The sequence below is a fragment of the Patescibacteria group bacterium genome, assembly GCA_041675205.1.
Classification (GTDB): domain Bacteria; phylum Patescibacteriota; class Patescibacteriia; order GWA2-46-9; family GWA2-46-9; genus JBAYUF01.
Genome location: JBAYUF010000004.1, coordinates 1 through 112,732, shown reverse-complemented (window position 1 = coordinate 112,732; position 112,732 = coordinate 1). Strand labels below are relative to the sequence as shown.

General features: G+C 48.5%; 126 protein-coding genes, 3 tRNA genes and 1 other RNA gene (1 of these 130 cut by a window edge). 97 read left to right on the top strand and 33 right to left on the bottom strand.

Annotated elements, in window-relative coordinates; translation table 11 throughout:
* Window positions 1–340, bottom strand: partial view of a recombinase family protein gene (locus tag WC052_03740; GenBank protein MFA7286743.1) — the 5' portion only. The gene continues 1,010 nt to the left of window position 1, outside the view; the window shows 340 of its 1,350 coding nt (coding positions 1–340); its start codon is at window positions 338–340; its stop codon lies off the left edge, out of view.
* A 340-nt stretch (window positions 341–680) separates the two neighbouring features.
* Here WC052_03740 and WC052_03735 point away from each other — a divergent pair, with 340 nt between their 5' ends.
* Complete coding sequence (locus WC052_03735) at window positions 681–941, top strand: hypothetical protein (GenBank protein MFA7286742.1); 261 nt, start codon at window positions 681–683, stop codon at window positions 939–941.
* Between the two features lie 52 nt (window positions 942–993).
* Here WC052_03735 and WC052_03730 read toward each other — a convergent pair whose 3' ends face one another.
* The 3 genes from WC052_03730 to WC052_03720 form a co-directional block, all read right to left on the bottom strand.
* Entirely contained in the window at window positions 994–1,401 is a 408-nt protein-coding gene (locus WC052_03730; protein MFA7286741.1) for a hypothetical protein, read from the bottom strand.
* Window positions 1,398–2,717: a DNA methyltransferase gene (locus WC052_03725; protein ID MFA7286740.1), complete on the bottom strand. Its 1,320-nt coding sequence runs from the start codon at window positions 2,715–2,717 to the stop codon at window positions 1,398–1,400. Before WC052_03725 ends, WC052_03730 begins: the two co-directional genes overlap by 4 nt.
* Window positions 2,718–2,861: 144 nt before the next feature.
* A complete protein-coding gene (locus tag WC052_03720) occupies window positions 2,862–3,614 on the bottom strand; it encodes a hypothetical protein (GenBank protein ID MFA7286739.1) in 753 nt (250 codons plus the stop codon).
* 89 nt (window positions 3,615–3,703) lie between these two features.
* Between WC052_03720 and WC052_03715 the strand changes: the two genes are divergently transcribed.
* From WC052_03715 to WC052_03695, 5 genes are all read left to right on the top strand, one after another.
* A complete protein-coding gene (locus tag WC052_03715) occupies window positions 3,704–4,396 on the top strand; it encodes a hypothetical protein (protein ID MFA7286738.1) in 693 nt (230 codons plus the stop codon).
* Window positions 4,397–4,561: 165 nt separating this feature from the next.
* A complete protein-coding gene (locus tag WC052_03710) occupies window positions 4,562–5,494 on the top strand; it encodes a reverse transcriptase family protein (GenBank protein ID MFA7286737.1) in 933 nt (310 codons plus the stop codon).
* Between the two features lie 17 nt (window positions 5,495–5,511).
* A complete protein-coding gene (locus WC052_03705) occupies window positions 5,512–6,021 on the top strand; it encodes a hypothetical protein (GenBank protein ID MFA7286736.1) in 510 nt (169 codons plus the stop codon).
* 5 nt (window positions 6,022–6,026) lie between these two features.
* A complete protein-coding gene (locus tag WC052_03700; GenBank protein MFA7286735.1) occupies window positions 6,027–6,695 on the top strand; it encodes a hypothetical protein in 669 nt (222 codons plus the stop codon).
* A 21-nt stretch (window positions 6,696–6,716) separates the two neighbouring features.
* Complete coding sequence (locus tag WC052_03695) at window positions 6,717–7,277, top strand: hypothetical protein (protein MFA7286734.1); 561 nt, start codon at window positions 6,717–6,719, stop codon at window positions 7,275–7,277.
* A gap of 18 nt (window positions 7,278–7,295) precedes the next feature.
* On the opposite strand, the gene WC052_03690 is transcribed toward WC052_03695, so the two are convergent.
* Window positions 7,296–7,484 (bottom strand): hypothetical protein, encoded by a 189-nt coding sequence (locus WC052_03690; protein MFA7286733.1) that lies wholly within the window; start codon window positions 7,482–7,484, stop codon window positions 7,296–7,298.
* Window positions 7,485–7,489: 5 nt separating this feature from the next.
* Window positions 7,490–8,059, bottom strand: a complete 570-nt coding sequence (locus WC052_03685) for a hypothetical protein (GenBank protein ID MFA7286732.1) — start codon at window positions 8,057–8,059, stop codon at window positions 7,490–7,492.
* Between the two features lie 540 nt (window positions 8,060–8,599).
* Between WC052_03685 and WC052_03680 the strand changes: the two genes are divergently transcribed.
* The 4 genes from WC052_03680 to WC052_03665 all read left to right on the top strand — a co-directional run bounded on the left by WC052_03680 (window position 8,600) and on the right by WC052_03665 (window position 12,148).
* Window positions 8,600–9,187, top strand: a complete 588-nt coding sequence (locus WC052_03680; GenBank protein ID MFA7286731.1) for a hypothetical protein — start codon at window positions 8,600–8,602, stop codon at window positions 9,185–9,187.
* 1 nt (window position 9,188) lies between these two features.
* Window positions 9,189–9,761: a hypothetical protein gene (locus WC052_03675; protein MFA7286730.1), complete on the top strand. Its 573-nt coding sequence runs from the start codon at window positions 9,189–9,191 to the stop codon at window positions 9,759–9,761.
* A gap of 963 nt (window positions 9,762–10,724) precedes the next feature.
* Window positions 10,725–11,219 carry an XRE family transcriptional regulator gene (locus WC052_03670; protein ID MFA7286729.1) on the top strand — a complete coding sequence of 165 codons (495 nt, stop codon included), beginning with the start codon at window positions 10,725–10,727 and terminating at the stop codon, window positions 11,217–11,219.
* 458 nt (window positions 11,220–11,677) lie between these two features.
* Window positions 11,678–12,148, top strand: coding sequence for a hypothetical protein (locus WC052_03665; protein MFA7286728.1), 471 nt, complete (start codon window positions 11,678–11,680; stop codon window positions 12,146–12,148).
* Window positions 12,149–12,198: 50 nt separating this feature from the next.
* Here WC052_03665 and WC052_03660 read toward each other — a convergent pair whose 3' ends face one another.
* Window positions 12,199–13,029, bottom strand: coding sequence for a hypothetical protein (locus tag WC052_03660; protein MFA7286727.1), 831 nt, complete (start codon window positions 13,027–13,029; stop codon window positions 12,199–12,201).
* Window positions 13,030–13,491: 462 nt separating this feature from the next.
* On the opposite strand from WC052_03660, the gene WC052_03655 reads away from it, so the two are divergent.
* The 3 genes from WC052_03655 to WC052_03645 all read left to right on the top strand — a co-directional run bounded on the left by WC052_03655 (window position 13,492) and on the right by WC052_03645 (window position 17,770).
* A complete protein-coding gene (locus tag WC052_03655) occupies window positions 13,492–14,421 on the top strand; it encodes a DMT family transporter (GenBank protein MFA7286726.1) in 930 nt (309 codons plus the stop codon).
* A gap of 194 nt (window positions 14,422–14,615) precedes the next feature.
* Window positions 14,616–15,542, top strand: a complete 927-nt coding sequence (locus WC052_03650) for a hypothetical protein (GenBank protein ID MFA7286725.1) — start codon at window positions 14,616–14,618, stop codon at window positions 15,540–15,542.
* 458 nt (window positions 15,543–16,000) lie between these two features.
* On the top strand, window positions 16,001–17,770 hold the full coding sequence (locus WC052_03645) for an ABC transporter ATP-binding protein (GenBank protein ID MFA7286724.1): 1,770 nt from the start codon (window positions 16,001–16,003) through the stop codon (window positions 17,768–17,770).
* Window positions 17,771–17,985: 215 nt separating this feature from the next.
* Here the strand turns inward: WC052_03645 and WC052_03640 are convergent, their stop codons facing one another.
* Together WC052_03640 and WC052_03635 are read right to left on the bottom strand one after the other, a co-directional pair.
* Window positions 17,986–18,243: a hypothetical protein gene (locus WC052_03640; protein MFA7286723.1), complete on the bottom strand. Its 258-nt coding sequence runs from the start codon at window positions 18,241–18,243 to the stop codon at window positions 17,986–17,988.
* Between the two features lie 89 nt (window positions 18,244–18,332).
* Window positions 18,333–18,584 carry a hypothetical protein gene (locus WC052_03635; GenBank protein MFA7286722.1) on the bottom strand — a complete coding sequence of 84 codons (252 nt, stop codon included), beginning with the start codon at window positions 18,582–18,584 and terminating at the stop codon, window positions 18,333–18,335.
* Between the two features lie 194 nt (window positions 18,585–18,778).
* Here WC052_03635 and WC052_03630 point away from each other — a divergent pair, with 194 nt between their 5' ends.
* The 5 genes from WC052_03630 to WC052_03610 all read left to right on the top strand — a co-directional run bounded on the left by WC052_03630 (window position 18,779) and on the right by WC052_03610 (window position 22,340).
* Window positions 18,779–19,387, top strand: coding sequence for a 2'-5' RNA ligase family protein (locus tag WC052_03630; GenBank protein ID MFA7286721.1), 609 nt, complete (start codon window positions 18,779–18,781; stop codon window positions 19,385–19,387).
* A 34-nt stretch (window positions 19,388–19,421) separates the two neighbouring features.
* Window positions 19,422–20,822, top strand: coding sequence for an Nramp family divalent metal transporter (locus WC052_03625; protein ID MFA7286720.1), 1,401 nt, complete (start codon window positions 19,422–19,424; stop codon window positions 20,820–20,822).
* Between the two features lie 153 nt (window positions 20,823–20,975).
* Window positions 20,976–21,197 (top strand): helix-turn-helix transcriptional regulator, encoded by a 222-nt coding sequence (locus WC052_03620; protein MFA7286719.1) that lies wholly within the window; start codon window positions 20,976–20,978, stop codon window positions 21,195–21,197.
* Between the two features lie 98 nt (window positions 21,198–21,295).
* Window positions 21,296–21,556, top strand: coding sequence for a DUF1653 domain-containing protein (locus WC052_03615; GenBank protein ID MFA7286718.1), 261 nt, complete (start codon window positions 21,296–21,298; stop codon window positions 21,554–21,556).
* Window positions 21,516–22,340, top strand: coding sequence for a DUF817 domain-containing protein (locus WC052_03610; GenBank protein ID MFA7286717.1), 825 nt, complete (start codon window positions 21,516–21,518; stop codon window positions 22,338–22,340). The genes WC052_03615 and WC052_03610 overlap by 41 nt, the downstream gene beginning before the upstream one ends.
* Here WC052_03610 and WC052_03605 read toward each other — a convergent pair.
* Complete coding sequence (locus tag WC052_03605; GenBank protein MFA7286716.1) at window positions 22,325–23,017, bottom strand: hypothetical protein; 693 nt, start codon at window positions 23,015–23,017, stop codon at window positions 22,325–22,327. The genes WC052_03610 and WC052_03605 overlap by 16 nt on opposite strands.
* A 266-nt stretch (window positions 23,018–23,283) precedes the next feature.
* On the opposite strand from WC052_03605, the gene WC052_03600 reads away from it, so the two are divergent.
* Entirely contained in the window at window positions 23,284–25,047 is a 1,764-nt protein-coding gene (locus WC052_03600) for a peptidoglycan-binding protein (protein MFA7286715.1), read from the top strand.
* Window positions 25,048–25,069: 22 nt separating this feature from the next.
* Here the strand turns inward: WC052_03600 and WC052_03595 are convergent, their stop codons facing one another.
* Complete coding sequence (locus WC052_03595) at window positions 25,070–27,250, bottom strand: hypothetical protein (protein ID MFA7286714.1); 2,181 nt, start codon at window positions 27,248–27,250, stop codon at window positions 25,070–25,072.
* A 185-nt stretch (window positions 27,251–27,435) separates the two neighbouring features.
* On the opposite strand from WC052_03595, the gene WC052_03590 reads away from it, so the two are divergent.
* The 5 genes from WC052_03590 to WC052_03570 all read left to right on the top strand — a co-directional run bounded on the left by WC052_03590 (window position 27,436) and on the right by WC052_03570 (window position 30,838).
* Window positions 27,436–27,636, top strand: coding sequence for a cold shock domain-containing protein (locus WC052_03590; protein MFA7286713.1), 201 nt, complete (start codon window positions 27,436–27,438; stop codon window positions 27,634–27,636).
* 151 nt (window positions 27,637–27,787) lie between these two features.
* Window positions 27,788–28,774: a collagen-like protein gene (locus tag WC052_03585; GenBank protein MFA7286712.1), complete on the top strand. Its 987-nt coding sequence runs from the start codon at window positions 27,788–27,790 to the stop codon at window positions 28,772–28,774.
* A gap of 150 nt (window positions 28,775–28,924) precedes the next feature.
* Complete coding sequence (locus tag WC052_03580) at window positions 28,925–30,232, top strand: hemolysin family protein (GenBank protein ID MFA7286711.1); 1,308 nt, start codon at window positions 28,925–28,927, stop codon at window positions 30,230–30,232.
* 73 nt (window positions 30,233–30,305) lie between these two features.
* A complete protein-coding gene (locus WC052_03575) occupies window positions 30,306–30,617 on the top strand; it encodes a DUF1003 domain-containing protein (GenBank protein MFA7286710.1) in 312 nt (103 codons plus the stop codon).
* Window positions 30,618–30,634: 17 nt separating this feature from the next.
* Window positions 30,635–30,838, top strand: a complete 204-nt coding sequence (locus tag WC052_03570) for a hypothetical protein (protein MFA7286709.1) — start codon at window positions 30,635–30,637, stop codon at window positions 30,836–30,838.
* A gap of 82 nt (window positions 30,839–30,920) precedes the next feature.
* Here WC052_03570 and WC052_03565 read toward each other — a convergent pair whose 3' ends face one another.
* A complete protein-coding gene (locus WC052_03565) occupies window positions 30,921–32,072 on the bottom strand; it encodes a hypothetical protein (GenBank protein ID MFA7286708.1) in 1,152 nt (383 codons plus the stop codon).
* A 130-nt stretch (window positions 32,073–32,202) separates the two neighbouring features.
* Between WC052_03565 and WC052_03560 the strand changes: the two genes are divergently transcribed.
* Window positions 32,203–33,669, top strand: coding sequence for an ATP-binding cassette domain-containing protein (locus tag WC052_03560; GenBank protein MFA7286707.1), 1,467 nt, complete (start codon window positions 32,203–32,205; stop codon window positions 33,667–33,669).
* A gap of 59 nt (window positions 33,670–33,728) precedes the next feature.
* Window positions 33,729–34,856, top strand: a complete 1,128-nt coding sequence (locus WC052_03555; GenBank protein ID MFA7286706.1) for a hypothetical protein — start codon at window positions 33,729–33,731, stop codon at window positions 34,854–34,856.
* Window positions 34,857–34,888: 32 nt separating this feature from the next.
* Here WC052_03555 and WC052_03550 read toward each other — a convergent pair whose 3' ends face one another.
* Window positions 34,889–35,185 carry a hypothetical protein gene (locus WC052_03550; GenBank protein MFA7286705.1) on the bottom strand — a complete coding sequence of 99 codons (297 nt, stop codon included), beginning with the start codon at window positions 35,183–35,185 and terminating at the stop codon, window positions 34,889–34,891.
* Window positions 35,186–35,339: 154 nt separating this feature from the next.
* Here WC052_03550 and WC052_03545 point away from each other — a divergent pair, with 154 nt between their 5' ends.
* The 5 genes from WC052_03545 to uppP all read left to right on the top strand — a co-directional run bounded on the left by WC052_03545 (window position 35,340) and on the right by uppP (window position 39,027).
* Entirely contained in the window at window positions 35,340–35,762 is a 423-nt protein-coding gene (locus WC052_03545) for a CxxC-x17-CxxC domain-containing protein (protein MFA7286704.1), read from the top strand.
* Between the two features lie 55 nt (window positions 35,763–35,817).
* Window positions 35,818–36,363: a histidine phosphatase family protein gene (locus WC052_03540; GenBank protein MFA7286703.1), complete on the top strand. Its 546-nt coding sequence runs from the start codon at window positions 35,818–35,820 to the stop codon at window positions 36,361–36,363.
* A 349-nt stretch (window positions 36,364–36,712) separates the two neighbouring features.
* Window positions 36,713–37,288 (top strand): VTT domain-containing protein, encoded by a 576-nt coding sequence (locus tag WC052_03535; GenBank protein MFA7286702.1) that lies wholly within the window; start codon window positions 36,713–36,715, stop codon window positions 37,286–37,288.
* The gene (locus WC052_03530) at window positions 37,258–38,241 is read left to right on the top strand and encodes a glycosyltransferase family 2 protein (protein MFA7286701.1); all 984 of its coding nucleotides are present in this window, start codon (window positions 37,258–37,260) and stop codon (window positions 38,239–38,241) included. Before WC052_03535 ends, WC052_03530 begins: the two co-directional genes overlap by 31 nt.
* A gap of 18 nt (window positions 38,242–38,259) precedes the next feature.
* Window positions 38,260–39,027: an undecaprenyl-diphosphatase UppP gene (gene uppP / locus WC052_03525; GenBank protein ID MFA7286700.1), complete on the top strand. Its 768-nt coding sequence runs from the start codon at window positions 38,260–38,262 to the stop codon at window positions 39,025–39,027.
* A gap of 5 nt (window positions 39,028–39,032) precedes the next feature.
* On the opposite strand, the gene WC052_03520 is transcribed toward uppP, so the two are convergent.
* Window positions 39,033–40,877 carry a heavy metal translocating P-type ATPase gene (locus tag WC052_03520; protein MFA7286699.1) on the bottom strand — a complete coding sequence of 615 codons (1,845 nt, stop codon included), beginning with the start codon at window positions 40,875–40,877 and terminating at the stop codon, window positions 39,033–39,035.
* Window positions 40,878–40,972: 95 nt separating this feature from the next.
* On the opposite strand from WC052_03520, the gene WC052_03515 reads away from it, so the two are divergent.
* The 7 genes from WC052_03515 (at window position 40,973) to WC052_03485 (ending at window position 45,274) form a co-directional block, all read left to right on the top strand.
* Complete coding sequence (locus WC052_03515; protein ID MFA7286698.1) at window positions 40,973–41,329, top strand: Smr/MutS family protein; 357 nt, start codon at window positions 40,973–40,975, stop codon at window positions 41,327–41,329.
* 7 nt (window positions 41,330–41,336) lie between these two features.
* A complete protein-coding gene (locus tag WC052_03510) occupies window positions 41,337–41,765 on the top strand; it encodes a Fur family transcriptional regulator (protein ID MFA7286697.1) in 429 nt (142 codons plus the stop codon).
* Complete coding sequence (locus WC052_03505; GenBank protein MFA7286696.1) at window positions 41,758–42,873, top strand: YibE/F family protein; 1,116 nt, start codon at window positions 41,758–41,760, stop codon at window positions 42,871–42,873. Before WC052_03510 ends, WC052_03505 begins: the two co-directional genes overlap by 8 nt.
* A 31-nt stretch (window positions 42,874–42,904) precedes the next feature.
* Window positions 42,905–43,336 (top strand): DUF1003 domain-containing protein, encoded by a 432-nt coding sequence (locus WC052_03500; protein ID MFA7286695.1) that lies wholly within the window; start codon window positions 42,905–42,907, stop codon window positions 43,334–43,336.
* A 46-nt stretch (window positions 43,337–43,382) separates the two neighbouring features.
* Window positions 43,383–43,943: an RNA polymerase sigma factor gene (locus WC052_03495; GenBank protein MFA7286694.1), complete on the top strand. Its 561-nt coding sequence runs from the start codon at window positions 43,383–43,385 to the stop codon at window positions 43,941–43,943.
* A complete protein-coding gene (locus tag WC052_03490; protein ID MFA7286693.1) occupies window positions 43,933–44,703 on the top strand; it encodes a hypothetical protein in 771 nt (256 codons plus the stop codon). The genes WC052_03495 and WC052_03490 overlap by 11 nt, the downstream gene beginning before the upstream one ends.
* Window positions 44,704–44,797: 94 nt before the next feature.
* Complete coding sequence (locus WC052_03485; GenBank protein ID MFA7286692.1) at window positions 44,798–45,274, top strand: hypothetical protein; 477 nt, start codon at window positions 44,798–44,800, stop codon at window positions 45,272–45,274.
* Window positions 45,275–45,353: 79 nt separating this feature from the next.
* Here the strand turns inward: WC052_03485 and WC052_03480 are convergent, their stop codons facing one another.
* Window positions 45,354–46,385 (bottom strand): hypothetical protein, encoded by a 1,032-nt coding sequence (locus WC052_03480; protein MFA7286691.1) that lies wholly within the window; start codon window positions 46,383–46,385, stop codon window positions 45,354–45,356.
* 90 nt (window positions 46,386–46,475) lie between these two features.
* Between WC052_03480 and WC052_03475 the strand changes: the two genes are divergently transcribed.
* Window positions 46,476–47,228 carry a PD-(D/E)XK nuclease family protein gene (locus tag WC052_03475; GenBank protein ID MFA7286690.1) on the top strand — a complete coding sequence of 251 codons (753 nt, stop codon included), beginning with the start codon at window positions 46,476–46,478 and terminating at the stop codon, window positions 47,226–47,228.
* 11 nt (window positions 47,229–47,239) lie between these two features.
* Window positions 47,240–47,776 carry a hypothetical protein gene (locus tag WC052_03470; protein ID MFA7286689.1) on the top strand — a complete coding sequence of 179 codons (537 nt, stop codon included), beginning with the start codon at window positions 47,240–47,242 and terminating at the stop codon, window positions 47,774–47,776.
* Between the two features lie 2 nt (window positions 47,777–47,778).
* Here the strand turns inward: WC052_03470 and WC052_03465 are convergent, their stop codons facing one another.
* Both WC052_03465 and WC052_03460 read right to left on the bottom strand, forming a co-directional pair.
* Window positions 47,779–49,083, bottom strand: coding sequence for a DNA polymerase IV (locus tag WC052_03465; protein MFA7286688.1), 1,305 nt, complete (start codon window positions 49,081–49,083; stop codon window positions 47,779–47,781).
* The gene (locus WC052_03460) at window positions 49,080–49,652 is read right to left on the bottom strand and encodes a S24 family peptidase (GenBank protein MFA7286687.1); all 573 of its coding nucleotides are present in this window, start codon (window positions 49,650–49,652) and stop codon (window positions 49,080–49,082) included. The genes WC052_03465 and WC052_03460 overlap by 4 nt, the downstream gene beginning before the upstream one ends.
* Window positions 49,653–49,992: 340 nt before the next feature.
* Here WC052_03460 and WC052_03455 point away from each other — a divergent pair, with 340 nt between their 5' ends.
* The 7 genes from WC052_03455 to WC052_03425 all read left to right on the top strand — a co-directional run bounded on the left by WC052_03455 (window position 49,993) and on the right by WC052_03425 (window position 57,719).
* The gene (locus WC052_03455) at window positions 49,993–50,154 is read left to right on the top strand and encodes a hypothetical protein (GenBank protein MFA7286686.1); all 162 of its coding nucleotides are present in this window, start codon (window positions 49,993–49,995) and stop codon (window positions 50,152–50,154) included.
* A 143-nt stretch (window positions 50,155–50,297) separates the two neighbouring features.
* Window positions 50,298–52,091, top strand: a complete 1,794-nt coding sequence (gene typA / locus WC052_03450; GenBank protein ID MFA7286685.1) for a translational GTPase TypA — start codon at window positions 50,298–50,300, stop codon at window positions 52,089–52,091.
* A gap of 47 nt (window positions 52,092–52,138) precedes the next feature.
* Window positions 52,139–53,380 (top strand): DEAD/DEAH box helicase, encoded by a 1,242-nt coding sequence (locus WC052_03445; protein MFA7286684.1) that lies wholly within the window; start codon window positions 52,139–52,141, stop codon window positions 53,378–53,380.
* 57 nt (window positions 53,381–53,437) lie between these two features.
* A complete protein-coding gene (locus WC052_03440; protein ID MFA7286683.1) occupies window positions 53,438–53,728 on the top strand; it encodes a hypothetical protein in 291 nt (96 codons plus the stop codon).
* A 138-nt stretch (window positions 53,729–53,866) separates the two neighbouring features.
* Window positions 53,867–54,634, top strand: a complete 768-nt coding sequence (locus WC052_03435; protein ID MFA7286682.1) for an SIMPL domain-containing protein — start codon at window positions 53,867–53,869, stop codon at window positions 54,632–54,634.
* Window positions 54,635–54,760: 126 nt separating this feature from the next.
* Window positions 54,761–55,963 (top strand): peptidoglycan DD-metalloendopeptidase family protein, encoded by a 1,203-nt coding sequence (locus tag WC052_03430; protein ID MFA7286681.1) that lies wholly within the window; start codon window positions 54,761–54,763, stop codon window positions 55,961–55,963.
* Between the two features lie 976 nt (window positions 55,964–56,939).
* Window positions 56,940–57,719 (top strand): SIMPL domain-containing protein, encoded by a 780-nt coding sequence (locus WC052_03425; protein ID MFA7286680.1) that lies wholly within the window; start codon window positions 56,940–56,942, stop codon window positions 57,717–57,719.
* Window positions 57,720–57,858: 139 nt separating this feature from the next.
* Here WC052_03425 and WC052_03420 read toward each other — a convergent pair whose 3' ends face one another.
* A complete protein-coding gene (locus tag WC052_03420) occupies window positions 57,859–57,993 on the bottom strand; it encodes a hypothetical protein (GenBank protein MFA7286679.1) in 135 nt (44 codons plus the stop codon).
* 266 nt (window positions 57,994–58,259) lie between these two features.
* Between WC052_03420 and WC052_03415 the strand changes: the two genes are divergently transcribed.
* Window positions 58,260–58,676 (top strand): hypothetical protein, encoded by a 417-nt coding sequence (locus tag WC052_03415; protein ID MFA7286678.1) that lies wholly within the window; start codon window positions 58,260–58,262, stop codon window positions 58,674–58,676.
* A 67-nt stretch (window positions 58,677–58,743) separates the two neighbouring features.
* Here WC052_03415 and WC052_03410 read toward each other — a convergent pair whose 3' ends face one another.
* Window positions 58,744–59,526, bottom strand: a complete 783-nt coding sequence (locus WC052_03410; protein ID MFA7286677.1) for a ZIP family metal transporter — start codon at window positions 59,524–59,526, stop codon at window positions 58,744–58,746.
* A gap of 133 nt (window positions 59,527–59,659) precedes the next feature.
* Between WC052_03410 and WC052_03405 the strand changes: the two genes are divergently transcribed.
* From WC052_03405 to WC052_03390, 4 genes are all read left to right on the top strand, one after another.
* Window positions 59,660–61,033, top strand: coding sequence for a deoxyribodipyrimidine photo-lyase (locus WC052_03405; GenBank protein MFA7286676.1), 1,374 nt, complete (start codon window positions 59,660–59,662; stop codon window positions 61,031–61,033).
* Window positions 61,034–61,068: 35 nt separating this feature from the next.
* Entirely contained in the window at window positions 61,069–61,530 is a 462-nt protein-coding gene (locus WC052_03400) for a hypothetical protein (protein ID MFA7286675.1), read from the top strand.
* A gap of 140 nt (window positions 61,531–61,670) precedes the next feature.
* The gene (locus WC052_03395) at window positions 61,671–61,928 is read left to right on the top strand and encodes an RNA-binding protein (protein MFA7286674.1); all 258 of its coding nucleotides are present in this window, start codon (window positions 61,671–61,673) and stop codon (window positions 61,926–61,928) included.
* Window positions 61,929–62,024: 96 nt separating this feature from the next.
* Window positions 62,025–62,486 (top strand): hypothetical protein, encoded by a 462-nt coding sequence (locus WC052_03390; GenBank protein ID MFA7286673.1) that lies wholly within the window; start codon window positions 62,025–62,027, stop codon window positions 62,484–62,486.
* An 8-nt stretch (window positions 62,487–62,494) separates the two neighbouring features.
* Here WC052_03390 and WC052_03385 read toward each other — a convergent pair whose 3' ends face one another.
* The 3 genes from WC052_03385 to WC052_03375 are packed head-to-tail and all read right to left on the bottom strand — an operon-like array spanning window position 62,495 to window position 66,190.
* Window positions 62,495–63,772 carry a pitrilysin family protein gene (locus WC052_03385; GenBank protein ID MFA7286672.1) on the bottom strand — a complete coding sequence of 426 codons (1,278 nt, stop codon included), beginning with the start codon at window positions 63,770–63,772 and terminating at the stop codon, window positions 62,495–62,497.
* Between the two features lie 4 nt (window positions 63,773–63,776).
* Window positions 63,777–65,150, bottom strand: coding sequence for a glycine--tRNA ligase (locus WC052_03380; protein ID MFA7286671.1), 1,374 nt, complete (start codon window positions 65,148–65,150; stop codon window positions 63,777–63,779).
* A 5-nt stretch (window positions 65,151–65,155) separates the two neighbouring features.
* Complete coding sequence (locus tag WC052_03375; protein MFA7286670.1) at window positions 65,156–66,190, bottom strand: AI-2E family transporter; 1,035 nt, start codon at window positions 66,188–66,190, stop codon at window positions 65,156–65,158.
* 52 nt (window positions 66,191–66,242) lie between these two features.
* Between WC052_03375 and smpB the strand changes: the two genes are divergently transcribed.
* The gene (smpB, locus tag WC052_03370; GenBank protein ID MFA7286669.1) at window positions 66,243–66,749 is read left to right on the top strand and encodes an SsrA-binding protein SmpB; all 507 of its coding nucleotides are present in this window, start codon (window positions 66,243–66,245) and stop codon (window positions 66,747–66,749) included.
* Between the two features lie 2 nt (window positions 66,750–66,751).
* Window positions 66,752–67,135: a transfer-messenger RNA gene (gene ssrA / locus WC052_03365) on the top strand.
* Here the strand turns inward: ssrA and WC052_03360 are convergent.
* A complete protein-coding gene (locus WC052_03360) occupies window positions 67,102–67,224 on the bottom strand; it encodes a hypothetical protein (protein MFA7286668.1) in 123 nt (40 codons plus the stop codon). The genes ssrA and WC052_03360 overlap by 34 nt on opposite strands.
* 31 nt (window positions 67,225–67,255) lie before the next feature.
* Here WC052_03360 and infC point away from each other — a divergent pair, with 31 nt between their 5' ends.
* The 5 genes from infC to WC052_03335 all read left to right on the top strand — a co-directional run bounded on the left by infC (window position 67,256) and on the right by WC052_03335 (window position 69,195).
* Window positions 67,256–67,837 carry a translation initiation factor IF-3 gene (infC, locus tag WC052_03355; GenBank protein ID MFA7286667.1) on the top strand — a complete coding sequence of 194 codons (582 nt, stop codon included), beginning with the start codon at window positions 67,256–67,258 and terminating at the stop codon, window positions 67,835–67,837.
* A 20-nt stretch (window positions 67,838–67,857) separates the two neighbouring features.
* Window positions 67,858–68,079: a hypothetical protein gene (locus tag WC052_03350; protein ID MFA7286666.1), complete on the top strand. Its 222-nt coding sequence runs from the start codon at window positions 67,858–67,860 to the stop codon at window positions 68,077–68,079.
* Window positions 68,080–68,091: 12 nt separating this feature from the next.
* Window positions 68,092–68,466: a 50S ribosomal protein L20 gene (rplT, locus tag WC052_03345; GenBank protein ID MFA7286665.1), complete on the top strand. Its 375-nt coding sequence runs from the start codon at window positions 68,092–68,094 to the stop codon at window positions 68,464–68,466.
* A 259-nt stretch (window positions 68,467–68,725) separates the two neighbouring features.
* Window positions 68,726–68,800: transfer RNA gene (locus WC052_03340), tRNA-Asp, on the top strand.
* 122 nt (window positions 68,801–68,922) lie between these two features.
* Entirely contained in the window at window positions 68,923–69,195 is a 273-nt protein-coding gene (locus tag WC052_03335) for a GIY-YIG nuclease family protein (protein MFA7286664.1), read from the top strand.
* Between the two features lie 8 nt (window positions 69,196–69,203).
* Here WC052_03335 and WC052_03330 read toward each other — a convergent pair whose 3' ends face one another.
* Window positions 69,204–69,956, bottom strand: coding sequence for a hypothetical protein (locus WC052_03330; protein MFA7286663.1), 753 nt, complete (start codon window positions 69,954–69,956; stop codon window positions 69,204–69,206).
* A gap of 77 nt (window positions 69,957–70,033) precedes the next feature.
* Between WC052_03330 and WC052_03325 the strand changes: the two genes are divergently transcribed.
* Both WC052_03325 and WC052_03320 read left to right on the top strand, forming a co-directional pair.
* Window positions 70,034–71,212: a hypothetical protein gene (locus WC052_03325; protein MFA7286662.1), complete on the top strand. Its 1,179-nt coding sequence runs from the start codon at window positions 70,034–70,036 to the stop codon at window positions 71,210–71,212.
* Window positions 71,213–71,221: 9 nt separating this feature from the next.
* On the top strand, window positions 71,222–71,515 hold the full coding sequence (locus WC052_03320) for a hypothetical protein (protein ID MFA7286661.1): 294 nt from the start codon (window positions 71,222–71,224) through the stop codon (window positions 71,513–71,515).
* A gap of 173 nt (window positions 71,516–71,688) precedes the next feature.
* Here WC052_03320 and WC052_03315 read toward each other — a convergent pair whose 3' ends face one another.
* Together WC052_03315 and WC052_03310 are read right to left on the bottom strand one after the other, a co-directional pair.
* Entirely contained in the window at window positions 71,689–72,783 is a 1,095-nt protein-coding gene (locus tag WC052_03315; GenBank protein ID MFA7286660.1) for a hypothetical protein, read from the bottom strand.
* Window positions 72,780–74,858, bottom strand: coding sequence for a hypothetical protein (locus tag WC052_03310; protein MFA7286659.1), 2,079 nt, complete (start codon window positions 74,856–74,858; stop codon window positions 72,780–72,782). The genes WC052_03315 and WC052_03310 overlap by 4 nt, the downstream gene beginning before the upstream one ends.
* Before the next feature lie 38 nt (window positions 74,859–74,896).
* Here WC052_03310 and WC052_03305 point away from each other — a divergent pair, with 38 nt between their 5' ends.
* A complete protein-coding gene (locus WC052_03305) occupies window positions 74,897–75,244 on the top strand; it encodes a hypothetical protein (protein MFA7286658.1) in 348 nt (115 codons plus the stop codon).
* 131 nt (window positions 75,245–75,375) lie between these two features.
* Here the strand turns inward: WC052_03305 and WC052_03300 are convergent, their stop codons facing one another.
* Genes WC052_03300 through WC052_03280 form a run of 5 tightly spaced genes read right to left on the bottom strand, consistent with a single transcriptional unit; the run spans window position 75,376 to window position 82,759 of the window.
* On the bottom strand, window positions 75,376–75,921 hold the full coding sequence (locus tag WC052_03300; GenBank protein MFA7286657.1) for a pilin: 546 nt from the start codon (window positions 75,919–75,921) through the stop codon (window positions 75,376–75,378).
* 7 nt (window positions 75,922–75,928) lie between these two features.
* On the bottom strand, window positions 75,929–76,789 hold the full coding sequence (gene lgt / locus WC052_03295; GenBank protein ID MFA7286656.1) for a prolipoprotein diacylglyceryl transferase: 861 nt from the start codon (window positions 76,787–76,789) through the stop codon (window positions 75,929–75,931).
* 50 nt (window positions 76,790–76,839) lie between these two features.
* Window positions 76,840–78,561 carry an arginine--tRNA ligase gene (gene argS, locus WC052_03290; GenBank protein ID MFA7286655.1) on the bottom strand — a complete coding sequence of 574 codons (1,722 nt, stop codon included), beginning with the start codon at window positions 78,559–78,561 and terminating at the stop codon, window positions 76,840–76,842.
* The gene (gene tyrS, locus WC052_03285; protein ID MFA7286654.1) at window positions 78,562–79,770 is read right to left on the bottom strand and encodes a tyrosine--tRNA ligase; all 1,209 of its coding nucleotides are present in this window, start codon (window positions 79,768–79,770) and stop codon (window positions 78,562–78,564) included.
* Between the two features lies 1 nt (window position 79,771).
* Entirely contained in the window at window positions 79,772–82,759 is a 2,988-nt protein-coding gene (locus tag WC052_03280) for a valine--tRNA ligase (GenBank protein ID MFA7286653.1), read from the bottom strand.
* Between the two features lie 505 nt (window positions 82,760–83,264).
* Here WC052_03280 and WC052_03275 point away from each other — a divergent pair.
* The 5 genes from WC052_03275 (at window position 83,265) to WC052_03255 (ending at window position 86,885) form a co-directional block, all read left to right on the top strand.
* Window positions 83,265–84,398 carry a DHH family phosphoesterase gene (locus WC052_03275; GenBank protein ID MFA7286652.1) on the top strand — a complete coding sequence of 378 codons (1,134 nt, stop codon included), beginning with the start codon at window positions 83,265–83,267 and terminating at the stop codon, window positions 84,396–84,398.
* Window positions 84,399–84,526: 128 nt separating this feature from the next.
* Window positions 84,527–85,276, top strand: a complete 750-nt coding sequence (locus WC052_03270) for a helix-turn-helix domain-containing protein (GenBank protein MFA7286651.1) — start codon at window positions 84,527–84,529, stop codon at window positions 85,274–85,276.
* Complete coding sequence (locus WC052_03265; GenBank protein MFA7286650.1) at window positions 85,261–85,722, top strand: NUDIX domain-containing protein; 462 nt, start codon at window positions 85,261–85,263, stop codon at window positions 85,720–85,722. Before WC052_03270 ends, WC052_03265 begins: the two co-directional genes overlap by 16 nt.
* A gap of 35 nt (window positions 85,723–85,757) precedes the next feature.
* Window positions 85,758–86,699, top strand: coding sequence for a carbohydrate kinase family protein (locus tag WC052_03260; GenBank protein ID MFA7286649.1), 942 nt, complete (start codon window positions 85,758–85,760; stop codon window positions 86,697–86,699).
* A gap of 110 nt (window positions 86,700–86,809) precedes the next feature.
* Window positions 86,810–86,885, top strand: a tRNA-Ile gene (locus WC052_03255).
* Window positions 86,886–87,672: 787 nt separating this feature from the next.
* On the opposite strand, the gene WC052_03250 is transcribed toward WC052_03255, so the two are convergent.
* Window positions 87,673–88,026, bottom strand: coding sequence for a hypothetical protein (locus WC052_03250; protein MFA7286648.1), 354 nt, complete (start codon window positions 88,024–88,026; stop codon window positions 87,673–87,675).
* Between the two features lie 123 nt (window positions 88,027–88,149).
* Here WC052_03250 and WC052_03245 point away from each other — a divergent pair, with 123 nt between their 5' ends.
* The 20 genes from WC052_03245 (at window position 88,150) to WC052_03150 (ending at window position 103,993) form a co-directional block, all read left to right on the top strand.
* The gene (locus tag WC052_03245) at window positions 88,150–88,800 is read left to right on the top strand and encodes an MBL fold metallo-hydrolase (protein MFA7286647.1); all 651 of its coding nucleotides are present in this window, start codon (window positions 88,150–88,152) and stop codon (window positions 88,798–88,800) included.
* An 88-nt stretch (window positions 88,801–88,888) separates the two neighbouring features.
* A complete protein-coding gene (gene pyrF, locus WC052_03240) occupies window positions 88,889–89,878 on the top strand; it encodes an orotidine-5'-phosphate decarboxylase (protein MFA7286646.1) in 990 nt (329 codons plus the stop codon).
* A gap of 62 nt (window positions 89,879–89,940) precedes the next feature.
* A complete protein-coding gene (locus WC052_03235) occupies window positions 89,941–90,648 on the top strand; it encodes a hypothetical protein (GenBank protein MFA7286645.1) in 708 nt (235 codons plus the stop codon).
* 150 nt (window positions 90,649–90,798) lie between these two features.
* Window positions 90,799–90,875 (top strand) — tRNA-Val (locus WC052_03230).
* A 452-nt stretch (window positions 90,876–91,327) separates the two neighbouring features.
* On the top strand, window positions 91,328–92,269 hold the full coding sequence (locus WC052_03225) for a DUF5671 domain-containing protein (GenBank protein MFA7286644.1): 942 nt from the start codon (window positions 91,328–91,330) through the stop codon (window positions 92,267–92,269).
* 318 nt (window positions 92,270–92,587) lie between these two features.
* Window positions 92,588–93,658, top strand: a complete 1,071-nt coding sequence (locus tag WC052_03220; GenBank protein MFA7286643.1) for a 3-deoxy-7-phosphoheptulonate synthase — start codon at window positions 92,588–92,590, stop codon at window positions 93,656–93,658.
* 97 nt (window positions 93,659–93,755) lie between these two features.
* Window positions 93,756–94,358, top strand: a complete 603-nt coding sequence (locus tag WC052_03215; GenBank protein ID MFA7286642.1) for a phosphatase PAP2 family protein — start codon at window positions 93,756–93,758, stop codon at window positions 94,356–94,358.
* 3 nt (window positions 94,359–94,361) lie between these two features.
* The gene (locus WC052_03210) at window positions 94,362–95,219 is read left to right on the top strand and encodes a ComEC/Rec2 family competence protein (protein ID MFA7286641.1); all 858 of its coding nucleotides are present in this window, start codon (window positions 94,362–94,364) and stop codon (window positions 95,217–95,219) included.
* Between the two features lie 44 nt (window positions 95,220–95,263).
* Entirely contained in the window at window positions 95,264–95,647 is a 384-nt protein-coding gene (locus WC052_03205; GenBank protein ID MFA7286640.1) for a response regulator, read from the top strand.
* A gap of 4 nt (window positions 95,648–95,651) precedes the next feature.
* Window positions 95,652–96,245, top strand: a complete 594-nt coding sequence (locus WC052_03200; GenBank protein MFA7286639.1) for a nucleoside-diphosphate kinase — start codon at window positions 95,652–95,654, stop codon at window positions 96,243–96,245.
* Window positions 96,246–96,247: 2 nt separating this feature from the next.
* A complete protein-coding gene (locus tag WC052_03195) occupies window positions 96,248–96,442 on the top strand; it encodes an AtpZ/AtpI family protein (protein MFA7286638.1) in 195 nt (64 codons plus the stop codon).
* A gap of 1 nt (window position 96,443) precedes the next feature.
* A complete protein-coding gene (gene atpB, locus WC052_03190; GenBank protein ID MFA7286637.1) occupies window positions 96,444–97,241 on the top strand; it encodes a F0F1 ATP synthase subunit A in 798 nt (265 codons plus the stop codon).
* Between the two features lie 180 nt (window positions 97,242–97,421).
* Complete coding sequence (atpE, locus tag WC052_03185) at window positions 97,422–97,643, top strand: ATP synthase F0 subunit C (protein ID MFA7286636.1); 222 nt, start codon at window positions 97,422–97,424, stop codon at window positions 97,641–97,643.
* A gap of 49 nt (window positions 97,644–97,692) precedes the next feature.
* Window positions 97,693–98,235, top strand: coding sequence for a F0F1 ATP synthase subunit B (gene atpF, locus WC052_03180; protein MFA7286635.1), 543 nt, complete (start codon window positions 97,693–97,695; stop codon window positions 98,233–98,235).
* Window positions 98,232–98,600 carry a F0F1 ATP synthase subunit delta gene (locus WC052_03175; GenBank protein MFA7286634.1) on the top strand — a complete coding sequence of 123 codons (369 nt, stop codon included), beginning with the start codon at window positions 98,232–98,234 and terminating at the stop codon, window positions 98,598–98,600. The genes atpF and WC052_03175 overlap by 4 nt, the downstream gene beginning before the upstream one ends.
* Before the next feature lie 3 nt (window positions 98,601–98,603).
* Entirely contained in the window at window positions 98,604–100,115 is a 1,512-nt protein-coding gene (gene atpA / locus WC052_03170) for a F0F1 ATP synthase subunit alpha (protein MFA7286633.1), read from the top strand.
* Window positions 100,116–100,117: 2 nt separating this feature from the next.
* Window positions 100,118–101,014, top strand: coding sequence for an ATP synthase F1 subunit gamma (gene atpG / locus WC052_03165; protein MFA7286632.1), 897 nt, complete (start codon window positions 100,118–100,120; stop codon window positions 101,012–101,014).
* A gap of 9 nt (window positions 101,015–101,023) precedes the next feature.
* On the top strand, window positions 101,024–102,406 hold the full coding sequence (atpD, locus tag WC052_03160; GenBank protein MFA7286631.1) for a F0F1 ATP synthase subunit beta: 1,383 nt from the start codon (window positions 101,024–101,026) through the stop codon (window positions 102,404–102,406).
* A gap of 95 nt (window positions 102,407–102,501) precedes the next feature.
* Complete coding sequence (locus tag WC052_03155) at window positions 102,502–102,960, top strand: F0F1 ATP synthase subunit epsilon (GenBank protein ID MFA7286630.1); 459 nt, start codon at window positions 102,502–102,504, stop codon at window positions 102,958–102,960.
* A gap of 259 nt (window positions 102,961–103,219) precedes the next feature.
* Window positions 103,220–103,993, top strand: coding sequence for a hypothetical protein (locus tag WC052_03150; protein MFA7286629.1), 774 nt, complete (start codon window positions 103,220–103,222; stop codon window positions 103,991–103,993).
* Between the two features lie 519 nt (window positions 103,994–104,512).
* Here WC052_03150 and WC052_03145 read toward each other — a convergent pair.
* Window positions 104,513–104,689 carry a L28 family ribosomal protein gene (locus WC052_03145; GenBank protein MFA7286628.1) on the bottom strand — a complete coding sequence of 59 codons (177 nt, stop codon included), beginning with the start codon at window positions 104,687–104,689 and terminating at the stop codon, window positions 104,513–104,515.
* A gap of 150 nt (window positions 104,690–104,839) precedes the next feature.
* Between WC052_03145 and WC052_03140 the strand changes: the two genes are divergently transcribed.
* The 10 genes from WC052_03140 to rplB form a co-directional block, all read left to right on the top strand.
* Complete coding sequence (locus WC052_03140; protein MFA7286627.1) at window positions 104,840–105,478, top strand: site-2 protease family protein; 639 nt, start codon at window positions 104,840–104,842, stop codon at window positions 105,476–105,478.
* 129 nt (window positions 105,479–105,607) lie between these two features.
* A complete protein-coding gene (rpsL, locus tag WC052_03135; GenBank protein MFA7286626.1) occupies window positions 105,608–106,030 on the top strand; it encodes a 30S ribosomal protein S12 in 423 nt (140 codons plus the stop codon).
* An 8-nt stretch (window positions 106,031–106,038) separates the two neighbouring features.
* Entirely contained in the window at window positions 106,039–106,506 is a 468-nt protein-coding gene (rpsG, locus tag WC052_03130; GenBank protein ID MFA7286625.1) for a 30S ribosomal protein S7, read from the top strand.
* Between the two features lie 81 nt (window positions 106,507–106,587).
* Window positions 106,588–108,669 (top strand): elongation factor G, encoded by a 2,082-nt coding sequence (gene fusA / locus WC052_03125; GenBank protein ID MFA7286624.1) that lies wholly within the window; start codon window positions 106,588–106,590, stop codon window positions 108,667–108,669.
* A 176-nt stretch (window positions 108,670–108,845) separates the two neighbouring features.
* The gene (gene tuf / locus WC052_03120; protein ID MFA7286623.1) at window positions 108,846–110,033 is read left to right on the top strand and encodes an elongation factor Tu; all 1,188 of its coding nucleotides are present in this window, start codon (window positions 108,846–108,848) and stop codon (window positions 110,031–110,033) included.
* Window positions 110,034–110,077: 44 nt separating this feature from the next.
* The gene (gene rpsJ / locus WC052_03115; protein ID MFA7286622.1) at window positions 110,078–110,431 is read left to right on the top strand and encodes a 30S ribosomal protein S10; all 354 of its coding nucleotides are present in this window, start codon (window positions 110,078–110,080) and stop codon (window positions 110,429–110,431) included.
* 121 nt (window positions 110,432–110,552) lie between these two features.
* Window positions 110,553–111,170 carry a 50S ribosomal protein L3 gene (gene rplC, locus WC052_03110; GenBank protein ID MFA7286621.1) on the top strand — a complete coding sequence of 206 codons (618 nt, stop codon included), beginning with the start codon at window positions 110,553–110,555 and terminating at the stop codon, window positions 111,168–111,170.
* 4 nt (window positions 111,171–111,174) lie between these two features.
* On the top strand, window positions 111,175–111,843 hold the full coding sequence (gene rplD, locus WC052_03105) for a 50S ribosomal protein L4 (GenBank protein MFA7286620.1): 669 nt from the start codon (window positions 111,175–111,177) through the stop codon (window positions 111,841–111,843).
* Complete coding sequence (rplW, locus tag WC052_03100; GenBank protein MFA7286619.1) at window positions 111,840–112,256, top strand: 50S ribosomal protein L23; 417 nt, start codon at window positions 111,840–111,842, stop codon at window positions 112,254–112,256. Before rplD ends, rplW begins: the two co-directional genes overlap by 4 nt.
* A gap of 4 nt (window positions 112,257–112,260) precedes the next feature.
* Window positions 112,261–112,732: 50S ribosomal protein L2 (rplB, locus tag WC052_03095; protein MFA7286618.1), on the top strand; the 472-nt coding region annotated here is incomplete at its 3' end.

Below are 112,732 nucleotides of genomic sequence, written 5' to 3'. Positions count from 1 at the left end.
GGTCCACGAGCATTCCTAAGTCACCGCCATTTCGACTTAATCTGTCCGGCGCCCAGGTTACGATGCCGTTAAACTTTCCTTGGCGGATATCATCCAAGAGTTCTTTAAACACCGGGCGTGTGCCTGAAGATTTTGCCGAATGACTTTCCTGCTTAATCTCAACAATATTCAAATTCTCTCGAATCGCCAGTTCACCCATTTCTTTCATTTGCGAATCAATCGACATAACTTGACGTTCCTCTTCTTCGGTCGATTTTCTTGCGTAGAGACAATAACGGATTGGTTCTTTGGCTTCTTCAATTGAAGCCTGCCGAGCGGCTACTTTTGTTTGATATGACATAGTAGCCACACAGTACCGTCACGGTGGGGGAAGTCTAGGCCTGAAAACGTCCAAATCTGTAGGTAACCTGTAGGTAAGCCCCCTCAAAAGCGACTTGATTATTGTCTGGGTGCTAGCTACCATTGAAGGCACAATTGAATAGTAATGACCTAAACCATCAGGAGTAATCTTGTCGGCATGGTCGCAAGTCGCATCGAGAATAAAGACCCCATCATCAGGGTCGCTCGATGCGCTATATAGGGAAACCTATATATGGGCCGCAAGGTCCGCCTGGTGGTGGGTTTTCTGTATCTAAGAAGCCCTCACCATGTATGAGCGCTTATTTTTTTAGTTTTATTCTATGAGTACAAAAATGTACAACATCGGTTTGTTCGGGGCGGGTGGCAAGCTAAGAATCGAAAATGATTTTTTAAGTTTTCAACATCCATATGGTCGAACATTCTCCGTTCCGATTAAGGATATCGAAACAGTAACAATAGACACAAAGGGTTGGGGTAAAGGTATATTGAAAGTTATCGGCAAAGGAGTCGTTCTTGCGACGGCGGAAATGCCAATAACACAAGCGAACAAATGTCAAAAATGGATACTAGAGAATCTATAACATTCGTCTAGAACAGTGGAGACTGCAAGGCGTTACCTGCAGAAGTAAGTAGTTAAAGAGTAGGGACACTGTCAGTTGCTAGTTCTTGTTTTTCGTAATCTTCATTGTCTTCAACCCACTTCATTTCAGCTAATTCGTCCTCCATAGATTTTGCCGGTTGTGAGAGTGTTACAGAGACAGATTTTTTTCGGTAACGCTCAGTGAGAGAAACAAGTGTGAATTTGATAGCTGGAAAATAGCCTTCTTGAATTTTTTTGGACAGGCCATGCTCAGCTAGATCAACAATATTCGCCCGGCCGATGTGAATCGCTTCGTCCGCCTTTTCCTTGAACTTTTTGTCTTTGTTGTACCATCGGTAATAGGTGGTTCGACCAACACCAACCTTATAACAGGCAGAAAAGACATTGCCAATTTTTGCCAACTCCTTAAGCAACTCTGTCTTTGTACCTTTCTTGATCATGCAATTTTTTTCGGCACCTCACCGGTAGCCTTGGCCCAGCGCTTCAAAATTACTTCAGTATACTCAGGTGCCTTCTCCATAAGATAGCAGCGTCGTTGTAGCTTTGTGGCCGCAATGAGTATGCTGCCGCTCCCACCAAATGGTTCTAAAATAAGTTGCTGCCGCTTCGTCAGTACCTTGATGTAGGGCACTAAGATTTCAACCGGTTTTGTTCCAAATATGACTCCCTGTCCAGAGCTCTTCTCGTCAGAGGCGCGGAAGTCAATGAAATCGGTGGGCATGTAAGTTTGTCCCTTTTGGTACCCCTCCCACTGTGGCTTTCCCGTGATAGCGAATAGCGCCGTTTCGTACTCTTCTTGTAGCGGACCTTCTTCGGGTGTTGTGTTGTAGGGGACATTACCAGAACCGCCGACAACAGCTATATCGTGCTTGGAGAAGAACTTATATTTTGCTGAGAATCCTTGGTGACGGTTGGCAAGGTGCCACACAATCATATTTTTAATCTTCCAGTGTTTCTCCATCTCGTCCCAAATAGTACGAAGGTTTTTCCAGTTCTCGTAGACTATGATGGCAAAATCCGGTGCCGCTACACTGGCGACGTTCGTCATCCATTGCTGAGTAAAGTCTGGCGGCAAGACATCGGTTCCGAGGTATCGCCTGTCTCGCTTGTAGCCAAACCCCTCTGTTGCCTTACTCTTCTTTTTGCCGTGTAGGTAGTCGAGGATATAAGGGGGATCTGTAAGGCACATGTCTATCTGTGCTCCAGCCACAAGCTTTTGCATGTGTTCAAGATTTGTACTGTCGCCGCACATAACGCGTGACCCATGCAGTTCATATATGTCTCCTGGTTGGACCGTTATTTCTTTGATGTCTAGCTTGCGTAATTCTTTCTCAAGGCTAAATTCTTCAGGCGTTTCCTCGATAGGGAAGATGTCATCTAACTCTTCTGACGAGAAACCAATGTCAGTGAGTAGTTCTTCGCCAAACTCTTTCAGAAGTTCGTAGCTGAACTCTCCGACGTTCGCGTTCAAACGTCCATTTAGTTCTTTTTCTTTCCGAAGCTCTGGGATTGTGACGTAGACAACAGGAACAGTTTTGTATCCAAGTTCACTTGCCACTTCTAGTCGGAAGTGACCGCCAATGACGATATTGAGCCGTTCCGGTGCCGCGTTACAAATAATGGGATCAACTATCCCAAATCGACGGATGGATTCTTTCAGATGATTTGCCTGCTCTTGATTATGTGTGCGTGCGTTGTACTCGACAGGACGGAGCTTCTCGATTGGTACCTCGACGACCGACAATTCGCTTTTCATAAAAGTAAAGATAAAAAATAAGCCTATGCTACCAGCATAAGCTTTCTTTAATCTTCTTGTGATTTCTTTAGTGCCCTTCTTTTCTAGATAAAAAGGAGGAATTACGGCTGTAAAGTCGTTATCCCCAAGTTCGATGCAAGTATTTTATGAATCGTAGGAATTGTTAAAGACGTATCCACTACCGTCTTTGATACGAATGACAGGCGATCCTTTGGGGGTAACTTTTGGGAACGGGTTCTTTTGATTCTGGCGCTTCCTGTACAAATTTTCACATGCATTAGACATTCGTTTCTTTTTTTCCGGTAAGCTATCAAGTTTCTCTCCGGTATGTTGGGATATGTAGTAGTCAATCGCTTCGTAACTGGCAAAGCCATTTTCATCCGCCAACTTCAAAAGTGCTTTTACAAACACAACATAGAGAGCATTTTCATTTGGGAAATCAATTTGCTTGTCCATACAGAACATATGTTCGCCGCGCAGTTCAATGAAATGTTTGGAAACTGTATTGTTGTGTTCTGTGTCGTACTTATTATCGATTGCTTGAGCAAGATTTTTTAATCGTTGGACTACTTGCTCCCAAGAGTATGTCTCGGTTGTGCGCTCAATACACCAGACATCAAGTAAAACATCGGGCTCCCATTGCAATGTGTGGTTAATCAATTTTAGCGCATTCTTCGCTAAATAAAGATCCATTGGTAATTGTGGGTTCTTGGTAAACGGTTCATCAAAAGGTAGCTTGATGATTCGATCGTTTTTTTGTTTTTTAGTTTGCGCGACCACACACTCGTCACAAATAATATTTATAGCATTAATAATAGCTACTCTTGTGTTAGCGCTTACCGTGTTTAAAAAGTCTAAAGACAATCTTTGGTCGGCGTTCTTCTTTGTCACATCCATGATAAAATAATATCTTAGTTTCTTGTCATTGAAAACTGGCTAACCAGTTTTCAAGGTAGTGAATAACTCTTCTCGATTAGCCTGCTTATATGATTTCAACAAAAAGACCCATTATTTTTTATGTAGATGAGTCATACGCTAAAAATTTTTTGGGAATAAGTATCGTCATCATTGACGGAATCAGAAACCAAAAAATTATTGCCAACGAAGTCGTGGCTTTGATGCGGGATCCAATTTTTAGTCATTATACCGGTTCTGCTAAATTTCATTATGTCTCTCATGCTATAGCTGCAAGACAGATGCTGTTGCATAAGTTTTATCAACTACCTCTTTCAGCATACATAGCCTACAAAAAAAACGGAGTAAAAGGTATGTCTAAGAAGCAACAGGACTCTTTTGTGTATGAGACGCTTTTACCAAGCTTACTAGATAAAATAGCCCGTAAGCACCAGAAACTTAGCAGGGTAGTATTTAAGCTTAATTTTGAACAACTTAGCAGCAAAAAGGGTCAGGATAAAGTCTTCTTTAAGCAGTGCATTCAAACTCTGAAATATAATTTTGAGGTAGCAGTTATAGGAAAGAATGATCTCTTTTCCATTCTTCCCGATTATTTTTTGGGCATATTTTGTTCAGCTTTAACAAGACGGAAAAGCACCACTTGGCCTAAGCAAGAATTACAAATTGTTGAAGACAAAATCGGACTTATTGTTAATGCCAGCAATAAAAAGCCAATATATTATGATCGAGGAAAAAAAATTAAGGCCTTTATTCAGAGCTTATAATGGTCTACTCTGTCTAATGAAGTCCTGTGCTATTAGGATAAGGCGCGAGTTCGTGCCTGCTGACGAGTAGGAACTTTTACCTAGCACAGGACTTCAATTATGCATCTAGACCTCTCCCAACTAACGGGCATAAACAATCTAGATCAACTTTCTAGGTTTTTCGGTTTGACTACGAAACAGTTTCAAGATTTTAGAACTCATCAAAGTAAGTTCATCTATCAAGGTAGTCTTTCCAAAAGAAGCGGCGGCGTTCGTACGGTCTATTTCGTTCAAGACGATGGTTTCAGGAATTTTTTAAAGATACTGACCCTCATGCTCAGTGAATTTTATATACCTCCAGATTGCGTGCATGGCTTTGTAGTTAGTCGATCCATTGTGACAAATGCTCAGCAGCATACGAGAAAAAAGTTACTCTTGAATCTAGACATCAAATCTTTTTTTGAATCAATTAAAATAGACAAGGTTGAAGCTATATTTGTTGAAATAGGATTCAAAAAAGAACACGCAAGCATTTTATCTAAACTAGTTACCGTAGACGGAGTTTTAGCTACGGGATTTTCTACAAGCCCCGTCCTGGCTAATATCGTATCTCGGCAAATGGATAATGAGCTTGAAAAACTATGCAATGCTCACAACGCAATCTACACTCGTTACGCGGATGATCTAAGTATCTCAAGCGATGCCACTCTTCCTTCAATGGCAGATGTTACAAGTATTCTTGCCTCGAATGACTTTTTGGTTAATGAGCATAAATGTAAATTGTCTAGACGCGGAGGATGCCAATATGTGACAGGATTAACGGTGTGCGACAGTGTTCCGCGTTTATCAAAGCGTCTAAAAAGAAATATCAGACTAGAGCTTTATTACATCCGTAAATACGGATTAAACGAACATGTGGATCGGACTTCAAAAATTAGCCGTTTTGTTGACCTAATCCCTAGTAGAGAGGGTATCACCGGTTATGTTGCTTATATAAATTCGGTTGAACCAAAGTTTGCAAATTTTATCAAACAAAGCCTAATAAGGCCGAGTCCTGGCTTGATGGCACGGGTTGATGACTCAGATTCAGCACTACACTTTATAACTGAGGAAAAATAACAAAGTGTATACTAATTATGGATAAAGATGACTTTTTTACAAAAGATCAATTGAGGTCCGACATGGAGACAATTAAAGGATTACTGAGCACCGGTGTATTCTCTGCACCGATATTACAGCCTTTTCAAGAGTCATCATTTGTTTCCATTGCTTTAAAGCTGCATGATCTTCTACAGAAGTTGAGTGCGCTTGGCCATAGAATAAGATTTAGTGATGACATCTCACAGGATGATGTTGATATAACTGATTTGGTGAGCAAAATACGCAACGCAATATGTCATTTGAATTCCCCTGAAAATCTTTTGGATAAAAAAACTCAGTTGAAATTTGTATTCACCATGATTGTTGGTAAAGGTAATGCGATATCTATTGGTGATAAAATTATGGCGTCGTCAGAGTATGCAGACGACATTGCATTTTATTATGGGGCACATAGGCTTTATTTAAAACGTCATTTAGTGCGAGCCATCAATGAAGCTCAAGAGACTTATGTAAAACTTTACCCGAATGAGCATCAAGTTTTTTAAATTACATGATTGAAGATCAATTTTTAAAAAAAAGAATATCTGAAACGGAAAATGATATTTTTCCACTTGATAGACTTCTCTCTGTGGAGAGTGTCTATTTAATTTTTCAACGTGAGTACGCAAAGGAAAAAAACAAAGAGATATTTTTCAAAGACCGCAAATTTCAGCGCCTAAGGGAAGGGTATTTTGCAATGTTTGTTGCGATTTCATTGCAGGATACTTCAGGTAAGCCGCACTATTTAGTTTTTCCAAGTAATCCTGCCAACGACGTGTACATTGCTTATCAAATAAACGTCGAAAAGGGTGAAAAACCAAAATTTGGTGCGTATGAATTTGATATAAAAGAATATACAAACTGGTCGAAGAACTTTGAAGAGTTTACAGAGAATAGCGTAATTCCTAAGATTCATGTTTACAATATTGCCATCCCTACTTATAGAGAAATGGACGGTCACGATATAGACACGTTAATTAATTATTTACAAAGTGAAAACCTTGCCAATAGGACTTGGATTCTCGGGCTTCCGACCGAAGCAGATTATAGTCATAGCATTTCTGCCGTAACCATAATTAGTAAAGAAGGTATTGTGTACGAGAAAACAATAGACTTAGAGGACTGGGTTAGTAACAATAGAACGCCACTCGTTTTTCAAGACGTTATTCGGTTTAAATAATCCGTTAATTATCTATTAGAAATGAAAAACAACGCTTACATGGAAACAATGGAGCATCGTTTAGAGCGTTTTCAGAATGGTCCTCCGATTGAAATTATTGATACTCTTTTGAATTCTCTGCACAGTTTTTTTAATAACGAAATTCGCCTAACCACTGAGAATGGTAATTTCCAAACCTCCCTATTGTTCATGGGTATCCATGCGGTTGCTTTAACTATTTCTGAAGGGCTGTTTGATAAAAAGGGACCAGACGGATATAAACTTTTTTTGGAAAAGTTTATTGATGGTAATAAACAAGATACTAAGTTCTCTTCTATCTCTGAACTCATTCATGATTGGAGAAATAACCTCGCTCATCAATGGATAGGGTCGATCGGGCATTCAATTGCCTATGATTATAAAATGAATTTTGGGTGGGAGAAGAAAGATGGGATTACTTATATCAATCCAAGAATTTATTGTGAACAGTACTTAGGAGCCTTCGGTTCTGGTGGACGAATTTATGATTACCGAAAGATGCTGACTGCCGCTGAACTGGAGGAAGCGAAACAACGCCTGATCGAGAAGTACATCAAGAACTAGGTACCTTCAGTTTCGCTTTCAATTTTTTGTTTCTTCATTGAGTTGTCGGCTCCTTTGCTTATTTCGCATGTCGATATCCATGAGGAGTTTAAAGAAGTTGAGAAGATTATAGGCTGACTCATACGCTTCAGCATCACTCAGTTCCTTCCCTATCTCCTTTTTATAAATCTTTCTAAATTCTTCAATCGCTTCTTTCGATGGCTCCATAGCTTTTATTTCTTTTGGCTAAAAAATTCTTCGCGCTCTTTGGGTGTCAGGATTATGCGCCCATCCTCCTCGTATTTTGGTTTCAGATCGAGCTTGTCTCCTTTCGCCCAACGCTTTGCAAGATATCTAAGATTTTCAATGAATAGTTCGTTGAGTGCGTTTTGGGTTGGGGTAAAAAATGAATACGAACCTATAACTCTCTTCTGGTATCCCCAGGTGTCTGTTGGGAAATTTTTTTTCGACTTCTGAAATTGTATTGTTACGGTGGCCCCGTTTCTATAGATCGGCATTATGGACAAAATATCCTCCTTTCGGTCGGGGACAAAAAATTCACGCTTTGGGCGTGCAAAATTAGTATCCTTGTATGTCCACGTTTTATCGCGACTCGCCTCTATCGCATCAAGAGCACCTCGGTACTTTTCTCGGTAAACAACAATGTCTACGTCGTTATTTTTGCGAACGAATCTTCCCTCAAGTCCTGCGATTGCAATCCCCCCGAATACCCAGTATTCAATATCGGCCGCTTCAATAGCAGGCAGCACGGTTTCAAAAATTGGTCTCAGGTGTTCGTTCATACTTTCATTTTAGCATGAGGCTTGCGAAACCATATTGCACTAGAAAACGGGCAAATACGCAAAATGGAACACGGCACACACCCTGTCTTCGTGTTCCATTTGTTCCGTTCGCTCCGACCCATCTGCCTCAGTTGCTTCGTAAATAAGCGATCGAAAACGCCCTTGAAAGTTGCTGCTTAAGACACCAAGGGCGCAGTGTTCAACCAAAATCACCTGACCCCCTCGCGGGGTGGGGTGATTTTATTTTGGAGTGGGATTTGAACCCCAAAGGGGGTCGGGGAAAAGTATTTTCCCCGTGGCGGAAGCTGGGAACCGATGGGTTCCCAAGAGGAGCTTGCGACGAGGGTTCTATAGGCGAAGCATCCCACCCCCAACCAACAACATTAACGTTGGTACTGACCCCGTCGGTACCCATCAGTGGTCATTAGCTTCGTGAAACGAAGTACATACTCTCAAATGGACCCGTCTGCCTCCATTTGGATTCCCTTGTCGGTAGACGACAAAACGCCCCGTAAGGGCGTTTTGTGTTAAAATCAGCCTATGAATTTCAAAGTCGTTATTAGTATTATTTCTACGGCATTAGTTTTTGTGGGGTACGGCCCCTATATTTTTGACATCCTGAAAAAGAAAACCACTCCCCATACATTTACGTTTCTTGTCTGGTCTATCGCCAGCTCTATTACCTGGGCGCTTCAGGTGTATGGGGGAGCAGGTGTGGGAGCGTGGATTACTTTTATGGTGGCGGCGACCTGTATATTTATTTTTCTCCTTTGTCTTAAATACGGAGAGAAAAACATTACCGTCTTAGATGTAGTTTTTTTGGTCTTGGCTTTGTTTTCCCTGTTCCTTTGGCTGGTCGTACATCAACCTCTTTTATCCGTTATCCTTATCGTTCTTACCGATGTACTGGGTTTTGGTCCGACCGTACGAAAATCATGGAATAAACCTCACTCAGAAACCTTGTTCACTTGGGAAGTAGCAGCAGGAAGACACGCCTTGGGGATTTTGGCACTTGAGCAGTTCAACATTTATACTTTGCTGTACCCAGTAGCATGGACGGCCGCAAATGTTCTGTTCTTTATATTTATTATCGTCAGGCGCAGGCAGCTAAAAGAAGATATTTTATAGTATGTACTTCAGAAATGGATTAAAAGAAACAGCCATAGATTCACTTTCGAAAGCAGCGAGTTTTTTAGAAAAGACTAAGGATGACCCCTTTTCATGGAAGTGGTATATCATCGCAGTCCATCATAGCCTTTATTGCTTCATGATACTGGCACTCTCTAACAGTGATCAGTCTGGTATTTGGGATGAAAAATATAAAAGTAAGAAAAAACAAATCACGTTTCCTAACGAAGACAAAAAACTAATAGACTTTAAGACAGCATATGCATGGATTCAGGATAAACAAAGAATGGGTGGTTATATTAATGCGAAACCATTTGTTCCTCTTCCTTATCATTCTGATTCAATCATTGAGCATTTAAATTACAGACTGAGGAATCGTTTGATTCACTATGCACCAGTTAGCTGGTCTCTATCTTGGGAATATCTTATCCAAGTGACACTACCATGCTTAGAAGTAGTTGAATTTTTAGCGCTTCAGTGTGGGCGTTTCCCTATGGAAGAAAATGAACGAGAAGAAGTAACCCGGAACTTGGTTGTTTTGAGAGAAACAGCAAAACATTATTTACCAAAGTGAAGCACTGGTGCGATTATATCCGCTCGTTTAAGTCAAAATTAACCTTGCGTATCAGTTCGTTATGAATATTGCTAATTAACAAAGTAAAAGTTTTCCAATCGTCACTATGTGCCCAACCAAGAGTGTCTGTCCCGTCTTGGGACGGACATTTTTGTTTATCCGATACTCTCTTAACGACGATATCAAAGGGCTTTTTCCAATTAACGATCACTGCTTCCTCCCTCAATTCTAAGTTTGCCACCATGGATCTGACAAAATTGCGCTTTTGTTTTATCTCTATTTTGAAGTTCAAATCCCTTGTTACATAAATTGAACAGCATTGACTTTCTCCTTTTTGTGGTCCAAGATGAGCACGCTTTCTGAGTATTAGGTAGGTAGTTCGAGGCCACTAGTGCGCGGACGATCTTTCAAACCTAGTCTCGAAATCTGATCTAAGGAAGGTGAGAAAAGTGAGTCAATATCGGGTTTTCGTACCCTGGAAATTCTTCGGTGATCTGTATCCGTTCAGCGCGGAATTGATCAATGGCAATGCGATGATCATCCGAGCGTGCGGAGCTAAGCCAGATGACGGCAGCATCCTTCGTTCTCGGGACTACCTGCTTTTCGGTAACGGGATGGCAACTCTTCTGTCTCAAACAGTCGAGGAGCGGAACGTCACCGATGGGTACACTGTCCGGCTTTTCGATAGGTGCGTTCGTCCCGGAGTCACCTGTTGGGAAGCTCAGTCCGTGTCCCGTCAGTCCGCACTTCCTGAATCGTGGCGACTCAAAGTCTCCACCACAGAACCCGATCCGGATGATGAAGGGCACATCCGGATGCTCGTCCAGAGCGATGGGAATCCTGGCCAGTACCTCTATCTGGCACGCCCTGCGTAGGATCCATTAGGGATCGTTTTCCTCATGCGGCCAATCCTGGCCTTCACAGTGCGACGATTCTCTCCCTGCCCGTGTAAGGAGAATCGTTATGGGAAGCATGGTCTATGTGTCCGGTGCGTTGAGCGACGTATCGGATAGCATTCGACAAGAGTACCTCGGCTTTTATGAGTCCATTGGGCAACTGATGGAATCACTGGGGCTCGTGGCGTATGTGCCTCACAAGAACACCGATCCTGTGAGACATAGAGACGTCACGCCGCAGCAAGTGGACATGATTGACCGGACGGCAGTTACTATGGCGACCCTCGTTGTTGCTGTGGTGGACAATCCGTCTCTCGGCGTCGGCATCGAAGTCGAGATGGCCTTTCATGCCCACAAGCCCGTGGTGCTTATATGCCACCAAGATCGTATCCGAGAGCGCCGCATCAGTCGGCTCGTTCGCGGCAATCCTGCCGTAGTTCACGAGATCATCTATTCCACAATAGATGACGCGCTCATGCAGCTGGAAACCTTTGTTCGCTCCCACTTGCAACAGCAAGCCGAGAGCGTGCTTCCGTCATCGCTCATGACGGTCAGGTTGTAACCAGAAGGGGACTGGCATTGCAGCAGCAGTGTCGGTCCCCGTTTTTTTCATCCCCCTTTTTTATACGATCGATCTGTCTCATTTGATCAAGCGCTGGTTATCTGTTTCAAATTTCTCTCGCAACGAATGATTCACGTTAAAGTTTTGTGCAGCTGCACAACAAGAGGAGAGAAGGTTTTCCAATCGTCACTATGTGCCCAACCAACAACATTAACGTCGGTACCGACCCGGTTGGTACCTATCAGTGGTCGGTAGGTTCGTGAAACGAAGTACATTAACTCAAATTAAGACCCGTCTGCCTCCGTTTTGTATATACGTCACAATAAATAAAACCCGTCCACATTTTAGCTGTACTATCTAAATAAACATAATAAATAACAAGTTGACCGGCAGAATCTAATAGTATATTGTCCTTTGACCCACAATCCTTTCGAGGAGTGAGGTCTGGAGGACTGTTGATGAGAAGGTTGATGACGGCGGTGTTGGTGGTGGCGATTGCAGTTTACCTCCACAAGAGCTTCTATCCTGACACTCTGGAATCATCTGGGGTGGAACAGAAGTGGGGTCCGATCTCGTACTACGAGAGCCAGACCAAGTCCAAGGTCGAGAAGCTGATAGGGTGTCTCAAGAGGCCGCCCATCAGTATCAGTACAGAGGAGTACCGGCAGGAACTCGATGTCTGTATGGAGGGGACGCGTCTCCACAATATTGGGCTGGTATGTGTCGATGGACAACAGTCCATCGATGAAGATCCCACCAACGGTCAGAAGCTGATGGCTTGGAAAATGTCCACCAGGGATGACGGGAGCGGAGAGCTCGTCTACCTCGGCTGGCTGCAGTTCGTCAGGCCGGACGGATCCGTCGCTCAGACGTACGAGTTTGTCATCTTTACCGATGGTGAGTGGCGGCACGTTTTTTATCCGGCCTAGAGCCGAACCAAACGACCCCGTGTCGATGAAGCGCCTTGTAGGACTTTACATCACACAGGGTCGCTTTCATTTTGACTTACTATAGATTTAACAAGCGCTTTAATTATCTTACTGCGCACATGCTCTGGCATTTCCAATAAATATAGATAAGGACCAAAATCTTCGAGTTCAGTTAACAGAAGTTCTCCACTGTTCTTAACTCTAACCGCATCAACGCGCTGGAGACCAAATGGCATTTTGTTCCATCGCACAAATTTTAGGGCAAAGTTTAAATCGCGTTTTGAAGGTCTGTAAAGTTTATAGTTTTTTCCCTCAAGTCGATTGGGTGTAGAAAAAGCATAAACGAACTTGTTATCTATAAAATAGAAACAGATTTCGTATTCAAAAGATATATAGGGTTGAATAATATAATTCTTCAGCCTCTGTCTTAGTAACTGTGGCCTTGATAATTTTTTGGCACCTATACCATCACACTTATTTTTTGGTTTGATATAGTAGGCAGAAACATCGCCGAGCTTTGTTAGTTCAGATAATCTGTCGATCGAAGGTATAACTGGGTAGCCCTGAGTAAATAAATCCAATAGATAGTCCTTTTCCAAATAGCGCGATTGCGCTAAGTATCCTTTTTCGGCGGATGTCGCTGGTATGTGACCTCTCTTGATGAGTCTACGAATTATATTTGTTTTTTGCGCCTTGTATTCAAAAGTCGGCCAGATGTTACGAACAATAACAGCATCAACTTTTTTTTCCAGCTTTTCTGAGTCAAGCGGATGCGCCAGTGAAACATTAAAATATTTCCGTAACTTCTGACTTAAATATATATCTTCTTCTAGGCTCTCATTGTAGAGGTTTGTTAGAAGCAAGAGGCTTGGTTTACTCATGTGTATATTCTATCACGGAGCTTGCAACCAACCAGCTAAAAGCTAGGGTATTTTTCAAGGAGCGCCGCTCTATTTATACGCATTCAAGCGGTCCAAAGAATGGAGATTACAAACAATAGCAAGCACTTTTGTATTTCGGTTCAAGGTCCCAAAGTCCGGTTCATACGGTCTCTCTCATGGCCGACTCTTCCATTCACACAGTATATATGAGGTGAGTACCAGACCGGCGCAAAAAAGAGGTTTCTGAACAGCCGTGGTCAACCAAGTAAATTCCATCCATATGGACCTGTCTGCCTCCATTTGGATTCTCTAGCCGATAGATAACAGAAACGCCCCGCGAGGGGTTTTTGTGTTAAAGTCATCTTATGAAACAAGTAACTTATCCTGTCGACAATTCGAGGAAAGCCGAATTCATAGCAAAGTTTTTTGATCGCTAACCCTTATCAAATCCGTTTTTGAAGCATGGAGAGCTTACTGTCAAATAATGTAAATCGTGGTAGGGGGGTACTATTTATTTTATTTTCAGCTGTTGGCTTTGGCAGTTACGGTGTATGGTCGCGGCTAGTTGGCGATTCATTTGGAGTATTTTATCAAAGTTGGACGCGCGCCCTATTTATAACAGTAATATTGTTTCCCATTTTATACTTCACGAAACAGATTGTTCCAGTTAGGCGAGAAGATTGGAAGTGGATGAGCATATTTTTAATTGCCGCTTCTCTGACACAGGCTCCCGTATTTTATGCGTTTAATCACATGGATATCGGTAGCGCAACCCTCCTGTTCTTTACAAGCACGCTTATCACTATGTATGTGTTTGGAATTATTTTTTTGGGAGAGACAGTCGGTGCCATTAAAGTCGTTTCCTTTGTGTTGGCCATTATTGGACTCTACGTTACTTTTTCATTTTCAATAATTACCTTCTCATTACTTGCCGCTGCCATGGCCATAGTAAATGGCGTAGCAAGTGGTACAGAGTTGTCTTCTTCAAAAAAACTTACAGGATCATACGCACCACTGTACGTGACGTTTTTGAGTTGGTTCGCGATATTCATTTGTAATGGCACTGTGTCTTTTTTATTGCGAGAGACTCAACATATTCCTTCGTTTAATATCGCCTGGGCGTATCTCCTGACTTTTGCCGTTGCGAGCGTCTTGTCATCTTGGTTGGTCTTTGCAGGATTACAGTATGTCGAGTCAAGTATTGGGGCCCTCGTAGGACTTTTAGAAATCATTTTCAGCATTACATTTGGCATACTTATTTTTCATGAAGGGCTAGCATCTGGAGTACTCATTGGCGGGAGTTTCATTATCACAGCAGCAGCCCTTCCGCATTTGTATGAATTTCGAAAAATGCAACGATGGGTCGTTTTTAGCGTTGATAAGAAAATGTGAATATTTTGATCTTTGAGAAAACAGGTTTTTCGCAAACATACAAGGGAATAATCTGTTGACATTTTTTAATGTTTCCGTTACGTTGCAATGTCTTTTCCTGCGCATTTCTCGGTTGTTCTATAGAGGGAAAGACCCCAACAAGCTCGGGTGAGAGCTACAAACGTCGGGCAAATGAGCCTGACAGGAGTACTGGTATGAACGTTGAAAAAATTCCACACTGGGCACTCTCCGTCACGACGGGGGAGTGGATTGCGTTTGCGAAGAAGGTGGGTGGCGCTGCTGCCTGCGATGTATTCCACGCTGTCTTGCGAGGTGAGCTCACGACCGAGCTCAAGCAAGCCATCTTTTTCGACAAAAATGGTCAGCGCCTTATTCCTCCGGGACTCAAAGCCGCTGTCACCCGGCCGACTGCAATTCACCAGCTTCATCAGCCGGAACTCGACTATGCCGATATTTTGCCGCGATTGGTGGCGGCATTTCTGGGTGTGGAGTCAATGGCGAACAGCCTGTTCGCGCTCGGAACAATCGCCTTCAAGGCCCAGAGCGACGCGCTCTTGGCGAAGATTGCGGCAACACCGAGCATCGCCAACATTCTGAATGGTGTCCATCTGCCAATCGTGATTCCACAGTTCGAGGTAACAGACTACGGCCACGCTTTGCAGCAAGTCTTTTTTCCTGCCGTTGGGCAGAGCTACGAAAGTCAGTTCCCCCGTCGGCACTTCCATCAGCACCTCAGTGCAAAGTTGGCGGGGAACGTATCAATCGTCAATGGAAGCCGTCATGAGCGACTCGTCGAGCGCATGAAGGACGGACCGGTCGTTGGTATTTACTTTCCGAACCCCTTGCAGGGATGGTCGGTCGATGCTCAGCGTGAGCAGATGGGGAATCTCTACTCGGGCCTCCTTCTTGCTGGTGGCATCGACTCGGCAATCGCTCAGGTCATGTACCCCGGTGAACTTTCCCTGGATGCCAATACACCCTATCGTTACATGGCAGCAATTAAGCTGCCTGGCAAGTCCTTGTACTTCAACCCCATGGAAAATTGGCTTACTGTGTCCGAGGATGGGATCACAGGGGCTACTCGGGGGTATTACTCGGGTGGGCTGACTTTTATCGGGTAGTGTGTGGGTTTCGTTCGCTGCCGACATCAGTCGGCAGCGAACGACGAAGGCCCTTTCCGTTATAAGGAGAATGCATTCCGCCGTAACTACGGTGGGTAAATGAGTTCTCTTTCGAATTTCAACTCTGGACGGCGGCATGATTGGAGATCATGCCGCCGTTTCTCTTTAAAAATATTTAGTAGAAGTGACTTCTTGGTAAAGTTTCGTGCGACTGTATAATAAGGGGAGAAAAGGTTTTTTAATCATTTCTACCCCCAACGATGTACATCCTTACTTTTTTGCACGAGATTTCGGTAGGGCACGGCACATGGCCGCTTGCCCCGGTGTAGCTTTCTTGTCCGCCGTAGTTCGCCACGGCGAACGAAGGAGGAAGCGAAGACGGGTCTGCTTTCTCTCGGAGTTTCTAACTGACAGACAACAAAACGCCCCACAAGGGGTGTTTCTGTTATACTAAACATATGAATAAGGAAGTCTACAAATTCATACTCAGAACCTATGGCCGCAATCCCGGTCAGTGGGTTGGTTTTGTTGCAGAAATATTTCACACACTAGTCGTACGGGTATACGTCGTGATTGCAATGGCCCAAGTCACCACCAGTCTTGCCGCTGGAGATACTAATGCGGCAAAACGTTACATCCTCTATTATTTCCTGGCCCATGTTGCTGGATCCCTCGTCGGAACATTCGGCGAACTGTTGTCTCTCCATACTGAAAACAAAGAATATCATCGTCTTGCCATGACTTTTTACGAAAAGCTAATGGGTAAAGACGTCGCTTTTTATCGTGACAATCAAACTGGGTACCTGGCCAGTATCTTCCGTCAACACTTAGATAGTGCTGTGCTTTTGTTGCGCTTTTCTAGAGGTGAAGCATTAGGTACTTTGATATCGCTTATAATACCGCCCATAGTTCTGATTGCCGCTTCTCCTGGTGTGGGTTTGATCGCTACCGCGATTGTAATAATTCAGTTTGTTTATGTACTGTGGTCATCGTCAAAAGCGCAACAATACAGACAGTTGTTTCATGAAATATATCGCAAAGTAACAGGTGAAGTCTCTGATGTCATAACAAATATTATTGCCTTCAAAGCGGGTGGTGTTGAAGATCGAGCGCGTGACAAAATCTCTGATCTTATGACTCAGGAAACGGAGGCCTTTGATCTACGCCGCAGAACAACGACACTGTTGAACTTACCGAGAAGCATCGTCACCGCTTGCGGAATTACAGGGGCAGTGTATTTCATCATCGCTAACGCTTCCGGTGTAAATCCGACTTCTTTGGGATTGATGGTTCTAACGTTAACGTATATGTTCCAAATCGTCAGGAATGTTAATGCGTTGCCTGAGTTAATTACCCAACACGACGACCTTATTACAAAAATGTATCCTACCCTAAAATACTTGGGCACGGACTATGAACAGATACGCGACACGTTGAAGCCTAAGAAACTTGCTATTAAGCAAGGTGAAATTGCTATTGAGGATGTCAGCTTTAGTTACCCGTCGAACTCTCATAAGGGGACTACGATACCAGTTTTTGTAAATCTCACCATTAACATAAAGGGCGGTGAACAAATAGGCGTTGTTGGATTAAGCGGAGCTGGTAAAAGTACCCTCGCTAACTTGCTGCTTCGCTTTGATGAAATAGATGACGGCTCAATAAAAATTGATGGCACTGATATTCGGGACGTAAAGCAAAGTGAGTTGCGAAGGAACATTGCTTATGTACCACAAGAACCCTTACTTTTTCACCGCACTATAGGAGAAAATATTGCTTACTACAACAATCATGAAAGTGATGAAGAAATTATCAGAGCAGCCAAAGCCGCTCATGCGCATGAGTTCATAGAGAAATTACCCGATGGGTACGATACAGTCGTTGGTGAGCGCGGAATTAAATTGAGCGGAGGTCAAAAACAGCGTGTAGCGATTGCTCGGGCTATCCTGAAGAAAGCGCCGATTATGATTTTTGACGAAGCGACAAGCGCACTTGATAGTGAAAGCGAGCAAATTATTCAGCGTGCGTTGCCGGAAATCATTGGGAAACAAACCGCCATCGTTGTCGCACATCGCCTGAGTACAATTGCGGGGCTTCACAGAATTATTGTGATGCACGAAGGAACAGTGGTTGAATCGGGTAGTCACGAGGAGTTACTCGCCATGAAGGGTCGATACTATTCTTTGTGGCAGAAACAAACCTCAGAGTTCGCCACATTGCCAGTAAGCTAAAATTAAATCAGCAATACTGCCCCAACCAAGTAAATTCCACCCATATGGACCCGTCTGCCATTCATTTGGTTCTAAGCCCTAACACCCGTTCATGCAGGTTCTTTTTATTTTCAAAAATCTTTTCAAAAAGAACGAAGACCCGGGCATTGCAGTTGCAGTGCACACGGGTCTCCTTGTTCGTTCGTCCCTCCTCGCCGTCAGGCGAATCGGGAACGTTAGTGTTGTCTGCGAGACGACGGCAGAGCCGCTATTCTGAGACAGATGCCTGCCTCGAACGTCGCCGCAATTGCGAACCAGAGGACGAGCAAACGCTCGTCGAATGTTGCGTTGTCGGTCATCGGGAGCAGGAAACCGATGAAGCTGTCCTGCACGCTTTCGTTCAGAAGAGGGGTCAAGGCTGACGTCCAGAACACCGCCAGCGAGAGTAGTACGAGGCCGAAGGTCATCAGCCCCAGTCGTGCGAATGTTGTCATGTTTCTCCTGTTTGATCTTCTTTTTGTGGAAATTGGTCGCCTCCAGTTTCCATGTTCTGGGCCGTTGCTAGGCGGCCGCCAGTTGTTCTTCAGTTTTGGGGTGGCCTGTACGCGGGACGAGTTGCCAGAAACCAGATGATGACGCTACTGATGATGGCCAGGACGGACGCGGTCGTCATCAGTATCCGGGCACCGTCCGGAAATCCGTCGCTGATGAAAGGGAACAGGAAACCGATGGAGGTCTCCCGCAGCCAACCGTTGAGAGGGCTCAGCGCGAGCCCCCAGAGAAGTCCGAGAAGGAACAGCACTCCGGCCATTCCCATTCCAAAGATTCGTTTCATGATTGTCATTTTTTTCCTTTTCCTCTTTGTTCTTCGACGTCCACATCAATAGCAACGGCAAAAAGCCACTCATGACGACGCCCAAGAAGTTTTTCAAAGAACACGTAAAGATACTACAAAATAGGGGAAAAGTCAATGCTTATTTTGTTCACATCCTTAGCCGGTGCCTTCTCGTTGGTGTTATACTAGTGCATATGTACTACGACGTTGTTGTTTTACCTCCAAAAGAAATTCGTGAGAACGTTGGCCGACAGGTTCGCAACGAGAGTCGAGCTTATACATCTAAGTTCCTAGTTGATAATAGAAAATTAATTCCACATCTTAGCCTTTTTCATATTCGTACTTCGGTTGCAAACATAAAAAAAGTAGAAGCAACGGTAAAAAAATTACTCGACAATTACCAGCCACAAGTTGTTCGGTCTTGCGGAATTATTGTTCACTCCAATAATTCAATTTCTCTTAACCTATCAAAACCTAAAGAACTCAATTTTCTGCATCGCAAGATCGTGGCGCAGTGTAAAGATTTTAGAACGGGTGAGATGCCCTGGACCAGTAAAGGCCGTATGCCTACCAAGCTCGAGGTTTTGTATCGTCAGCGATATGGCACACAACATCTACTTAAGTTCTTTAATCCTCATCTAACACTAGGAATGTTTATTGAAGCGGATGCTGCAAAAATAGTTGCCAGAAAACTCAGTAAACTTCGTTGCACCTTTGTTGCTGATACCATTGCTATTGCTGAAGTGAATCGGCTGCATCAAGTGACAAGAGTAATTAAAATACTTAGAGTGAGTACCGCATGAAGTCACTGGTGATTAATAATTTTAAAGTTTATCAATGGATACTTTCCCGTCATTAGAACAACGCGAATTACCGGAGCCGCCGCATTGGTCGAAAGCCATTGGGGTCGGCATTGTGGTCATGGGGCTTGCCATGGGAACAGGCGAGTTGATTCTTTGGCCGCATTTAGTAACCAAACATGGTTTAGATTTACTGTGGCTTGCGCTCGTTGGCATAAGTTGCCAATACGTTCTTAATAAAGAAGTTGCTCGGCATGCGATTGCGACTGGTGAAGGATTCTTCACAACCTCAGCTCGGTTTTTTCGTTGGTCACCTTACTTTTGGTTGGTAGCCGCAATTCTCTTATATATATGGCCAGGGTGGGCGAGCGCTATTGGAACGACGCTGCTTGAATTATTTGGTTTCGGGAGCCACTATCTTTGGTCATTCGTTGCCCTTGGTTTGGTTCTCGTTTTAACGTTTAGCGGGCACGTGGCGTACCGCATGCTGGAGCGCTCGCTCAAAGTGACCGTGCCCGCCTTCTTTGTCATCCTGGTAGTTATTAGTTTTGTTAATTTAGGATGGGAAGATGTTTTGGCTGTGGCGCGCGGGGTAACCCGTTTTGGTTATATTCCAGATGGTGTTGATTTTAATGTGCTCCTCGGGGCCATTGTTTTTGCCGGTGCCGGTGGCATGCTTAATCTTTGTGTCGGTTTGTGGTACCGCGACAAACAAATCGGTATGGGGAAATACGTGGGACGAATTGTGAATCCCATTACTGGTAGACAGGAAGCCGCCGCAGCTACGGGTTATACATTTGCTTTGACACCAGAAAATCTGCAGCGGTGGCGGGGGTGGATGCGGTATATCAATATTGATCAGGGATTAATATTTTGGCTCCTTGGTTTCATCACGCTCGTGCTACTCAGCGCAAATGCGCATGCCGTGTTAGTGCCGCGTGGTTTAGTACCGGAAGGTTTTGCTGTGGCGGTGGTACAAGCCCATATTTTTGGCGATCAGTGGGGTATTGTTGGTTATAAACTTTTTCTCGTCATGGCGTTCCTAATGCTCTTCTCAGTTATGTGGACGGTGATTGATGCGTTGACGCGCATGGTGAGCGACATTGTCTATACTAATTCTCGCGCCGGCGGCAATCAGCGAGCATTCAGGGTTTTTAGTCGTCTCAGTTTAAGTCAGCTTTATTACGGAGTAATAACCGTGGTTGTGCTGCTCGGGGCTTTACTCCTCCCCATGAAGCAGCCACTCGTGCTCCTTACAATCTCCGGCGTGCTGGGCGGCCTTAGTATGGCTGTATATACGCCAATGCTTCTGTATTTGAACAACACTAAACTAGAGAGGGAAATACGACCAGGAATAATTACAAATATATTGCTGGCGTGCATTTCTGTTTTCTTTATCTTCTTTGCCTATAAGGTAATTGAACAGGTCGCGCGCTGATTTCTGGCAACGATTCCGTACTATCAATTGATACAATTGCATTCGCTTGGGTATTTAATATGCCGTGTTAATCTTGACACTTTGGTGTATGTATGAAAACTTGGCACCGGACCTTCTGCCCATGGGAAGGTACTATGTTTCCAGGAGAGTTCCATGAACGCCAATGGTTTTCAGCTCACCGATCATGAAAAGAAGGTGCTGGGGCTGGTTTCGGATGGCCTCAAGAATGCGGAGATTGCCAGGGACCTGAAGGTCTCGGCCGAGACCATCAAGTCAGAGCTCAAGCGGATTTTCCGCAAGATCGGCGTCAAGAACCGCACGCAGGCGGCCGTGCTTTGCGTCAGGGAAGGTCTCATCAAACCTTCCAGAAGCTGAGACTACTCAGCCAGGATCACGAGAGAGGCGGGGAAGTTGGCAACGCCGACCGACCCGCCTTTCGTCCTTTTTACATTTTGATGAGCTATACTTTGGATATGCCTCACGACCTAGAAGTTACTCCAGGAATGTATCAGCACTATAAAGGGGGAACATACCGTGTTCTTTTTGTTGCCACTGAATCGACCAACGCACGAGAGGGGAACAAGGCAGTCGTATACATCTCTCTAAAAGATGGACTTGTTTACTATCGCGATTTGAAGGAATTTACTGAACTTGTCGAGTGGCCTGACGGGGGCAGAAAACCTCGGTTCATTGGTGCCTACACATCTTTTAAAAATCCAGTTCGAAAACAGTAAATACGTGTTTATTCGTGAAGCAATAATTTTTGGTTTAAAGCAAGCCCGAGCTTGCGTGTTCGCTGGTTCTTTTTTTGCGTTGCTTTTTGTTTCAACGGTTATACCGCTTGGCCCGCTGCCTCGGTATGACTTCATTTTTCTTGGCGCTGTAGTAATTCAAGCAGTCCTCATTTGGACAAAATTAGAAACCACAGACGAAGCAAAAACGATTGCCCTGTTCCATGTGGTCGGTTTTGTTCTGGAAGTCTTTAAGACTCGACCAGAAATTGGTTCGTGGACGTACCCTGAATTTGGTTACTTGAAAATTTTTAGCGTGCCACTCTACAGCGGCTTTATGTACGCCGCTGTTGGCAGCTACATTAGCCAAGCCTGGAAACTTTTCCACCTGCGCCTAACGGGGAGTCCTGGGCAAGCAATTACTGTCCCACTCGCCGCAGCGATTTATCTTAATTTTTTCACGCATCACTACGTTTACGATTTTCGTTGGCTGTTGGCACTCCTTGTGCTCGTAGTATTTTATCGCACAAAGGTTTACTTTACGGTGACGAAAAAAGAGTTTTCAATGCCGCTACCACTCTCTTTCGTACTCATTGGCTTCTTTATTTGGATAGCTGAAAATGTAGCAACGTTTTTTGGTGCGTGGCAGTACCCAGACCAAGCGGTTACCTGGACGCTTGTGCACCCTGGCAAAGTGAGTTCATGGTCACTCCTCGTTATCATCAGCTTTATTATCGTAGCGAACCTGAAGGAGTATAAAATGAAGTACCGTCAGCTGGTTACTTGAAAGTGTTTTATGGTAAAAAAAGTTAGAAGCAGACTTGTTGAAACTAGGAATGCCGCGAGGGTATAAACAAGCAACGTATTTTGGTAGGGCACTATAAAAAAAGCAATAATTGCCGCCAGAAGCAAAACAAATTTTCCAAGTGCAAGGTAAACAGATTTTTTTCTAATTTGGGATGATGCATTTTTCCCCATAATGTAAAAAGTAACCGATATGGCAATTGCTCCAGGTACGGTACTAATTCCCAATAAATAAATAAGTTGGTTTTCTTCAGTTGGTATCCACATATAAAAAGGTGCGGTGGTGGCAAGCGCCATAGGATGGAAATACATTACACGACCAAGGGCGTAAATTAGTGCAATAAGCAATTCAAGTATTGAGAAAAAAAATGCAGCAGCCCTTTTTTGCCTAAGCAGTAGGGGTACCTGCACGATAAATGCCGTTGAAAAAATTAATAGAAAGTAACCCACTATATCCAAAGCATTTTTCCCATAGGGGTCATCAACCAGGTAGACGAGTGTCCACGCAACCCAGGCGCAGCCAAAAAATTCGTAAAAAAGTATAAAAAGTTTATTCGCGGTTGCTTTTTCGTTATTTTGAAAAGAACTTCGTAAACGAATAACAATTGCCGTCGATAATAAAACATTTATGACGGCGGCAATTAAGAAAATTGGTATCATATATAATAGCAAAAAGTATAACAAAAAATTTTGAATACATCTATTTATCTCAGCAACGCTTCAAATAAGTGGTGAAGACAATACGCGAAGGGCGGGGAGGTTGGCGATGCTGACCCATTCGCCGCTGTCTTTATACATTTCAAATTTACAGAAACCGCATTATGAAATAACGAAAGTCTTTCATTGTGTAGTATACTAAAAAAAGTATTGTAGTTTAAGAAAAAGTTCTGAATATTTTACGTTTTCAAAAAATACATTCGTATCGCGTGGCACTCATCATAGTGTCGGTCTTTACTTTGTTCACCACTGTTTCAGGACCTACCGTTGCAGCGGAAACGCTATTCCCCGAAGGCTCACTGTGGCAGGTAGCGGGCGATAGTCGTGTGTACGTAATTTCAAAACAACGGAAACGTCACATTCCAAATGAAGCCATCTTTAATTCCTACGGTTTTCGTTTTGCCGACGTTCGTTTACTTGACCGTGCGGCGTTTGATGCTCTACCGCAGACGCGCGTCATAAAATTAGCGAACAGTCCGGCCGTTTTTTCTATTACAAGCGGGCAACGTATTGCAATTACTTCTGCCGCGGATTTTTTAGCGCAGGGGTTTGCGTGGGACGAAATAGCAATTCTAAACCAATTAGAGTTAACCTGGTACGACGCTCCCGGCAGCCAAACACCACCACCCCAAAGCGTGCATCCGCTTCTCGACAAGGTGAGTGAAGCTCGCGCACTCCTCCACGCTGCTGCGCCGGTGTACTTGCAAGAAAAGCAAGCAGGAATAGCTCGCACACTTACTGCTGGTGTTAGCGGCAGCGACGTTGAGGCGGTGCAGCGGATTTTGCAAACCTTAGGGTATTTCCCAAAAACAATTACGCCGAATGGGATTTTTGGTCCAGCTACCGAAGCAGCTGTTCTGGCATTTCAAAAAGCAGTTGCAATAGAACAAGTTGGTACCGTGGGCCCCAAAACGTTAGCTGCACTCGAGCAGCGTGGTTTGCCTGTTGTCGGTTCAGGTTCACTTGTGCGTCAGTGGACGGATACCGTACCGGCTGATAGAGAGGTATTACTCGCCGCGTGGCACGAACAAAACAACGAGATGCGACTTGTGCAGGTTGTGCTCACCACCGAACGTGTGGCTAGTGGCGGCAGTATACGGACTGTTCCGAAGGCGGTATCGCGCACGCCAGGGTTTAATGTGCGCTACGACAGTGGTAATGGGGTAAATGTGCAGTACACGGTAACCTCGCCAACAGGGTACAAAGTGCTCGCCAATCGATTCCCGATTTTTGATGCTCCACCCGGGTCATTAGGTACATTTCCACCAACAGAAGAAGTCTACGTGCCATTTAATACTGCTTTCTTAGACCCCGTGATTGTCGCGTCTGGCCGCAGCTACCTTGATAGTGTCGTTACTCAGGCGACTACAGAACTGCGGCAACTTGGCGTTCGTTCACGCTCGCATAATGGTTTGGTGGCTGATTTTGCTGACCCTAATTTGCTAAAAGCTATTGCGCTCATAGAACACATGGATACAACAGAATTTGTGAACGCTAGTAATAAGGATGCGGTGGTTAATAAAGTTTTCGCTATTCTTGCAACGAACCGCGAAGATAGTTACCAATTTTCAGGCTCGTCGGCCGGAGCATTCGGACTAGCGCAATTTATCAGCAGTACGTATAGCGGCATTACTCGATTGTATCCTTCGGCAAAGCTCATTCCAGATTTTCGCTCTGGTATGGTTAATCATGTGAATGGGTTTAAGGCCATGGCGCTGTATCACGATGCAAATGCGGCGTCACTTGAAAGCTCGGTGCAGCAGTACATAACCAGTAATCCAGAATTGTTCAATGTCGTTGTGGCCGAAGCCTTAGCAGCGGCATATAACGGCGGCCCGGGTAGAATTCGCTTGGCCATTTCTCGTTTCGGTAATGCTTGGCAGACAACAGTTAACAGCACCTATGGCTTACGAACAGAGACACGTTCGTATATACAAAAGTTTCGAGCAGTCCAGCAGTGGTTGGTGTCGTAATGACGTTTTGGTTGAATTTTTATTATTGAATCAAAGCGCCTTTCGGTAAGCCATCAAGCTCCGTTTGCGGGATAACCGTTATTTTTTTACTGCTGTAGCCACGTCGGGCGAATGCCGTACTGGTTAAGGGCCGCAGCGTTCCTGTTACGACAACGTAGACAGTCGACAATGTTTCGCTTTTGACGAGCGTTCCATCGCGCGCCGCCACGGGTATACCACTTTGCCAGCCACTCGCCACTTCAATACTAAACGTATAATCGGGTGTCATGCCACGCTGCTTTGCAATAAATGGATAGATGCGTCGCTTCGTGCCTTTGCTAAATAGATAGAATTCCTGTGTTTCAGCAACGCTAAAGTAGGTATTTTCTTTTGGTGTGGCAAAACTTTCTTTAGGGTAAACAGCCACCTCGTTGTCGGGAATTGTTGCGACATTTTTGAAGTTGTAACCCAGATTCTTGAACAGTTCGGCCGTGAGCGGTCGCAGTTGACCACTCATCACAACGTAGACGCTTGCCGAGAGGTTACTTTTTATCAGTGTGCCGTCTTTTGGGGTTAGGGCGATGCCGTCTGGCCAATTGCTAACGATACTTGCTTCGAAAGCGTAGTCAGGTTTAATGGCTCGTTGCTTGGCCACGAATGCCGAGATAGGATGCTTGGCCCCACCTTTGAATACGTACATTTCTTTTGATTCTTTACTAGTGAAGTACGTGCCGTCACGAGGTGTGGGCGACGCACCTACTGGAATTTCAGCGAGCGCAACATCGTTCACTGTAGCAATAGTTTTTGTGTTGAAGCCAAGGTTCTTGAATAGGTCAGCAGTCAGTGGTAGTCGTTGTGCTTCACTCATAAGATAGACACTCGTACTGGCCGCGCTTTTGATAAGCGTACCTTTTAAGGGAAAGACATGCCCCTGTTTTGCGTATAAGGAAATCTCTGCGTCAGGAATTTTTTGTACCAGATTACCAGCATTGTGTTGCTGTAAGGTGAACGGGGTGAATAATTTCAAAACACTCTGGTCGACGAGGTAGATGGCAGGGTTGGTTTCTCCTCGTACCACCGTGCCATTACTTGGCGTCAGCTGAGGGCCGGTGGTAAAGAGGCTCGCTTCTGCTGGAGAAATAGACAAACTTTTGGTTGGATCAAGTTTTCGCTGCTGCAATACAAACGTGGTGGCGGGATGCATGACGTTTGCAATGAAGACAAAGAACGTACCGTTTGCAGTAACGACAGTGTTGTCATTGGGGCCATAGGTCGGGCCAAGTGGGTAATTCGTAAGTTCGATTGGCGAGACAGTTAGTGCCGTTGCTTGGTTTATAGTACGTGCGGCGGCTACGAAACCTGGCACGTGTTGTCGAGATCCGTCTTGAATAATAAAGACGACATTGTCGTGTAGTGTTTTAATGAGCGTTCCATTCGGATATTTGAACCAGCCAGTAAAGAATTTCCAGAAGTTATAGTTTCCATTAAAGACATGGGGTGTATAGCGATAGAGTGCGGCTGTTGCTCGATTGCCAAGCGTAACGCTTTGCGAGGTTTGCACGTTTGCATAGTCTCCCACAGTATTTGTTAGAACAATGCTATCACCAACTTTTGTCGTTGCACCGTTGATGGTTGGCCCACGTCCGCCTGGTGTCGTAAATGATTTCACAAGTGATTTTGGTGCGCCCAAGTATCGATTTCCTTCGGTATCAATATTGCCAAATAGCTGGTAGTAAAAGCCGGGAAAAAGATTGCCGCATCCAGTAGCAATCGGACAATCAAATCCTAATGCTCGATTTAATACGAGCGGTAATCGGTCAGGTGAGATTTTATTGGCGATGAGTCCTTGCTCTTTTTGCAGGGTAACTAAGATGATCTGCGGATTTAAACCACTGGCTCGGGCAGCATCCCAAATAAGTTCAGCGGCCGTTCTCAGGCGTCCGATGTTTGGCTGCGGATCATCCAATGCTTGCTTAACCGTCGTGTCGTTTGGTTCATTTAATTTTATCAAAAAATCTATTTGGGTGTTGGCAAGAACGCTTCCTTTTGATTCTAAGAAGTGTTGGATGCCTTCTGGTCCGCCGAAGGTAGACGTATCAGTAAACGCAGCGTCTGGTATAAGAATATTCGCACTGAATTCAGGATACACTTCCTGAGCCAACGCCGGTTGCAGTTGGAGTAAAAAAATACAAGCGACAAGCAGAGAAGAAATTATTTTTTTCATACGTATTGGTGCTTTCACAAGTATACTACAACGCCATGGACTCGTACGCTTTGCCACGGAGCCATGGTGGACAATATGTGTAATTTGAACTATCATTGTCTTACAAATTGGGTTCCATATGGATATCCGTCGAATTTCCAGGGGAATTTTAAATTTGTATATTGTTCAATTTAATTTTGTTTTCTATGAATGGAAAAATTAAGAGCTTAAACACTGAAAAGGGTTTTGGTTTCATTACGCCAGAAGGTTCCGACAAAGATGTTTTCTTCCACAAGTCCGCTTTGGTAGAAGGCACTTTCGAAGACCTCCAAATTGGCATGGACGTTACGTTTGAGACCGAAGAGTCCGACAAGGGCCCTCGTGCAAAGAACGTTCGCCGAGCCTAACTTTTACTAGGTTAAAAAATCACCCCGACTTGACGTCGGGGTGATTTTTTATTTGTTTAAAATTCATTAAATACGTTGACAAAGTCACCATTTTACTCTAAGAATAGTTGTCGGTAATTTCCTGTCGAACAAAAACAAAGGAGGAATTCCCATGCGGAATCCGTTCATAGCTCTGTTCTTTTCGTGCGCGCTGGCCTTTTCGGCACAAGCGGCTGACGGCATCGTGGTGAAGCAAGCTGCCATCAAAGGTGGTCAGCTCATCATCAAGGGCAGTGGTGCCACGCCTGGTTTCCCGGTCATGCTCGACGGCATCCCTTCGGGGGAAGCGGGCGGCCATGGCATTTTCACCGCGACCGCGACCTTCATGCCGGCGGACTGCGTTGTCGATGTGAGCGACGGCGTTTCGTCTGTGAACGCCGTCATTCGCTACTGCGGCATTCAGGGTCCGCAGGGTCTGCCTGGTGTCGTTGGATCCCAGGGACTCCAAGGCGCACCTGGCCCTCAAGGCGAGGTGGGGTGCGGCACACTCGTCTGCGATGATGTCGAAGTATTGATTGCGGAGGTTACTAGCTGCACCGCGCAGTGCAGCAGTGTCACCACAACGACAACAACGACTACCACCACGACGACGACAACAACGACACTCGCCGAATCGGTGGTGCCCATCATCACCCTTTCGGCGGCGAGCCCAGTCGGTGCCTCTACACCAGCCGTTGGACAGACGGTCGCCATCTTCAATGTGAAGGCGCAAGGTGGTCGAAATCTCACCTTGCATTCTTTGACACTGACGCGGACTGGCAATGTCGGCGCGCAAGTGCCGGTAAATGCCTCGCCGGTGATCTACGTCGGCGCCAGTTCCATCGGCACGGGTGATAACTGGAGCGGCACCATGGGTGGATCAACCAGTCTGGTAACGTTTGACCCGCCCTTCACTGTTACTGCTGGCAACACCGTTTCTTTGGGTGTCAAAGTCGACACCAGCGGTGCGACTGCCATGAGTACCTTCGGCGTGACAATCGATGGTACGCAAGGCGCTACGGGCGGGCTCTCTTGGTCGTACGTACCACCCGGAGGGTCGGAGGTGATGAGTACGGTGTCGGATAGCTATCCGGTCATCGGCGGGACGCTCGTCTACTGACGGGTACATCGGGTTTCTTGACGGGGCGGGTTTTGTTCAGTAACACTGAATGAGACTCGCCCCGCCCCCGTTTCAGCAAGATTCAAACAGTATATCCGTGACGTTCAATTTTCCTCAAAACGGGCTATAGTAAAGGATGTTGCAGCACATATGGATAAAATCTTTTGGGAAATTTCAATAGTTTTTTTACTGACGTTACTGAACGGTTTTTTCTCGATGAGCGAAATTGCGCTCATTTCTGTTCGAAAAACACGCATTGCTAGTTTAGCGAAGCAGGGGAATCAACGAGCGAAAATTGTCCAAGAGCTTCATAAGAATCCCGAAAGCTTGTTTGCCACGATTCAGGTTGGTATTTCTGTTATCACCATTTTTGCTTCCGCCTTTGCCGGCGCTAGTATTGCAGAACGATTTTCAGGCGTACTAGAAAATGTAAGTTATTTATTCATTTCGAATAATGCTTATGCCATCAGTTTCGTAGTTGTTGTGGCGGTATTGTCCTACGTTAGTGTGGTCTTGGGTGAGCTTGTGCCAAAGTCACTTGGGTTACGGTACGCCGAGAAATTTAGCTTGCTGGCGGCCTATCCAATTTGGTGGGAATCAAAAATTTCTTTTTGGCCCATAAAGTTACTCAGCAGTTCTGCAAATTTCATTTTGAAATTTTTTAAAGATTCAACCAGCTTTTTAGAGTCGCGACTTTCCAAGGAAGAAATTAGGGCAGTTCTAATAGAAGGTCGTAATGCGGGCACTATTAAGGCGCACGAACACGGTCTTCTAGAAAATATTTTTGATTTCTCTAATTTAACCGTAGAGAAAATAATGGTACCTCGGACGCAGATGGTTGCCTTTGATATTAATGAGCCAGCGCGAAGCGTGGTCCATAAAGCGATTGAATCTGGGTACTCCCGCATACCTATATACCAAGGCAACCTCAATACTATTGTTGGTGTTTTGTACACAAAAAAATTATTGGGGAAGTTTGATAACGTGGATAAGAATTTTGATATCCATGATTATTTGTTGCCGCCTTACTTTGTGCCTACGGCTATGAAAATTAGCGAAGTACTACAACGGCTGCAAAGAAAAAAGGTGCAAGTGGCATTAGTAACGAATGAACGTGGTGAAGTGGAGGGGCTTGTTACCCTGGAAGATATATTAGAAGAAATAGTGGGGGACATTACCGACGAAACCGATGAAGTAAGTCAAGCCATTGAGCAGGTTGGCGATACGCATAAGGTTGCGGGTGATGTATCAGTGGTTGATTTTAATAAGCATTTCCATTCTGCATTGCCTGAAGATAAAGATTTTAATACCGTTTCTGGTTTCATTTTGGATAGGCTAGAGCGTTTTCCCAAAGCGGGGGACGAAGTTCTGCACGAGGATATGGTTTTTACTGTTCAGGAGATTACTTTGCGTACTATAAAAAAAGTAATTGTGAAGCATAAAAATGAAGCGCAATAAGCATTATGAGTTGAACGATTGTGGTTTGGTTTCAACTGATTGTCGAAACAATATAAACTAGTTCAATATTTCTATGTCAAAAAATCACTTGTCGTTTCTGTATGGGTTGTTTGGTGAAAATGAAACGCCAAAAAGAAAGATGATACTCCGGAGCATTAAGGCGAAAGCTGACGCCAAGAGAATACTGTCAGACAAGATTGCCGATTGGATGACCTCGCACTTTGGCAGTATGAGTTTTCTTCTTGTTAATTCCGGCCTATTTATTGCCTGGGTACTCATCAATACAAATCGCATTGCGTGGATTCCAGTGTTTGATCCATTTCCATTCAGCTTATTGACCACTATAGTTTCTTTGGAAGCAATTGTACTTGCTATTTTGTGCTGATATCACAGAACAGAAATATGAAAGTTGACGACCTTAGAGAAGAAGTTCATTTACAAATAAACCTCATTGCCGAAAAAGAAATAACGAAGTTGATGAAAATGACCGTCCTGCTGTTAAAGAAACATGATGTTGATTTGTCCGAAGACCCAGAATTAAAAAAATTGCTAAGACCGATTAGTGAAGCAGAAATAGAGAAAATATTGGAAAAAGAAATTCTATAGCTAAGCTACCGTAGCGAAGTATTTTTTGGTCAAAAAATAAACCAGCCCGTAGTGGGCTGGTTTATTTACAGGTTATTTCTACTTAGCGTTCTTTTGCAATCAAGTGGTAGAGGTGGGAAGACACGCTACCAAGTGAGGCGATAAACAGTAGGAAACACAAAATCCAACCAACGAAAGGAATGGCACTAAGGAGCGCCAAGCAGATGACGCCGACCGTAATACTCTGCCAGGTTACTTCTACCTCCTTCGCCTTTTTGAATTGGCGGAAAATAATGGAGCCAAACGTAACGCCCGCGAGCACCTTTGCGATAATGAGAAGTGCTCCGAAAATGAGTGCCGCGGGTATGCCGACGAGCATGCCGATAATTGTTATCAAGCTCAGAATAATTGCAAATGGCGTTACTACCAGAACAATGGAGCCACGCAATGCGGCAGACCCGAAGCTATCCATAGCCGTTTTGGTAGTAGCCGTAAGCATTCGAGGTACAAAGGCAAAGAGGAGTAGTGCTGCCAGAAGAAGCATGAGCACTTTGGTAAGCCAAAGGACACCCAAGAAGGCAAACATGCCTTTGGCGAATGCTGGCCCGCCGTGCTTTGCTGGCCGCATAACCTGCGTGTAGTCGGTTGCGCCCTTAATGGTTGCGCCAGTGGCTACAGAGGCGGCCTTTGGTGCGTGATACGCAAGGTTGCCTTCGATTGTTGCGCCCGTACCAAGTTTGATTTCTTCAGCTCGAGCGAAGACGCTTCCAGCAACAGTGCCATTAAGAAGCAGCGCACCGCCGGCTGCTGAAACATCCCCCGTAACTGTGCCATCGATTATAAGTGCACCAGCACCGGCTAAAATATCACCAGCAATCGTTGCCGTTGAGAGAATGTGAACATTTCCACCGGCAATGACGAGGTCGCCGCCAATAGCGCCAGTAATTGTTATGTCGCCGCCAGCAATACGAAGGTCATCACCAACAGAGCCGAGGACTTTTATTGAACCACCACCAATGGTGAGGTCGTCTTTGATATTTCCGGTAATGACGATATTGCCACCACCAACAACTAAATCACCCGCAACATCACCGTTGATGCTGCTGTTTCCAGCACCAATGTAGAGATCTTCTTCGATCGTACTATTTTTCGGCAAGGTATATTCTTCGCCAGCCTTGAGCATTGCCGCGTGAGCCGAGAGGGGAGTCATGATAAGTACCGCTGTGCTGATGAAGAGCGAGAGCCTGTGCCTCATAGGATGTGTAAGGTTATCTTTTTAAAAACGTTTAGTAAGTATACAGCCATAGTTAAAATACACAAAAAAGCCTCGCATTTTCATTGTGTGCCATTGCCAAGACTAAAAAAATTCCTTAGTCTGTTCGGGCATGGCAAATAATGATGTAGTCCTTCGTTTCGACGAAGTGATTTTTAATTACGGCAAAACCAAGCCCATTCTTGATGAGGCTAGTTTTTCTGTGCGTCGTGGCTCGAAGGTTGCCCTCATGGGGCAAAACGGGGCAGGGAAGACCTCGTTGTTTTCGCTCATTTTAGGAGAGCGTGAGCTGCAATCCGGCCGTATTCACTTAACGCCCAAAGATGCCACAGTAGGCATTGCGAAGCAGGTCGTTGCCCCAGAACAGCTGGACCTTACTGTGCGAGATTTTTTCGCCGCCACCTTTCAAGAAGTACCTTACAACTTGGATAAACGAATTTCCGACGTACTTGATGCGGTGAACTTGAAGACAGACCTTACAAAAACAGTTCGTCAACATTCGGGTGGGCAACAAGCTAGACTTTTGCTTGCCTACGCCCTCATTCAAGACCCAGACGTTTTGCTGCTTGATGAACCAACGAACAACTTGGATCACGACGGTATCATGCATCTCACTGGATTCTTAATGATGTACGAGAAAACAGTCATCGTTATTTCCCACGACGCCGATTTCTTAAACGCCTTTACTGATGGCGTTATCTACCTGGATGTACATACGCATAAAATTGAACAGTACAACGGTAACTACACAGATGTGGTTGAAGAGATTAGTCGCCGCATTGAGCGCGAGGAAATGCAAAACGCTCAAGCTGCTCAACAGATAAAAAAGAAAATGGCGCAGGCAGAAGTATTCGCACACAAGGGTGGTAAGCTTCGCTCGGTTGCAAAGCGAATGCGTGAAAATGCGGAAGAAGCGGCGGAAGAAATGGTTGAAGTGCGTCGTGAGGATAAAACAATTCGTGACTTCACTATTCCCGTGCAAGAGTTTCCGTTCGATTTTAATGGCGCCATTCTTGATATTAAAAAGGTGGGCATCGTAAAAGCAGGGGAGCCAATCATGAAAGATATAGATTTAACACTCCGCCGTCGCTCACATCTTCTCTTGGCTGGCCCAAATGGCATTGGAAAAACAACATTGCTTAGACAAATTGCATCCGGGGAAGCGAAAGGTGTAACCATAGGGGCTGGCGTTCGTGTTGGCTACTATGCTCAAGATTTTTCAATGCTGAATTTTGACGAGACGGGCTTTGATAGTTTGGCGAAGGTTATGGAGAAGCAAGACGAACACGCACTTCGCTCCATGGCAGCTGGTTTTTTGTTGGATGGTAAGGTGCTCGGAAACGACATTCGTTCGATGTCTGAAGGTCAAAAGGGATTGCTTGCCTTAGCGCGACTAGTGCTCATGCGCCCGGGTCTCATCATACTAGACGAACCAACGAACCATATTAATTTTCGACATTTGCCGGTGATAGCGAACGCACTCGATAGTTATGAGGGTGCGATGGTGTTGGTGAGCCACATCCCAGACTTTGTGGCCAAGATTCGCATTGATCACACCATAGATCTCGGGTTGCTCTAGATTATTTCGTCACCCGCCAGGATTGTTGACCTGGCAAAGAGTGTGGTACCACTAACATTATGAAGTGGTTCACGCACGCCATCGTTCGCACTACTGCGCCGCATAAACTTATTGGTGCTCTATATCGCACCATTCTTCGGCCGGTTCTTTTCAAGTTTGACGCTAGTCGGGTACATCGAGGAGCAGTCGCCGTAGGTGAGTATTTGGAGAATCGACGGGCAATCGTTCAATTTTTTTGTGGACGAACAGTGCGGAAGCCCAAAACTGTTTTGGGTATTAGCTTTGCAAACCCCGTTGGGTTAGCGGCCGGTTTTGATTACAACGGTCATCTGGCGAAGGTGCTGCCGGCAGTTGGTTTTGGTTTTACCACCGTTGGCACGGTAACCGCTCGGCCATCCTCGGGTAATCCAGGAAAACAATTAGTGCGGCTACCGAAATCGCAAGCTATATTAGTAAACAAAGGTTTCAAATCTGACGGTGCAATTGCTGTTGCGGCTCGTCTCGACAAAAAGCAGTTAGAAAAACAGACACTTGGCATAAGTATTGGTAGCTCAAATGTTTCCGCTGTTAATACTGTTCCTAAGGCAATCGATGATTACTTAGAGACTTTTTCATTATTTCAGGCGAAACCATACGTTAGTTTTTTTGAACTTAATGTCAGTTGTCCTAACACGGCACTCACTGAAACTTTCTCAGAGCCTGAGAATTTTATCGCACTGGTACGTGCCGTTACAACGCTCGGAATTCGGCAGCCACTATTTGTAAAGATGCCAAGTGAAATCACCGTGCCTAACGCCGAGGTGCTTGTACGCATTGCTTTACAGTACGGTATACGAGGATTTATTTTTTCAAACTTAGTAAAAAATAGACACAGTGCTGCGTTCGACGCAGTAGAAATTGCGGCGTTGGCTGGTCAGCCAGGCAACTTTAGTGGTCGGCCAACCGCTTTGCAGTCGCACGCATTGGTGGCTCACATGCGGCAGGTGTTTGGTAGTGAGGTGGCGCTAGTGAGTTGTGGTGGAATATTTTCTTCAGCTGACGCACAGGCGCGCTTTGCCAGCGGCGCGGACCTTGTGCAACTTATCACCGGAATGATTTACGAGGGTCCACAGCTCATAAACGAAATAGTTGAAAAAATCGATGGCGGGCTACCCAACGTTCAAGGCCGTTGCCTAGAAGTTGGATAGCCCGCCAGCAGTCGCTCCCGGCGTTCGTTCGGCTAGACGCCGAGCATCCGCCGGAACTTGGCGAAGGGGATGATTTCCCCGGTCTTGCCGTCGGTGTTCGGCTCTACGGCGAAGAGTAGGGATGCGTTGGTCCACCCTTTCTTGTCGCGAGTGGCCAGTCTGCCACTGATGAGCTCCCTTAGGTGCTCTACGCGATGCACATGAGCACCCGTAACACCGTCAAGGAGATGCACCCAGGCTTCAGGTGCACCAGGTTTAGCCAGGGCCACGACACCGTCATAGCCAACCGGCCCACTGATAAAAATGTAACCGTCTTGAAGCTGGCTCAATGTATAACCTCTCGGTCGTATTCTGTTTCCAGGCCGTTGCCGTAGGTAAACAGTGCGCAGATTCTATAAGTAATCATTTGAAATAGCAAGCTACTTACCTTGCCAATTTACCTTATTTAGCATAGGCTCAAGCCAATTAGCTAACACTGCATTTATGATAAAAAAAACGTACGATAGGAATTCTCGCGACAAGCGCAGCACCAGCAGCAAGTTCAATAATGACAAACCTTGGAAAAAGAGTGGGCCGAGTAGAGACGATGTCCGAACAGAGCTGCATACTGCCACGTGCGTTAAGTGCGGCAAAGAGTGCATGGTTCCTTTTAAGCCAAATGGTAAAAAGCCAGTATTTTGCTCGATTTGCTATAAACGGGAAGGCGTTGCAGATGCTCCTGCCTATGGCTCAACAGGAGCGAGTACCGCTCGTCGATTTGACGGTGAGATTCGCCCTGACAAAGAATCTTCCTTAAACGAACAGCTTCGAACGTTGAATAGCAAGCTCGACATGATTTTGAAAGTTTTAGGATCAGGCTCTCGTGGTGAAGAACGACCAGCTCGAGCAGCGTATAAGAAACGATAAAGCCACTTCACAGATATAAACAAGCGTTGTTGCGGAAGTCTGTTGAACACGTAGAATGGTTACACTTATTTTTGAGTCACACGCAACGTCCTTAGACAATGAAGCTGGAATAGCCTCGGGGGATTTTGATGTTGCACTGTCGACGGTGGGTGAGTCGCAAGCGAAAGCACTTGGTGAGCGATATCGGAATCAAGAATTTGCCGCTGTTTTTTGTTCTGATTTGCAGCGTTCATACAGAACGGGCGAGTTGGCGTTTGCCGGTCGCCCATTCCCTGTTCTAAAAGATAAGCGACTGCGGGAATGTGACTATGGTGATTTCACAAGACGGGCAAGTAGTGAAGTAGAGCGTTGTCGAGGGAATTACATTGAAGAACCATTTCCAGGTGGTCAGAGCTACCAGCAAACAACGGAACTTATGAAAAGTTTTTTGACCGATGTTCTCAGCCAGTATAATGGCAAAACAGTACTTGTCATTGGTTCCCGAGCCACGCAGTACGGTCTCGAAAATGTAATAAACGATGTGCCACTACGAAAGACTGTGACGGCGGCATGGCAGTGGCAGCCAGGGTGGACCTACAAACTGGACGCTATAAAAAATTGAGGCGGGTCGGTTCCAGTTGGTAACCGCCCGCCGTATGTTGGCTTGTCGGCCTTGCTGGCCGAATGAAGTGGTAGGGTAGACGGGATCTAGTCCTCGTCGTCCTCTTCGACTTCGGTGTCGGTTGCGGTGTCCGGTTCCGGATCGAGGTTCTCTTCGAAGTCCGGATCCTTGCCTTCACAGCTGCGTGCGCGACGTGCTCCTTGCATGGCGTTTCTCCTGCTGGAATTCTACGTGCCGAGTAGTACGTAGTACCCACAATAGTAGACCCTGCAAAGGAAAAAACAAGGCTCAATAGTTCTAGAAGTTGTGTAGTGTCTGCATTCGGTCGATTCAAGGTATACTAGAAGCAATGATTAGCCCTGCAGTTATCCAATTTATCATTGCTCATCACGTTTTTGGCATTTTTTTAGGCAGTGTTTTCTTTGGTGAAAGTGTTATTCTTACGGCTGCATTTTTGTCGGGACAGGGGTTATGGTCTCCGGTCGTGGTGTGGTGGGTCGCGTTACTCGGAACGGTATTCTCAGATAGCGTTTGGTTTTTATTTGGTCGTCAGGCAACGACTTTTGTCTTCCGTCGCTATCAAAAAAAATACGAAACGGTACTGGCGACTATTGAAGAGCGATTCGGCACCAAACCATTTTTGGCGTTACTATTTATTAAATTTCTCTACGGAACCCGTATTCTGACATTACTATATCTCGCTACCCGGCGACTTCGGTTCAGTACGTTTCTTTTTTTTGATACTGCCGGCGCCATACTGTGGCTAACGGTCATGGTGCTACTGGGCTGGTTGGCTGGTCGCGGTTCTGTGAACCTTATTTCGTATTTTGGTCATGTTGAAGTAGCGTTACTCGTATTAGTGCTCGTCTTTTTCACGTATCAGCCCATCACGGTATGGCTATCGAATCGTCTTCTCAAAAAGTAACCGCCATTGTTGCCGCATTCAACGAAGCTGCACGAATAGCCACCGTGCTCGATGTTTTGACGACGTATACTGGATTTTCTGAAGTCATTGTGGTTGATGACGGTTCCACCGATAATCTGTCGGAGATTGTTGCCCGTTACCCAGTTCGATTGGTTCGTCTTCAAAAAAATCATGGTAAAGCTCAAGCCCTTGCTGCTGGCGTTAAGGTTGCCACGGGCGAACTCCTCTTTTTTACCGATGCCGATATCGTCGGCTTAACTCACTCAGCGATTGATAAGATTCTTGAGCCCGTATTGTACGGAGAGGTGGCAATGTGCGTGGGTATGCGACATCGAACGGTTTACTATTTGCGGTACGTATTAGCGTTCACGGCGCTTTTGGGTGGAGAACGTGCATTAACTAAAGCGCTATGGAAGTTATTGCCTGATTATTACAAAGTTCGTTTTCGGGTAGAAACTGGTCTTAATTTTTATGCGCAGCATTACAGTAAGGGTTTGAGCTTTGTCATGCTTCCTGGCGTTACACAGGTAGTAAAAGAAAAAAAATTTGGCTTCACGATTGGATTAAAACGTCGTATTGCCATGATTGGTGATATCTTGTCAGCGCAGTTAAGATTACAATTATTTGCCATGCCGACGAGTGCCCGTGGTCGACAAGTAGTATTTTTCTCGATGCTGTCGACTGTCGCGGGGATATTCGTTGGCTATATTTTTTTGGTGGCTGCCAATCGTGGCCCTCAACTTGCTGTACAGTTATTATTTTCTGATGAGCTACAAGAAGATCCATCAGCCCCGTTTCTGTGGTGGTTGGTTCATGTTTTAAGCAGAGTCAGTGCTGGAGTATTGGCAAGCGTGGGAAGTGTGCTGGTTGTTTTGAACACAATAGTTTTTCTGTTGAATCTTCGTTACTTTGTCACTCTAATTTCGTGGCGCTGGAAGCAGGTACAGCGTTAAATTGATAGTGTGGCACACATGACCTATTTTGACGCCATCATTCTCGGTATCGTTGAAGGGCTAACGGAGTTCTTGCCTGTTTCTTCAACGGCGCATCTTATTTTGACAAGTCAGGTGCTCGGAATTACGGCGGATGATTTTTTGAAAAGTTTTGAAATTATTATTCAGCTCGGTGCCATACTGGCTGTTGTGACCCTTTATTGGCGCAGTTTTTTGCAATGGCAAGTGCTTATGCGCTTAGCTGTAGCGTTTGTGCCAACCGGACTCGTTGGAATACTGCTCTATCCGTTTTTGAAACAATATGTACTTGCCAATACCACGGTTGTGCTCTGGGCACTGTTTCTTGGCGGTGTCGTTATACTTGTATTTGAAAAATGGCGCGGTCAGTCGAGTATAACGACGACTGCTGAAATTTCTGAACTTTCTTACCACACCTGTTTTTTAATCGGCTGTTTTCAGTCAGTTGCAATTATCCCAGGGGTGTCGCGTTCCGGCGCGACCATTATTGGTGGACTACTTTTGGGGCTTCGACGTCAAACAATTGTGGCGTTTTCTTTTTTGTTAGCAGTGCCAACAATTGCAGCGGCAAGTATGCTGGATATCGTAAAGAATTATGAACTGTTTACTCGGGCGAATGTGGACCTTCTGGTGGTGGGATTTGTAACGGCATTTATCGTTGCGCTACTCAGCATTCGTTGGTTACTTCACTATGTGGCAAAAAATGATTTTACTGTGTTTGGGTACTACCGCATTGGCTTGGCGGCATTGTACGCCTTTTGGCGATAGTGAACTTACGTAATTGTTTCAAGGTGTAGTCGAAGTGCGTTGGCAATAACAATAACGTCAACGACTTCTTGCAGTACCGCACCGAGTACTGGTGGAATGTAACCGAACGCCGCAAAAACCATAAGCCCGATACTTAGACCCATGCCAACGCCGATACTTTGTTTCGCGAGTTGACTCGAACGCTGGGCAATGTGGATAGCATCGTGAATGTTGGCAATGCCGGCACCAGTGATAATAATGTCACCTGTTTCGGATGCTGCTGTTGCTCCACCGTGGGCGATGGCAATGCCAACGGAGGCAGCGGCGAGAGCTGGTGCGTCGTTAATGCCGTCACCAACCATGGCCATGGGGCCGTGCTCGGTCTGTAGTTTTTTAACCCACAGTACTTTGTCTTCCGGAAGTAGTTCCGCGTGGTATTCCTCAATGCCGACCGCTGCGGAAATTTTTTCAGCCACAGCGATTTTGTCTCCCGTTAGCATGACAATTTTTTGTAACGAGTGACTACGTATTTTTTGGAATAAATCATGCACATCAGGTTGAATGACATCAGCGAACAGGATATATCCGAGTATGGCAGTTTCACTGGCCACACAAACGACTGACAAACCTTCCTCACGAGCCGTTGCTTCGATTGCGGCGAGTGTTGTGGGAATTGCTAGCTTTTGCTTATGTATGTGTTGCAGGGAGCCAACGACGTAGCGCGTTCCTTTGATCGTGCCGACAGTGCCGTGACTAATAACTTCGGAAAAAGCCTCAGGGTATACAAGCTGAAGCTTTTTACTTTGTGCCTCAGCTACGATAGCTCGAGCAAAAACATGCGTGGAAAGTTGATCCACTGAGGCGGCAATGCTGAGGACGTCATCTTCGGTATGTGCGTCAAAAGCAACAATACGGACAGCCGTTGGTTTCCCAACCGTGAGGGTGCCGGTTTTGTCAAAAATAAGGCCTCGAGCGCCAGCTAACCGTTCAAGTGCCGAGCCGCTTTTCATAATAACGCCTCGGCTGGCAGCCTTACTGATGCCAGAAATCATTGCTATGGGTGCTGCAAGTATAAGCGGGCAAGGCGAGGCAACAACAAGCACAGCGAGCATGCGGGTTGGGTCACCAGAAACAAACCACGCCAGGCCGGCAAGTAAAAAGGTTGCAATGGTGAATTGACCAGCGTACTTGTCCGCCAGGCGAACAATGGGGGAGCGTTCTTCCTGGGCATTGCGTACGAGGCGAACAATTGTTTGATAACGGCTGGCTGCACTTGTGCTAGTGGCTCGGGCAGTAAAGGGCTGATCGGTGGTAATCGAGCCACTGTATACAATTGAACCTGGGGATTTACTGACGGGTAAACTTTCACCGGTGATAGCAGATTCATCTATTGTGATGTCGCCCTGGATAACCACACAGTCAATTGGCACGATTTCGCTTGGTTTAATTATGAGGGTGTCTCCAATAACGACTGCTTCTATGGGTATGTCTTCAATTTGTCCATTCGTTTGTTGTCGGTGCGCTGTGCGTGGTGTGTTTTCGAGTAGCTTCGTAAGCTCGGCCGTGGCACGACCTTGGGCGTAGGAATCTAGGGCTTCACCCGTGGTGAGCATGAGGAGAATCGCAACGCCAGCCAGATACTGGCCCATGATAAGTGCTGTCAAAATGGCGGCAAGCGCAATAAAATCCGCACCCATTTGGCCTCGTAGCGCTGAGCGAATAATTCGATAGCCCGTCGGGAGGCTGCCAACAATGAGCGTGACGAATAGCACGGTAGTAGCAAGATTACTACCCACGAAGTAGAGCACAGCAGCCAGCGTGGCACTAAGGACTATACTGGCAAGTAACAGGTAGTTTATTCGATTATTCATATGATAAGTTTAGCATGCTGGGTGGCAAGAAACAGGCGTTACATAAGTTATGCCTGTTTTTTACGGTTTATGAATAGTACGTTATGCTTACGCTTATGCCAAAATCATGGAAATTGAAAATGCGCGAAGGTGCTGGTTCACCTAGCGAAGTTGCCCCACCAGTTTCGGATATCCGTGGCACCATATTGGCGGCAGCAGGGGTGAATCCAGAAACCCCACAGCTAGATTTACACGGGAAGAATGTGGCTGAAGCGCTTCGTGAGTTGGATGATTTTTTGGATCAAGCGGTGTACCAGAGTCAGCGCACAGGTAAGATAATTTTTGGTATCGGCACTGGCGCCTTACGAAAAGTTGTTGCGATGTGGTTAGCAGAGAAGAAAGCTGAAGGCGAAATTCTGGAGTATCGTTTTTCTGACCGTAACGTCAGCGCAACGTTCCTGCTACTTGAGTAGCAACGGTATGAAAAAAATTACAGTCACTTCAAGGAATATCTTAAAATCAAAAGGTCTACGGGTAACTGCTTCACGCGTTGCTATTTTAGACACATTACTACACGCGCCTGGGCCGCTTAGTATCCGCGGTGTTCTTGCTGGGCTTACGGCGACGACTGATCAAGCGACCGTGTACAGAACACTTGAATCGCTTGAGAACTGCGGCGCTGTGCGGCAAGTCAATTTGCGTCATGGCCATGCGCACTATGAAGTTGCTTCAGACGACCATCATCACGTAGTGTGTCGAAACTGCGGAGCAGTAGAGAATTTTCAAGAGTGTGGTATTGCTGCTGTACGTCGAAAAGTATTGAAACAAACAAAATCTTTCGCTCGTATTGACGAACACGCCTTAGAATTTTTTGGACTTTGCATGCGCTGCTCTAAGAAACATGCGTAGTCGAACTATTGCTCTCCTCAGCATCATTGTTTGGTCGCTGCCGATAATTGCTGCCGCAGAAACAGAAGCGCCGGTTATTTACAATACCTATGTTCGCGGCGAGGTGATTGAAGTACTACGCACCGGGAGCGATGAAACAGAAAATGGCGCATCAACCTATCAAGATGTACGTGTTCGAGTTCTTGGTGGCCTTGATGCTGGTGAAATTTTTGATATCCGTCATGGCGGTGATTACCTCGTTCGAGAGGGTGAGTTTGCAGTTGCTGGTGAAACAGTCGTTCTGATTCGGTCGGAAGATGATGAGTCGTTAGAGCGTTATTACATAGCCGAACGCTATCGATTGCCGCGGGTTGGCGCTCTGTTCGGACTATTCTTTTTATTGGTCGCAGTAGTAGGAAGACGTCAGGGGATAGGTGCGATAGTGGGCCTTGGCATTAGTATTGCGGTAATTGCTTTCGCAATTGTGCCACTCATTCTTCATGGGTACAGCCCGCTGTGGGTGTGCGTCTTGGGTGCCGCCGTGATTGCGGTTATTTCAATTTTTGTTGCCCATGGCCATACGCAACGTACATGGCTGGCGTTGACCAGCACCTTACTCACCTTGCTTGGTACCGTTGCGGTGGCTGGGCTGGCAGTGCTGTTTGCAAAACTTTCCGGTGCTGCTTCAGAAGAGGCGTACTACATTCAGGTTGGGCAGTTTGAGAATCTTGATTTACGTGGTTTACTTTTTGGTGCCATCATTATTGGTACCTTAGGCGTACTCGATGACGTTACAACGAGTCAGGTAGCGGCTATCGAGGAAATCCACAAAGCGAATGGTTCACTTTCGGTAACCGAACTTTATCACCGTGGTATGTCGGTGGGTCGAGAGCATATTGCAGCGCTCGTGAATACACTGGCCCTGGCCTATGCCGGCGCATCGTTCCCTTTGTTTTTGCTCGTGGCCGCCTTTCCTACTCAGCCACTTTGGGTAACGTTAAACAGCCAAATAATTATAGAAGAAGTCATTCGTACGCTGGTTGGTTCTTCCGCACTTGTTTTGGCAGTGCCGTTAAGTAGCTTGCTGGCGGCAATTGTTTTTGGTCGAGAGAAGCCTGCGGCAGTGTAAGGTAGCTTGAGAGTCATGCTATACTTTCACTATGTCATATATCTCAAACCAAATAAAAACCTGGCACGAACGTCATAACGAAGAGCGAACGGTAGGTCAACGCTTGGCTGATGCGGTGGCAGCATATATGGGCTCCTGGCACTTCATTATTTTGCAAAGTGTTCTTGTCTTCGTGTGGATTGTTCTTAATTTGGTCGCCTACACGTTACGGTGGGACCCGTACCCTTTCATATTGCTGAACTTACTATTTTCTACGCAGGCGGCGTATGCGGCACCGATAATTATGATGTCGCAGAATCGTCAAGGTGAACGGGATCGTGTTCAAGCTTTGGACGATTACGAAACAAACAAGCGTGCAAAAGAAGAAATTGAAGAGTTGCAACAGGCATTAGCACGAATTGAAGATGAAAAACTGAAAGAAATTATTTCGCTGCTACACGCTCTAAAAGGAAAACAGTCGTAGGGGTAGGTGAAAGAAATCGGACAGAAAAGGGTAGTATAAGGTAGCTATGGTAGAGTCTGACGAGGAAATAGCCGCGTCTGTACAGCGGGGCGATGTGAGTGCATTTGCTGCGCTTGTTGAACGGTATGAGGGAAAGATGCTGCGGTATGCCCGTCGGTTTCTTTCGACGCGAGAAGACGCTGAGGATAAGGTGCAAGATGTTTTTTTGAAAGCGTACGTCAATTTAAATAGTTTTAATGCGAAGCGTCGTTTTTCTCCATGGCTGTACCGGATAGCACATAACGAATTTGTGAACGCCATAAAAAAGTCTGGCCACGACGCGTTGCCTTTCTTTGATCCTGACGTACTTTTTCCGCACCCAATTGCCGCAGAACGAACAGATAAGAATATTTTAGAACGGGAACTTCGTGATGCCTTCGACGAGCTTATTCAATTGCTTGACGTTAAGTACCGTGAGCCGCTCATTTTTTATTACTTTGAAGATATGAGCTACCAAGAGATAGCGGATATTTTAGAGATTCCCATCGCCACTGTTGGTGTCCGATTACTTCGGGCAAAAGAGGCACTTCGTCAGCTTTATGAAAAACGACATCCCTATGGAAGATAAAAAAACCACACCATCCTTGACCGACCTAGGGAAAGCCGTGCTTGAGCGCATCCATAACAAGGATGTTAGTATGCGGCCGCGTTGGCATTTTTTAATACGAGGCATCCTTTTTGTGACCATGGTGCTCTTCGGATTTGCCGTTGTCATCTTTGTCGGGAGTCTAGCCATGTTCATTATGCGGATGAACGGAACTTTTTTCATGCCAGCATTTGGAGCTCCCGGGTTTGGCATCCTTTTCTGGTCATTCCCATGGCTTGTAGCGGGATTTGCAGGTCTGGTCTTACTCGCTTTGGTGTACCTTGTTAAGCATTTTCAATTCGCATATCGTCAACCGCTCGTATACTCTGCAGTCGTGCTGTTCATCCTGTTTCTCGTGGGGAGTTTTCTATTCGATCGTGTTCGCTTACACCGCACGTTTGCTGATCAAGCGCTGCGCCGGCATGTGCCTTTCGCAGAACCTTTCTACCGATCACTCGACACACGGGAAACGCCACGGGTGAATGTGGGTACGGTTGCGGAATGGACGGATGATGGTTTTACTATGACGCTTCGTAATGGTGACGATGTACGCGTCGTCGTCACACGACAGACACGCCTGCCAAGTGGTTTAGATCTCAAGATGGGTGATGTCGTTATTGTTTTAGGTAATCACAATAATGGCATAATCATGGCCGATGGTTTACGGCCGGTTGATGGCGAACAATTTAGGGGCAGGATGATGCGGCCAGGCGCACCAATGATGATCCCGCTGGTACCGTAGTAAGAGCTGGTAACGTAAGAAGTCCAGCGTGTCGTTGTAGTAGTTATAGGCATCGGTCGACAGATGCCATTCTTATACAGCTAAACTTATTTACATGAAAAAGAAGTACCTTGTTTACGCGTTCGCACCGGTTATCGGCTTAAGTTTGTTCGGCGCATCAGCTGTTTCTGCGCGCGGCATGTTTGGCAGTGGATTTTCTTTTGCTGAGCCAAGCTTGTCTGCAGACGAAGTAAGTAGTCGTCAGCAGCAGCATTTTGATGCAGCGGCAAAGTTGCTGGGCGTTTCTGCCGATGTCGTAAAAGATGCGTGGGCTGACGGGAAGTCAATTGCGGATATCGCTACTGCACAAGGGCTTACCGATGCACAGTTGAAAGAACGCATTCAAGCCGCGCAGCAAGAAACAGTAAAGCAGCATTTGGCAACGCTCGTTTCAAAGGGTGTTATTACGCAGGCACAAAGCGACAAACGTTTGGCTGCGCTTGAGAAGCAGGTGACAGAGCGTAAGGGAAAGACGACGGGTCGGCAGCATGGTCGTATGATGGGTGGTATGGGTGGCGGTTTAGGCTGGTAGTTACCCTAGTACCCCAAAAGGGAACCGGGCGCTTCGCAGGTTTGCGAAGCGCCCGGTTTGTTTCAGTACCCCCTTTTTTCTATCGGTATGCCTCAATGAGGCGTTTCACCGAACCATTTCGTACGGCGTTGTTCAGTGTGATCGTCACCTCTCGAACACTCGCTGCATTTGGTGCGCTGCCCGGTCGACCAGTGGCCGCAAGTAAGAACGCCGCATTTTCGATAACCCATCGAGCCGCAGGGTTTTCAACGTCACCTTGGACGAGTCTGTCGAGGACAGCTGCACTCACTGTTTCTGACGTGGAAAAGTACTGAGTGAGCAGCGTTGCCGGACGGTACAATTCGTTCCGCCCAATACCAATCACGTAGGTCATGCCGTCTGAAGAGAGTTCATCGAGCCAGCTACCGTGCTCGCCTGTGCCGCTATATACAACCCCAGACAAACCAAGCTGCTGCATGGCGTGCGCTACTGGCATCAGGAACTTCTCGTCAAAAACCCCAATCGCCGCCATTGTTTCTTCGCCGTAGATAGGGTGAAGCAACGGACCAACGAGGTTCAGAACAGTAGGCCCCTGGACTTGCTGGCGGGCTGCGCGCAATTTTCCGAGCAAGGGGATGACCGTTCTGGCATGAATAATGGCCAAACCAGTTGTTGGTAGAGTACTCGTTGCGCGTGCGACGTTCAGTGAGCTTCCAGGAATACCGAGTGCTATTTCCCAGAAGTCGGTACTGCCCGCCGTGCGTTGTCCGGAATTACCGAACTTCACTATCTGCCAGCCGCTATCCACGCTGGCCGCCACAAGTGTTGCTAAACTCGTGGTGTTCAGTCTGCGTGATTTACCTGCGCCGCCGGTTCCACCAAGCTGTAGTACCCGACCGGGCACCACCACTGGCTCCGTTTTTAGTAGCCAGAAGGCTTCGATGATGTGCTCGTGTGCCACAGCAGTGTTGTGCCGTAGCCAGGCGAAGTGCTCGCTGAGAAATCGAGCGATCAAAGGCACATCGTCGCATTTGAAGAGTGCCTTTAGGCAGGTTGTGAAAGAGAAGTCATTCGGCAGCCGGTCGGCAACAAGCCAGTCGATTGCCGCATTCAATACGTCCTTGTCGTTCATGGCGAGTTCCTCCTGAAATTGTCGAAAGAGGACAAAATCTTATAGCGAATCGAGTAGAGCGTCAAACGCGCGCCGTGCTATACTTTCGGTATGAGCAAATACTATAATCCCACTCGAACACGGAATATTTTTGACCCGGCAAGCCCTCGACCATTCAAAATTAGTCGTTCAAAAATAGATTTATTTATCGAATGTCCCCGTTGCTTTTATCTTGACCGCCGGTTAGGTGTTGGCCGGCCACCGGGTTTTCCTTTCAACCTTAACACTGCGGTCGACACACTTCTTAAAAAAGAATTCGATATTCATCGAGTCAATGGCACGCAACATCCGCTTATTGAAAAATATGGCGTTGATGCTCGGCCTGTGGCGCATGAGCAATTGAATGATTGGCGAGAAAATTTTAAAGGCATTGAATACTTACACGAGACAACGAACCTCATCATCACCGGCGCCATTGACGACCTCTGGCAAAATTCCGCCGGTGAATACATTGTCGTTGATTACAAAGCCACCAGCAAAGGTGAAAGCATCACCAGCCTGAACCAGGACTGGCATATTGGTTATAAGCGTCAGATGGAGATTTATCAGTGGCTTCTCAGACAGAACGGACATAAGGTTTCTTCGACCGGTTATTTCGTGTACTGCAATGGGCTAACTGATCGGAAAGCGTTTGACGGTAAGATTGAATTTGAGGTCACGCTTATTCCCTATACGGGGGATGACGCATGGATTCAAAATACTATCTTTGCGCTTCGACGTTGTATGGATGGCTCAGTCGTGCCGCTGCCCGGGAAAGATTGCGATTATTGTAGTTACGTTGGTGCCGTGCGGCAATTAACCTAAATAAAAAACGTATGGATATTCATCCAATCGTTGTTCATTTTCCAATCGCGCTACTCACCGTGTATGTCGGGTTGGAATTTTTACGGTTCCGAATTGTGCTCGCTCTGCCATGGTGGCGATATGCCAAGGCACTTTTTCTCCTACCAGGGACTATCGGTGCCGGAGTGGCATTGTTAACCGGTGATATTGCCGGTGAGTCATTCGGCGCGGGTGGGGATTTTCTGCGCATTCTTGAGCTTCACGAACTAGCGGCGCAGACAACCACTATCATTTTCAGTGTGCTTGCTGTTTGCTACGTCCTTGTTGTTGCTACAGAGTTTGGGCTACTCGAACGCCTGAGTGGTCGAGTAGCAAAAGGACTACCGTCATTCGTATTTAACCTAGCGCGTATCGCAGAGCGTGTCGTTTCGAGTTGGTTAGCGCCAGTTACTGCGATGGCAGGGCTTATGGCAGTTACCTTAACGGGTGGTCTTGGTGGGTTATTGGTATATGGTCCAGACCTTGATCCAATAACGAAATTACTCTACAGACTTATTGTTGGTGGTTAGAGTTATCGTAGCTCGTGCAGGAGTAGGGGAATAGCCAAATGTTTTCTGGTGGTTTCACCTCGCAGCCGTGTTCGTTTTCGTTCTGGCAGCTCGCTTCTCTGGGAGTTGTGGGCAGGTTCTCTATGAGCCATTTCACTGCCAGCTAAGTGAACAGTGTGTTTGCCATACTTCTCAGCTAATTCATCAACGGCTTCGTACACGTTGTGCAATCGTTCAAGGGTCACGGGTGGCTCAAAGAGTGCTCGCTGCACGTCTGCACTTAGAACCATGTCGGTCAGGACGATGCCCGTGGCACGGTAGTCGGTACCTGGTATAAAGATGCGGTCAAACAAATCATGAAGCACTCGCGCCAGGTCTTGTGGGTAGGCGGTGGCACGCGTTAATGAGGCTTCAGCTGCGCTTGTTCGAAAATCATTTTGCTTGAGGAAGATAATGATTTTCTTGCTTGCCAGGTCGTACCGGCGCGTTTTTATGCACGCATTCTCTACATTTTTTAAAAGCTGTGCATAGACAAGCTCTCGACAGCGAGATGCAGTAAATGTTTTTGTTTTACTGATACTGGCATAGGTATTTTTTATTGCCGTTACCACGGGGAGTACTGATTCGCCCTGTAGTTCATGCCACAGTTCAACCAGCGGCTTCGTGAAGCGGCGGGTTACGAGTGCGAGTGGTTGGCTGGCAAAATCAAGGGCTGTTTCTATGTGCAGCGTATGGCAATAGGCGGCAGTGCGTGGCCCGACGCCCCAAAGTTTTCCTACTGGTGTTGCTGCGAGGTAGCCGATTCTCTCCCCCGGGGAAATAACGGTAAGGCTGTTTGGTTTTTTATGTTTTGAACCAAGCTTCGCCAACACTTTCGACGGCCCCATGCCAACGGAAACGGTTATGCCAAGCTCTCGATGAATAGCCGTTTGCATGGCTTGCGCAATTTGAATGTACGATAAACCGAGGGGGCGAGCGAGGCCAGTAATGTCTGCAAACCCCTCATCAATGCCGTATTCTTCAATGGTGGAAGTATAGCGGCGCATGATGGCAAACATTCGTTCCGAGAAAAGTGAATAGGTTTCGTAATCTGACGGCACAATAATAGCCTCAGGGCAAATTTTTTTTACATCCCATAACGCTACACCTCGCTGTATACCTAAGGCCTTCGCTTCGTAGCTGGCGGCAGCCACAATGCCACGTTCTTTACCCGTGATAACAGGTTTGCCACGATACTCTGGGTGCATGGCTTGCTCACAGCTGGCAAAAAAAGCATCCCCATCAAGGTGGATAATGACCCGTTTCCAGTGCGTGCCTTCTGGGTTCATAGCGTTTTGTAGCGACGAATAACAACGGTAACAACACCAGCGATAGTTAATGTTTCTTTGGGGCGAAGTGTTGGGTAGCGCCGGTTCCCTGACCGCAGAGCAACGACACCGTTTTTCCGTTCGAAATATTTCATAGTCCAGGCACTGTCTACTTCAGCCACCACAATGTCGCCGTTCTTAGGAGTACGTCCACGTTCTAAAATGACGTAGTCACCGGTTAGAATGCCAGCGTCTTGCATTGAATCTCCGGAGACGCGCAGCATAAAGCTTGATTCCCGTTGTTCAATCAACCAGTCGTCAAGAGAGATAGTGTCGACGTTCTCTTCTTCTGCTGGAGAAGGAAACCCAGCTTGGATGTCACCCAGCAGTCGAATGGGTAGGAGTGCTTTACCGGGGAGCAGTCGACCAGTTCGGTCACGCTTTACGACACCGTGCTCCAGCCAACGTTCCACCCAGTAGGTGGCGGCGTTTTTAGAACGAAAACCTAAAAGCGTTGTGAGCTCACCATAGCTTGGCATGCGATCGCGCGTGCGATAGAACTGCGCTAACTTTTCTACATGCGTTGTCATGGATAATAGTTTACTGTACGAACGTATAGTAACGCAAGTTCATGATGTGTCTTTTCTTACTCGTCTAAGAAAAGTCACCAAAAGAATGACGCCCTCGGCCCGAGTTGTGGGTACGGTTCACTGCGACTGATTGCTCGCCGTAAACTCGTCCTCGCTGGTGCTCGGACTTAAACAGTGCGGCTCGAAGGCTACCAACCAGTCTTCGCTTCCGTACGCCTACCTCGAGCCTATGGGGTATGAAATAAAAACCCATAGCGAAGGTAGCAAGGCGTTGTACCTTGTTGACCAACTTTGGTTTGAGGTCTAGGTTTGTATTGTTGAGGAGAAAGGAGTAGGGCAGATGAAACCAGAAGAAACACAAGAGCCTGAGTCCTGGTACACAACCGTGCAGTGGTACGTCACATTACCCGTCCTCGTGATGAGGAATGTGAGTAACTCGTACTGGAATTTCGTTGTACTGTACTCAGCGATTGGTTTTGGCCTTGGGAGGCGGCTTCAGTAGTCCAATCGCAGTCGTGACGTGACCCTTTTCTCGAGGCGGGCAGCTTTTAGCTGACCCGCCTCATCCCAAAGCTAGGCTTGCTTTTTTAGTCGAAAGCGGGTAGAGTATGCAAGCGCCGCAACGTTAGCCGCGTTATTTTTTTTATGGGTACAGTACGAAACATTGCCATTATTGCTCACGTTGACCACGGTAAATCCACCATGGTTGATGCTTTCTTGAAGCAATCCGGCACAAATCTTGGAAAATTTGCTACTGAAGATCTCATCATGGATACCAATGAGCTTGAGCGAGAGCGTGGCATCACCATTTTTGCCAAAAACGCTTCCGTTATTTTTGATGGCACAAAAATTAATATTATTGATACCCCTGGGCACGCTGATTTCGGTGGTGAGGTAGAGCGCGTGCTTAATATGGCGGATGGGTCGCTTTTACTCGTTGATGCACAGGAAGGGCCAATGCCGCAGACTCGTTTTGTTCTGAAAAAGGCCTTGGACGCCGGGCATAAAATTATTGTTGTCATTAATAAGATTGATAAACCGAGTGCTCGTATTGCCTACGTCCTTGACCGTGTCATTGAGCTTTTTATGGAGTTTAATGCTAATGACGAGCAGCTTAATTTTCCTATCATCTACGCTTCAGGCAAACTTGGGTTAGCGGGTGTTACGCCGGAGCTCGATACTATGAAGAACGTTACGCCTCTTTTTGAGGCAATCGTGAAACACATTCCGGTGCCGCATGTTAATCCGGATGGTGAGCTGCAGCTGATGGTTGTTGCCACTGTGTACGATAATTATTTGGGTCGATTAGGGCTTGGCCGTATTGAGCGGGGGAGCATTGAAAACGGCGCAACGATTGCGCACTTACCATTTGACGGCAGCCCTATGAAGCGTCAGAAATTGAGCGCCCTGATGACCTTTCAAGGCCTTGCCCGCACTCAAGTTGAGCGGGTTGAATCTGGTGATATTGCTGTCTTGGCTGGCATAGACAACGTGCACATTGGCGACACTATCGCGAGCACCGCAGCGCCAGAAGCGTTGCCACCAATCAACATTGAAAAGCCGACGGTTCGTATGACCTTTGGGGTGAATACGTCTCCTTTTGCGGGTAAAGAGGGGAAGCTTGGCACCTCGCGTAACATTGATGAGCGCCTCAAGAAAGAGCTGGAAAATGACGTTGCTTTAGAAGTGGAGCGGGGAGGTTCAGCCGAGGAATTTGTGGTAAGTGGCCGCGGTGAGCTCCATTTGGCCATTCTCATTGAAAAAATGCGTCGCGAAGGGTTTGAGCTGCAGGTATCCCGACCTGAGGTGATTATGAAAGACATCGATGGCGTACTATCTGAGCCTATGGAAGACGTCTGGGTGGACGTGGCTGATGCGTACTCGGGTATGGTCATTAAAGAGATGACGCAGCGGAAAGGTGAGCTTAAAAATATGCACGTTGAAAACGAGACGGCGCATTTCCATTTCTTCGCGCCAACACGAGGGCTCATTGGTTTCCGTCACAAGTTTATTATCGAGACCAAAGGCACGGGTATAATGAACTCACTCGTGGCTGGATACCATCCAAAAATTCAAGGATTAGAAGCAGCGCCGCATGGTTCACTGATTGCGCACGAGACGGGCATTTGTACCCCCTATGCATTGCTCCACGCCCAAGACCGCGGTGAGTATTTTGTGGGGGCAGGTGAAACAGTATATGAAGGCCAGGTTGTAGGGGAGAACGCCAAAGCCGAGGATATCGTCATTAACGTTTGTAAGGCGAAGCAATTGTCAAACTTTCGAGCAAATAAAGATTTAACGACGAGCGATTTAGCCCCAAAGCGTGAACAGAATATTGAACTAGCACTTGAGTACATTGGCGACGACGAACTCGTTGAAGTAACGCCAACCAGTATTCGTTTACGTAAGCGAATACTGCGGAATGCCCTTCGAAAGTAACGCAGTGATTGACACAAGCGATAAACTGTGGTAGACCTAGGCTCTTCATGCCAGACGATACATTTTACGGCTTAGGTATTGCTCCACGTCTTCTCGAGGCTCTCGATAAGGCGAAGTTCATTAAACCAACGCCGATTCAAAAACAATCCATTCCCATTGCTATTCAAGGGAAGGATATTGTTGGTATTGCCCAAACGGGTACTGGTAAGACATTAGCGTTTGGTATTCCACTTTTGCAACGAATTGCAACGAGCGGCGGTCGTGGCCTGGTGGTGCTTCCGACACGTGAACTGGCACTGCAAGTTGAAGAGGTGCTTATGAAAATAGGCCGCCAATTCAATTTGCGCACTGCTGTTCTTATTGGTGGCGCTTCAATGGATCGGCAAATTAGGAGCCTGCGTGCCCGACCACACCTCATTGTGGCAACGCCCGGTCGACTCATTGACCACCTTGAGCAACGCATTTTAACACTGGATGACGTTCGGGTAGTGGTGTTAGACGAAGCAGACCGGATGCTCGACATGGGTTTTGCGCCGCAGCTCAAACAAATTATGAATCGCGTTCCAAAGGGTGGGCAAACAATGCTCTTTTCGGCAACTATGCCCCCGGAAATTATGAAATTGGCCACGGTCTACCTGCAGCTTCCGATTCGCGTTGAAGTCGCGCCGCCGGGAACGGCTGCCTCTCAAGTAACCCACGAATTATTCGTGGTGCCACAGCGGGATAAAATTAGATTACTCGAACGACTGCTCGGTGAATACCGTGGGACAGTGTTGGTGTTTTCACGCACGAAGCACGGTGCAAAAAAAATTGCGCTGGACATCCGCAAAGCCAAAGTGAACTCAGCGGAAATTCACTCTAATCGCACCCTGGCCCAACGTCGTGAAGCGCTTGATGGTTTTAAATCTGGAAAGTATCGAGTACTTGTCGCGACCGATATTGCGGCGCGCGGTATCGACGTTACTGGCATTGAGTTGGTGCTTAACTTTGACTTGCCAGATAATCCAGATGATTACGTGCACCGCATTGGTCGTACCGGACGAGCGGGTAAGGGTGGCCATGCTATTTCGTTCGCGGCTCCCGGACAAGGGGATACGGTGCGGCAAATTGAACGGTTAATTCGTCGCGTGTTACCTATTTCTCGGCTGCCTGAATTACCTCCAGCGCGGGCTGAATCGCGAAGCGAGTATACGGAGCGTTCTGATAGTCGTCGCAATAATTTTCCACCGCGTCGCAGTTCTGGCCATTCGTCGCGGCCACAACGCGGCGGCTATCGCCGAGACCGGTAGTTGTAGTTCCTGTACGCTCGGCGTACACTGTGAATATTATTCACACTACGAAAAAGTATGAAAAAGAAAAAAATGCCACCGGTAGTGAAGCAATTACAAGCGAAGGTTGCAAAACATTTAAATAACAAGACAGTCAACAGTTTGAACGACAAAGTTGCCATGCTGGCAAGTGACCTTATGGGCGTGACCGCAGACGTAAAAACTTTGGCAAAACGTGGTAAGGCACATTACGAAGCACTGGACGCTAACACGAAGCGGAATGCAAAAATTGCTCTTGGTGCTTTGGCGGCGCTATTAACAATCAAGGCTGTTTCTTCTGCGAAAGGCAAGAAAAAAGGAAAGAAGTAAACGGAGCACTGTATTGAAATACCGCTCTCAAAAGGAGCGGTATTTCTTTTTTACAAAAACTATAGAATTGTCTTTCGAGAAAGAACTGCTCTATACTAGAAATAGTAGCGATAATTATGTCGCACCAATTTTCAAACTATGGACATCTCAACAATACGCGCCGGAGGCAACGGTAGCCGTCTGGTGCTTTTGGGGCTTGGCATTGTGGCTCTCACCGCCGTTGTGCTTGTCGCTATTTTACGCGACAGAATAGTTAATTACCCGCAGTGGCAGATTTCAGTTACTGGTCGCGCCACTGTTCCCTATGAATCAGACGAGGCCAAGGTAACGCTTGGCGTGAATGTTGATACAGAAACAGAAGCGGCCAAAGCGTTGACCGAATTAAACACTCGCATCAGTAAAGTATTGGCTGCCATTGAGAAAGCTGGTGTGCTCAAGGAAGATATCGCCACACAGAGTTACACGTTGCAGGCCCGCTATGAGTATGTAAACGGTCAAAATCGACCAGTCGGTTATACCGCGAATCAGCTCATTACCATTACCATAAAGCAAGCCAAAGACGACACGAACCGAACTTCAGGCATCATTGCCGCGGCAACAGCGGCCGGTGCGAATCAGGTCTTTGGTATTTCTTTCTCGCCATCAAACCTTGAAGAGCTGCGACAGCAGGCTCGGCTGGCTGCCATTGCAGATGCTAAGACGAAAGCGGGTGCCATTGCCAGCGGCCTTGGTGTCCGGCTGCGAGATGTGGTGGGTTGGTGGGAGAATCCAATTTCTGTTCCTGGGCCGACGCCGTACTACGGTGAGGGCTTAGGCGCAGGTGGTGGGGGAGGTGGTTCTCCAATTGTGCCAGCTGGGGTGAATGAAATCGTTGTTGAAGTAAATTTGAACTACCGCTTAAAGTAAAGTAAAAGACCCAAAAGAAACGTCCTGTGCCATTGGCGCCGGGCGTTTCTTTCGCAATGTTTCAATGTACTAGTACGCTGTGTATTCCGTTTCGTATCCATGCGTAGCTGTGTTATGCTGCGTGCAATGTTGTCACTAAAACATACGCTTCTTATAGCCGCCGCGGTACTCGCGTGCCTGACGTCGTACAAAGCGATTAATCAGTACGGTACGGCTTCAGAATTTGTGCATCCGGCAAATAAGGTTGCCGCTTCAGACGAGCACAAAAAAATCGTTGCAATTAGCGACGGGGCGACCTATGGGGTACTCATGACGAGCGCTGGCATAACAACTGAAGCTTCGTCGAGTATCTATGATGCGGCATTTGCGGTTTACGATCTTGCTACTATTCGGAGTGGTCGAACAATTGCACTCTATTTTGATTCAGCTGGCGCCATACTGGGTCGACTTGTTTACGACATCGATGACGAAGAAGAATTGATTGTAACGCGAGACGAAAGCGGCGCGTGGCGAGCTGTGCGACAAGCAATTCCGTATGAGGTAACGGAGCGTACGGCGACGGGGGTTGTTTCTGAAACGTTGTATCAGTCGGCGCTAGCTGCTGGCATAGATGAAGCAACGGTCATCGCATTTGCCGATTCGTTGCAGTGGAGTGTTGATTTTTCCCAAGATGTTCGCAGCGGGGATACGTTCGCCGTTGTATATGAAGAACGATTCCTCAATGGAGAAAAGGCAGGTTCAGGCCGGGTACTCGCGGGGAAATATGTGAATGCTGGTACGGCGGCGTATGCGATTGGCTACACCGTACCGGGCAGCGAATTTCAATACTATGACGATAATGGGAATAGCGTTCGTAAACTTTTTTTGAAAGCACCGGTAGCGTATCGGTATATTTCGTCTGGCTTCACAACGGGCAGGCGGTACGTGCAAGCCTTTAACGTGAGCACGGGGCATCGGGCAATAGATTATGCTGCGTCGTACGGCACGCCAATTCGAGCTGTAGGAGACGGTACCGTTACACTCGCTGGATGGGACGGCTCATATGGTAATAAGGTCTCTGTTCGACACAATGCCACCTTCAGTACCAACTACGCTCATATGTCCAAATTTGCAGTGAAACGTGGGGAAAAGGTGAGCCAAGGAGATGTTATCGGCTACGTTGGCTCAACAGGGTTCTCTACGGGGCCGCATGTGCACTATGAACTTGTTAAAAATGGTGTGAAAGTTAATCCATTAGCGGAAGTTTTGCCACCTGGTGAACCGATAGCAGATGGGGAGCGAGAAGGGTTTTCTAAAATTGTTGAAAAGTATAAAAAAGCACTGGAGTAAGGGATTTCATTACTCTTTTGCTTCGTTAAAATAATAGAGACCAGTCCACCAAAGGCGGATCTGCCTCTGGCATGACTTCTGGTGACTTTTCTTGGATGAGCAAGAAAAGTTATGTTTATCTTGCCTTTTTCTTACTTCTCCCATAGAGTTCTTTCGTTCCCGAAGAGTCAGGAGGCAGGTTAGGCACAATTTTGAACCCAAGGCAGGAGGAAAGCATCATGTATGCAGAAGAGCAAGGACCCTGGATTGACCAGTACTTTCGCCATCGTAGCTGCGGCGCGATCGTGCGTCTTGTCGAGTCGACAAGGACGTTCTGGAAGACGAGCAGGGCGGGGGTGGCGATCTGTAGGCGCAGTGCAGTTGCAGGCACTATTTCAAGATTGCCGAAGAAGGGGCACGCGGCGTGGTGCTCGTTGGTCAGCTCGATAAGGCTTCCGTCCGAGCGCATGGCGTGAGGATGGAGGAGCCGGTGCAATCGGTAGCGGCTTCCCCCAAGAAGCAGTCGACGTCATCGTCGCATTCGAGGCATTCGAAGGTGAAGGAACGTCGCCGTGCGACCCAGAGGCGGTTCGCCAGGAAGACCAGGCGGTCAGTCGCGTGGCGCGGCGGAGTGCTCTACTTCGTCGACGACCATGGGACTTTCGCATCTCCGGTGCCTGGCGCGCCTGCGATTCCTTTTCCGGGTAAGCGGGCGCATGGCGAAGGTGGTCCGTGGGCATGGAAAACGGGTCCGTACCTCTCCGATTGAGAGCGTGAGCGGGCACGACGCAGGCCGGACACCTGCAACCGGCAGTCTCCGCCGCCTGCGCCGACAATCGGCGCCTTTCACTTCACGCCACGCAAGCATTCTAGTTCGCGCTGGCGCTGAGCGAGGGGGTGCAGGTTTGAAGAGGTTTCGAGAGGGTCGCCCCAATAATGGTGCGACCCTCTCTTCCCGTCTGTGCTATACTAAAAATACTTACTATTTAAAAACACTATGAATCAAAGAATTCAAAATGCGCTTTATATTGTCGGTACGTTCACGCTTGCGGCAGTAGCAGTAAGTGCGTTGGCGTACGTGAAAACATACAGTCGGGCTGCGGAACCAACGTCGTTTCGTAGTTTCTCGGTGAGTGGTGATGGTAAGGCTGTGGTGGTGCCAGATGTGGCCGAATTTAGTTTTACGGTTATTACTGAAGGCAAGGACGACGTGGCGGTGCTCCAAACAAAGAACACCGAAAAGACCAATGCCGCTATTGACTACTTGAAGGCGCAGGGGGTAGACAAGAAAGACATTCGCACACAGGGCTATAACGTTTCACCAAGTTACCAGTACTACCCATGTACCGGTGTTGCTCCTTGCCCACCACCATCAATCGTTGGCTACACAGTGAGCCAAAGCGTTGGTGTAAAGGTGCACGATTTTGCTAAGGCTGGAACGTTACTTTCTGGTGTTGTAGCAAATGGTGCTAATTCGGTTTCTGGTTTGCAGTTCACGGTAGACGACCCAACCGCATCAGAAAACGAAGCGCGCGCCGAAGCTTTTGCCAAGGCGCAAGCCAAAGCAAAAGATATTGCTGAGGCCGGTAACTTCCGATTAGGGCGACTCCTTTCAGTGTCGGAAGGAACAAGTGGTCAGCCACCAGTGTATCCGCTTGCCTACGGCGGGGAGAGAGATATGATGGCGGAAACGAAAGCTGCAGTACCAACGCCGACTATTGAGCCTGGCAGCCAAGAAGTGAATATAAGCGTCACGTTGCAGTACGAAATTCGATAAGCATTGTTAGTGAGTTTACAAATCACACCACGACGTTGTGTCGGGGTGTGATTCATTTTTTGGCAAATTTTTTGGCGGCTGGGAGCTAGGGGATACCTTGCTCACCAGCCGCCATGCGGGTCGGTCGGGTGGGAGAGGGTTACTTCTCCCTCTTTTTCTTCGGCCTTTTTGCCGAACGGTTGTTGTGGCGTTTCTTCTTGCCGCCACCGTTGCTCTCTCCCTTCTTCTTGGCCGCCTTTCTGGCAACAGCCCTCGCCTTATTTTGTCGCGTCATGCGACCTCCTTCAGTGCAGAGTTCTCACCCTGCGATTGTCCGTCGCTGGCACGGGTCTCGCCGTCGACGGGTTGAAGAAAATTGGATCGGGCGTCAAACGTCTGAGATTGGCCCTGGGGCAGATCTCGAGGAACCAGTGTCCATCGAAACGCTTGGCTGTGAATGTAAGCCTTCCACAACTCCTCATCCTCATCACCTCCTGGCTCAAAGTGCCAATAAACTAGCACCTTTTGCCTTTTTAGTCAATCCCAGCTAGACTTGCCGACATGCAATTTCGAAAAGAACTTCAGAAACAACCAAGTCGAATCCTTCTCTATTGGCTTACTGGGCCTTTTATTTATGGTATGGCTGTACCGCTTTTATTTCTTGATATTGCGACCGAGCTCTACCATCGGTTTTCTTTTCCCATATACGGTTTGCCGTATGTTAAGCGGGGAGACTATATTCGCATTGACCGTCACAAGCTTTCCTACCTGTCACTCATTGAAAAGGTACATTGTGCCTACTGTGGTTACGCCAATGGTTTGTTGCCATATTGTGCGCGGATAGCGGCTGAATCAGAAAAATTTTGGTGTGCCATTATGCATAAAAAGTACGAAGGTTTTCATGCGCCAGAGCATCAGAAAGATTTTCTGCCATACGGAGATAAAGAAGCATTCGAGGCTTACGTGAACAAAGATTAAAAATAGTGTAGATAAAAAAACCGCCCCGACATCTTGCCGGGGCGATTTTATTACTAGCGCTTCACGCCTAGCCGTGAGCAACTTTTGTAACAATCGCTATGACCGCTATACCAATGAGAAACATCGTTACCACATGGCCGAGTTTATCTTGCCTCGTACGACGATGGAGCTCAGGCACGAGGTCGGCGGCGCTAATGTAAATGAAGAAGCCGGCGGTTAGTGCCAAAAGGGCGGCAATGTAGGGTTCAACGAATGCCTGCAAGGAAACGGTTAGTATCGCGCCGAGTAGAGACGCCGCCGCGCTGACAATATTCCAACCAATGACTCTACTTTTTTTCCAGCCCGCCGCTAACATGACACTCATGTCACCAATTTCTTGGGGGATTTCGTGCGCGGCAACAGCAAAGGTTGTTACGATACCGAGCCCGGGATTTACAATGAAGGCAGCAGCGATGGCAATGCCATCAACAAAGTTGTGTAGTGTGTCGCCAATAATAACAAACCATGGAGCGTGAGATAGGTCGTGATGTCCGCCACCGCTCTCTATGACGTCGTTTGATGGGTGAGTGGCTCGGCCATGAAAGAAAGACTCCATTAGGAAGAAAAGAACGAAGCCGGTGAGTGTCCAGGCAAAGAGTCCGTCTGTGTGTGTACCACGTTCGGCTAGTAACTCGGTTGCTTCAGGTAAGAGTTCCAGGAACGTAGTGGCCAGGAGTGCGCCAGCCGCAAAGCTCAACATATGGTGGAGATGTGGCTGTAACCGTTGGCTGGTGAGTAGTATCACTGCACCAAGAAGCGAGATAAGACCTCCAATGAGCGAGAAACAAATGACGTAGAGATATAAATTCATAGGATTATTACAGACTATAGCTATTCGTAGCATAACCTATTTGCGAAAGATTTGCTAGTAGCTTTCGACACGGACGGATAGAATCGTTTTTATTTTAAATGACGCTACGTCTGGAATTCAGTACACTGAAGCTATGCATAGTGACTTGCGTCGTGCTCGAACACTGAACGACAAACCGCATGGTGTTGGTCCTGTCGTGTACTGGATGTCTCGGGATCAGCGAATTGAAGATAATTGGGCCTTATCGCATGCGCAGTCATTAGCCGTGCAGCAAAAAGTGCCCCTTATAGTTGTTTTCTGTTTACGCCCTGATTTACGACAGCACCGTGGTACAGCCCGTCTGGTTGATTTTATGCTTCCTGGGTTACGCGCCGTTGCAACAGAGGCACGTACATTGCGGCTACCATTTTTTATCCTGCTTGACGACCCGGTAAAGGCAATAAAAGTGTTTGTTCGCCGTCACAAAGTTGGAGCAGTGGTAACAGATTTTTCTCCACTTCGACGCGCTCGTGAGTGGCGTTCGACATTAGCCAAAGAACTGCCAGTACCACTCATTGAGGTTGATGCACATAATATCGTGCCGTGCTGGTTGGCTTCACCAAAGCAAGAGTACTCGGCTCGAACATTGCGACCAAAGATTACGCGACTGTTGCCGGAGTACCTAACACCATTCCCAAAGGTACGGCGTCATCCATTTCCGTGGTCAGGTAATTGTCCAACTGTAAACTGGTCAACGATACGGCGCACGGTGCAAGTAAATGAAGCGATTCGCTTGCCGAGTGAACTTGAACCAGGACCAAAAGAAGCGAATCGAAAGATGCGATATTTTATAAAAAATAAACTGCGTCATTACAAAGAGCATCGTAATGATCCAACGAAGTCTGGGCAGTCACTGTTGTCGCCGTATCTACATTTTGGGCAACTGGCAGCAGCCCGAGTCGCTCTAGAAGTTATGAAGCAGCCACGGTCAGAAGCAGCCGAAACCTTCTTGGAAGAATTGATAGTTCGTCGTGAACTGGCGGAGAACTTTTGTTTTTACAATGAGAACTACGACTCGATAAAAGGCTTTCCAGCCTGGTCGCAAAAAACACTTGCAGAGCATAGTCGTGATAAGCGTCCGTACCTATACAGTGAAGCCACGTTAGACAAGGCACAGACACATGACGAACTGTGGAATGCGGCCCAGCTTGAGTTGGTGCATTGCGGCACCATGCCTGGGTACCTGCGCATGTACTGGGCAAAAAAAATACTAGAGTGGTCACCCTCAGCCACCATTGCCATGCGCGTTGCGGTTGGGTTGAATGACCGGTATCAAGTCGACGGGCGAGACCCCAATGGCTACGCAGGTATCGCCTGGTCTATTGGCGGCGTTCATGACCGGCCATGGTTTCCTCGGCCGATTTTCGGCACGGTTCGCTTTATGGCTCGTTCAGGGTGTGACCGGAGATTCTCGGTGTCTACGTATAGTGCAGCTGTTCATCAGCGATTAGGTAACGTCAACTCATAGTTGGCCAACCTTTTGAAACGAGTTATTATAAACTCATGGACTCACATTTACGAGCAGTCGACCAACATGTAGTGCCGGTCGTTGCCACGGTGCATTACTACGGAGACATTGTTCGCCGTTTGTTCATTGCTATAGCAATTACTTTAACAATAGTGAGTCCATTCGTTGTTTCGCTCTTGCCAGTATCAGCGTTTGCAATTTCTCTTATTGTTTTAGCGCTGATACTGTTAGCTGGATTAACGAATCCTCTGCAGCGCTGGATTATCGCAACTGATTTTGTCGTTTCTGCTGCTGGTGTCTACAGTTTTGTCTATGTGTCCGCTACCAGCTACGCAGCGGTCGCACTAAGCAACACGCATCTCGCCTTTTTTGTAGCCAGTCATTTCATAGCCTTCCTTTTTGCCTTTGCTTTGTACTACAGCAGTAAAAGTTTTCGCGGTTTATTTTTTGACTTACCAGAGCGGCCTGAATACGTTCGCCGGAGAGGGCCTGAATAGCCCCCTTTACAAGTTGCGTTAAAGCTGCTATAGTATTTTCGCAATGTAAGGTTCTCGTGTCTTGTTTACGCTACCAAGCGACCACAGCCGAGAATTTAGGTCGCCTTACGAGCACTTGTAACGTAACCAAAGCACGAGAAATGGCAAAGCGACTTTTCGTCGGCGGGCTTCCTTACTCCACCACGGATGAGGACCTCAAAGACGCGTTTTCTAACTCGGGCACGGTAGCATCAGCCAAGATCATCACTGACCGGGAAACCGGACGGTCGAAGGGCTTCGGCTTCGTCGAAATGTCGACGGACGAAGAGGCAGATGCAGCAATCTCCGCCTGGAACGGGCAGAGCTTGAGTGGTAGAACCATCACCGTGAACGAGGCGCGACCAATGGGTCAGCGCTAAGCGTCTTCCGACGTTGTTCCTACAAACGCTCCGACTTTGTCGGAGCGTTTGTTTTTTTCATGTGACGGAAGGGGGATTGGTCAGTATACTGATGAAATGTTTCTAACTGTTCACGCATCAATTGGTGCTCTGCTTGGCGATGTCATTGACGAGCCGTATGTCGCTGGTTTTGCCGGCATGCTCTCGCATTTCATTTTTGACGCAGTGCCGCATGGCGACGAGCGGATTGAAAAGTACTTGCTCGCGCCTGAACGTAAGCGGTGGGTGGCTGCTTTATTTATTCTCGATGCGCTTACCGCTTTAGCTATCGTCACCCTGTTTTATGCAAGCGGTATTACTCGACATCCGGCTGCTTTTTTCACAGGCGCCCTTGGCGCCGTGCTGCCAGATGTCCTTGATGGTTGTTGGCATGTATCAAGGAAAAAATTTTTACCAGATTTCCATACAATGCACGATGCTGCGCATCGTTTTTTGAAGCATCCAATTCATCCAGTATTGGGCTACATTGTGCAGGTGTCGTTGTTTATTCTTGTTTGGTTGCTGGTCGTTTGGCTGTAACTGGTTAATTAGATGGCGAAGCGAAGGGCGGCTTTAACGGCTACTTCCTCGCCCTTTGGTCCAATGACGGCGAGGTTCAATTTTTTATTCTGGAAGATATCTTTTGCCACACTGAGCACTTGCTCTGTTGTAACGCGGTCGATGTGTTTTAGCATAGACTCAATTGGTTCTGCTTTATCTTTCAGAATTGCTTGGTCGCCAAGGAAACTCGCCATGGCGCTCGATGATTCGAGCCCAATGACAGCATGCCCTTTGAAGCAATCCTTGGCTTGATTGAGTTCCGCGGCATCAATGCCAATTCGTTTGATTGTTTCGTATTCACTCAAAATGATGTGCGTTGCTTCGGCCAGTTTACCGTTTGGCACACCAGCCGTTGTTACCAAGTAGCCTGAGTCTGAGTAGTACTGGGAACGGGTTGAAACGTAGTAGGCGAGGCTGTGCTTTTCTCGCAAACTGGTAAACAGTCGAGAGCTCATGTTGCCGCCAAGTATCATAGAAAGTACAGCCACGGCGTATCGCCGTTCGTCATACGCGTTATAGGTGCGAACAGCCAGGGCGAGATGCGTTTGGTCAGTTTGCTTTTCTTGTAGCTTAAAGGCCGGTGCTGTTTGCTTTTCTTTCACCGCTAGCTTTGGCGTGGTACGACGTTTCGGTAAGATAGCGAAGTGTTTTTCGATGAGTCGTTCAATCTTTGCGGCTTGTACTTTACCGGCCACGACCACAATGGTTTCGTTCGCCACATAACGGCTTTGGAAGTAGGCCAGGAGATCACGACGAGTAACGTTGGCGACCGTCTGCCGGGTGCCACCAATATCCCATCCAGCGGGCTGGTCGCCGTAGAGCAGGGACTCGAGGACGTCGCCAATGTATGAAGTCGGCGTGTCGTAGTACATGGCCAATTCTTGCTGTATGACACCTTTTTCTCTTTCAATTTCTTCAGCCGCATGATTAGAGTGCAGCAACATGTCTGCCACCCAGTCTACCGCCAGCGGGATATGGCGAGCGTCGAGGCGGGCGTAGTAGCCGGTGTGCTCTTTGTCGGTAAAGGCGTTATATTCGCCACCGACCGCGTCCAGCACGGCGGCAACGTCTTTCGGTGTCGGTCGCTTGGCCGTGCCCTTAAAAAACATGTGTTCAAGGAAGTGGGACAAACCATTTGTTCGTTTTGTTTCGTACTTTGAACCGGCTCGTACGAGCACCAGTACTGTGGCACTTTGGGCGCTTGGCATAGGTGCGACATAAAGCGTCAGGCCGTTTTTGAGTCGGCTACGTTTGATAGTTTGCATTGTTTTACGCTAAGCGCCGAGCAATTTCGTCGGCAAGGTTTGTAATAGGAAGTCGCACTTGCTCCATTGTGTCGCGGTCGCGAAGAGTGACGCAGTGGTCGTTCACCGTATCGAAGTCAACGGTTACGGCAAAGGGTGTGCCAATCTCGTCTTGTCGTCGATACCGGCGACCAATAGATTGTGTTTCGTCATAGTCACAGACGAAGCGTTTGGCGAGCTCTGCAAATAACGGCTTAGCGATGGTCGCCAGCTCTTCTTTTTTGGAGAGTGGGAGCACGGCTACCTTTATCGGCGCAAGCCAGTAGGGAAGCTTCATCACAATTCGTGTTTCTGCTTTATCGTCAGCCGTTGGTGCGGCTTCTTCTGTATACGCTTCGCACAGTACTGCCAGCACGGTGCGATCAACTCCCCAGGTTGGTTCGATGACATGTGGCACGAATTTATCCGTTGGATCTTCAGGATTGGTATAGCTGAGATCTTCACCGCTGCCAGTCATGTGCGCCTGTAAATCAAAATCTGTGCGGTAGGCGAGACCGTAGAGTTCTTTGGTACCAAACGGGAACGTGTATTCAATGTCGATGGTGCGTTTTGAGTAGTGGGCGCGTTCGCCGTCCGCAATATCTTTGAGTACTATATGGTCTTCAGTAATGCCGAGGTCACGAATCCATTGTTGCATACTCGCCAGCCAGGCGGAGAAGTGGGTTTCCCATTCTGATTCGCGAATAAAGTATTCAATTTCCATTTGTTCGAATTCACGGGTGCGGAAGATGAAATTGCCTGGTGTGATTTCATTTCGGAAGGCTTTGCCGATTTGGGCGATGCCGAACGGAAGCCGTCGACGCGTGGCGTTGAGCACTGCCTTAAAATTTACAAACATTGATTGCGCTGTTTCTGGTCTGAAGTAAACGACGTTCGCTTGCGCTTCAGCGGGTCCGAGGAAGGTTTTGAGCATGAGGTTGAACTGCTTGGCTTCTGTGAGCTCATTGCCGTGGGGGCTTTGCACCTTGTTATGTTTGGCCGCCGCGCGCATTTCCTCAAAGGTGAGGCCCGTTATATCAATCCCTTGTGCTTCCAGGAGTTGATCGAGTCGGAAGCGTTCGTGGGTGACCTTGTCTTCAACCAAGGGGTCAGTGAAATTAGAAAGGTGGCCACTGGCTTCCCAGACCTTGGGGTTCATCAGTAACGCCGCATCGATACCAACAACATCGGGACGAGCATTCACGAAGCGTCGCCACCACTCTTGCTTGATGTTATTTTTAAGTTCAACACCAAGCGGTCCGTAGTCCCAGGCGTTCGCCAGTCCACCATAGATTTCTGAACCCGGAAAAATAAAGCCGCGACGTTTGGCGAATGACACCAATTCGTCCATTGATTTCACCATAATTATTTCTGGCTAGTTTTTGCTCGATGCCGAGCCCGTGTTTCTTGGATGATAACATGCAAGGCGATGGCGAGCGGTATGGCCAAGAAGGCGCCAGTAATGCCGCCAATTTTTCCACCAACCAAGAAGGCGACAATCGAAATAATGGGGGAGAGGCCAACTGCTCGCTCCATGATTTTTGGCGTAAGAACGTTGTTCTCAAAAAGCTGTACCAGGTAGTAGGCGACAGCAACTGCTCCCGCCATCTCCGGCGAAATGGCATAGGCCAGCAGGATGGCTGGTACGGCGCCAATTAAAGGGCCGAGGTAAGGGATAAACTCCGTTAATGCTGCCACAACTGCCAAGAGCACCGCATAGCGCATGCCAAGTAGTAAAAGTAAGACGTATACCAACAGGCCGACCAAGGCCATGAGCAGCAGTTGGGCTCGTAGCCATCGACCAATTTGTGCCTCGAGTCTGCCGTAGAGTCCAGTGAGATAGGTCTGGGCTGACGCTGGTAAGGCTGCCACGCTGCGTTCAATGGCGTTCTCGTCTACGACCAGGTAGAAGGTCATAACAAGCACCATGAAGAACGAGAACAAGCCACCAAAAATTCCAGCAATGGTTCCGACAACGCCTTGCGTGGCGGACGTTATGGCTCGTGATAACTCTTGAAGCGCTTGGGTGGCTGGTGTAGCGGCGAGCTGCGGGCTGTAGCTCGTGAGCCAGGTGAAAAATTTCGTGTAGAGGTCGGGAAAGGTGAGGGCCAAGGCTTTTAGCTCTTCAATAATTGGCGGAACAATGAGAATAACCGCAGTGCTAAGCACCGCAAAAAGTATGGCGTAGATGCCGAGCATGCTCACCGGTCGTGGTATGTGTCGCCGTTGCAACCAATCAACACCCGGGCGTAATGCGGCGGACAAGAATATCGCCGCTAGAACCAGGAACAAGATATCAGCGGTGAGGTAGATAACCCAAACGGCCACAACCATCGCCACTGCTTTAAGCATCGTAGCGGTGGTGATGGTAATGCTGCTTTCTTGAAATTGAGGAGTCATAGTTGTATGGTCTGTTCGCTGAGGCTAGTATACGGAGTATACGGCAACAGATATGAAATCTCAAAGGACAGCACAAACAAGCGCGTCTCGAACATTGGTCGAGAATCGTCGCGCACGACAGCGATTCGCCATAATCGAGCGGTGGGAGGCTGGCATCACGTTGAGTGGTCAAGAAGTGAAGTCTTTGAAGGCTGGGGTGGGGGATATGCGTGGTAGTTATGTGCGCGTACGGTCTTTTTACTCAGCCAGCCGCCATCAACAGTTCGCCGCCGAATTGGTAAATCTCTATATTCCACCATATGTCAAAGCCGGTCCGGTAGAAGGGTATGAACCTCGTCAGACCAGACGGTTACTTTTGCGACGGCAAGAACTTGTGCGATTAGTTGGATTATTGCAAACAAAAGGTTTGACAGTAGTGCCACTTTCTCTGTATACTCGCAACCGACTCATCAAGGTCAGTATTGGCCTTGGACGAGGTAAAACAAAGGTCGACCGACGCGAGGATATTAAGACGCGTGAGGTCGGCCGTATGGTTCGGCAGCGAATGCTGCGCCCCTAAATGGGGATGTCCCGGTTTCGATGGAGAGTTCTTTCCGAAAAGGCAGGTGGAGCATGGGAATGCTCCTAAATCTTTCCCACCTACATACAAGCCAACACACTGGCCAGTAAGGTGCAGAACGCTTTCGCGTCTCTCCGCCTTGCTCCTGTTCTCGCCTAAAAAAGCCGAGAACCATCTCAGCCTCCTCGCTTACAGGGAAGCAATTGAGGTGTCATATTTGTAAGCACTCCTAACGTGCTGTTCCGGTGCGTACGGAGTACTTTCGGAACTCGCATCCGTCACGTCGTCGCTCAACGTCGTCGGATGGAAATCAATGAGCGACTATACCTGTAGACTTTTCGGCTTCCACTCTTCAGACAGGGGTTCGACTCCCCTCATCTCCACCAGCCTTCGCTCTGCGAGCTACGGCTGGCAGGCCAGTAGTCATGTTGTGTCCTTCGTAACCCTGCAAAATAAGGGAAGAAGGGCTATGCATAGTGTCAGTTTACTCACCCTATCCAACGCCCTTGCGTAGAACGTATCGTCGCCGTGTCATTCTTCCAGTCGGTCCAGCCTATAAGGTGAATCGAGAGATTACTGCGCCTGAGGTTAGACTGGTTGATGAAAAAGGGCAGAATGTTGGTGTCGTCGCTACGGCGGAGGCAAGGGCAATGGCTGAGAAAGCTGGGTACGACCTCGTTGAGGTTTCTCCCACGGCCAAACCGCCAGTTGCAAAAATTCTTGATTTTAGCCAATTCAAGTATCAGCGGGATAAGGAGACACAGAAGGCGAAGCAAAAGCAAAAGAAACAAGAGACGAAAGGTATTCGACTCTCAACCCGTATCGGTACGCATGACCTAGAACTTCGCTTAAATCAGGCGTCAAAGTTTTTAGATGACGGCAGCAAGCTTAAGATTGAACTGCTGCTCAGGGGCCGAGAGCATCAACATAGAGAATTGGCCGAAGCGACGATAAACCAGTTCATTGACGGCTTGAAAAAGCGTTATACTATTACCATCGAGCAGCCGGTACTAAAGGTAGGTGCGAGGATGTCACTTATTTGTTTTTCAAGCGGCAAGGTCGCCGCACCGCAACCTGCTAAAACCTAGATTCATTTATCGACGACAATATGAAACTAAAAACTAGAAAAAGTTTATCGAAGCGAGTTCGCTTCTCGGGCGCCAAAGCCGGCAGCCGAACGGGGAAGTCTCCGAAGTTGGTGCGAAAAGCAGCTGGGCAAGATCACTACAATGCTGCTGAGAGCGGTACGGTTACCAGAAAGAAGCGGCGACCAGTGTTGGTGGCCAAAAGCGACATTAAAACTATTCGACGGCAGTTGCCGTATTCGTAACCTTTTACTTTTATGGCACGTGTAAAACGAGGCGTCGCGCATGTAAAGCGCCGCAAGAACATCTTAAAGCGAGCGAAGGGGTTTGGTTGGAAGCGTAAGAATACACTTCGGGCAGGAAAGACCGCCATTGTGAAGGCTGGTGTCCATGCCTATGTTGGTCGGAAGCTAAAGAAGCGAGATTATCGAGCATTGTGGCAGACCCGCTTAGGCGCCGCCGTGCGGCCAGCTGGTCTTAGTTACTCAGCATTTATTGCCGGGCTAAAGCAAGCAAACATTGAACTTGACCGTAAGGTGCTGTCCACACTTGCCGCTGATCACCCGAAGATTTTTGCAGTTGTTGTCCGCGAAGTTAAAGCCGCCATTAAGGCGCACAAGCCAAAGAAGTAGCACCTGTTTTGCCGCTTGTTTTCCGTGTAGCCCTAGGCTAAGGTAAGCAAGCGGCCGCCGCTTCACTACTCGTTTCCTTAAATTCTTTTGTGATACTCTTTTCGTTCTCTTCAGTGTGGACTCGTGGTGTAGCCTGGTAATCCCGCTTCGCGGGATCACGGAGATATCGTCCCGTCGACACGGGATCGAGTCCGCAGTATCTCGTTAGAGTTGTCCATTACAACGTTTCAACCTATACTCTTTTCGTTCTCTTCAGTGTGGACTCGTGGTGTAGCCTGGTTAACACGTCTCCCTGTCACGGAGAAGATCGCCGGTTCGAATCCGGTCGAGTCCGCAGTGCAGAGAACACAAGTTTTTATCTTCGTACTTTACTGACGTTTGTGGCCTTGTCACTCGGAAGATCGTCCCGTGTCCACGGGATCGGGTTCGCAGTGCAGAGAATCTTTTTAAATTTTTATGAGTAGTGAGGCAGATTGGTTCGTGTACTTACTGCGATGTTCTGATGGTACCTATTACACTGGCATCACTACTCACATAGAGCGACGCATCGAGCAACATAATAATGGTACGGGCGCACGGTATACTCGAGGGAGGTTGCCTGTCGTTCTTTGTTGGTTTGAACAACAATCTTCTCACAGCACAGCATTAAAGCGTGAAATGTCGATAAAGCGTTTGCAGCGAAAAGAAAAAGCTGAACTAGCAAATGCTGCTAGTCTTTTTAAAAAGTAAAAACGGTCTTACGAGACCGTTTTTTGTTGCAAGTAATTTTGTCGCTGTTCTTCTTCGGTCGTAAGCACTAAATAAGCGAACAGGAAAACGGCCGTGTAAAGAATACGGAAGATGACGAGCGGCCAATCGATAAGAATTTTCATTTGGTCAATAACGCCGAGCGTTACGTAGATGATGAGCGAGAGCGAATAGAGGAGGGCATACGGGAAGGTACCAATCGGTTGTCCTCGCCAGGCTTTCAGAGTTATAAAAATGTGTCGAATGAGGAGTAGCATCGCCAAACTTGCTGATGAACCAAAGATCGCGAGAAATCGGATGCTTGGCACTGGGTCAGCAGTGAAAGCGGTAACAATACCAGGGTGAAACCCGCCAGGTAATAAAAATTGCCATAGCCCCGCCACCATGGCAAGTAGACCAAGACTAGTTAAGGCAAGGGCTTTGCGGATTGAATTAAAGAGCTGCATGCCGAGGTAGAAGTACAGAGCAACGCCAGAGCTAAATACTGCCGTTTCAACCATAAATTCGTTTACGAAGTGGAACTGTTGGCCTGCGTAGCCAAAAATCACAAGAAGATAACGAATAGTAACGGCTGCCCAAAGCACACTGGTGGCGAGCCAGAAAACTGCGTAGCTGCGCATTGCCGGGGAGAGTTGTCGCCAGCGGCGAGTTAAAAACAAAACAAAAGCAAACGCCGTCGCACTGACGACGCTCGTGACAAAAGCGTTAATAAGGATGCCGAGGGGGAATGGTGTTGTTTCCATATGTGTACATAGTATACCTCGATAATCAGGGGACAGCCATTGAAAAACGCAGGTATAGCTGCTATAATGCCCATAATATGTATAATCCATTTGGACGTCGAAGTAGAGAGCATTCGACAAGTGCGGATAAAGCTGCAGAAGAAGGGGGTACGCGGTTAGATGCGAAAGCGCTTGAGAAATATTTAAACGACAAGAGTTTTAGAGAATTCGTTGATAGGTTACCCGACGATGACAAAGAGGCGATAGCAGGCGCAACCCGTGAGGGGAGTGAAATGTCGCCAGAACAGTTACAACAATATATTGAACAGTACAATAACGTTAACGAAGTAAAGAAGGGTTTATCGAATTATTTCAAAAAAGAAATACCTCGCGAGGTTGGCTTAAAGAGTGGTGATGTAGAAGGTATAATTGTTGATGAAATCGATGCGTATGTTCGTGAAGGAAATCATGAGGCCATTGCTGAGATGCAACATGCAATTGAACAGTACCAGGCAGTTACGAAGCAAATAGCGAGTCTTGAGAGCGAATGTAAAAAATTGGGTGGTGCTGAGAAAGCACAAAGTAAGGCGAGAGATCTCGAAGCGGCCAAAAAGGGTTCGTCGCGTTTGAAGCGTTGGGGTTTCCGTTCCCGAACGAGTAACGAGGACGCCGCTATTGAACGATATGGTGACAATGCAAAAAATATTAAAAAAGTGCTCGAGCAACAGCTTGAAAAAGTAGAAAAAATTGAAAATGCTGAAGCGCTCCGCGATGCAGCGCTGGCGCAACTTGCAGAGTTAAATGAAGTTGTGTTCGCAAGTCTTGGTGTTACTGAACGAGTGGGGAGTATGGCAAATATAGCCATCAGAGAGGGGTTAAGAGACGCACTAGACGACAGTGCTGAGCCCAAGACGTTGGAGGACAAAGAGAAGGTGATTCGTCAGTATCAAGCCATGCGGGGAAATAAAATTGTGAGTGAGGCGTTAACTGTCGACGATGAAGTTTTGAGAGCGCTTGATAAGGAAATTATAGATCAGACGAAAGTGCTTTTTGAAACGTCTGTTGAAGACGCTCTTCAAAAGAATAATGCCGTAGATGTCCTTCGCTCTTCTTTAAAGCCGTACTTAGCAAAGAGAGTCATTGGTACTGAAAAAGATGCAAGAGAATTTCTTGTCGAAACACTCACTAGCATGCGTGAGGTGACTTGGCGAGTTAGTGAGAAAATGGTAATTGATTGCGCACTGCGTTCTCTTGAGAGTGGGGCAACAGCCGCATAAAATATAGATATGATTACAGATTTCTTTAAAAAAACCATTGTCGCTCTCCAGGGTAACAGTAACGCCGGAGACCTCAAGAAAGCTATTCAAGAAGACGTGCAGGACGGGCCACGAACAGCACGAGGTGCACTTGTTGTTTCCGCCATGCTTGCTCACATGAAAGCGAAGACAGCAATTTATGAGCAGTATGCGCAAGATTTAGAGACTGCCGTAGCGGCGTTGCGGTCGATTCGGCAGGCTGAAGAAGACATTCGAAACGCCGTAAAATTAAAAATTATTGATGAGCAGTTGAAATCCGCTTAGTTCTTCACCATTCTAAAAAGCGACCTCACTTGCGTGGGGTCTTTTTTATAAACGAAAAGGGCGAGAGACGAGGTTGAGCTGTTGCTCTTCCTCGCTCTCGCCCTTGCCTTCCTCGGGACCCGCCTGACGCCGTTGCGTCTTGGGCGGGTCCCTGTATGTTCTTGTCCTCCTCCTCATGAGGACCTCGGCCACACCCAGATGGCAGCGCCGAGCTCTCCGCCACGGATGCAGTACGGCCAGATCCCACTGTGGTCTGATCCGTCGAGCACCGTCGGCGCATGTCCGGTCGAGACGTCGACAAACGCATACTCGCGTCCGTCTTCGCCCTTGATGCCGAGTTTCGTTTTCTCGGTTGGGCACCAGTCTTCTCCCGGTTCAAGGACGAAGCGGACTGCGTTCTCAGGAACGCCGTCCGGTCGGTTTGATACGGCAGGTTTCTGTGGTGTGCTCCTGAGTGCGGAAAGTACCTCCTTCACTTTTCCGCTCACTCGTTCCGACAGCGGAGGAGCAAGTCTCAGCTCCGCCTCCATTTTGCTGATGCCCTCTTTGTAGTCCTTGAGGGCCCTGGTTTGAATGTCCAATGCCTCCTTGGTTCCGATCTTGCCGTCTTTCAGACGGGTTTCAGAATCCTTGATTGCCGTGTCGAGGCCATCTTGAAGTCGGCCTCGCCACAACTTGCGTTGCGTAAAGCTGATGCCTACTCCTTCGTCGTCGACGCGAACGATGTCGGCAGTGCTGGCATCCGTTACTGGTCGCCAGCCGGCCGTTTCGAGCATCGTGAGAGGGAACCAGCCGATCAACATCAGCGTGATAAGCATCGAGTTCACGACGCCAAACATGACAGCTCCCGCGAGCCGGTAACCATGCTGGTGCCAAAACTCGAACATCGCCCACGCGCTCATTGCTGTAATGGCTACTGCTACCTGGACGTTCCAGAACGACAGTAGCTCCGCCTCACTTGCGGTAGCATTGTTGCGCAGACTGACGATGGCGGCGAGGGCGAAACCCGTGCCGACAAACATCAGGAGCCTCTTCCACCATCCGGCCGAACCCGGGTAGTGACGCGAAGCGCGCTGTGGTAGGCGAATGAACGCCGCCGCTACAACGGTTATGAACGCGATTGCCATGATCGGCACGAACACGTTCGTGAAAGAACACCCCGTCGCCCATGCGACGAGGCTGGCGAAGGCGATGGCCACTCCTGCAGCAATCGCCAGTTTACCAAAGAGGCCATGACTCTCGCCGTGACCTCCGCCGTGTTCGCTCATCGTACTCCTCCTGGGACCAGATGTTTGAACAGCCGGCCCTTCAAAATGTGATCCGTGAAGATGTTGGCGGCCATATGCCGAAGCAAATCGCCGATCCCCACCTCTTTGATGACAGTTTCCATTGTGCTGGTTGCTGCCTCAGCCATTCTTTCTCCTGTTGGCTTGTTCTTGGCGGAAAGGGGACGAAGGAGGCTGGTCAGGAGTGTTGCTCCTGGTCCGACTACCTTTACCTCGCCGTCGAATCCGCCGGTGATTTTATCGATCGACCGGTGGGCGTAGTCCCGCAGTTCATCACCGATGGTGGGGATGAAGAGCGCAAACGCCCAGAACCATAGGTACACTACCAGGGGCAGTGTTACCCAGTTTCCTCGGCGTTCTGTTTCTTTCACCGGCGCGACCTTTTCTTCTTTCGTTTCTTTCTCCTTGGTCTCTGTAACCTCGTTGCGCAGTACGCGGTCATAGAAGCGTTTCTGCTTCTGCTCCATCTGCTCGAGTACTGCGATCGTTTGCGGTGACGAGTAGGCCTTCGCAACCTCGTCTTGACTCGGCCCGGGGTTCGTGATTGCGAGTGCGCTGACGAGCAGCGTTACCAGCATCCATGATCCCCACACCAAGTTGTCAGAGGGTACCAGTTTCGACCAGTCGATCGTCTTGTTCCGACGGAACTGCCTGTCTGGTCGTTCGATTCGCTCCTCCTCTTCTTCCCGATAGTCATCATCCAGTTCTTCGTCCTCACGACGGCGACGAGAACGGAAGCTAACGACGACAACGGAAACAAGCATCAGCGCCAAGACCACGCCAGCCATCCAGTCGCTAATCTGAGTGAGTACCCATCCGAGGATAATCGCTCCGACGATGATGCAAAGCACCGGCAAGAGCCAGTTGAACGTTCGGCTCAGCACTGACCTTCTTGAAAGCCGTTCATTGAATCGCCCCTCTTCATCTTCGTGATCATCACCACCCGGTTCTTCGTCCTCACGACGACGAGAGCGGAAGTTGGCAACGATAACGGAACCAAGTGACAGCGCCAAGACCACGCCAGCCATCCAGATGATGGCTTTGACGAAGATCCAGCCGAACAGGATGAAGCCGATTCCGATAGCCGTGCTGTACAGCGCGGCCTCGAGCCAGCCCAGCCTGCCAGACGGAGTCATCGACTTCGCAGCCGGCAGCTCCTTGTTGTCGAGCTCGGCATTAAGCCCGACGACGTCGCAGTCGACCTCAACTGCCGTGGTGTGGTAGTTGATAAGCCGATAGCTGGTGGTCGGCATGGCTGACACCAGCAATGTGAACTGCTGGCCGGTGGAGACCCAGGTCTCCACGCCACCTTCGAGACGGTACATCTCGATGGGTTCCGCTGTTGTGAGCTGCAGGGTGCAGCTCACGCCCTTGCCGTCTTCGTCGTACGCGCGCGGCGTAACGAGGACTGCGCAGGCACCGGTGTCCGGGTTGTAGGTCGTTCCGGTTTCCACCAGTTTGACCTTTGTTGCTGGCTTCGACGGGGTTACCGGCGGCACTTTATCGGGTCCTTGGAGGGTTACCGATGCCGGAGTGGCACCGGGGCACTCGAAGGTGATGGCGAGGGATTCGCCGTCAATAAGCGCAAACTCCAAGTCCGCGCCCACCTCCGGTATCTGGTACGTGGTGCAGCGACTCGCACTGCAGCACTCTGGAGAGTACAGTGCGACCACCTCGCCAGTTGTCGGTTGCTCGTCATTGTCGAGGAGGTAGACCAGGACGTGGTGCCGCGCCTTCTTTCCGGCGCTGGCTGACGCCATCACCTTTTTGGCTGGTGGCATTTCTACCGCCGGTTCGGCAGCCGGTTCGCCAGTCTGGAGATTCAGGCTGACGATGTTCGAACCGATGGTGGTGTTTGTAAGCACCACCTGCAGCTCGAGGGGGTCGCCGTCGTGCTGCTGTCGCACGTCAACGATAGTGCGCAGCCAAATCCTTCCCGTTGCTGGGTCGGTCTCTGCGCTGGCACTTTGTTCGTTTCGTGCGGTGCCGTTCACCATCAGGAGCACCCGCCGGCCGAGGGCCTGCAGGTTTCGGCTAACGCGCGTCAGCACCGCCACTTCGAATTTGTATTCTTCCGCCTCGTTTTGCTTCGCGATTGCACGAAGCAGCTCGACGCGTTCCGGCTGTTGTGCCGGAGCGCCACCCGCAGGACGTGGCTGTCCGCCACCTCCGCCACCTTGGCCTCGAGGGCCGTTTCTGTATGGTTGTGTCACTGGTTTTTCTCCTGTATGCAGAAAACCGCACGAGCATCTTGTACTCGGCGGGTGGTGGCGGGTTCGCAATAGCGACCCACGGGGTTATTGTTTACCTCATGATGATGAACTGCGTTTTCACGCAGCACACCACGCTAGGTTTGCGTGGCATTCTTCCTATTCTTTTTTCAAAGTCCTGGAAGATCATCCTTTTCAAATGTGCGCTGGAGGCGCAATTTAAAAAGAACTAAGTATAGTGGCATAGAAATTGGCCCTTGTCAATAATAAGCTAATTTTGAGCGTCTATTTGCTTGCTCAGTTTAAGGGGACATAAAAAATAAACCCCGCACGTGCGAGGCTTATTTGCAAAGATCTAAGAAAATTATGATGTCTGCGTTATGGTTTCGAGGAGGAAGCTAACCAAGGTGTAGCTTGTGAAAATAACTGTTAACCCAATGGCTGCCCACAGTAGGGTATCCGTTCCTTTTTTCACTTGCTCTGCGTTACCAGCACTGGTTGTCCAGAGAAGGCCGCCGTAAACAAAAATAATGAGCGCAATTGAGCCAACGATACCGAGGGTAGTTCGAATGACGCGGCCGATAATCAGCTTCACATCAACATTTCCTTCACCAAGAGGGTTTGAAAGATTTACGGCTTTACCCGCGCCTAAACCGCCGGTTTTTGTTTCAGCACCAGTTGGATATATCCCTGTATTTGTTTCTGCGCCTGAAGTTGGCGACCAGGAGCAACTGGCAGTTAATTCTGCCTCTTTAAAGCCACAGTCTTGTTCAGGCAAATTGAAGTAAGTCTGCGCTGTTCCTGAACCAGTTGGAATACAGTTACACGTCCCAATTTGCTCAGCACTGACTTTAGAAAGAGGTAGCGTGAGGAGTACGGTAATACCGAATAATAGTATGAGTTTACGCATAATAATATTATACAGTCCGATTTTGCATTTGGGCAACAGTAAAGAAAGCTATACCAGCTGCTGTTAAGGCGATTGCGGTAAGTAGGTGAATTCGAATATCAAAGAACATGAGCGTTGGCTCAATCCGCAATAATTCAACGAGCGTTCGGCCAAGACCCATCCAGATAAGATACATCGAGAAAATATGCCCATTGCCAGGCAGCGTTCTTTTTGATTTTATCTTTTGTAATAGAAAAAGAACCGCGGCGCCTAGTATGTCCCAAAGAAATTCATAAAAAAATACTGGGTGAAAGTGGGTAGCTGCAGTATAAAGCACTGGTCGGTGGGTGAGCGCAATGGGAATACCCCACGGCAAGCTTGTTGGTAAACCAAACAGTTCTTGATTGAAGTAGTTACCCCAACGGCCAATGGCTTGGCCGAGAAGCACAACGGGCGCCAAGAGGTCGGCAGTAAATAAAAATGCAGCTGTTGGTTTCAGGTATGGTTGAAGGTGTCGACGAGAAAACCAAACAATGTATATGGCACCTGCTAAGAGTCCGCCGTGAATGGCTAGCCCACCGTGATTGAGGAAAGGAATTTCAGAGAGGTTGGCTTGATAATACGACCACTGTGTTGCTACGTGATACAGTCGAGCGCCGATAATGCCGCTTACAATTAGCCCAGCAGCAAAGCCGGGGAGTCGGTCGTAGAGTATTCTAGTAGCTGCATTGCCCTCGGCCTTGAGCTTTTGCAGCCGGTGAACAAGCAATCCGTAGCCAACGAGGAAGCTTAGCAAATAAAAAAAACCGTACCAGTGCAGTTGTAATGCCCCAACGGTTGTAATGATGGGTGAGGGGAGGTAGGTGTGAAAAAAGGTGAGAAGCGACATGCGTATAAAAATTAACGAAGCACTACTCGCGCAAGTGACGGAGCGGCAAATTACATTTCTTCGAGTGTTTGTATACCGAGGAGCGACAAGGCGGTAACGAGTGCGCTGTCGGCTTTGGTGAGTAGCGTCAGCCGCCACGTGCGGGTTGCTTCGTCGGCCGTCAGCACTGGATCGGCTTCATAGAAGGCGGCAATAGCGCGCGCTAAGGTGTACGCATAGTCAGCGATGCGTGACGGATCACGATGCTTGGCCGCGAAGGAAACCGTTTCTGGTAAAAGCCCGATTGTTTTTATAACGCCCCATTCTGCATCAGTTAACGTCGCTGGAGTTTGAGCACCAGCAGCCGCACCGGCTTTGCGAAGAATGCTTCGTAGTCGGGCATGCGTGTAGAGAAGATAAGGACCGGTTTTCCCCGTGAAACTTAAAGACTCTTTCGGGTTAAAGGTTATATCTGAGGACGGCCGAACAGAGAGCATGTAAAACTTTGCCGCAGCTAGCGCAATAGTTTCGGCCCGGGCGTTGTACTCAGCTTCGGTTAGTTCAGTGGTTCTGTTTTTAAGTTCTGTTTTTGCAAGGAGCATGAGTTCGTCAAGCAGGGGATCAATGTCTGCCACTGTACCTTCTCGTGATTTCATTCTACCTTCCGGGAGTGAAACGAGGTGGTAGCTGACGTGTTCAACATTATCGCGCGACACAACATGGAACCGTTCTAGTAGCTCAAAGAGTACGGTAAAGTGATAATCTTGTTCCTGCGCCACAACAAACAGCATGCGGGCTGGACGAAGCTCCTGCATTCTGAGCGCCGCTAATGCTAAGTCTTGGGTGATGTAGACCGTTGTACCATCACCTCGCAGCAGCACCTTTTCTTTTGGTCCTTCTTCGGAAGCGGTGGTGATAGGGGCGACAATCGAGCCGTCGTCTTTTTTTGTCGCTAGCCCTGCTGCAGCGGCTTCTTCAACAAGTTTTCGACCCGCTTCGTAAATGTTACTTTCGTAGTCAACGCGGTCAAAAGCTATACCGAGCCTTTTACAGGTGGTCGTTTGACCCTCTTCTGCCCAGGTGTTCATTTGCTGCCAAAGTTTTCTTAGTGCTTCGTCGCCAGCTTCCCAGCGCTGTAGATACGTTAAGACTTCAGCGTCGAGGTCTGGGTTTTGTTTTGCTTCATTGGCAAACTGCACATAGTAGTCGCCCACGAAGTGGTCCGATTTTTTGTTTGCGGTTTCCGGTGTTTGGCTGTTGCCCCAGCGTTCGTACGCCAAGAGGGATTTCATTATATGAACACCGCGGTCGTTAATAATTTCAGCTCGGATTACCTCATGCCCCTCTGCTTTGAGTAGTTCACTAATGCTCCAGCCAAGGCAGGCGTTTCTGAGGTGTCCAATGTGCAGGGGCTTATTGGTATTTGGCGAAATAAACTCAACCAGCAATCGCTCCGGTTTTTCTTGGCGTATTGTGGCTAATAAATCATTGTCGACGGTGATGAGCGCCGCAAAGGCTGACCGTCGCAAGGTTATATTGAGGTACGGTCCAACGGCGGTGGCGCCACTTAGCAACGAATCTGGTGTTGCGGCGACGTAGCTGTTTATAAGCTCAGTCGTTTGTTTGGCAGCTTGCGGTGGTGGCACACTGTGTTTTTTTGCAATAGAGAAGCAGGCGAGCGCCAGGTCCCCCAGACTCGCTTCAGGAATAATGACCTCGTGCGCTGTCACTGAATAATCATGTGCAGCGAGGACTGTTATGAGTTCTGCTTTAGCAATCTGGAGCGCGTTCATTTACTGTTTTTGAAGTCGGCAATAATGTCGCTTGCCGCGGCTGATGATGACCGGAGAAGCGGGGAGCATTGCATTTGGGTCGGTGACCACACTGTCAGCAATGCGTACACCACCTTGCACAACGTAGCGTCGCGCCTCACTCATACTGGTTGCGAGGCCTGAGACAACGAGCGCCTGAAGAATTGTCTTTGGCCACTTTGTCAGTTTGACTGTGGGAATTGATTCAGGTTGCTCTTTATTTTGGAATACGTTTACAAAATTTGCTTCCGCCTTTTTGGCTTCTTTCACGTTGTGGTAGAGCGCAACAATTGTTCGAGCCAACTTCATTTTAAGGTCGCGCGGGTTTGATGAACTAGACGCGAGTACTCGCCTCATTTTTTCTATTTCTTCGTCCGATTCATCGGTACACAATGTAAAGAAGTCGATAATAGAAGTGTCGGGCACAGCCATCAGCATTCCGTACATGTCAGTAGCAGCGGAGTCAAGATTGATTTTTACACCCTCGGTTTTGCCCATTTTTTTGCCGTCGGCATTCGTTAACAGCTTCATTGCCAAAACAAATTTTTCTTTGTCTTTTAACTTTCTCAGCAGTGTTCGCCCAGCCAGCATGTTAAATGTTTGGTCGTTACCACCAATTTCAATATCGACATCCATGGTAACGCTGTCGTAGGCTTGAAAAATTGGGTAGAGAAATTCGTGGACGCGTATTTCTTTGCCCTCTTTAATTCTGTTTTGGAACATGTCCCGTTCTAAGAGGCGTGAAACGGTAAACGAAGACGCCAGCTCGAGTAAGTTCTCGGGCTTTAACTTATTCGTCCATTTTTCGTTGTGCAGAAAACGGACGTTTGTTTTCTTTAGATCTAAAATTTTACCAATTATTTTTTTATAGTCGTGAGCGTTCTGAAGCACCTCACGCTTAGACAATGCTTGCCTCGTCGCGCTTTTATCGGTCGGGTCGCCAATGCGAGCCGTAAAGTCTCCAATGAGCACAATAACCTCGTGCCCCAAGTCCTGAAATTGTCGAAGTTTCCTCAAGCTGACACTGTGTCCAATGTGTAGCTTACCGGTCGGATCAATGCCATGAAAAATCCGCAACTTTTTACCCGATAACAAAACTTTCTCTAAAGCCTCTTTTGTAGGGTAAACAGTTTCTACACCACGAGTGAGTAGACGATGAATTATTTTTGGGTCCGTTTTGATTTTAGGCATACTAGCCAATAAGACTGTTAAAACGTTCTTTGGCGTCGTGCAAGCGTTCCTCTTCCTTCTTTACAATAGCAGCCGGCGCCCGAGAGCGGAACGCCTCGTCTTCGAGGCGGCTTTCAAGCAAAGCAATATAGCGTTCAAGCTCAATTCGTTCTTCGTCTCGTAAGGTCTTAGAAGCTACTGAGGGGATGGCGGCGATAGTGCCAGTAGGCACAGTGCGGCGAAGCGTTGCCGCCTCGGGCAGTTCAGTGACCAGCGAGACTTCCACCCGAGCCATTTTTTGAATAAGCGGACTGGCGGCGAGTGTGCTGTTACTAGAGAGCAGGTACACGGTTACGCCCGGTGCATTGCCTAGTTCCTGGCGGAGGTCACGAGCCGCGGTAATAATTGCCTGAAGCCATTGGAAGTTTTGATGTTCTTCGGTGCTCGCGCCTTCCAATGGTTTCGGCCACTCATAAGAAATAAGTTGACTCGGTTCAGTGTGCAGTTTTGCCCAAAGGTGTTCGGTAATAAACGGGGTGAACGGGTGCCAGAGGATGAGTAAATCTTTGAGAATGGAACGCAAGATGGCATCTTTCGCACCTTCAATTTTTGCAACTTCAACGTACCAATCAGCCAGTTTGGCCCAGGTGAACTCATACAGGGCTTCGGCAGCCGCAGAAAACCGGAATGCTTCGATGTGCGTTGTGACCAGACGATTTGTTTCTGCGAACTCGGCGAGAATCCAGTGGTCAGCCGTAGTGGTTGGGGTTGGGGCAGCTGTTGTAGCTTTGGTGGTGGTGAGAATAAAGCGGCTAATATTCCAAAGTTTGTTTACGAAATTTCGGTAGCCGGCGATTTTTTCTTCAAAGAGGCGGAAGTCGTTTCCTGGTGTCGTGCCGACAACCATAGAGAGACGTAGCGAGTCGGCCCCATACTTTTCAATCATCGCAATGGGATCAATGCCGTTACCGAGCGACTTACTCATCTTGCGACCTTCGCGATCTTTTACCAGCCCGTGCAGGTACACGGTTTTAAACGGCACTTCATTCAGTGCATACGTGGTCATGAGAATCATCCTGGCAACCCAGAAGAAGATAATGTCGTAGCCTGTTTCAAGGACTGTTGTTGGGTGAAACCGTTTTACGTCGGGTGATGTTTCTCGCCAGCTGTCTAACGTCGCTGTGTCGCCGTCGCTACTGAGCAGTGTTGAGAACGTCCACATACCAGACGAGAACCATGTGTCGAGCGTGTCTGGGTCTTGGATATATTTCGAATCAAGAGAGTACATTTTTTGTGTTACAATCTCGCTTTTGTCTGGCAAATTATGTGTTTTTACTTCTGCGTCAGCTTTTATATCAGTCCAGCTCAAGCCAAAATTTTTATTAAGAAGATTGGCCATTGCGAAGTTAATAATTCTTACTTCTCCAAATTGAGCCCACGTAGGAATAGATTCACCTTTCTTTAAGGCGTCTTGGCTCCATGTTAAGAAGGTGTTTGCTTCAGTATCAAACAGTTTGAAAACAATCCCGCTTCTGTAATGAAAAATGCCGTTCTCATTTTTTGGATCGGTTATATCATACCAAACCGGGATCCGATGTCCGTACCAGATTTGCCTGGAGATGCACCAGTCGTGCAAATTTGTAATCCAATTCAGATAAATTTTTTGAAATCGCTCCGGTATAATGTTAATTGCCTGCTTAGAGCGAAGCTCTGTAACTTCGGGCTTAGAAAATTGTTCAAATAAAATTTGGTCACGTACGTTTCTTTGAAACTCGTCGTCAACACTAAGTCCAGGGTCTGCATCATTTACCGCAGCAAGGCAAAGGACCTTAAGCGTAACCAGACTGTCTTTTTTATAATTTAAAGTGTTTCTCTTCAATTTAAATGGTTTGTTCACGGCAACGAACCACTGCTTTGAAACGAGTGGTTCCACAGGTGTAGCGCAACGGTAGCAAACCGAAACATTGTGAACGTAATCTTCGTCTATTTTTTCAACTAAACCTTTGGCCGTAAGAATCTCCACGAATTTTTTACGTGCCTCTTTCACAGTGAGTCCAGCGAATTCACCAGCGGCGGATGTCAGGGTGCCGTCTAGCCCAATGATATTTTCGTTTACGGTAAGGTTGTGCCGACCGGCTATATCGAAGTCAACAAAGGAATGTTGCGGCGTGATGGTCATGGCACCAGAACCCATTGTTGGGTCGGCCGCTTCGTCTGCGAGTACTGTCATTTCAACGTCGTCGCTAATCCACGGAATGGTTTTTTTGAGGCCGTGATACTCAATGTAGCGTTCGTCTGTTGGGTGCACGACGACATATTTGTCGCCCAATTTTGTTTCCGGACGAACCGTGCCGATGCTAAATGGTCCGAACTTGAAGTGGTAAAAGGGGACCTGCTCTTCTTTATAGTTTACCTCGTCGTCAGCTAATGTTGTTTGACAGCGAGTGCACCAATTCACGATACGGTTGCCTCGATAGATGAGGCCGTCGTCGTACATCATTTTGAAAACGAGCGATACGCATCGCGACAGGCCGGTATCCAGCGTAAAGCGTTCACGCGACCAATCGAGCGAGGCACCCATACGCCGCATTTGTTTCCGCATCGTGTCTTGCGAACCAACAACAAATGCGTCGATGCGTTTGAGGAGTTCTTCTCGACCAATGTCGTGCCTCGTTTTCTTTTCCGCTTCCCAGATTTGTTTTTCAACAACGTTCTGCGTCGCAATGGCGGCGTGATCGGTGCCGGGCACCCAGAGTGTTGGCTCACCTCGCAAACGGTGATAACGAGCCAGGACATCTTGAATAGAGAGCATGACTGAATGCCCAAGGTGTAGGGTGCCGGTCGCGTTCGGTGGTGGGAGACTCATGACAAACGGCTCAGCATTACCTTCCTTTGGAGAAAATGCGCCACTTTTCTCCCACGCTTCGTACACGCTCGTTTCAACCGTTGATGGGTCGTAGGTTTTTGGCAGCAATTCGTTTGCTTCTGTTGTGCTGCTTGTTTCCTGCATAGTATCGAAAAGTATCTCAGTTTTTAGACCATTTTTCAAGGTGAGAAATTGCCCCTTTCTTTGTGCGGGCAAAGAAAGGGGCGAAAGAAAACCCGCCCTCGGCTCGAGTTGTGTGCATGGTTCATTCCGGCTGGTTGCGAGTCGTAAACTCGCCTTCACTGACGCTCAGGCTCGAACAGTACGACTCGGGTCTACAAACCAGCCTTCGCTTCCATGCCTTACCTCGAGCCTATGGGTTTCTAATAAACCATAGCGTAAGCACGCCAGGGACGGGCCCTTTGGTGCGGAGACAACTAGCCGTGCTGTTTAACGAGGGTACCGAGGAGTTCACGGCTAGCCGTACCAAAGGGTAATGGTCGCGTACGTGCTGAAGCGGGGGTGCCGTTTTCTGCCTACTCTTTTGGGCAAGCAAAAGAGTAGGGTATTGTAATCCTTGACAACCACCCCAAAAATGGGTAGGGTAGCGAACTCTTCACGCAAGAGTTTCGGTTTTTTATAGCGATTTATGCTCGACGTTAATCAGCAAATTCTCGAACGCCTAAAAGGCGCCAAACGCGTGCTTATCACCTGCAAACAGGATATGCACGTTGATTCATTGGCGGCATGCTTGGCTATGTATTTGGTACTTCAGAAGCTTGGTGTACCAGCAGAGATTGTGGTGGGTGGCCCACACCCAACTGTTGACCGTTGCAAATTTTTACCGAAATCAAGCGAAATTGTTTGCGACGGGCGCAGTTTAAAAAATTTGGTCATTCATATTTCGCCGAAAGGTGGGAAGCTGCGGGATTTTCGTTATGAGGTAGAGAACGGAACGTTGAAGATTTTTGTGGCCCCCTCGGCCGGAGAGGTAGTGCCTGGGGATGTGCGGTCTGAGGTCGTCCACCCTAATCACGACCTCATTGTGGTGCTGGATACGCAAGACCTTAATTCGCTTGGGCAAGTGTACACAGATCATGCCGATTTCTTTTATAAAACACCCATCATTAACATTGACCACAATCCCGCGAACGAACAGTTCGGTGAGATAAACCTGGTTGATATTAAGGCCGTATCCACGACCGAACTCATATTTCGTTTACTGGAAACGTTGGGTGATGATCATTTAGACGCCGATGTCGCGACGGCGTTGCTCGCCGGCATGATAGCCAAGACAGAAAGTTTTAAGTCTGGTTCAGTAACACCCCGAGCACTGATGATAGCTTCGGAGCTCGTGCAGCGCGGCGCTCGGCGCGACGAGATTGTGCAGAATTTATACAGAACGCATGACATAAAAACGTTGCGTTTATGGGGGCGGGTATTGGCACGACTGCAGCATGATGAAAAACGACGAATCGTTTGGTCACTGGTTACTCGAGATGATTTTGAGAAATCAGGCACTGCGGAAGAACAGTTGCCCGGTATAATTGATGAACTCATTACAACAACGCCCGACGCTCGGACGGTTGGCTTACTCTATGAGCGTAGTGACGGCGCTATTGGTGGTTGGTTAAAGACTGACCCAAATTACAGTGCGGTTGAGCTAACGAAGGAGTGGGGTGGGGTAGGCTCAAAGGTTTTAGCTCGCTTTACTATTCCAGGCGCGAGTATCAAAGACGCAGAAAAAGAACTGAACAAAATATTTTCAGGCCTACCAGTCTAAAATTTAATACAATTATTTTGACATCAAAAACCTCCTAAATAAGGAGGTTTTTGTTATTTATTGAATATGTGTAGAAAAATAGTTGACAGAAAAAGCTATTAAACTATACTAAATTTGAACAAAAATATATGGACAGTAAAAGAATTTCAGACATTTTGAAAACCCTGGGCTTTAGCGAGAAAGCTGCCTTGGTTTACCTGACACTACTCCGTCTTGGCCCTAGCGCGGTTCGAGTCATTGCAGAAGCATCAGGCCTCAACAGGGGAACAACGTATGACATCTTAAAAGAGCTTATTGCGGCTGGACTTGTTTCATACTTTCATAAAGAGAAACGACAGCATTTTGTGGCCGAAGACCCAGCAAAGCTCTTGCATGTCGTTGAGTCTCGGAAGCAAGCGCTTGTTACAACCGGTATTGCAGTGAGCGAGATGATTCCAGAGTTGAAGGCGCTGTTGAATAACGCAACTGACAAACCAGTCACTGCATATTATGAAGGGGCAGTAGCAGTGAAAGGAGTCTTGAAAGATGTCATCGCAACGAGCGCAGTGAGTGCGAGTAAAGAATACGTCGTTTATTCCTCGGCCACGATTCGTCCGCATTTATATGAGATGTATCCGCGATATTCTGATGACCGCATTGCGGCTGGGGTGAAGGTGCGAGTCATTGCCCTTGGTAAGGGCGGGGACACAAGAGGATTAGACGAGCGAAAGTGGTTAACGCAAGACGAAAGTGCACCAACCTACAAGCTAATTTATCCGGGTAAGATTGCGCTTATCACGGTTGCACCAAACAGCGAACTACGAGCAGTGGTCGTTGCTGACAGTAACCTGGCCGCCACAGAACGCCTTATATTTGACGAGCTATGGGTACGCCTGTAAGCACTGTGCGAGAAATTCTGGCCATCCTCGGACCAGACCATATTTCGACTGGCGCCGTTATTCGACAAGTAGTTGATGGCAGTGAGCGTGTCTTCTTGATGCAAGCAGAGGACGGCACAACCTGGCAGCTGCCACGCATGAGGCGCATTCCAGGCGAAACATTAGAGTCAACATTGGTGCGAGGAATACGTCACGCTGCTGGACTTGAGGCCTTGCCGATTCGTTACCTCGGCCATCTGCACCACGTAAGCGAAGTATACGGCGAAACGATAATTGAACAGACCCATTACTACTTAGCCGATTGTGATTGCCCAAGTGACGAGCAACCACCTGGCATGTTCATCCCTTTCAGCGAAGCGCTGCAACGTCTTGAGGCTTCTCCTCTGGTCAAAGCCGAGGGGAGAATCCTCCAGATGGCGACCGTTCTTTCGCCAACTGAAAGGTAATCGTACCAAGAACAAACAACACGGGAGGGAGCACCTTGAAAACTGAATATGATGTGGTGGTGGGGTGTTCGGTAAATCCCTCCATCGTTTGGCCTGAACATGATCGGGGTACGTCCGGGGAGAAGAACCCTGGTGGGTACTACATGGAACTCAGCGGTACATCGGCCGATGTTGCTCTGGCGTTGGGGCGAGCTGGTATGTCCGCCCACCTTGTCGGTGCCGTTGGCCCGGCTGACGATCCGTTTGACGATTACCTTCGTAGGGAAGTTGATCGTTTGGGTCTTTCAGCAACGCTGTTGTCGTTGCGTGCACAGAATGCGCTCGCCAGTGTCGAACCGATGAGTGGCCGAGCGTTGTCAGCGAAGCCGCCAATCGTTCACTTCGAAGCTTCCGAGGTACGGACGACACTCGATTCGATATCTGCCGATGTGCGCATCGCTACTGGCGTAATGGCTGATCCGAGTGAGGTGCGTCTTGCCCAAATGCTGCTCGGTCACACAGCGAAGCTTCGGATACTCAATCCGAGGCAGGCGTTGATCGCAGATAGTGACATGTTCATTTCGTTACTCAGCAACGCCAACTGGTTGATCATGAACCGTCACGAGGCGGAAGCATGGGAGCGTCAGGGTCAGCGAATTGTTGATTTGGTTGACGGATACGGGCAAGAGGTTGTCGTTGTGACGAAAGACAAAGATGGAGCTGAACTCTGGACTCCTCATTGTCATCTCACATTACCGGCGTTCGATGCTGGGCCAGTCGTCCATACAACCGGAGCGGGGGATTGTTTCCTGGCGTACTTTCTCGTCGGATTCCTTCGAGGTGGTGAGATGTTCGACGCTGGATTGCGCCTTGCAACAGTGGCGGCAGGCATTAAAACCACGATGCCTGGGACAACCAGCTCACCGACGCTTGAAGGCGTATACCAGCGACTTGGTGAGTATGACTTTGATTCCGTTGTCAGTGTGAGCCGTCGCTAACATGCGTCGGTACCCATGGTCGTTTGCCCCCCGTTCTCTCTCAAAGGAGGTTTTGAGAGGACGGGGGCGCTTTCTTTTCAGCTCAATTTCTTTTACAGTAGCGGACATATGCGCCTGTAGCTCAATTGGTAGAGCGGTCGTCTTATACACGACTGGTTCCAGGTTCGAGTCCTGGCGGGCGCACCAAAAATAATCCGGCCTTGTGCCGGTATTATTTTTGGTTTGCTGACGAGAAGGACTCGAACCTGGGAAAGGGGTCGGGGAAACGGGAGTTTCCCCGCGGCGGAATTATTCAAACCGAGGGGTTTGAAAGAGGAGTCCGCCGCGGCGGACGACGAGGGTTCTAGGAGCGAAGCGACGGAGTCTGGCGGGCGCAGAGACCTTTAAGGAAAACCTCCCGGTTTTCCTTAATATTCCTTTCCCTCCGCCAAGGTCGTTCAAAAATCATTTCGTTGATTAGCGAGCAAAGCTCTACGGCCAATCAACTCACAATTTCCTCACTCGCATAAAACTAATTAAAAGTTTTAATTACACTGCGGAATTATTCTCCGCCAGGGGCGGATCCGCCTGTGGTGGAAAACCGAAAATAAAGAACAGGGGTTTGAAAGAGGAGTCCGCCGCGGCGGACGACGAGGGTTCTAGGAGCGAAGCGACGGAGTCTGGCGGGTGCAGAGACACTTAAGGTAAACCAACCCGGCGATCGAAGGAAGTCCCTTTAGGGATTTTCCTTAATATTCCTTTCCCTCCGCCAAGGTCGTTCGAAAATCATTTCGTTGATTAGCGAGCAAAGCTCTACGGCCAATCAACTCACAATTTCCTCACTCGCACAAAAAAGAATTTAACTCTTGGTCGTGGGGGGGGTACCCTGTCGCACGAAATACCCTTCGCCGTTTTATTTTAAAATTGTTGCGCCCGGCCGATTGGAAGTCTCGGCCGGGCGCGCGGGGGTGGGGTCGAAGCACGACGATGCGTATCAGTTCAGATACTCCTGAAGTGCTTGTGCGAGCTTGAGCTCGACATCGTAAGGATCTTCTCGTGACCAGATTCTCGCGATGAGTGTGCAGCAACGCGTGTACAGCGTTCTTGCGTTGTCTTCGGTTGGTCGCCAGTTTTTTTCCTGGCAATCAGCCCGTAGTGTGCCTACTGCAGCAATGGCCCTATAGAAGAGGGCAAAATGAGGCACGTTGCCTTCACGGTAGTCTCGTTCGAGGTCGGCCAGCGCCCTGCGGACGTTAGATACCCGGACGATGCGTTCGGCGTCAGGCTGAGACGGGTAGGTGATGCTGTCCGGCACCCACCCTTGTCCAGAAACATACGTTGATGACATGTTCCGACTCCTTCGCGAGCGTGAATGTGTTAATTCATGCTGGCGTTTGGAAGCGGAACCGCAGTCATTTTAGGCTATTGTTTTTGCTAGTCAAGCGAGTAGTTTATGCGATACGATAATTACATGACAATTCGCAAATACCTACATTCCTGTTTGGTTGTAGAAGAAGCCGGTAAACGGTTACTTATTGACCCCGGGGACTTCTGCTTTATTGAGGGACTCATAAAGCCAGAAGATATTGGCCCAGTTGATGGCATCTTGATTACGCATAAGCATGCGGATCATTGCGATGTGGACGCACTGCGCCGCATTCTTGCTTTGCGAACTGCACCTATTTATACGAACGCTGAAGTTGCGGCTGTGTTGGCTGTTGAAGGATTAGCGGCAACTGTGGTTAAAGAAGGCACGACATTTGAAGTAGCGAATTTTCAAGTTGAGGCCGTCCACGCGCCGCACGGTCAGATTCCTGCAGTGGCACCAGACAACACTGGGTATCTCATCAATAAGAAACTTTTTCACCCAGGGGACTCACTTGATTTTTCAATTCCCGAAGGCATCGAATTGCTAGCTCTACCTGTAGCAGCGCCTTGGTTACGCATAGTGGACAGTTTGGAGAAAGCGAAAGGAGTGAAGCCGAAAGCGGTGTTGCCAATTCATGACGCTTTTGTAAAAGATTTTATGAGGCACAAACTACCTCGACTGTGCCAAACCATCCTTGAGCCTGAAGGCATTGCCGTGCATACGCTTGAGCTTGGCGAATCATTAGATATATAAACTTGTAGAAACTATTGTATTTGGTAAGGTACTCCCGTTTCAGCAGCTGAACTGGCGGATAGTCGGTTCATTGACAAAGGAGTTCGCCGTGCGAGAGATTTCGTTTTCCGACCTCTGGGCAGATGCCCAAAGTGCCAAGATGCATTTGTGCGTGGGGCTGGACCCGACTCAGGACGGCATTCCGCTCGCCGTCAAGGAGCAGTTCGCCCGTGAGATGGCCGCGCCGTTCGGGGCGGTGCTCTCGAAGAATGTGAAGTTGGTCCGCGCTGCTCGGTTTTCACACCAGCCGCCGCTGACGACGAGAATGCTCCGTGCATTTATGGCCGAGCTCGACCAGCGTTTCGTAACGCAGGGTTTGCTCGTGATTTTCGCCGCGAACATCGTCGATGCGGTCGCGCCTTACACGCGTGTGTTCAAGCCGAACCTGGCGTTCTGGTTGCGGTTCGGCACCGCCGGCGTTGCTGCTCTCAAGGTGGTCATCGACTACATCTACGAGCGTGTACCCGGAGCACTGGTGATTCTCGATGCCAAATGGTTGGATATCGGGAATACGAACAACGCGTATCTTGATGCCCTCGACTGGTTCGGGGTGCACGCGGTGACCCTTCACAGCTACCTCGGATGGAAGGCTGGCTTGGAACATTTCGTGGTGGCTCGACCTGATCTTGGATTCTTCGTGCTTTGCCGGACCACAAATCCGGGAGCAAAGGACTTCCAGGATCTCGGGGTGATGGAGTACGATATGCCGCTCTACCAAGTTGTGGCAACCATGGCCGAAACGACCTGGAATGAGAAAGGTAACGTCGGTCTCGTCACCGGCGCCACGTTCCCGGCTGAACTTGCCGAGACCAGGAAGATCTGGAAGGGGCGTCTGCTCATTCCGGGTATCGGCAAGCAGAAAGGTGCGCTCGCTGAGTCGCTCGATGGGGCGAGACTGCCGGACGGCACCATTGACAGCGTCGTGAACCTGTCGAGTGCGATCTCGGGCGCGTCGATGGATGCAGACTATGCAGAGAAAGCGGGAGAGGTAGCGGCGACCTATCACAAGAAGATGACACTCATTTTGGCCGCGGCGTAGCGGTCACCACCGTCAACCCGGCGGCTCAGATGGAGCCGTCGGCAGAGAAGAGGATATTCAACATGGAAGTACCATCAGGAAAGGTGTTCAGTGGTCTGGATCTGGACATCATCATCGGGCTTGCCAAGTTTGGATTCGTCCGCTATCTCAAAAAGCCAGAGCGACTCCAGTCTGGGGTCATGTCCAACTTCTACGTACTTGGTCGAGAGGATATGACCGACAACGTCGAGTTCGAGTGGTTGATCGGGATGAAACTTGCACAGCTCGTCTGCGAGAACACAGCCGTCGACGAGGTTCGTAAGCCCTGTGTCATCGGCATTCCGGTGGCAGGCTCTCAACTCGCACAGGCTGCGGCCATGGCAAGTTTCAAGGAGGGTATCCGAACTCGTGCCGGTCAGTTCCTGTGTCATCGGGGCATGAGGGAAGTTCCGAAAGATCATGGTGTCCACCGGAGCTGGGTCAACGGCGAGGCTGATAACGAACGCCACGTCTATTGGTCACTCGACAACGTCGTGACGAACGGAGGTTCGAAAGTGACGGCCGCCGAGCGACTGATCGAGTCTGGGTATGACGCGATGGCGATGCCTAGCCTCGTGTTCATCGACCGTAACCAGGGCGGTATCATGAAGATGAAGGAGGCGGGTTTTCAGCGGATTGTGGTTGCCTACGAACTGCTGGATCTCATGGTCGCCTTTCGCAAGTTGTCGCTCTGGTCGGCGGCGTCAACCCGACTGGTCGAGGAAGAGATCGGGGCCAATCAATTCGCCTAGGTCGAAAGAACAAGGAGAACAGGAAACAGGAGGGGACGAAGGGTGGTTGCAACTGCGGCCACCCTTCTCCTTTTCAAAAAAAGCCAAAACTGATATACAAAACCGTACGCCGAGTGCGGCTAAGTTCATTTTAGTATTCAAATTCTTCGTGGGCGGCTAGCTCAGTTGGTTAGAGCGTCACATTGACATTGTGAAGGTCAGAGGTTCGAATCCTCTGCCGCCCACCATAATTTTCATTGCAGCTACGCTGCAATGTTTCAAACGTCAGTAGTCCCGCCGATACGGCGGGGCCACCAAAAATTTGAGGCAGCATAGGTTTTACCAGCTCAGTTTCCGCCAGAGGCGGATCCCCTCCAGAGGCGGGCAGGCGCCCTTGGCGGAGGTTACCCGTCCAAAGCTTCGCATTGTGCCGGGCGGGAAGCGCGTCGTTGACATCGACGAGGTCAGAGGTTCGTTGGGTCATACGACCCGACGCCAGATCGGATGATCAGGCGAATCCTCTGCCGCCAACGATAGCTTTCATTCCGACACAGTCGGAATGTTTACACGGTCAGTAGTGCTGCAGCAGCAGTGCCACCACTCCGACTCCCGTAATAACCCCGCAAGGGGTTTTATCTTTGAGTGAGTTAGTAGCTAACCAAAACATTCAGTGCTATCCTTAAAGGATATCTAAAAATTTATGAACAAAAGTACACCACGCGACGTTTTTGCCCACTTGTTTGCTGTCATAATGCTCATGGTGAGCGTTGGCAGCATTATTGCGTTAGCGTTCCAATTTATTAATGTTTACTTTCCGGACCAAATTGATTTTTACGCTTCACGACGAGCCATCGGTAGCACTATTCATGGTGCTATTGCCGCACTCATCATAGCCTGGCCGGTGTATGTGTACCTTTTGTGGTTTCTTGGTAAGGAAGAGCAAGCAGACCCAGAAAAAAGAGAAATTCGTGTTCGTAAGTGGCTCTTCACGTTTACGCTGTTCGTGGCTGCTCTGACAATTGTCATTGACCTCATCACGCTTATTCGAAACTTCCTGGGTGGTGAACTTTCCGTTCGCTTCGGCCTAAAGGTTTTGGCGGTTCTGGTTGTGGCTGGTGTCGTTTTCTTTTACTACCTATGGGATTTACGACGAGAGGCTTCTGTAAAAAATCGGGTGGCAAAGCCATTGGCGCTTGTTACTTCGCTTCTCGTTATTGCTGGCATTGTTGGCGGCTTCTTTTTGGCCGGTTCACCAGCAACCCAGCGGGCTTGGAAATTCGATGACCAACGAGTAAGTGACCTTGAACAAATTCAGGTCCAAATATTGAATCACTGGATAGGGAAGCAAGCATTGCCAACGAAACTTGAAGAGCTCACCGACAGCGTGAGCGGCTTTATTGCCCCGGTTGACCCAGAGACCGGCGCAGGCTACGAGTACGTTGTTACGAATGCATTGCAGTTTGATCTTTGCGCGACATTTGCGCTTCCTTCGCCGGATATAGCGAATGAAGCAACGGCACGAGTGCTAGGCATTGATTACAAGTGGAATCACGGTGCTGGTCGCACGTGTTTTACTCGCACCATTGATCCGGAACTCTACAAAAAAACTGGCGCACCGGTTCCACTTGACCTGAAACGGTAATGTGCTAATGTTTTCCCGTATGGTACACGCTACTACTTGGTTTTTCAGCTTTTACTTTACTGACCAGGCAGGCCAGGCGGTGTAGCGTACTCTCAATTACCAACACCAACTGACCCGCCTTCTTGGCGGGTCAGTTTTTGTTTAGAACCTTGAAAAAATTTTTTAGCAGCGGCAGGGTGATAAAAAGTCGCTCTTCCGCTGCCGGAAAGTGTACATCAGCAGCCCGGATTTTCCGGCAATGATAAAGCCTACTTCGGTAGGGAATACTAACGATCATATTGATGCCGGCCGCGGCAATAAAGCGGTAGGAGGATGACGATGAGCAGTTACTTGGAAATGATTCAGGATACCAACGTGGCAGGAATCAAACACTTGGTGCCGCCAGCGGTCTTGCTGGAAGACCTGCCCCTCGACGAAGAGACCGCACGTCAAATCGTGCAAGGCCGAGAAGCGGTCAGAGCAGTTTTGCGGGGCGGTGATAACCGTTTGATTGCAGTGGTCGGACCGTGCTCGATCCATGACCCGGTTGCCGCGCTGGAGTATGCGCAACGCCTGCGGTTGGTGCAGAGCCGGCTGCAAGGCGAGATTGTGGTGGTGATGCGAGTATACTTCGAAAAGCCGAGAACGACCGTAGGCTGGAAGGGGTTGATTAACGACCCTGGCTTGGATGGTAGTTTTCGCATCAACGACGGGTTGCGAACGGCGCGTCAACTCCTGCTCGACATCAATCGCTTGGGTGTGGTTGCAGGGGGTGAATTCCTTGACGTGATCAGTCCTCAGTATCTCGGGGACCTCTTTGTTTGGGGGGCGATTGGCGCTCGCACGACGGAGAGTCAGGTTCATCGGGAGTTGGCATCGGGCCTTTCGGTTCCGGTTGGTTTCAAGAATGGAACCGACGGAAATACCGATGTTGCGGTTCAGGCGGTGTTTTGCGCTCGAACAGGGCACAATTTCCTTTCCGTCACACAGGAGGGGAACACTGCCATCGTACTGACGAAGGGTAATCCTGATTCGCACGTCATTCTTCGCGGAGGTGCGAAGTCGACGAACTACGATGCGACATCCATCGGTCGTGTGGTCACGGCCCTTAAGGTGGCAGCCATTCCTGGGCGGGTGATTGTCGACTGCAGTCACGGCAACAGCCTGAAGAATTACAAACTTCAGAGAAAGGCTGCCGAGTCGATTGGAGATCAACTCCGCGCAGGGTCAAAGCACATCGCAGGGATCATGCTTGAGAGCCATCTCAAAGAGGCTGCGCAGCAACTTGGGACTGGTCAGGAGATGCAATACGGGGTGAGCATCACGGACGGCTGCATCGGATGGGAGGAAACTGAGGAGATTCTTGAGACGTTGGCTGCGGCAGTGAAGCAGGGTAGACAGAAGGCGTAAGGGAGGGCGCCAAAGGAGGTCGGCCGTCAGCGGGGTGCATTGCACTTTCGCTGACGGCCGATTTTTCGTTTCTTAGTAAAATCGCTACACTGTTTTTATGCGACGTGAACTTAAAAAAGGAATTGTAAACATAACAGCGGGTATTGCCGTTGTTGTATTGTTACGCGTGCTAGTTGTTTTTAGTTCGTTTGTGCAGCACATTGATCAAGCACTCTATGCGATTGTGATTTCATTTCGTACCACTGTCCTTACGACTTTTATGCGAGGTGTTACGGTGATTGGACTGGAGGGTATTGTCGCCGTAGGCATTGCTTTTTTAGGTTTCTTTCTTTTGCAGCGTCGCTATACATTAGTCGTTCGACTCGCGGCACTTTTAGTAGGTACGTATATTGCACAAGACGCGACGAAATTATTTTTTAACGTGCCACGGCCGCCGATTTCCTATTGGCTTGTTGCCGAGAGTTCTTCAAGTTTTCCAAGTGGACACGCCTTAGGCGCCACAGTGCTTTTTGGATTCATCTATTGGTTGATTGCTCGGTCGGGTGTGCATCGTTTCGTGTGCTGGTCTGCCTACAGCGTAGCTATCGTTATTATTTTTCTTGTTGGATTGAGCCGTATATATTTGGGTGTTCATTGGCCGAGTGATGTCATCGCTGGTTGGATTTTAGGTTTCTTTTGGTTGCGAGCTGTCCTTCGTTAAAAAATGCGGCAGCGTTGGATTGTTTTTGCGGCAGCGTTTTTTATTTTTACGGTTGCCCTACTGGTTTGGGAGCGGCGGCCTACAACAGACCTTACTGTGTCTGTGTTGAATGTTGGGCAAGGGGACGCTATCTATATTGCTTTTCCAACCGGTGAACGCTGGCTTATAGATGGCGGTCCAGATAAAAGTATTCTGGCTGAGTTGGATGCCATACTCCCGTTTGGTGACCGTCGTTTGACCGGGGTCATATTGACGCATCCGCATAGTGACCACGTGGCGGGGTTAGTTTCGGTTATAAATCGTTACACGGTTACCTATGTGGTTATGCCCGTGGCTGAACACACTAGTCCGCCGTACTTGGCTTTTCTTGAAGCAATAAAGCAACAACAACTTAAAGTTATTCCAGTCGACCATCCATTTGCTTGGGGGGGAGTCAGCAAGGGCGTATCTTGGCGGTGGGAGTTTTTGTATCCAACCACACGTTTAGGCAAACTGCCCGACAACAATGAAACATCGATTGTTTCTAAGCTGACCTATGGCAAGCGCTCTTTTCTTTTCACTGGTGATGCACCAGCTGACGTAGAACGTGCACTTTTGGCGGCTGGCAGAAACCTCAAAAGTGATGTTTTAAAAGTTGGTCACCACGGTAGTGACACGTCAACAAGTCAGGAATTTTTAGCAGCGGTCGCACCTCAGTACGCGGTAATTTCACTAGGGGAGCGCAACAGGTACGGGCACCCTTCTGTTGAGGTTGTGTCACGTTTGGAAAAAGCAGGTGCATCGGTACTCCGGACCGATAATGATGGAGCCATTACTTTTTACACAAACGGCGACATAGTAACAGTTGACAAGAGGCCATAAGTCTTGCGTTTTCGGTTCATTGTGGTATGCTCTCGCCAACTTGTATGCCAGAAGAGAAAATAAAAGTACTCGTGGTCGAGGACGACCCAATGATCCTTGATATGTACGTCCATAAATTCCAGCAAGAGGGGTTTGTGGTGGTTTCGCACGACCGTGGCGATGGCGTCGTTGAACTGGTGGAACAAGAGAAGCCGAACATCACACTCCTCGATGTTATTATGCCAGGGCTCGACGGTTTCGCAGTGCTAGAGGCTTTACGGAAAAATCCGGCAACAAAAGACGTTAAGGTGCTGATGCTGACAAATCTTGGTCAAGATGAAGACAAAGAGAAGGGTTTAAAGCTTGGGGCTATGGGGTATATCGTAAAATCCAGTCGTACCCCAGGTGAAGTAGTAAAAGAAGTTCGTACTTATTTAGCAAAAAAATAAATTTATGAGTTCATCGTTACTTCAAGAAAAGACCGTAGTGCTCGTGAAGCCAGATGGTGTCAAGCGGGGACTTATTGGTGAGATTATTAGCCGCATCGAACAACGAGGGCTTAAGGTTATTGCTTTGAAAATGGTGCAAGCAGACGAACAGCGTGCCAAAGACCATTATCCGAAGGCTGATGACTGGTTTGTTGCGGTTGGCCAGAAGACGTTGGAAGATTTTCAAAAGCACGGCAAAGATGCGATGGCAGAATTTGGCACAACGGAGCCAAAAGCAATTGGTCAGTTGGTCGGTCAATGGAACACAGACTTCTTTGTGAGCGGTCCGGTTGTGGCTATGATTGTGCAGGGTATTCATGCAGTGGACATGATGCGAAAAATCGTTGGCCATACCTTGCCCTTCAAAGCAGACATGGGAACAATTCGCGGCGACTACTCTGTTGATTCGCCAATTCTGGCGGCGTTACAGAAACGTACCGTGCATAATGTTGTGCATGCTTCGGGTGACGCTAGTGAAGCGGCCCACGAAGTGAAACTTTGGTTTAGTGAGCCTGAGATTCACGAGTACACGCGCGCGGAAGAAGACGTAATGTTCTAGACATGCAGTCTGCGGTTTCTTTTGCCTTAGAATTTGGTTTCACCGTCGCACTCACCCTATTTCTTGGCGTTCGCGGTGGTGGTTGGGCGGATACCTATTTTGGTTTTGCACCGCTGTTCACGTTGCTCGGCATATTTTTTGCGCTTGGACTTAGTGGTTTTTGGACCTATCGGAAGTTACGCTCAATGAAGCTGTAATATGCCTCACCTCCCTACGCTCGCCGCAGAAATCGTTTTTCACATCGGTAATTTTCCAATTACCAATAGTTTTGTGAACGCGGTGTTAGTTAGTACCATTCTGGTTATTGTGGCAGCGTTTTTGGGGCGTCGGTTGGCAGCTGTTCCGTCTGGTGCACAGTCTTTCGCCGAAGTTGGTGTCGAGACACTGCTCGATTACATGGACAGGGTTACGCACAGTCGAGAAAAGTCAATGAAATTTTTCCCAATCGTGGCGAGTCTTTTCTTTTTTATCCTGATTTCCAACTGGCTTGGGGTATTGCCCGGCATCGGTTCATTGAACATTCTGGCAGACGAACATGGTGAGCTAGTGAAATTGCCACTACTACGACCGGCCAATGCAGATCTCAATTTAACCGTCGCCATGGCTGTTGTGGCAGTCGTGTCCTCGCACGTGCTCGGTGTTGTGGCTATTGGGTTTTGGAAATACAGCGACCGCTTTATAAAACTGGGCACTTTGTGGCGCTCGCTTCGCAAGGGAGGCGTTAACATTTTTGTTGGCATCATAGAGTTTTTTGTTGGGCTCATTGAAATCATCAGTGAAGTTGCGAAAGTAGTTAGCCTTAGCCTACGTCTATTTGGGAACATTTTTGCAGGGGAAGTGTTATTAACAGTGATGGCCGGGCTCATCGCACTGATTGTGCCACTGCCGTTTCTCCTTTTGGAATTCTTGGTTGGCTTCATTCAGGCGACAGTCTTTGCCATGCTTACCCTTGTGTACCTAACCATGGCAACAACCGACCTAGAGGCAACACATTAAAAACCCTTGCATTTCTTAACAACTTCGGGCATACTTCGTTGCATAAAGTACGCTTGATGGCAGCCTGATTGAGGCATTTCGACATAGAAATGTTTTAGATTATCAGGAGTCCCGCGCAGCGGGGCCTTAAGTCACTCAGCGGTTTGCGTAGGTACTAACTTATTCATTTTTTTTACACATATGGAACTCGGAGAATTGATGGCTATCGGAGCAAAGGCATTTGCCATTGCATTTGGAGGTGTAATGCCAGCGTGGGCGATTGGTAAAATCGCGAGTAAAGCAATGGAGTCTATTGGTCGTAACCCAGAGTCAGCCGATAAGTTGTTCGTTCCTATGCTTCTTGGTATGGCGTTTGCTGAAGCCATTGCCATTTACGCATTAGTTGTAGCGTTCACTCTCTAGCGCTGTTTCGGTAACCGTTGCGATACGGTTACTCAGTGCTTACCAACCGATGGACATCATTAGCATAGTTTCGGCCGCTGAGGCTGTTGAACCAACGGGCGTCGCTGGGGCGTTGGGTCTTGATGTGCGGCTTTTTTTGGCGCAACTAATAAACTTCGGGTTGTTAGCAACCTTGTTGTGGTACTTGTTGTTTCGACCACTCACGAAGCATATGGCCGACCGCTCGAGTCGGATTGCGGAAGGTTTAGCGGGTGCTGAACGTGCCAAACAGGAATTAGAAACCGTTGCGGTGACGCGTGAACGCATTATGGCTGAGGCAAAAGAGAAAGCGGCGGCGCTGTTGACCAAGGCAGATGACGAAGCGAAACGGATTATAGCGGCATCTGTGGTAGACGCCGAAAAGAAGGCCGATAGCATTAAAGAGCGGACTGCAGTTGAATTAACGGCGGCGAAGGCTCAGTTACTGGTTGAAGTGAGAAATTCTGCGGCTGACCTCGTGGTTCTCGCAGCCGAGAAGGCGCTCAGGGGCACCATTGACGTCAAGCTTGATAAAAAGTTGGTGACGGAAGTCTTAAAAGAGACGCGCGTATGAAAAATATAAGTGCCTACGCGCGCGCGTTAGTTGATAGTTACAGAGCGGCGTCGTCGCCGCGTGCAGCCAGCGTGGTGCTTGATCGCTTCGTTAGCGTGCTGACGGCCGAACGTTTGCAGCCATTAGTACCGGCGCTCCTTGAGGCTGTAGAGCGAGAAGCTCATACATACGAGAAGAAAGTGCAAGGTACGGTTCGTGTCGCTCATCCACACAGTGCAAAGGAGTTCGAGCAGTTTGGTGACGTGATAGTCGCCGAACAACCCGAGCTTCTTGGTGGGTTTACGTTACGCCGCGAAGGTGTAGCGGTTGATGCATCCGTTCAGGGCGCACTTACTACCCTTGGTCTACTCATGAAGAAAGATTAAATTATGGCAACACTGGCACAAACAATTGTTGAGCAGCTTAAGAAAAAGCTTGAAGCGGCTGACGTACCAGTCACCGCAAGTGCGGTTGGTACCGTACTCGATGTCGGTGACGGCATCGCGACCGTGGCGGGTTTACCGAATACGAAGTCAGCCGAACTTCTGGTGTTTACGAGTGCCCTGGGTGAAAAAGTCTACGGGGTGGCTTTAAACTTGCTCGAAGACGTCATTGGTGTGGTTGTGCTTGGGGAAAGCACAAAACTTTCTGCTGGCGACACGGTGGTCGGCAGTGGGGAAGTGCTCTCGGTTCCAACTGGTCCGGCGCTCGTCGGTCGTGTTGTTGACCCACTTGGTGAGCCAATTGACGGTAAGGGGCCATTGAAGGGTGAATCCATCATGCAACCGGTCGAACGTATCGCGCCTGGGGTCATGTATCGAAAATCAGTCGACACGCCACTCCAAACAGGTATTAAAGCCATTGATGCCATGATTCCAATTGGTCGTGGTCAGCGTGAACTTATTATTGGCGACCGGCAGACGGGGAAAACAGCCATTGCGGTGGATACCATCATTAACCAGCAAGGGAAGGGCGTGCACTGCATTTATGTTGCTATCGGGCAGAAGGAATCAAAGGTGGCCAAGATTGTGGCTGAATTTCAGGCGCGCGGCGCCATGGAGTACACGACTGTGGTTGTGGCTGGTGCCTCTGACTCTGCGGCGCTTTCATTCTTGGCACCCTACACTGGTTGCGCTATTGGCGAATACTTCCTTGAAAACGGGAAAGACGCCCTCGTTGTGTATGACGACCTCTCAAAGCATGCAGTTGCCTATCGGCAGATTTCGCTTCTCTTGAAACGTCCGCCTGGTCGTGAAGCGTACCCTGGTGATGTTTTTTATCTTCACTCTCGCTTATTAGAACGAGCAGCACGACTGAGTGACGAACGTGGCGGTGGTTCACTCACGGCGCTCCCTATTATTGAGACACAAGCCGGCGACGTGTCTGCCTATATTCCGACGAACGTCATTTCTATTACCGACGGCCAAATTTACCTTGAATCTGATTTGTTCTACCAAGGTATACGGCCGGCATTAAACGTTGGTCTGTCCGTTTCGCGGGTTGGTTCTGCGGCGCAAGTGAAGGCCATGAAAAAGGTATCTGGTAAGCTGCGACTTGATTTAGCGCAATATCGTGAATTGGCAGCCTTTGCGCAATTCGGCTCAGACCTCGATGAAAACACGAAGGCTAGTATTGAACGCGGCAAACGGGTAACAGAACTCCTCACCCAACCACAATATTCGCCGTACGACGTTATTGACCAAGTCATTGCAATTTTTGCCGCCGTGAACGGTTTTATTGATACGGTGCCAGTTGAAGATGTGCAAGCGTGGGAGAAAGGCCTTATCAAACATGTGCGCTCCGCGTACCGTGATTTGGCTGCGCGATTAGACGAAACCAAGGCCATAACTGACGAAGACATGGCGTTACTGACAGAAGCAATTAAAAGTTACCAGGCCTAACTATGCCAGGCTCCACCAGAGAAATTAAACGTCGTATTCGCGGGGTAAAGAATATCCGCCAGATTACGCGCGCCATGGAACTGGTGTCGGCGGCTAAAATGCAGCGAGCCGTTTCGGCGGTGCAGCGTTCACGTCGCTACGCGTCATTAGCGTGGGATATGTTGCTTTCGGTTACCAGTAAGCTTCGCGGTGTGCATCCGCTTTTAAATGTCCGACCAATCAAGAACATACTTATTATTACAGTATCTTCAAATCGTGGTTTGGCTGGTGGGTACAATACAAAAGTTTCTGAAGCTGCCCGACAGTATGTAGCTGGAAGTGACAGTGACGTGGAAGTGTCTGTCGTGGCGCTTGGGAAGAAAGGGCGAGATTATTTGATGAAACGTGCGGTGAAAGTGGTGGCAGATTTTGAGCGCGATGAACGAGGTGGCACAGTCGTTGAGGTAACACCAATTGTTCGTCTGGCGTTTGATGGCTACTTGGCCGGCACGTACGATGAGGTGGCAGTAGCGTACACTGACTTTGTTTCCATGCTCCGTCAAGAGCCGCGCGTGCGACGATTACTTCCTCTTAAGTCCCCTGACGAAATGCTCGGTCACACAATGCATGACGAGGCACCAGAATCAGTAACAGATGCTGCGCACCATGTTTTTGAGCCTGACGCCGCAACACTGCTAAATGAGCTAGTGCCGCGACTTTTGGAAATGCAGCTCTATCAAGCGGTGCAGGAAGCAAATGCTTCTGAACATGCTGCTCGAATGCTTGCTATGCGAAACGCTTCGGACGCCGCCAAAGATTTAAGCGCCGACCTCACCCTCACTCTAAACCAGTTGCGCCAAGGAGGTATTACCCGTGAACTTGCAGAAATCAGCGCTGGCCGTATGGCTATTGGCGCATAAATAATTGCTATGACAAAAATCACCGGCACCGTTCGACAAATTATCGGCCCAGTTGTTGACGTTGAATTCTCAGATAAACTTCCGGCCTTGCTGGAAGCGTTAGATGTGGAACGGAAAGGGAAGGACCAAGATAGATTAGTGCTTGAAGTGCAGCAGCATCTTTCGTCGCGCTTGGTGCGTACCATTGCCATGTCTTCCACTGACGGGTTAGAGCGGGGAACAACCGTTACCGCCACTGGTAGCCCGTTAACGGTGCCGGTTGGAACAGAAAGTTTGGGCAGAATGTACAACGTGCTCGGTGAACCTATTGATGGCCTTGGCCCAGTTACCGCTAAAGAGCGATTGCCAATTCATCGTGCCGCGCCGAGCTTTATGGAGCAGTCGACAAAGACTGAAGTACTGGAAACAGGCATTAAAGTTATTGATCTTTTTGCCCCAATTACCAAGGGTGGGAAAGTGGGAATGTTTGGTGGCGCAGGAGTCGGAAAGACCGTTATCATTCAAGAACTCATCCGTAATATCGCGTCAGAACACGGTGGCTACTCAGTGTTTGCCGGTGTTGGTGAACGAACCCGTGAGGGGAATGATTTGTATCATGAAATGAAAGAGTCTGGGGTGCTTGGTAAAACCGCACTTGTTTTCGGGCAGATGAACGAGCCACCCGGGGCGCGCCTTCGTGTGGCGCTTACCGGTTTAACCTTGGCTGAATATTTCCGAGATGGTGAAGGAAAAGATGTGCTGCTGTTTATCGACAACATTTTCCGCTTCACCCAAGCTGGTGCTGAAGTGTCGGCACTCCTTGGTCGTATTCCGTCGGCCGTGGGGTATCAGCCAACCTTAGCTACAGAAATGGGTGAGCTGCAAGAGCGAATTACTTCAACAACCAAAGGTTCGGTAACCTCAGTGCAGGCGGTGTATGTTCCGGCTGACGACTTGACCGACCCAGCCCCAGCCACAACGTTTGCTCACCTTGATTCAACCGTTACGCTCGCCCGGTCTCTGGCTGAACTCGGTATTTATCCAGCTGTTGATCCGCTCGATTCAAGTTCAACAATTCTTTCGCCCGACGTTGTTGGTGAAGAGCACTACCGAGTTGCCCGCAGCGTGCAGAAGGTATTGCAGCGCTACAAGGACTTGCAAGATATTATCGCTATTCTCGGCATTGAAGAATTGTCTGACGAAGACAGGAGCATTGTTAGCCGAGCGCGTAAAATTCAACGCTTCCTCTCGCAGCCATTCTTTGTGGCTGAGCAGTTTACTGGTACCCCAGGGAAGTACGTGCCGCTCAGCGAAACAGTCCGTGGTTTTGCCGAGATACTCGCGGGCAAGCACGACGACAAACCAGAGCAGGCGTTTTACATGAAAGGAACCATTGATGAAGTTTCGGCTTAAGGCCGAAACTTCATCGGCTATACGCTTTATGCTCTACGCAGCCAAAATCTCTATCCATATAACGTACAGCGTAGTGCGTACGGCTTAGTGTGCTTATGGCAACATTAACCTTTGAAATTACAACTCCAGAGCGAACTGTTTTTCGGGCTGAAGTTGAACAGGTGACTATCCCCACAACGAGTGGGCAGATTACTGTTTTGCCAAATCATATTCCTCTGGTAAGCGAGCTTGCTTCTGGCGAACTGGTCGCGAGGCAGGGGAATGACGAAGTCGTTATGGCAGTTACTGGTGGATTCGCTGAAATGCGCTCAGGCAATGAACTGGTTATTTTAGCAGACGCGGCAGAACGGGCTGAAGAAATTGATATTGCCAGAGCCGAGGCAGCGCGCGAGCGGGCCAAGCAAGCCATGGAAGGCATCCGTGAAGATTCTGAACATTACATTGCGGCCGCAGCCGAGTTACAACGGTCACTTATTCGATTAAAAGTAGCGGGAAGAAAACGATATCGCGGGAAGCATGGTGTTGGTTCCGAAGGAATATTGGGAGACACGTAGGCAAGCGATACGCATTACGCCGTACGCTATACGCACTCGATATACGCACTACGTCATACGAGAACTGAGCAGAATTTTGCTGTAGTTCGTAAAGCATAAAGCGTATTGCGTATGGCCAACAGAAGCCCCTGCAAGGGCTTCTGTTGGTATTGACATTTGCAAGTTTTTTTGTCATTCTGTTTTGTTCTCGTTATAGAAGCTGCATTCAGCGGTTTCTTTTATCACGAGAGCATCGGAGTCAGTCATGAAGAAAGTTCGTATGTTTTTGGCAGTTTTTGCCGTCGCTCTTTCCGTGTCGTCGGCCCTCGCGCAGCAGAGCTGCGTCGAACCGACCGACTGTCGGCTCGAACAGCCGTCGGCGGTCATGGCACAGATCGGCGTCGTGACCCAGAGCAATGCCGCCGACCTCGCCAAGGAAAAGGCGATGGAGAAGGTCGACCGTCGGCTCGACCGGAAAATCGCCAAGCAGCAGGCGATGCAGCGGTTGGTGGCCGCCCCCGAGCAGACGACGCCGCAGCCCATCTCGGGCAGCACGCAATACTGCACGACCGCCTACTCTACGACGGATGAGCAGTACTGCGACGAGGCGACCGGCTCGTACGTCCACCGTTCGTCCTGGGTCTCGGCGTTGAGCTGCTGCCGGTACTCATTCGATGCGTATGGCGAGTACAGCGCCTGCACGGCCGGACTGTCCGTGTGGCAGTCTGACGGCAACGGCGGCAGTGGTGGTGGTGAAGGACTGCGCGGTCGCTTCACGGAATCGCCCGACGGCTCCATCGTGGTGCAGCGTCGGAACGGTGAGAAACTGTTTTTCGACGTTGTCACGAATCCCTGCGCGCCCGCGACGTTTTACGGGTCGGGAGGGAAGACTGACTATCGCCAGTGGTCGTACGAGAGTACCGATCGCAGGGCGACGACGAACTTCGACCACTCGCCGGTCGGAGGTCAGCCGTGGACGGGGATTTCCCACACCGTCAGCACGGAGACCGTGTGGGAAGGTTTCGAGGTCTGCGAACGCGACGTCGGGGAATAGCCCGACAGCGAACGCCATGAGAAGGGGTTAGCCCACCCCAGTGACGTGCTTTCGGAGGGAAGCTAGCGTCATTAAGTCAGGTTCAACGGGGCGGGGAAGAGACTGCAAAGCCTTCCTCGCCCCGTTTCCGTTTAAAAAAATACAAATTGACCCAATGCTTTATCAGTGCTACTCTTTAATGGTCCCGTTAGTGGGACAGCAGCTTCACAACCACTGGAACCTGTTTTGGGACAACCTGGGCACATAGCGGCTCAGATACCCGTCAGCCTTGGCTGATGAGTGAGAGCCCGTGCGGCGTTAATTCCCGTTGCCCGTTCGAAGTGATTATCACAACGAAATCGGGATATCGGTGAATCGTCCTCTTATCCTAGAGCCAAAACCAGACCAGTGGCAGAAGTTGCGATTCTAAAGGCACCCTCAAAATTCCACCCATGGAATTAAGTACCCCGTAAGGGGTCTTTTTAATGCAAAAAACAACCCCGACGGTATGTCGGGGTTGTTTTTATGTAAAATTCAAATTTATGCGGTAACCTTTACGTTCGTTCGAAGGCAAGAGGTACAGATTTTGACTTGCTTACCGTCTATCGTACGGCTCTGCAAGTTAATGTGTTGTCTACGGATAGTCGCAATGTTTGAGTGGCTACGGCTGTTCGCCTTCGCTGAGCCTCGGCCGCATTGATCGCAAATTTTTGCCATATAGTATGCTGATGATCTCTTCTTTAGAGAAGCGTGCCGGCATGCTAGCAAAAAACCCTTGAAAACGTCAAGCATAGTGAATAGTGGTGGCGGAATTAGTAGCCAGAAACTCTGGCGTCATTTGTGGTCGTCTTGTATTCTTTCTCTACTATGATTATTGCCATTTCATTTTTTGTCATTTTATTTTTGTCTGCCATTTTTCACGAGTACGTACACGCGTGGACGGCTGACCAGCTAGGGGACAGAACTGCCAAAGACCTGGGTCGCTTGACCTTGAACCCCATGGCACACATTGATCCGTTTGCCACGGTGCTACTGCCGCTACTCTTGTTTATTGGTACGGGTGGCCGCTTTATGTTTGCGGCCGCGAAGCCCGTGCCGTTTAATCCGTACAACCTGCGATTTCCAAAGTACGGTTCGGCACTTGTGGGCATTTCTGGCCCACTCGGAAATGTAGCGCTCGCTCTCGTTTGTGCGTTACTTGTTCGTTTTGTACCACTACCTGAGATAATGACCGGCATTTTAGGAATTGTTGTTTACGCAAATATACTTTTGGCAATTTTCAACCTTGTTCCCTTGCCGCCCCTTGATGGCTCGCATGTATTGCTAGCCATTCTGCCAGAGCGGTTTGGAGTGGTTCGGGACTACCTCGAGCGCTATGGATTCATGTTATTCCTTGTTTTCCTCATCTTTTTCGCGAGTATCTTAACTCCTGTCATATTTGCCATAACCAGAGCTTTCCTTGGACAAAATGGCTTCGGAGTGCTCCTTCAGACATTGCGCTACTAGGGCTTGACGGGGAAGCCTTCTTTTCGTACACTTTTGCCACTGTGTAGTAATGCAGTGATCCCAAGATTCGCGAATAAGTAGATCACGGGTTCGTACGGGTCTACTTTTGTTTACGCTTCATTTTTCTACATGCCTACGATGAACCAGCTCCGACGAGGAGCTCGAAAAAGTAAAAAGACAAAATCAGAGGCGCCTGCTATGCAGACGACCCTTGATACGTTGCACCGTCGTCGACGAGAGCTTCCCCAGGGTAGCCCGTTCAAGCGTGGCGTTTGTCTAAAGGTAACCACCCAAACACCAAAGAAACCAAACTCGGCGCTTCGAAAGATTGCCCGTGTTCGGTTGTCGAACGGCATGGAAGTTACCGCCTACATTCCAGGGGTTGGTCATAATCTTCAAGAACACTCAATCGTGCTTATTCGTGGTGGTCGGGTGAAAGACTTGCCTGGTGTTCGGTACACCATTGTTCGAGGTGTGTATGACACGCAGGGTGTGGCAAACCGACAGCGCAGCCGCAGTCGCTACGGAGCCAAGCAGCCGAAAAAGAAGTAATTTAAAATATGCGAGGAAAACAAGCACCAAAGCGCACAACAGAACCAGACCCGAAATTTCACCGGGCTGATGTCGCCAAGTTCATTAATTGCGTAATGGAGCGCGGGAAAAAGACCGTGGCGCAGAAAATTGTGTACGGTATGCTCGAAATCGTTGCTGAAAAGACGCAAAAAGATCCAGTTGTAATTTTTGAGGAAGCGGTTAAAAATGTCTCGCCAGTTGTTGAAGTTCGTAGCAAGCGAGTTGGCGGTGGTAACTATCAGATTCCGGTTCCGGTGCGCGCCGAACGCCGTCAGATGCTGGCTTTCCGTTGGTTGATTGCTGCGGCGAACAACGGCAAGGGTCGACCAATGGCTCAAAAATTGGCTGGTGAGGTCATGGCGGCGGCAAACAATGAAGGTGCCGCAATTAAAAAGAAACTTGATATTCACCGCATGGCCGAGTCTAACCGAGCATTCTCTCACTTCGCCCGTTAAATCGCTCTACGCTTTACGCCTAACGACATACGCACTGCTTTTACGTATAGCTTATAGCGTATAGCATATAGCATTCTTTTTATGCCCCGAGATTATACTTTCGAAAAAACCAGGAATATCGGTATCATCGCCCACATTGACGCGGGGAAGACAACGGTAACTGAGCGAATCCTTTTTTACACTGGAAAGAAGCACAAAATTGGTGAGGTGCACGAAGGTGAAGCAACCATGGACTGGATGGAGCAAGAGCGAGAACGGGGTATCACCATTACCGCCGCTGCCACAACCTGCTTTTGGAAAGAGCACCGCATCAACATTATCGACACACCAGGTCACATCGACTTCACTGTTGAAGTGCAGCGGTCGCTGCGTGTTCTAGACGGTGGGGTCGTTGTTTTTGATGGGGTCGCCGGGGTTGAGCCGCAATCGGAAACAGTGTGGCACCAAGCAGATAAATTCAGCGTGCCTCGAATCTGCTTCATTAACAAAATGGATAGAACCGGTGCAGATTTCTACGCTGACATGGCTTCCATCCACGAGCGCCTCACGAAAGACGCCTACCCGGTGCAATTACCAATTGGTTCCGAGGATAAATTTCAGGGCATCATCAACCTGCTCGAACGCAAAGCCATTGTGTACCTCGACGAACTCGGAACGAAGTTTGAAGAGCGTGACGTTCCAGAAGACATGAAAGAAAAAGTTGAAGAGTACCGCGCTCGTTTAATCGAAGCAATTGTCGAGCAAGATGAGAAATTGATGGAGCAGTTTTTTGCCGGCACAGAACCGTCGCTTGAGGACTTGAAGCGGGCACTTCGCGTCGGAACTATTAATCGTAAAATTATTCCTGTGTTTTGTGGTTCGGCACTCAAAAACAAGGGCGTGCAGGAACTACTCGACGGTGTTGTTGCGTATCTTCCTTCACCAATCGACACCCCGGAAGTTATTGGTAAGAACCCAGACAATTTGGAAGAAGAAATTAAAATTAAGGCCGATGACAGCGCTCCGTTTCGAGCCCTGGCCTTTAAGGTGGCCATTGACCCCTTTGTCGGTAAGCTGTGTTTCTTCCGGGTGTACTCAGGAACATTGAGCGCCGGTTCGTACGTATTAAACACAACAACAGGGAACCGAGAACGTATTGGGCGAATTGTTCGTTTGCACGCCAACAGTCGTGAAGACGTTGATATGGTTTACGCTGGGGACATTGCGGCGGCAGTTGGTCTTGGGAACACCTTCACTGGTCACACTATTTGTGATCCAGCGCACCCAGTCGTTCTTGAGTCAATTACTTTCCCAGAACCAGTTATTTCTGTGGCTGTTGAACCAAAAACGAAGGCTGACCAAGAGAAGATGGGCGTGGCCTTGCAGAAATTGGCCGAGGAAGACCCAACATTCCGGGTGCGAAGTGACGAGGAAACTGGCCAGACCATCATTGCCGGCATGGGAGAACTCCACCTCGACATCATTGTCGACCGCATGAAGCGGGAATTTAAAGTTGAAGCCAACGTTGGTAAGCCACAGGTGGCGTATCGAGAAACTATTCGTAAAACGGCCGAAGCAGAAGGGAAGTACATTAAGCAATCTGGTGGTCGTGGTCAGTACGGTCACTGTTGGCTTCGCGTTTATCCACGAGAGGCTGGGGCAGGTTTTGAATTTAAAGATGAGGTTAAGGGTGGTGCCATTCCTCGCGAGTACATCAACCCAATTCGCAAAGGTGCTGAAGAAGCTTTGGACCGCGGTATCGTGGCTGGTTATCAGCTCATCGACGTTGGGGTCGCCGTGTACGACGGTTCGTACCACGACGTTGACTCTTCTGAAGCGGCCTTTAAAGTAGCTGCTTCCATGGCCCTGCAAGCCGCCTGTAAGAAAGCTGGGCCGGTGCTGTTAGAGCCAGTCATGAAAGTTGAAGTCGTAACACCAGAGCAGTTTATGGGTGACGTTATTGGTGACTTGAACTCCAAGCGTGGGCAGGTGCAGCAGATGCGAGAGCGGTCGGGGATGCGCATCATTGACGCCATTGTGCCGCTGGCCGAATTGTTCGGCTACGCGACCGAGCTTCGCTCAATTTCTCAAGGTCGTGCCAGCTACTCCATGGAATTTGCTCAGTACGTTGATGTACCTCGAAACGTTACCGAGGTCATCATTGGTGAACGAGCGAAGAAGTAGGCGAGTGCGGGTTGACACCCGTGTAATCGGCTGATAGTATGTAGAGCGACGCTAGATGCGTCGGCTAGTTTTCAGCCCAAAGCGGCTGTTTCATGAAGGAATTTATTATCTTTTTTTATATCTGGGCGACTGGGTAAAACCCCGTCTGACGGGGGTCGTCCAAGGGAGCTACCAAGATGGCAGACATGTTTGACCGCTCGAAGCCGCACATTAACGTCGGTACTATCGGGCACGTAGACCACGGAAAGACAACCTTAACCGCAGCCTTGCTGTCGGTACTTGGCGCAGCTGGTAAAACTGCCCAAAAGAAGGGTGTTGACGAAATCGACAAAGCGCCTGAAGAAAAGGCTCGAGGTATTACTATTGCCACCGCGCACGTAGAATACGAGTCTGACAAGCGGCACTATGCACACGTTGACTGTCCTGGTCACGCTGACTACGTCAAAAACATGATTACTGGTGCGGCTCAAATGGACGCCGCTATTCTGGTTGTTTCCGCAACAGACGGACCAATGCCACAAACTCGAGAGCACATTTTACTTGCTCGTCAGGTGGGTGTTCCTTGCATTGTTGTTTTCATCAATAAAGTTGACATGGTGTCTGATCCAGAGCTTATCGACCTCGTTGAAGAAGAGGTGCGTGAGTTACTGACGAAGTACCAATTCCCAGGCGACAAGACACCAATCATTCGTGGTTCAGCTTTGAAAGACCTTGAGAACCCAACCGGTGAATACGCCAAACCTATTTTGGATCTCGTTGCGCAGCTTGACGACTACGTTCCAGAGCCAGTTCGAGAGACCGACAAGCCGTTCCTTATGCCAATTGAAGACATCTTCTCCATTGAAGGTCGTGGCACAGTGGTAACGGGTCGTATCGAGCGCGGTATGGTGAAGGTCGGTGAAGAGGTTGAATTGGTTGGTATGCGCGACACCGTTAAGACCACCGTTACCGGTATTGAAATGTTCAACAAGTCACTTTCCGAAGGCCGCGCGGGCGACAACGCTGGTGTGTTGCTTCGTGGAACCAAGAAGGATGACGTTGATCGTGGTCAAGTCCTCGCCAAGCCGGGTTCAGTAACACCACACAGCGAATTTGAAGCTGAGGTGTACACACTGACAAAGGAAGAAGGCGGTCGACACAAGCCATTCTTGACTGGTTACAAGCCACAGTTCTACATCCGAACTACTGACGTGACCGGTGAGATTTCCTTGCCAGCCGGAACCGAAATGGTTATGCCTGGCGACACAACAGCAGTAACGGTTAAATTAATGGTACCAGTGGCCCTCGAAGACAAGACTCGCTTCGCTATTCGTGAAGGTGGCCGCACCGTTGGTGCGGGCGTCGTTACGAAGATTACGAAGTAAGGTCTCGTCGCCACTGCGGAATCGCTCTTTCTACAACAGCTCACATGGCCAAGACAGCAGTACACCCAAAAGTGGCAGGCGCGCCTGAAGAATTTCAGCAGCGTGTTCGCATTAAGATTCGAGCCTATGATCATAAAATCATTGATGCGTCGGCTCGAACCATAATGGATACTGCCATTCGATCTGGGGCAAACGTTGTTGGCCCAATACCGCTGCCAACAGAGAAGAGCCGATTTACCGTCATGCGGTCTCCGTTCATCGATAAAGATGCTCGCGACCAATTCGAAATCCGGGTGCACAAGCGATTGATTGACATAGTGGAGCCGACAGCAAAGACGATTGATGCCCTCATGGGTCTCAGCCTTCCCGCTGGCGTCGACATTGAAATAAAAATGTAGTTCTAAAACACATCTTATAGTTCTCCGAGGCAACTCTCCGCTCTGCGGAGAAAGTACCCGAGCCGTTACCCTTCATACGTGGAGGTCGGCCCTCGGGTTCGACCTCCACGTTACTAACGATATGAAATTCATCATCGGTACAAAAAAGAACATGTCAGAACATCGCGAGGCCGACGGCCGCGTGGTACCGGTGACTGTAATTTCAGTTTCGCCGTGTGTTGTTACCGGCATTCGTACAACCGAGCGCGATGGCTACACGGCCTTGCAGCTCGCCACTGGTGAACGTCGCAATCTTACAAAGGCACTACTTGGTCATTTTGGTACCCATGGCAAGTTCAGAACGGTACGAGAGTTTCGACCCTGGGCTGGTGAAGTAATTCCAGCAGTGGCCATTGGTGATTCGGTTGACCTAACGCAGTTCACTGTCGGAGACATGGTAACCGTTACCGGCACTTCAAAGGGTCGGGGATTTCAAGGTGTCGTGAAGCGTCATGGCTTCCACGGTAGTCCAAAGACGCACGGTCACAAAGACCAGGTCCGAATGCCTGGTTCAATTGGTGCCGGTGGTGTGCAGCACGTCTTTAAAGGAACACGAATGGCCGGGCGCATGGGTGGTGGCCAGATAACTGTTTCTAATCTCAAAGTTATTGCCGTCAATGCAGCTGCCGGAGAGCTTCTTGTTAAGGGAGCTGTGCCAGGAGCGCGACATTCGGTTGTGCTGCTTCGTAACGCGCTGTAATTCTATGGCAAAAGTTCCAGTCTTTAATTTAAAGGGTGTGCAAACGGGCGAGCGAGAGCTGAGCGACCGTTTCTTTGCCGTACCGGCAAATGCGCTCCTCATTCAGCAAGCCGTTGTGGCTGAGCAAGCAAACGCTCGAAAAGTTATAGCGCACACAAAAACGAGAGCGGACGTTCGTGGTGGTGGTAAGAAGCCATGGAAGCAGAAGGGAACAGGTCGTGCTCGTCACGGTTCCAGTCGTTCTCCTATTTGGCGTGGTGGTGGAGTTACGTTTGGTCCTCGAAATGACGCCAACTACAGCGTGAAGATAAACAAGAAGATGCGACGCAAGGCGTTACTCATGGCATTGTCTGACAAGGTTGGTGCGCAGCGTTTCTTGGTTATGGAGTCTCTTCCTGAGGCTGGCAAAACGAAAGATTTTAGCGGTGTGGCCAAAGCCATACTCACGGCCATCAAAGCGACTCGTCAACCAAAGACCGTTGTTGTGGTGCCAACTATCAGTGACTCATTGAAGCGTTCAACACGGAACCTCAAGGGCTTTGAAGCAATTCGTACCGACAGTTTGAATATCAAAACTATTATTGGCGCCGAGTACACGCTCACGACACCGGAAGGCGTTGTGGCGATGGAAGCCTGGTTCGCCAAGCGTGACAAGGCAGAAAAAACAGTATGAGTATTTTAGAGAAATTGTTCCAAGCAGACGAAGCACCTGTGGCCGCTCCTAAGATTGCAAAAGGGAGCACGGCGGTAAAGCCTGTGGAAAAGAAAACTACCAAGAAAGCAGCAGCTGCCAAGAAAGTAGCGGCACAGAATGGCGTACTTGTTCGACCAGTGGTTACAGAGAAGGCTGCGCACCTGGCAGCTATGAATCAGTATGTCTTCGCGGTCAGTCAGCGATCGAACAAGATTACCATCGCTTTGGCTGTTGAGGCAGTGTATGGCATTCGTCCCGTTGCCGTGCATGTTATTAAAGTTCGAGGCAAGGAGCGTTTGCGTCGTAACGCCAGTGGCTGGACGAGCGACTGGAAGAAAGCCGTTGTAACGCTACCAAAGGGTAAGTCGATTACGGTAATTGAAGGCGTCTAATTCTATGCCAGTACGCATTCACAAACCAACGTCTCCTGGTCGCCGTAAGTCGAGCGTGCAGTCGTTTGACGTGCTCACAAAAAGCGAGCCAGAAAAGTCACTCATCTTTTTTAAACGACGAAGTGGCGGTCGAAACAACCAAGGGAAAATTACTGTGCGTCATCGTGGCGGTGGTGCCAGACGGTATGTTCGTATCGTTGATTTCCGTCGGACTCGCTATGACGAAGTTGCAACCATTGCGGCTATTGAATATGACCCAAACCGCAGCGCGCACCTTGCGCTCATCACATACCCAGATGCTACCAAGGCCTACATTATTGCTCCGGATGGCCTCAAGGTGGGGGACACGATTAGCTCATCGCTACAACAGATTGCCATTGCCACCGGAAATCGCATGCCACTGCTACACATCCCACCAGGGGTTCGTGTGCACAGTGTCGAATTCCGTCCGAGTGAGGGTGGAAAGATGGCACGCG

Coding starts and splice junctions, on each gene's coding strand:
- WC052_03155 (MFA7286630.1), top strand. CDS start 102,502: ATGGCAACATTAACCTTTGAAATTACAACTCCAGAGCGAACTGTTTTT.
- WC052_03500 (MFA7286695.1), top strand. CDS start 42,905: ATGTCATATATCTCAAACCAAATAAAAACCTGGCACGAACGTCATAAC.
- WC052_03315 (MFA7286660.1), bottom strand. CDS start 72,783: ATGAGCGAACACGGCGGAGGTCACGGCGAGAGTCATGGCCTCTTTGGT.
- WC052_03665 (MFA7286728.1), top strand. CDS start 11,678: ATGAGAAGGTTGATGACGGCGGTGTTGGTGGTGGCGATTGCAGTTTAC.
- WC052_03570 (MFA7286709.1), top strand. CDS start 30,635: ATGAAAGTTGACGACCTTAGAGAAGAAGTTCATTTACAAATAAACCTC.
- WC052_03575 (MFA7286710.1), top strand. CDS start 30,306: ATGTCAAAAAATCACTTGTCGTTTCTGTATGGGTTGTTTGGTGAAAAT.
- WC052_03725 (MFA7286740.1), bottom strand. CDS start 2,717: ATGAAAAGCGAATTGTCGGTCGTCGAGGTACCAATCGAGAAGCTCCGT.
- atpD (MFA7286631.1), top strand. CDS start 101,024: ATGACAAAAATCACCGGCACCGTTCGACAAATTATCGGCCCAGTTGTT.
- WC052_03535 (MFA7286702.1), top strand. CDS start 36,713: ATGATTAGCCCTGCAGTTATCCAATTTATCATTGCTCATCACGTTTTT.
- WC052_03435 (MFA7286682.1), top strand. CDS start 53,867: ATGGACATCTCAACAATACGCGCCGGAGGCAACGGTAGCCGTCTGGTG.
- WC052_03280 (MFA7286653.1), bottom strand. CDS start 82,759: ATGCAGGAAACAAGCAGCACAACAGAAGCAAACGAATTGCTGCCAAAA.
- WC052_03350 (MFA7286666.1), top strand. CDS start 67,858: ATGAAACTAAAAACTAGAAAAAGTTTATCGAAGCGAGTTCGCTTCTCG.
- WC052_03510 (MFA7286697.1), top strand. CDS start 41,337: ATGAAAAAAATTACAGTCACTTCAAGGAATATCTTAAAATCAAAAGGT.
- smpB (MFA7286669.1), top strand. CDS start 66,243: ATGAAATCTCAAAGGACAGCACAAACAAGCGCGTCTCGAACATTGGTC.
- WC052_03220 (MFA7286643.1), top strand. CDS start 92,588: ATGAGCAGTTACTTGGAAATGATTCAGGATACCAACGTGGCAGGAATC.
- WC052_03215 (MFA7286642.1), top strand. CDS start 93,756: ATGCGACGTGAACTTAAAAAAGGAATTGTAAACATAACAGCGGGTATT.
- WC052_03690 (MFA7286733.1), bottom strand. CDS start 7,484: ATGGAGCCATCGAAAGAAGCGATTGAAGAATTTAGAAAGATTTATAAA.
- WC052_03650 (MFA7286725.1), top strand. CDS start 14,616: ATGAACGTTGAAAAAATTCCACACTGGGCACTCTCCGTCACGACGGGG.
- WC052_03595 (MFA7286714.1), bottom strand. CDS start 27,250: ATGAAAAAAATAATTTCTTCTCTGCTTGTCGCTTGTATTTTTTTACTC.
- WC052_03300 (MFA7286657.1), bottom strand. CDS start 75,921: ATGCGTAAACTCATACTATTATTCGGTATTACCGTACTCCTCACGCTA.
- WC052_03400 (MFA7286675.1), top strand. CDS start 61,069: ATGGACTCACATTTACGAGCAGTCGACCAACATGTAGTGCCGGTCGTT.
- WC052_03405 (MFA7286676.1), top strand. CDS start 59,660: ATGCATAGTGACTTGCGTCGTGCTCGAACACTGAACGACAAACCGCAT.
- WC052_03700 (MFA7286735.1), top strand. CDS start 6,027: ATGATTGAAGATCAATTTTTAAAAAAAAGAATATCTGAAACGGAAAAT.
- WC052_03140 (MFA7286627.1), top strand. CDS start 104,840: ATGATTATTGCCATTTCATTTTTTGTCATTTTATTTTTGTCTGCCATT.
- WC052_03670 (MFA7286729.1), top strand. CDS start 10,725: ATGGGAAGCATGGTCTATGTGTCCGGTGCGTTGAGCGACGTATCGGAT.
- WC052_03330 (MFA7286663.1), bottom strand. CDS start 69,956: ATGGAAACAACACCATTCCCCCTCGGCATCCTTATTAACGCTTTTGTC.
- WC052_03210 (MFA7286641.1), top strand. CDS start 94,362: ATGCGGCAGCGTTGGATTGTTTTTGCGGCAGCGTTTTTTATTTTTACG.
- WC052_03555 (MFA7286706.1), top strand. CDS start 33,729: ATGAAGTGGTTCACGCACGCCATCGTTCGCACTACTGCGCCGCATAAA.
- WC052_03530 (MFA7286701.1), top strand. CDS start 37,258: ATGGCTATCGAATCGTCTTCTCAAAAAGTAACCGCCATTGTTGCCGCA.
- WC052_03490 (MFA7286693.1), top strand. CDS start 43,933: ATGGAAGATAAAAAAACCACACCATCCTTGACCGACCTAGGGAAAGCC.
- WC052_03635 (MFA7286722.1), bottom strand. CDS start 18,584: ATGAAACGAATCTTTGGAATGGGAATGGCCGGAGTGCTGTTCCTTCTC.
- WC052_03730 (MFA7286741.1), bottom strand. CDS start 1,401: ATGATCAAGAAAGGTACAAAGACAGAGTTGCTTAAGGAGTTGGCAAAA.
- WC052_03685 (MFA7286732.1), bottom strand. CDS start 8,059: ATGAACGAACACCTGAGACCAATTTTTGAAACCGTGCTGCCTGCTATT.
- WC052_03715 (MFA7286738.1), top strand. CDS start 3,704: ATGATTTCAACAAAAAGACCCATTATTTTTTATGTAGATGAGTCATAC.
- WC052_03630 (MFA7286721.1), top strand. CDS start 18,779: ATGTACTACGACGTTGTTGTTTTACCTCCAAAAGAAATTCGTGAGAAC.
- rplC (MFA7286621.1), top strand. CDS start 110,553: ATGAAATTCATCATCGGTACAAAAAAGAACATGTCAGAACATCGCGAG.
- WC052_03655 (MFA7286726.1), top strand. CDS start 13,492: ATGGAGAGCTTACTGTCAAATAATGTAAATCGTGGTAGGGGGGTACTA.
- WC052_03585 (MFA7286712.1), top strand. CDS start 27,788: ATGCGGAATCCGTTCATAGCTCTGTTCTTTTCGTGCGCGCTGGCCTTT.
- WC052_03265 (MFA7286650.1), top strand. CDS start 85,261: ATGGGTACGCCTGTAAGCACTGTGCGAGAAATTCTGGCCATCCTCGGA.
- typA (MFA7286685.1), top strand. CDS start 50,298: ATGGGTACAGTACGAAACATTGCCATTATTGCTCACGTTGACCACGGT.
- WC052_03205 (MFA7286640.1), top strand. CDS start 95,264: ATGCCAGAAGAGAAAATAAAAGTACTCGTGGTCGAGGACGACCCAATG.
- WC052_03275 (MFA7286652.1), top strand. CDS start 83,265: ATGCTCGACGTTAATCAGCAAATTCTCGAACGCCTAAAAGGCGCCAAA.
- WC052_03625 (MFA7286720.1), top strand. CDS start 19,422: ATGGATACTTTCCCGTCATTAGAACAACGCGAATTACCGGAGCCGCCG.
- WC052_03420 (MFA7286679.1), bottom strand. CDS start 57,993: ATGACGCGACAAAATAAGGCGAGGGCTGTTGCCAGAAAGGCGGCCAAG.
- WC052_03605 (MFA7286716.1), bottom strand. CDS start 23,017: ATGATACCAATTTTCTTAATTGCCGCCGTCATAAATGTTTTATTATCG.
- WC052_03485 (MFA7286692.1), top strand. CDS start 44,798: ATGAAAAAGAAGTACCTTGTTTACGCGTTCGCACCGGTTATCGGCTTA.
- atpG (MFA7286632.1), top strand. CDS start 100,118: ATGCCAGGCTCCACCAGAGAAATTAAACGTCGTATTCGCGGGGTAAAG.
- WC052_03620 (MFA7286719.1), top strand. CDS start 20,976: ATGAACGCCAATGGTTTTCAGCTCACCGATCATGAAAAGAAGGTGCTG.
- WC052_03455 (MFA7286686.1), top strand. CDS start 49,993: ATGAAACCAGAAGAAACACAAGAGCCTGAGTCCTGGTACACAACCGTG.
- WC052_03640 (MFA7286723.1), bottom strand. CDS start 18,243: ATGACAACATTCGCACGACTGGGGCTGATGACCTTCGGCCTCGTACTA.
- argS (MFA7286655.1), bottom strand. CDS start 78,561: ATGAACGCGCTCCAGATTGCTAAAGCAGAACTCATAACAGTCCTCGCT.
- WC052_03565 (MFA7286708.1), bottom strand. CDS start 32,072: ATGAGGCACAGGCTCTCGCTCTTCATCAGCACAGCGGTACTTATCATG.
- WC052_03225 (MFA7286644.1), top strand. CDS start 91,328: ATGAACAAAAGTACACCACGCGACGTTTTTGCCCACTTGTTTGCTGTC.
- WC052_03335 (MFA7286664.1), top strand. CDS start 68,923: ATGAGTAGTGAGGCAGATTGGTTCGTGTACTTACTGCGATGTTCTGAT.
- WC052_03245 (MFA7286647.1), top strand. CDS start 88,150: ATGACAATTCGCAAATACCTACATTCCTGTTTGGTTGTAGAAGAAGCC.
- WC052_03660 (MFA7286727.1), bottom strand. CDS start 13,029: ATGAGTAAACCAAGCCTCTTGCTTCTAACAAACCTCTACAATGAGAGC.
- rplW (MFA7286619.1), top strand. CDS start 111,840: ATGAGTATTTTAGAGAAATTGTTCCAAGCAGACGAAGCACCTGTGGCC.
- WC052_03590 (MFA7286713.1), top strand. CDS start 27,436: ATGAATGGAAAAATTAAGAGCTTAAACACTGAAAAGGGTTTTGGTTTC.
- WC052_03425 (MFA7286680.1), top strand. CDS start 56,940: ATGAATCAAAGAATTCAAAATGCGCTTTATATTGTCGGTACGTTCACG.
- WC052_03325 (MFA7286662.1), top strand. CDS start 70,034: ATGTATAATCCATTTGGACGTCGAAGTAGAGAGCATTCGACAAGTGCG.
- WC052_03735 (MFA7286742.1), top strand. CDS start 681: ATGAGTACAAAAATGTACAACATCGGTTTGTTCGGGGCGGGTGGCAAG.
- WC052_03545 (MFA7286704.1), top strand. CDS start 35,340: ATGATAAAAAAAACGTACGATAGGAATTCTCGCGACAAGCGCAGCACC.
- WC052_03150 (MFA7286629.1), top strand. CDS start 103,220: ATGTTTTTGGCAGTTTTTGCCGTCGCTCTTTCCGTGTCGTCGGCCCTC.
- fusA (MFA7286624.1), top strand. CDS start 106,588: ATGCCCCGAGATTATACTTTCGAAAAAACCAGGAATATCGGTATCATC.
- WC052_03430 (MFA7286681.1), top strand. CDS start 54,761: ATGTTGTCACTAAAACATACGCTTCTTATAGCCGCCGCGGTACTCGCG.
- WC052_03695 (MFA7286734.1), top strand. CDS start 6,717: ATGAAAAACAACGCTTACATGGAAACAATGGAGCATCGTTTAGAGCGT.
- WC052_03615 (MFA7286718.1), top strand. CDS start 21,296: ATGCCTCACGACCTAGAAGTTACTCCAGGAATGTATCAGCACTATAAA.
- WC052_03195 (MFA7286638.1), top strand. CDS start 96,248: ATGCAGTCTGCGGTTTCTTTTGCCTTAGAATTTGGTTTCACCGTCGCA.
- tuf (MFA7286623.1), top strand. CDS start 108,846: ATGGCAGACATGTTTGACCGCTCGAAGCCGCACATTAACGTCGGTACT.
- rplT (MFA7286665.1), top strand. CDS start 68,092: ATGGCACGTGTAAAACGAGGCGTCGCGCATGTAAAGCGCCGCAAGAAC.
- WC052_03415 (MFA7286678.1), top strand. CDS start 58,260: ATGCAATTTCGAAAAGAACTTCAGAAACAACCAAGTCGAATCCTTCTC.
- WC052_03250 (MFA7286648.1), bottom strand. CDS start 88,026: ATGTCATCAACGTATGTTTCTGGACAAGGGTGGGTGCCGGACAGCATC.
- WC052_03360 (MFA7286668.1), bottom strand. CDS start 67,224: ATGCATAGCCCTTCTTCCCTTATTTTGCAGGGTTACGAAGGACACAAC.
- rpsL (MFA7286626.1), top strand. CDS start 105,608: ATGCCTACGATGAACCAGCTCCGACGAGGAGCTCGAAAAAGTAAAAAG.
- atpE (MFA7286636.1), top strand. CDS start 97,422: ATGGAACTCGGAGAATTGATGGCTATCGGAGCAAAGGCATTTGCCATT.
- WC052_03390 (MFA7286673.1), top strand. CDS start 62,025: ATGTTTCTAACTGTTCACGCATCAATTGGTGCTCTGCTTGGCGATGTC.
- WC052_03520 (MFA7286699.1), bottom strand. CDS start 40,877: ATGAATAATCGAATAAACTACCTGTTACTTGCCAGTATAGTCCTTAGT.
- WC052_03645 (MFA7286724.1), top strand. CDS start 16,001: ATGAATAAGGAAGTCTACAAATTCATACTCAGAACCTATGGCCGCAAT.
- uppP (MFA7286700.1), top strand. CDS start 38,260: ATGACCTATTTTGACGCCATCATTCTCGGTATCGTTGAAGGGCTAACG.
- WC052_03320 (MFA7286661.1), top strand. CDS start 71,222: ATGATTACAGATTTCTTTAAAAAAACCATTGTCGCTCTCCAGGGTAAC.
- WC052_03560 (MFA7286707.1), top strand. CDS start 32,203: ATGGCAAATAATGATGTAGTCCTTCGTTTCGACGAAGTGATTTTTAAT.
- WC052_03410 (MFA7286677.1), bottom strand. CDS start 59,526: ATGAATTTATATCTCTACGTCATTTGTTTCTCGCTCATTGGAGGTCTT.
- rpsG (MFA7286625.1), top strand. CDS start 106,039: ATGCGAGGAAAACAAGCACCAAAGCGCACAACAGAACCAGACCCGAAA.
- WC052_03445 (MFA7286684.1), top strand. CDS start 52,139: ATGCCAGACGATACATTTTACGGCTTAGGTATTGCTCCACGTCTTCTC.
- WC052_03235 (MFA7286645.1), top strand. CDS start 89,941: ATGGAAGTACCATCAGGAAAGGTGTTCAGTGGTCTGGATCTGGACATC.
- WC052_03505 (MFA7286696.1), top strand. CDS start 41,758: ATGCGTAGTCGAACTATTGCTCTCCTCAGCATCATTGTTTGGTCGCTG.
- WC052_03375 (MFA7286670.1), bottom strand. CDS start 66,190: ATGACTCCTCAATTTCAAGAAAGCAGCATTACCATCACCACCGCTACG.
- WC052_03440 (MFA7286683.1), top strand. CDS start 53,438: ATGAAAAAGAAAAAAATGCCACCGGTAGTGAAGCAATTACAAGCGAAG.
- WC052_03675 (MFA7286730.1), top strand. CDS start 9,189: ATGTACTTCAGAAATGGATTAAAAGAAACAGCCATAGATTCACTTTCG.
- atpA (MFA7286633.1), top strand. CDS start 98,604: ATGGCAACACTGGCACAAACAATTGTTGAGCAGCTTAAGAAAAAGCTT.
- atpF (MFA7286635.1), top strand. CDS start 97,693: ATGGACATCATTAGCATAGTTTCGGCCGCTGAGGCTGTTGAACCAACG.
- rpsJ (MFA7286622.1), top strand. CDS start 110,078: ATGGCCAAGACAGCAGTACACCCAAAAGTGGCAGGCGCGCCTGAAGAA.
- WC052_03395 (MFA7286674.1), top strand. CDS start 61,671: ATGGCAAAGCGACTTTTCGTCGGCGGGCTTCCTTACTCCACCACGGAT.
- WC052_03720 (MFA7286739.1), bottom strand. CDS start 3,614: ATGGATGTGACAAAGAAGAACGCCGACCAAAGATTGTCTTTAGACTTT.
- WC052_03175 (MFA7286634.1), top strand. CDS start 98,232: ATGAAAAATATAAGTGCCTACGCGCGCGCGTTAGTTGATAGTTACAGA.
- rplD (MFA7286620.1), top strand. CDS start 111,175: ATGGCAAAAGTTCCAGTCTTTAATTTAAAGGGTGTGCAAACGGGCGAG.
- lgt (MFA7286656.1), bottom strand. CDS start 76,789: ATGTCGCTTCTCACCTTTTTTCACACCTACCTCCCCTCACCCATCATT.
- WC052_03495 (MFA7286694.1), top strand. CDS start 43,383: ATGGTAGAGTCTGACGAGGAAATAGCCGCGTCTGTACAGCGGGGCGAT.
- WC052_03515 (MFA7286698.1), top strand. CDS start 40,973: ATGCCAAAATCATGGAAATTGAAAATGCGCGAAGGTGCTGGTTCACCT.
- WC052_03475 (MFA7286690.1), top strand. CDS start 46,476: ATGAGCAAATACTATAATCCCACTCGAACACGGAATATTTTTGACCCG.
- WC052_03540 (MFA7286703.1), top strand. CDS start 35,818: ATGGTTACACTTATTTTTGAGTCACACGCAACGTCCTTAGACAATGAA.
- atpB (MFA7286637.1), top strand. CDS start 96,444: ATGCCTCACCTCCCTACGCTCGCCGCAGAAATCGTTTTTCACATCGGT.
- WC052_03465 (MFA7286688.1), bottom strand. CDS start 49,083: ATGAACCCAGAAGGCACGCACTGGAAACGGGTCATTATCCACCTTGAT.
- WC052_03680 (MFA7286731.1), top strand. CDS start 8,600: ATGAATTTCAAAGTCGTTATTAGTATTATTTCTACGGCATTAGTTTTT.
- WC052_03200 (MFA7286639.1), top strand. CDS start 95,652: ATGAGTTCATCGTTACTTCAAGAAAAGACCGTAGTGCTCGTGAAGCCA.
- WC052_03460 (MFA7286687.1), bottom strand. CDS start 49,652: ATGACAACGCATGTAGAAAAGTTAGCGCAGTTCTATCGCACGCGCGAT.
- WC052_03145 (MFA7286628.1), bottom strand. CDS start 104,689: ATGGCAAAAATTTGCGATCAATGCGGCCGAGGCTCAGCGAAGGCGAAC.
- WC052_03705 (MFA7286736.1), top strand. CDS start 5,512: ATGGATAAAGATGACTTTTTTACAAAAGATCAATTGAGGTCCGACATG.
- WC052_03480 (MFA7286691.1), bottom strand. CDS start 46,385: ATGAACGACAAGGACGTATTGAATGCGGCAATCGACTGGCTTGTTGCC.
- tyrS (MFA7286654.1), bottom strand. CDS start 79,770: ATGCCTAAAATCAAAACGGACCCAAAAATAATTCATCGTCTACTCACT.
- WC052_03470 (MFA7286689.1), top strand. CDS start 47,240: ATGGATATTCATCCAATCGTTGTTCATTTTCCAATCGCGCTACTCACC.
- WC052_03385 (MFA7286672.1), bottom strand. CDS start 63,772: ATGCAAACTATCAAACGTAGCCGACTCAAAAACGGCCTGACGCTTTAT.
- WC052_03270 (MFA7286651.1), top strand. CDS start 84,527: ATGGACAGTAAAAGAATTTCAGACATTTTGAAAACCCTGGGCTTTAGC.
- WC052_03580 (MFA7286711.1), top strand. CDS start 28,925: ATGGATAAAATCTTTTGGGAAATTTCAATAGTTTTTTTACTGACGTTA.